Genomic DNA, 115,343 nt, shown 5'->3' with positions numbered 1-115,343 from the left:
CGTCAACGGTAACGAGGCCGAGGCACGCCGCCTTGCCCGTTTCGAACCATGGGGACATACGGCAGGGCAATATCCGCTTCATGCGGAAACCGTGTCGCCAGAATTTCCGCTGACGCTCGATCTGCGTCGGCCATACGGAGTTTAAATTGTCCAAAGCCCCGGCAACGGAACGCAAGACGGAAACGAGCGCGCAACCACGCGGGCTTGATTATTCCACCCTGCCGGGCGTGGCCGACGAGATGCTTGATACCGACGGCAAGGTCAGGCCGGTCTGGAAGAACCTGCTCGGCGCGCTCTCGCGCATGTCGGAACGCGAATTGCACGAGCGCTTTGCCCGCACCGACCGCTATCTGCGCGACGCTGGCGTGTTCTACCGCGATTACAGCAAGGGCAGCAGCGAACGAAACTGGCCGATCTCGCATATTCCGGTGCTGATCGATGACAGGGAATGGACGGTTCTTTCCGAAGGGCTGAAACAGCGCGCCGATCTTCTGGAGGCCATGGTTGCCGATTTTTACGGCGAAAACCGGCTGGTGAACGAAGGTTACGTGCCGCCGGCGCTGATCGCTTCCAATCCGGAATATTTACGGCCGATGGTCGGGGTAAAACCGGCAAGCGGCCATTACCTGCACTTCTGCTCATTCGAAATCGGGCGTGGACCTGATGGAAACTGGTGGGTGCTGGCCGATCGGACTCAGGCGCCTTCCGGCGCTGGCTTCGCGCTGGAAAACCGGGTAGCCACCACCCGCGCGCTGTCCGATATCTATGCCGAAACCCATGTTCACCGCCTCGCCTCGTTTTTCGGCGCTTTCCGCGACACGCTGCAGGCCCACAGAATGCACCCGGACGATCGCATCGCGGTGCTGACGCCCGGCCCCGCCAACGAAACCTATTTCGAACACGCCTATATCGCCCGTTATCTCGGCTTCATGCTGCTGGAGGGCGAGGACCTGACCGTCGTCAACGGCCGCGTCATGGTTCGAACCGTGGCCGGGTTGAAGCCGATCGGTGTACTTTGGCGACGTCTCGACGCCTCCTATTCCGATCCGCTGGAACTGAACCAGCAATCCCATATCGGCACGCCCGGCATGGTGCAGGCGTTGCGCAACGAAGCGCTCACCATCGTCAACGCACTTGGCAGCGGCATTCTCGAAACGCGGGCACTGCTTGCCTTCATGCCGCGCATCTGCCGCCACCTTCTGGGCGAGGAACTGAAACTTCCCTCGATCGCCACCTGGTGGTGCGGACAGGAATCGGAACGCCGCCACGTTGCCGGCAATATCGAAGGCATGGTCATCGGCCCGGCCTATTCTCGCATGCCTTTTTTCGACGACAACGGCCAATCCGTGCTCGGCTCCTCCCTGCGCGAAACGGCGAAGGAATCGATCAGCGACTGGCTTGCCTCCGACGGCCACAGGCTGGTGGGCCAGGAAGTCGTAAAGCTTTCAACGACGCCGGCCTATATCGACAACAAGCTCGTGCCGCGCCCGATGAGCCTTCGCGTTTTTGCCGCGCGCACACAAGATGGCTGGCAGATCATGCCCGGCGGCTTTGCACGGATCGGCAGCGGCGACGATGTGTCGGCCATCGCCATGCAATCGGGCGGCAGCGCGGCGGATGTCTGGATCGTCAGCGAAAAACCGGTGGAACGCACCTCGCTTCTGCCGGCGGAAGAAAGCTTTACCCGCAACATGCCGGGCAGCCTGCCAAGCAGGGCTGCCGACAATCTCTTCTGGCTCGGCCGTTATATCGAACGTTCTGAAGGCGCATTGCGCATCCTGCGTGCCTGGCACGGGCGCTATGCCGAATCGGCCGATCCGCGCCAGCCCCTGCTCGCCCATGTGACGCGATATCTCGAAGCGCTTGACGTGGAGATGAACGATGCCGTGCCGGATAGCCTGCTGAACAACATCAACAGCGCGCTTTATTCCGCCAGCAATATTCGCGACCGCTTTTCGCCGGATGGATGGCTGGCGCTGAACGACCTCGCCAAGACGGCCCGCCGTTTCCACGCGAAAGTCGCGCCCGGCGACGACGCCACCCACGCCATGACGATCCTGCTGCGCAAGCTTGCCGGCTTTGCCGGTCTCGTGCACGAAAACATGTACCGCTTCACCGGCTGGCGTTTTCTGTCGATCGGCCGTTATCTCGAACGCGGGCTGCATATGACCCGGCTTCTCGGCCACATGACCGGACCGGACGCCCCGGATGGTTCCTACGACATGCTGCTCGAAATCGGTGACAGCGTCATGACCCATCGCCGCCGTTATAATGTCGCCACGGCTGGCCTGACGGTCACCGATCTTCTGGCGCTTGATCCGCTCAATCCGCGCTCGATCCTGTTTCAGCTGAACGAAATCCGCACCGAGGTGGAACAGCTGCCGAACGCTTTCGTGAACGGCCAGATGTCACCGTTTTATCGCGAAACGATGCGCCTGCATTCCGGGCTCGCTGTCATGACGCCGGAAAACATGAACGGCGCGATCTATCGCCAGCTCGAAACCGACATGGAACATCTGTCCGATGTTCTGGCCCGCACCTATCTCGGATAACCCCATGCTTTACGATCTTTCCCTGCACATGGGTTACACCTACGACACACCGGCCCATGGCGCACGCCACATTATCCGCGTGCTGCCGCTGTCGATGCCGGGCCGGCAGAGACTAATCGCAGGTTCCATCGATGTTTCGCCCGCACCGGAAGAACGCGCCTTCTTTGACGATTTCTTTCATCAATCGGCCACATCGGTGCATCTGCGCGCGCCGCATGAAAAGCTGGATATTCGCATGCAGGCGCGGGTGATGGTGGAAGCGCCGGCCATGACGGCGGATTTTTCACCCGAGCTTTCCCGCCTGCCGCGGGACCTTGCCGATGTCTGGTCGATCGATTTTCAGTCACCGCACCACTTCATTGGCGCAAGCCCGAGAATAGGGACGGATGCGGCGATCTCGGCCTATGCGCGGGAACTGCTGAAACCGGGAATGACCATTCGCGAAATCGCGCTGGCCATGTGCAAACGCATCCACAAAGACTTCACCTATGATGGCGAGGCGACCACCGTGGATACAACGCCATCGGAAGCCTTTAAATTGAAGCGCGGCGTGTGCCAGGATTTTTCGCATATCATGATCATGGCGCTGCGCAGCCTCGGCATTCCCGCCGGTTATGTCAGCGGTTTCCTGCGCACCATTCCTCCGCCGGGCAAGGAACGGCTGGAAGGCGCCGATGCCATGCATGCCTGGGTCCGCATCTGGTGCGGAGAAGCGGCCGGTTATCTGGAACTCGACCCTACCAACGATATCGTGGCCGGCAGCGACCACATCGTCGTCGGTTATGGCCGCGACTATTCGGATGTTGCACCGGTGATCGGGGTCCTGAAGAGCTACGGTAACCAGCAGATAAAACAGGCCGTGGATGTGGTTCCCGTCCAGCAATGACACAATATGTGTTATTTCAATCTTCCAACCAATTAATTCTTGAAAATACTTCGAAAACTGCACCAATTTGAACGAATTATAAAATTATAATCTTCGTGTTAGCGGATTTTACATCCTTTGCGGGTTTCCTGCGCTCAATCGCATATTCTAATCGGTGAGCCCCATCATGACCGCCTCCGCAGATCAAAAACTGAAGCGCCGTTTCCTTGCCGATACCAGCGGTAATTTCGGCATCATGACGGCGATATTGCTGCCGATGTTGCTGGGCGTGGCCGGAGCCGGCCTGGAGCTGGCGAATGTGATGCAGGTGAAAGCCGATCTGCAAAACACGGCGGATTCCGCGGCGCTCGCTGCAGCAACCGAGGCACGCCTGAAGGAAGGCGCGCTCACAGACGAACAAATCAAGGAAATCGCCAAGGCCTTCATCGCTGCGCAGATGGAAAAGAGCCTGACTGAGGAAGAGAAAAAGGAACTGGAGAAGAACTCCCCAGTCGGCGTTTCTGCAAAGGAAGATGCACGCGGCAAGACCTATACCATCGAGACCACGCTATACCGCCAGGTGCAGCTCAACCCGCTGCTGGGGTTCATCGGCGTGAAGACACTCGATATCGCGGCGACCGGTACCGCCAAGAGTACCGTCAACAAGGGCGCGCCGATATCCATGTATCTGGTGCTCGACCGCTCCGGTTCGATGTCGTTCAAGACGGACAGTGTCGACAGCACTAAAACGTCCTGCCAGAACTACACGTCCGATAACTGGGGCAAGTATCCCAATCTCGGCAAGACATCGCCCTGCTATGTCAACAAGGCCACATCGTTGAAGACCGCCGTCAGCTTTCTCGTTGCTACATTGAACAAGGCCGATCCGACCTACACCGCAAGCGGCGGCTCACAGCTCGTTCGGACGGGCGCCTCGGTATATACACATGAGACCTATGCGGCTCAGGCCATCAGCTGGGGTACGAACAGCGTTGTCAGCTATGTCGACAAACAGATCCCGGAATTTCCATCCGGCGGTACGGATGCACGAAGCAGCCTGAATGCCGCTTACAACGCCCTTAAAAAAACGAATCCGGACGAAGCGAAGGCACATAAGACACAGGAAAGTGAATCCTTCGAGCGCTATATCGTCCTGATGACCGACGGTGAAATGACCGGAAACAGCTCCTCGTGGAGTTCCAGCATCGACCAGTCGGTGCGCACCACCTGCGAGACCGCCAAGAAAGACGGGATCAAGATTTTCAGCGTCGCCTTCATGGCGCCGGACAAGGGCAAGTCGCTGCTGCAATATTGCGCTTCCAGCCTCGACAATTATTACGCGCCCGAGAACATGGAGCAGATCGTCACCGCCTTTGGCGAAATCGCCCGCAAGGCAGCCGGTAGCATTGCCACGCTGACCAACTGACGAAAATTCGGCAGACGCAGCCGCAAAGCGTATCGCTTTTGAGGCATTTACCCCGGGGCCAATCTTCCCCGGCTTTGCATGGCTGACAAGACATGCGCGGCAGGTGACAGCGGCAGCGGCCCGTGGCATAGGAGGGCCGCTCCCATTCATAGGCCCTGTCATGATCCGCATCGAAAATATCAGCAAGTCGAACAGTCACCGTATTCTTTACATCGAGGCCTCCGCCGCGCTCAATCGTGGCGAGAAGATCGGCCTTGTCGGGCCGAACGGTTCCGGCAAGACCACGCTGTTTCGGATGATGACCGGCGAGGAGCAGCCCGATGAGGGACAGGTCGTCGTCGAAAAAGGTATGACGGTCGGTTATTTCGATCAGGATGTCGGCGAAATGTCCGGACGCTCCGCGGTCGCCGAAGTCATGGAAGGCGCAGGCCCGGTCAGTGAAGTGGCGGCGGAATTGCGGGAGCTGGAAGCCGCCATGTCCGATCCCGACCGGATGGACGAAATGGACGCCATCATCGAACGTTACGGTGAAGTGCAGGCGCGTTACGAAGAGCTGGACGGTTACGCGCTGGAGGGCCGCGCCCGTGAGGTTCTGGATGGCTTGAGCTTCAGCCAGGAAATGATGGACGGCGATGTCTCCAAACTGTCTGGCGGCTGGAAGATGCGCGTTGCGCTTGCCCGCATTCTTTTGATGCGCCCGGACGTGATGCTGCTCGACGAACCATCGAACCATCTCGATCTCGAAAGCCTGATCTGGCTTGAGGATTTTCTGAAGAACTATGACGGCGCATTGTTGATGACTTCGCATGACCGCGAATTCATGAACCGCATCGTCACCAAGATCATCGAGATCGATGCCGGCAACCTCACCACCTATTCCGGTGACTACGGCTTTTATGAACAGCAGCGGGCGCAGAACGAAAAGCAGCAGCAGGCGCAGTTCGAGCGCCAGCAGGCCATGCTCGCCAAGGAAATCAAATTCATCGAACGCTTCAAGGCGCGCGCCTCACATGCCTCGCAGGTGCAGAGCCGCGTCAAGAAACTTGAAAAGATCGACCGCGTCGAGCCGCCAAAACGGCGCCAGACAGTCGCTTTCGAATTCGCACCGGCCCCGAGGTCGGGCGAGGATGTCGTGGCGCTGAAGAAGGTTAACAAGGCTTATGGCAGCCGCACGATCTATGGCGAGCTGGACTTTATGGTGCGGCGCAAGGAGCGCTGGTGTATCATGGGCGTCAACGGCGCTGGAAAATCGACCTTGCTGAAGCTGGTGACCGGCACGACCGAGCCGGATTCCGGCAATGTAACACTCGGCGCCAGCGTCAAGCTCGGCTATTTCGCCCAGCACGCCATGGATGTTCTGGAAGGCGACAGCACCATTCTTGAATGGCTTGAGGAACGTTTTCCGAAAGCCGGGCAGGCGCCGCTCCGCGCGCTTTCCGGTTGTTTCGGCTTCTCCGACGACGACGTGGAGAAACGCTGCCGTGTTCTTTCCGGCGGTGAAAAAGCCCGTCTCGTGATGGCGGCCATGTTGTTCGATCCGCCGAATTTCCTGGTACTCGACGAACCAACGAACCATCTCGATCTCGACACCAAGGAAATGCTGATCAAAGCCCTGTCGGATTATGAAGGCACGATGCTGTTCGTTTCCCACGACCGCCATTTCCTCGCCGCCCTTTCAAACCGGGTACTTGAACTGACCCCGGATGGCATTCACCAATTTGGCGGCGGCTATACCGAATATGTCGAAAGCACCGGGCAGGAAGCACCGGGCCTTCGCAGCTGAGGCCATTTACCGGACGCCTGGTCTCCGCAACCGTAACTTTCGTACTTGATACTGGAGAAGCAGATGCGGATCGTCGTTTACAGCGCCAAGCCATATGACAGGCAGTTCCTTGATGCCGCGGCACGTCCCGGCATGCGGATACAATATTGCGAAGCGCGCCTGTCTCCTGAAACGGTGGCGTTGGCGGAAGGAACCGATGCTATCTGCGCCTTCGTCAACGACGACCTGTCGCGGCCCGTGCTCGAAAGGCTGACGGAAATGGGCGTGCGACTCGTCGCCCTGCGCTGCGCCGGTTTCAACCAGGTCGATCTCGTGGCCGCCGAAAAGCTGGGCCTGACCATCGCCCGCGTTCCCGCCTATTCGCCCTATGCGGTTGCCGAACATACAATGGCGCTCATCCTGTCACTCAACCGTAAGATCCACCGCGCCTATAACCGCGTCCGCGAAGGCAACTTCGCCCTTGATGGCCTGCTTGGTTTCGATCTCCACGGCAAGACCATCGGCATTGTCGGCACGGGAAAGATCGGCGCGATTTTTGCGCGTATCGCAGCCGGCTTCGGCTGCCGTCTCATCGGCCACGACATTCGCCCGAATCCTGATTGCGAGGCGCTGGGCATGGCCTATGTCACGCGGGAGGAACTGTTCCGGACATCGGACATTCTTACGCTGATGTGCCCGCTCACGCCGGAAACCAGGCACCTGATCCGCAAGGAGACGCTGCCCCTTCTCAAAAAAGGCGTGATGCTCATCAACACCAGCCGCGGCGCGATCATCGACACGCAGGCCGCGATCACGGGTCTGAAAGACGGTAGGATCGGTTCTCTCGGCATCGATGTTTATGAGGAGGAAGCCGATCTCTTTTTCGAAGATCTTTCCAATGATGTGCTGCGCGACGACGTCTTTGCGCGGTTGCTGACCTTCCCCAATGTTCTGGTGACCGGCCATCAGGGGTTTTTCACGCAGGAAGCCCTCAAAAACATTGCGGACACCACGATCGGCAATATCGAAAGCTTCATCAGAACCGGCAAGGCGCTGCATGCGGTTTCCACGGAGCAGCTTGCAGGCCCCGTTTAGCGCTGCTGCCCCGACCCTGAAGATTATGCTTCGAGCCTGCGGAAATTGTCGGCAGGTCGATTGCCCGCCCCAAATCCCCAGTATAGGTTTCAAGCAATCTTTTCAGAGCTTTCAAACCGGACCGGTCGAGCGACAGATGCAACTCAAAGACTGCTATAATTTCCACGATTTTCGCCGCATGTCCAAACAGCGTCTTCCCGGGCCGATCTTCAACTACATAGATGGCGCGGCCGACGATGAAGTGACGTATCGGCGAAATACAGCCGCCTTTGAAAACTGCGACCTTGTTCCGGATGTGCTGCGCGGCGTGTCCGACGTGGACATGTCGGTGACCGTCATGGGGCAAAAGCTCTCCATGCCGGTCTATTGTTCCCCAACGGCGCTGCAGCGCCTCTTCCACCATCAAGGAGAGCGGGCGGTCGCGGCAGCGGCGGGAAAATTCGGCACGATGTTCGGCGTCTCCTCGCTCGGCACCACCAGCCTTGAAGAAGCGCGCCGGATCAGCGGCGGGCCGCAGGTCTATCAATTTTATTTCCACAAGGATCGTGGTCTCAACCGCGAGATGATGGCACGCGCCAAGAGCGCCGGCGTCGAGACGATGATGCTGACCGTGGACAGCATTACCGGCGGCAACCGCGAGCGCGACAAGCGCACCGGTTTTGCCATCCCCTTCAAGCTCAATCTCTCCGGCATCGCGCAATTCGCCATCAAGCCGGCCTGGGGTATCAATTACCTGACGCATGAACGCTTCAGCCTGCCGCAGCTTGACGGCCACATCAAAATGGATGGCGGGGCTCTCTCCATCAGCCGCTATTTCACCGAGATGCTGGACCCTTCCATGAACTGGGATGACGTGGCGCAGATGGTGCGAGAATGGGATGGTCCTTTCTGCCTCAAAGGCGTCATGTCGGTTGACGATGCCCGGCGCGCCGTCGAGATCGGCTGCAGCGGCATCGTGCTCTCCAACCACGGCGGTCGCCAGCTCGATGGTTCCCGCAGCGCCTTCGACCAGCTGGCAGAGATCGTCGATGCGGTCGGCGACCGGATCGACGTGATGATGGATGGCGGCGTACAGCGCGGCACCCATGTTCTGAAAGCCCTGTCTCTGGGCGCAAAGGCTGTGGGGCTCGGCCGCTATTATCTTTTCCCGCTCGCGGCCGCCGGCCAGCCCGGGGTGGAAAGGGCGCTGGAAATGATGCGTATCGAAATCGAACGCGGCATGAAGCTGATGGGCTGCACCACTGTCGAACAACTGACGCGCCGGAACCTGCGGTTTCATGGCTAGAGCCGTAATCCGCATTTCCAGGCAAGGTTACAGCTTTCCGCTGTAATCACAGGCCATTTCCACGGCGTTTCGCCGATATTCCAGGAGCGCTGCGCCGATGTTCCAGATAAGCGCTAGGGATACCAGCACGCAAATGCTGCCGGAAATCAACGAGCGCTTGGCACCCGAGAGAAACAGGCAGCCGATGAAGGCATAGGCTGCAAGCGCTGGTACCGCAGGGATCAGAACCGATATAGGCCCGTCACAATCGGCCGCCTCGATGCCGATGGCGCGATACTCATTCGGCGTTGTCACAACACCGAGGACGGCGACGGGCAACATCGCAGCGAGAACGGCATAACGGAAGAAGCGAGGCGTATCGGGCATATCCGCTCCATAGCCGGATAATTAAATGTCGCGACTTGTCCGCAAACTTCCGTACGGACTACTTTGAGGATGGTCTTTTTTTGAAAGCCGCCGTTCAGCCACGCCTGTCAGCGTTCCTGAACAGGAGCTTGCCCGATTTCGCAGAGAAATCCAGTGTTTTACGGAATCCAAACTTGGCAGGCCGTGCAGAATGTGATTATGGTTGCATGATGCAACCATAATGGATTTGGCATGCCCGAACAGTCCCTTCCCATAAATGACATCCGCTCCACCTCGCGCCGGCTTGTCCGTGAACTCGGCTTCATGGGCGGGGATTTTGCCGGCACCGACCTGCCGCCATCTGCCGTGCATGCCCTGATCGAGATCGAGACCTGCCCGGGCATCACGGCGCGCGATCTGGGAAAGCTCCTGCGACTTGAAAAATCCAGCGTCAGCCGCATGCTTCGCAAACTCATTCTGTCCGGTGATGTTATGGAGGAGGCGGACGGTGAGGATAGCCGCATCAAGCGGCTCCATTTGGCCGGGCGAGGGCAGGATCGGGTCGGTGCCATTCACGCCTTCGCAAACCGGCAGGTATCGAGCGCCCTGTCACGGCTTGCCCCGGCGGATGGCCACACCATTCTGGAAGGGCTCCGTCTTTACGCCGACGCGCTGGGAGGCCGGATCGATGCCGCCGCTCCCGCCATAGATATCGTCTCAGGATACAGGCCGGGTATCATCGCCCGCATAACGCAGATGCATGCTCTCTATTACGCCCGGACATCCGGCTTCGGCCAGCGTTTCGAATCCGTTGTCGCCGAAGGCCTCGCCTCCTTTTGCAACCGGCTCGAAAGACCGCAAAACGCAATATGGGCCGCAACGCGCGGACAGGAGATTATCGGCTCCGTCGCAATCGACGGCGAAGACTTGGGATCGGACATCGCGCATCTACGCTGGTTCATCGTGGATGACAGCGTGCGCGGTGGCGGTGTAGGGCGCAGGCTGCTTGCAGCCGCTCTGGCCTTTGCCGACAAAAAGGCTTTCGCCGAAACCCATCTATGGACATTCAACGGTCTTTTGGCCGCACGGCACCTTTACGAGACCCATGGTTTCGCCTGTGTCGAGGAACGTCCCGGCAGCCAATGGGGAAGCGAGGTTCTGGAACAGCGCTTTGTCCGTCCCCGGCCAGAATGATCTCTAATCTCCGTGCATGAACCGCCGCATCGAAAGTCGCCGTGCGGCCGTCTCCGGATCATAACCAGATCTATCAGAAGGCGAGCTGAACCTTCATCGATCTGCTTCTGTCACCGGCGGTTTCAAATGCTGCAACCGCCTCTTCCAATGGAAAGGTGCCTGTTAACAGCGGCTTCAGGTCTACGCGGCGCTGGTTAATGAAATCGACGGCAAGTCCGAATTCCTCGTGGAAACGGAAGGTGCCTTTCATCTCGATTTCCTTGGTGACCACCATATTCTGCGGAATGGACACATCCCCGCCGAGACCGAGTTGAACGACGGTGGAACGCGGCTTCAGCGCCTCCAGACCCGACCGGACGGCCCTTTCGTTTCCGGAGGCCTCGAATTGCACGTCGAAATAGCCCTTGTTTGCCGAATAGGCGGAGAGCGCATCCGGATCGCTGGCGACATTGATGACCCGGTCGGCGCCGATGGCAAGCGCCTTTTGCAAAACCGCATCCATGACATCGGTCGCAACGATTTCCCGCGCGCCATGGGCGCGGGCGGCGATGATGGCAAGCGCACCGATCGGCCCGCAGCCGCTGACCAGAACGCGCTTGTCGGTCAATGCGCCAGCGCGGTTGACGCCATGCAGCGTCACTGCAAAGGGTTCGGCCATCGCCGCTTCATGGATAGAGATGCCGTCCCGCACCTTGTGGCACTGATACGCCTCGGCAACGAGACGCTGCCGGAATGCGCCTTGAATATGCGGCATGGGCATCGCGGAGCCATAAAAGCGCATGTTCAGGCACTGGTTCTGCTGGCCTTTCAGACAGAATTCGCAATGGTTGCATGGCCTGCTCGGCGATACTGCGACGCGATCGCCAATTGCGAAACCGGAGACACCCTCCCCCAGAGCCTTGATGGTGCCCGCCACCTCATGGCCGAGGATCATCGGCTCACGCACGCGCACGGTGCCGAAGCCACCGTGATTGTAATAATGCAGGTCGGAGCCGCAGATACCACCCGCCTCTATGGCGACCTCGAGCTGTCCGGGGCCGGGCTGCTCCGCCTCACGTTCTTCGATCCGCAAGTCCTTGGCCGCGTGGATGACAACCGCTTTCATATTCGCTCCTCCCATAAGGGTCCGGCATGGCGGCAAACGCCGCCAGGCCATTCCACAGATCTATCTCAGATATCGACCACAAGGCCCTTGGCTTTGAGCACCGCCTCGAGCTTGCTGACCTCAATCACCGACTTGCCTTGCTTGTAGGCTTCGATGTAACCGGCCTCGGCATCTTCACGCGCCTGCGAAAGCTTGGCCGCTTCCTGCGCTTCTTCGCGTCGGACGACAACCAGCCCATCGGCATCACCGACGATGATATCGCCCGGATTGATGATTTCGCCGCCGACAATCACCTGATCGTTGACCGCGGCAATGGTCTCCTTGACAGTGCCCTTGATGCAGACGCTGAGCGAAAAGACGGGAAAGCCGAGGTCCCGCAGTTGCAGCGTGTCGCGCACGCCGGTGTCGGTCACCAGACCGCCGATGCCTTTTGCAAGGCAGGCATTGGCGAGAACATCGCCGAAAGAACCCGCTTCTTCATATTCGCCGGCGGAAACGACGATGATATCGCCCGGCTTGGCATAGTTGATGGCGAGCTGCAGCATGATGTTGTCGCGCGGCGCGCATTTGACCGTAAAGGCCGGGCCGCAAAGCTTCATGCGATAATCGACTGGCTTCAGCCGCGAGGACAATGCGCCACGACGGCCCTGCGCCTCATGGATTGTCGCAGGAGAGAATTTGGCAAGGGCTTCAACATCGGCCTTGGCCGGACGCTGCGCGATATCTTTAATGTGGATCATGAAAACCTCCCACGTTGAAACCGTCGGCGAGAACGTCTCGCCGACCGATGATGGTGTTGGATGAATGGAATGATGACTGAAGCTGAGCCGAAGCTCAGGGGATCGGATCGAACTTCAGCTCAGACAGAGGCACGACCTTGTCGGTGCGCGTCATCTTGTATTCGGTGTTCGGGCCAAGCCACTTGTCCCAGATGCGATTGATCTCGCCATCCGCATCGAGCTTGCGAAGGATTTCGTTGATCTTGGCGGTCAGTGCCGGATTGTCCTTGGCCATGCCGATGCCGATGGGCTGGAAGAGCATCGGCTCCTCGATCATCCGCATTGGCTTGCCCTTGGTCTTGGATTCGTTGACGAACTTGGTCATCGTCATGGTGTTGCCGACAATGCCGCGCGCCTTGCCCTGCTGAACGGCGAGATAGGCGGACGCCGTATCCTGGAATGTCAGCGGCTCGGACTTGTTGAGCTTGACGGAGAGTTCCGACGTCGACCCCTTGCTGGACGCGATGCGCTGGCCGACGAAATCAGACTTCTTGGTGCCGGCGTCATCGACCGGAACGATCAGCATTTCCTTAGCCAGATAATATGGGTCGCTGAACTGGATCTGTTCGGCGCGGCTCTGGGTATAAGCGAGGTTGGCGACCGAGAGATCGACGCGGCCGAGCTTGACTTCGGGAACGCGCGCTTCAACCGAAACAGGCTTGACCTCGGCCTTGACCCCGAGTTCCTTGGCGATGGCGCCACACAGATCGACGTCAAAGCCGGCCATTTCACGTGTCTTTGGATCCGGCGAGGCGAAAGGTGGCACGTCAGCGAAAGTGGCGCAACGCAGCGTCTTGTTCGCCATGATCGTGTCGAGTTGGTCGGCCTTGGCCGGAATGACTGCGGCCGAAGTCGCCAATGCGGCGGTAAGAGTAATGCACTTCCAGTTCATTTCAGTTCTCCCTGTTATTATAGAGGTTGGGTTGATAGTTCGGCCTTGAGCGGGATTTCAGGAGAAACCCGCTCACACTTTTCGCTATCCCGCCCTAGTGCCTGAGATCAGCAAGAAAACGCTGGGCACGGGGGTGTTGCGGATTTTTGAAAAACTCGTCCGGCTTGGCCGTTTCGATGATGCGCCCGGCATCGATGAACCAGATGCGGTCAGCCACTTCACGGGCAAAGCCCATTTCATGGGTGACACACAGCATAGTCATGCCTTCGGCGGCGAGGCTCTTCATGACGGCGAGCACCTCACCCACCATTTCCGGGTCGAGAGCGGAGGTCGGTTCGTCGAACAACATAACCGGCGGCTCCATGGCGAGCGCCCGCGCAATGGCGACGCGCTGCTGCTGGCCGCCGGAGAGCTGGGCCGGGTAAGAGCTGGCCTTGTCGGCCAGGCCGACACGATCAAGAAGCTTCAGCGCCTTTTCATGGGCGACGGCAGGAGAAACGCCCTTCACCCGGATCGGCGACATGGAGACATTTTCAACCACCGAAAGATGCGGGAAGAGGTTGAAGCTCTGGAAGACGAAACCCACCCGGCTGCGCAGCGCATTCAACTCCTTTGCGCGCATTTGTGCGTGGATGTTCCTGCCATCCAGCGTGATCGAGCCGCTGCTGATCTCCTCCAGACGGTTAATCGTGCGGATGAGGGTGGACTTGCCGGAACCCGATGGCCCGCAGATGACCACGACCTCGCCACGGGTGACGTTTTCGTTGACATCCTTGAGCACCTGATAATCGCCGTAGCTTTTGCAGACCTGCGAAAGCGTGATGGTGTAGGCGTCCTGAGAGGCGGAAACTGGCGCGGTCATAGCTGCTCCGTAACGATATTGGCGGGGGCCGGTGCGTCTGCCGCGAGCTTGCCGCGCGGGCCTGCCCGCCGGTGGGCGATACGCCGCTCGAGAAGATTGGCGACATGGGTGAGCGACCAGCAGATGATGTAATAAACCAGCGCCAGAATGAGGAAGACCTGGAAGGGCTGGGTCAGGAGCTGGTTATTCACCTGGTTTGCCGCAAAAGTCAGATCCGGCACATTGATGACATAACCAAGCGTCGTGTCCTTGATGGTGGAAACGAATGTCGAAATGAGGCTCGGGATCATGTTGTAGAGCGCCTGCGGCAGGATGATGTAACGCATTGCGCTGAAATATCCATGCCCCAGCGCCCGCGCCGCATCCATCTGCCCGGCCCCAAGCGACACGATGCCGGCCCGGACGACCTCACTCATGAAAGCGCCCTGATAGATGACGAGCGTTGCCAGCATGGTGACGAAGCTCGGCACATCCGCCCCGGTCCATAGCGGAACGAGAAAATAGCTCCAGAGGATGAGCATCAACAGCGGCACGCCACGGGTGAAATACACCACAGCGGTGACCGGCCAGCGCAGCAACCGCCATTTCGACAGCCGTGCCAGCGCCATCAGGATGCTGACGGGAAAGGCGAGCGCGATGCTGAGCGCCGACAGGATAAGCGTGTTGGCAAGGCCGCCCAGCGGCCCGTTGGGATATTGGCCGATCAAGAGAAGCAACCAATAATCCTGCACGATTGCGATCATGTCGTGGATCATGCCCGCGCCCTCCGCAGTGGGTCGGCACGCATGGAGATATAGGCTCCAAGACCCATGATCAGCAGCGAGAAGAACAGATAAAGCACTGTCGCGACCAGGTAGACCTCAAACGTCCGGAAGCTCAGATTTTCGACTTCCTTGACCGCATGGGTGAGTTCGGGTGCGCCGATCAGAACGCCGAGACTGCTGTTCTTGAACAGCGAGGTGCTGTGGTTGATCAGCGGCGGCAGCGCGTTGCGAACGCCCTGCGGCATGATGACGAAACGCATGGCCGAGACATAGCTGTGACCGAGCGCACGCGCCGCTTCCATCTGACCGGGATTGATGGAGCGCACGCCGGAACGCAAATCTTCACTGAAATAGGCAGCCTGACAGAGGCCGAGGCCGATGATGGCGAAGATCGATTCCGCATTGTGGCTGGACAGCCAGTTCGCCAGCCCGCTTGGCAACAGTGTGAAAACGCCGAAATACCAGAGCATCAGCTGCACCAGCGTCGGAACGTTACGGTGATAGGAAACATAGGCCGCCACCAGCGGATCGCCGAAGCGGAAGGGTGACAGGCGAATGGCAAGCAGCACGATGGCCAGCGACATGGCGAGCAGCCAAGAGCCGGCATAGATGATGAACGTCATCTGGATGCCATGCAAAAGCATCGAGACGTAGTCCGCATTGTTCAGAATTGCCCAGAGGTCAAAACCGCTCACGCGACTTTTCCTCCGGCTCCGCCCGCCGCGGCCTGATTTTCAGCCGGCCTATTTTCAACAGTCTGGGGCTTGGCCGTCTGCAGCCCGCCCATGACCTGAAGCGTCGGGGTGATTTCCATATGGCCGATATTCATGGCCACGGGTGCGGCGATGGCAAAGGCGATCGCATCGGCGATATCGGACGCCTGCGGCAGCTCAAAACCATCGATGAAGCGCTCGCGAATGCTCGGATCATTGCCGTGCACATGCGTAAATATGTCGGTTGCAACGCGGCCGGGGCAAATTTCCGTCACCCGCACACGTTTGCCGAAAGCATCGATGCGCAGCTGGTTGGACAACATCGCCACGCCCGCCTTGCTGGCGTGATAGATGGAGTTGCCGCCGAAATTGTAATTGCCGGCAATGGAGGAGATGTTGATGACGTGGCCGCGATCGCGCGCCACCATACCCGGCACCACCATGCGGCAGAGATGCAGCACGGCGCGCAGGTTGACGTCGATCAGGAGATCGATATCGCTTTCATCCGCTTCCAGAAATTTCTTGGGACGATCTACACCGGCATTATTCACGAGAACATCGAACGCAACCTCGCTGGTGAGTTTTGCAAGAGCAGGCCGGTCAGTCACATCGATGACATGCGCGAAGCAACCCGTGCGCTTCGCCAATTGCTTCAGCGCGTCCGCACTTCTGGCAACCGCATGGACTTCCAGCCCCTCACGGCAAAGCCGCTCGACAACGGCGGCGCCAATTCCGGAAGATGCGCCGGTCACGAGTGCGGTCTTGTAGTCTGAGAATGGCATGTTTGTCCCCTATCGTTGACCAAACATTAGTGAAGCTTTCTTCGCTTGCCTAAGACCGATTTTTTTTGGAGTAATAAGCAACTTGTATGGATGACGGATGCGAACGCTACTTTCGGCGCTGCATCAGCCCGGCCAGCAAAAGGCACAACCGCGCCGTCACCGCCCGAACCGGCGAAATCACCTAAACGACCGGCGTCGGCAAGTCTCTCCCCGCAAAATGTGCGTCCAGATTGGCGAGAACCAACGCGCCCATTTCCAGCCGTGTCTCATGGGTGGCGGCGCCGATATGCGGTGCGAGAACGACATTGCGCATGCCGAACAGCGCCTCGGGAACATGCGGCTCGTTCTCGAAGACATCGAGTGCCGCACCTTTTAGCCCACCCCCCATGAGAATATCGACCAGCGCCTTTTCATCGACAAGCGACCCTCTGGCGACATTGACGAGAACCCCGTCCGGCCCCAGTGCCTCCAGCACCTCTAGGTTGATCGCGTGTTTCGTCTCCAGCGTCGCAGCCGCCGCGACGATCAGGACGTCGCAGGCGCTCGCGAGCGACACCGCCGTTGGATGATACTCATAGGCCACGTCCTGCTTCCGCCGGCTGAAATAGGAGATTTCCGCATTAAAGGCTTCCAACCGTGCCGCGATGGCCCGGCCTATGCGGCCGAGCCCGTAAATGCCGTAACGCCGCCGCGAGGCCTTGTTGCCGAGCGGCATCTCGCCTCTTTTCCACGCGCCGGAGCGGACATGGTGATCGGCGCTGACGAGTTGGCGTAGCAGCATAACGGAGAGGCCGATTGCGAGATCGGCAACATCTTCGGTCAGCACGTCCGGCGTGTTCGTCACCCTGAAACCACGTGCGCGGGCCTGATCGAGATCGACTTTGTCGAAGCCGACACCGTTGATCGCGACGATTTCAAGAGCCGGCAGACGGGCGGCGAGTTCAGGGGCAACGCCGATATGGCCGCCGGTGACGACAGCCTTTATTGAAGCCGCCTCCGCCTGCAAAAATGCCTGCTTGTCCGATATTTCGTGCCAGCGATGGACCCGGAAGCGCTTTTGCAGCTCCGCCTCGATCTGCGGCTGGAGCGGATAGGTTTGCAGAAGATCGGGCTTCATACGCGCTCCTTACCCGCGACCGACGAACGGCATGCCGCTCGCCATCACGGTCATGGTCAGCACATTCGCCTCCAGCGGCAGTGAGGCCATATGCACCACGGCTCTGGCGACAATGCCGGCATCGATGGTCGGCTCAATGGCGGTGCTGCCATCAGCCTGCAGCACGCCGGTAGCCATGGCGCGGGTCATCTCGGTGCTGGCATTACCGATATCGATCTGCCCGCAGGCGATGTTGAACGGGCGACCATCCAGCGCGGCCGACTTGGTGAGACCGGTAATCGCGTGTTTGGTCGCGGTATAGGGCGCGGACCTCGGCCGCGGCGTGGTGGCCGAAATCGAGCCATTATTGATGATGCGCCCGCCCTGCGGCGACTGCGCCTTCATCTGACGAAACGCCGCCTGCGTGCAGAGGAAAGCGCCGGTGAGGTTGGCTCCCACAACGGCATTCCAGGTTTCGAAAGGTACATCTTCGATATGGACCGCCGGCGCCGACATGCCGGCATTGTTGACGAGAAGGTCAAGACGGCCAAAACGCCCGATGACATCGGTAAACAGCTGTTCGACATCCGCCAGAACGGAAATATCAGCCGCGACGGCCAGAACACGGTCTCCATGCTCTCGCCATTCGGCAGCGGCGGCATCGAGAACCTCCCGTCGCCGACCCGTGATCGCGACACTGTAACCCTCTCCCAGAAGGGCTGAGGCAATCGCCTTGCCGACGCCTGTTCCTCCGCCCGTGACGAGCGCGATCTTTGCCTTAGTCATAATGCTTTCCCCTCCAGCTCATCTTCCACATGCGCCTGAATGATTTCGGCAAAGGACGTTTCCGCCCGGAAGCCGAGCGACAAGGCGAGTTGCGGATCATAATCCTCCGCCCAGCCGTCGACGATCCGGATGATCCGCTCATCGGGAACACGCTTGATAAGCGCCACAGCCTTTTCCCCGGCAAAGGTGCGCAGAGCCTCGATCTCGTCGGCCACCGTGGCCGAAAGCCCCGGCATGATGAGATTACGGCGAACGCCAAGCCCGGAGAGATCGACGCTCGCGGCGCGCAGCAGGAAAGCGACGGCCGAGCGCGGGCTGGCGAACCAGTGCCGCACAGTATCGGCAACGGGCAGAACCGCTTCCTGACCCACCAGTGGTTCACGCAGGATATTGGAGAAGAAACCGGAAGCCGCCGCATTCGGCTTGCCGGGGCGGATGCAGATGGTCGGCAGACGGATGCTGACGCCGTCGAAGAAACCGCGGCGGCTATAGTCCGACAGCAACAGTTCCACGATCGCCTTCTGCGTTCCGTAGCTGGTCAGCGGCGCGGTCAGGAACTCGTCGCCGATTACCTTCGGGAATGGCGAGCCGAACACGGCAAGCGACGAGCAAAACACCACACGCGGCCGGTATCCATCCTTCTGATGTTCCAGACGAATAGCTTCGAACAACGAGCGTCCGCCATCGAGATTGATGCGATAGCCCTTCTCGAAATCGGCTTCCGCCTCGCCCGAAACCACGGCGGCAAGGTTGAAGATAACATCCGGCCGTTTTGCGATCAGCTTTTCGGCCACGCCGGCATTCGACAGATCGCTGCGTTCGATGGTCACCGTGCCGCCGAAGCCTTTCGGTGCGACCGGCTCGAAAACATCCGTCAGCGTCATTTCGGCGATCTTTACGCCGCCAAGCGTACCGTCCGTAGCAAGGCGCTGCGTCAATTTGCGGCCGATCATTCCCGCCGCGCCGATTATCAGAATATGCATTATCTCACCTTTGCTTGGCCGGCATTGCCGGCTCGATTGATTGTCAGTCGTCGTCACCCTGAAACACCACCTCGCGACGGCGCATGATCGCCGGCATAGCCATCATGATGACGACGATGGCGGACAAAGCGAGCAGGGTGGCGCTGATCGGATGGGTGACGAATGTCGCAAAACTGCCCTGCGAGATCAGCAACCCAAGGCGCATGTTCTGTTCCAGAAGCGGACCGAGCACGAAACCCAGCACCAGAGGTGCCGGCTCGCAGCCGATCTTGCGCAGAAAGAAGCCGACAATGCCGAAGACCGCGCAGAACAGAACATCCACGACGCTGTAGGACAGGCCATAGGCGCCGATAGCGCAGAACATCAGAATGGCGGGGCACAAAAAGCGGTAGGGAATGCCGAGAAGGCGAACCCAGATGCCGATCAGCGGCAGGTTCAGCACCAGAAGCAGCAGATTGCCGACCCACATGCTGGCGATCAGACCCCAGAAAAGATCTGGCCGCGACTGCATGACCTCCGGTCCCGGCGTAATGCCCTGGATCATCATTGCCCCCACCATCAACGCCATCAATCCATTCGCGGGTATGCCGAGCGTCAGAAGCGGAATGAAGGACGTCTGCGCGCCGGCATTATTGGCGCTTTCCGGCCCGGCCAGCCCTTCGATCGCGCCCTTGCCGAAACGGGAGGGATCCTTGGCGATCTTGCGCTCCAGCGCGTAGCTGGCGAAAGAACTCATGATCGCCCCGCCGCCGGGCAGCACACCGAGGAAGGAGCCAAGCGCGGTGCCGCGCAACACGGCCGGAAAGGCCTGTTTGAAATCCTGCCGGGTCGGCATCAGCGATCCGGTCTTTGCTGCCCCTGCATCACGCTCCACGCCCTGCTGAAGGTTGAAGAGAATTTCGCTGACGCCAAGCAGCCCGATGGCCAGCACAACGAAGTCGATGCCGTCGAACAGTTCCGCCATGCCGAAGGTAAACCGTTGCTCCCCGGATGTCGGATCGATGCCGACGAGACTGAGCGCTATGCCAAAGGCAACCATGCCCACTGCCTTGACCGGCGATCCGCTCGACAGGAACACGGCAAACAACAACCCGAAGATCACCAGACTGAAATAATCGGCCGGCCCGAAGGCAAGCGCAACGGCCGAAAGCGGCTTTGCGACAACCACGATCAAGACAGTCGCCACTGTGCCGGCAAAAAACGAGCCGAGCGCCGCCGTGGCCAGCGCCACACCCGCCCTGCCTTGGCGCGCCATGGCATAGCCATCGATGCAGGTAACGACGGACGAGGATTCGCCCGGCAGATTGACGAGGATCGCCGTGGTCGAGCCGCCATATTGCGCGCCATAAAAAATGCCCGCGAGCATGATCAGCGCCGCCGTATCCGGCATCGTATAGGTGATCGGCAAAAGCAGCGCGACGGTGGCGGAAGGACCGATGCCCGGCAGGATGCCGATCATCGTGCCGAGTGTGACGCCAAGCAGGCAGTAGAAAAGGTTTACCGGCGTGACGGCGACGCCGAAACCGAGGATGATATTGGAAAAAAGATCAGTCATGGCAGCAGCGGTATCCTCTGTCCGAGGCCCACAACGAAAATGAGGATGCAGGCGAGGATGAGCACTGCGGAAAGCAGCAGGACCTCAACCGGCCTGATCCTGCCATAGGCGATGCAGGCGAGCACGATCAGCACGAAGGCAGCGGCAATGAAGCCCAATGGCTCGATCAGCAGCGCGAAACCGGCAATGCCGGCCACCGCCAGAAACGGGCGCATTTTCGGCGCCACCCACGCTTCGGACGGTGTCTTTCCTAGCAAATCCTGCAAAAGCAGTACGATGCCCAGCGCGAACATTAATCCCGCGATGACCGTCGGCATATAACCCGGACCAGGCTGGAAATTGGTGCCCATGCTCAGCGGCCGCGCACCATAATAAAGCCCGGCGGCGGCAACCAGAAAGAAAGCCCCGGACAGAATATTCGCAGTCAGTTTCGAGCCGTGTTCGGCCATGATTATCTCCCCTCCTCATCGAGGAATACGCCGCACCTCCCGACACGGCGTATTCACATGTCGAAACACTGGCTCAATCGGCCCAGACACATCCCTTCGAACGCATCATTTCGTAGCGATCCTCGATATCCATCTTGCCCTGACGGTGCAGTTCCATCATGTGGTTCTCGTGGTCGTCGCGCTCCCGGCAAGCATTGACGAGTTTCGGGATATCGTTCTCGCGAACGACGACAACGCCGTCATCATCGCCGCAGACGATATCGCCGGGGCTGATCAGTTCGCCGCCCACCACGACCGGATGGTTGATGGTGCCGAGCGTGTCCTTGGAGGTGCCCTTCATGCAAAGCCCAAGAGAAAACACCGGGAAACCGATCTCGCGCAGCCCCTTGCCGTCACGCACGGCGGCGCTGACCACAAAGCCGACAATGCCTTTGCCGATGCAGGCGGCAGCCAGCACATCGCCAAAGCCGCCCTGATTGGGATTGTCACCGCCGTCAATGACAAGCACATCGCCGGGCTTTGCGAGATTGATGGCTTCGAAAATCATCAGATTGTCGCCGATATGGCATTTCGCGGTGATCGCAGGACCGCAGATTTTCAGGCCCGGCTTGATCGGCTTGATGCGATAATCGAGCGCGCCAAGCTTGCCCTGCGCCTCATGAATGGTGGCGGGGCTGAACTTGCTGATCGCCTCGATATCGGCTTTGGAAGGGCGCTGGAAATTGCGGATGACATGGGCCATTGGCCGGATTCCTTTCAACAGTGGGTCGTGCCTGGGCCACACGCAGGCCCAAGCGTCATTTTGGTTAGGGTGAGAGAAACGGTCGGGTCCTTGCCGGCCGCTTATTTTGTCCAGGGCTTGCTTTTCCAGAGCTCGGCCAGATTGGCATTGCCCTTCTTGAGCGCCTCGGCAAATTCGGCCTGGGTCAGCGGCAGCGTCGTCAGTTCGCGCTTCTTGGCGTCGGCAAGATAATCCGGGTCCTTCAGCGCCTTCTGGAAGGCATCGACCAACTTGGCCTCCACCTCCGCCGGCAGGTCTTTTGGCGCACCGAAACCCGCAAGCAGGCTGAACTGAATATCGTAGCCGGCTTCCTTGAAGGTCGGCACATCAGGCGAGAGCGGCGAGCGCTCGGTGCCCGAGGTCGCCAGTACACGAAGTGCACCGGAACGATTGTCGGCAAAAACCTCGTTGAGGTTCATGAAACCGAGCGTGACGTGGTTGCCGAGCATGGCGAGCCTTGCCGGTCCGCCGCCATTGAAGGGTACGAAGTTGAGCTTCACATCCGCCGCATCCTCAAACAGCAGCGCGGTGATCTGGCTCGGATGGCCGATGCCGGTCACGCCGACGACGACCGGGTTAGCCTTGGCGGCCTCAACGAATTCCCTGGCGGTCTTGATCGGCGACACCTTGTTGACGGTCAACGCCAGATCGCCGCCGATCTGGTTTGCGAGCGGCGTGAAGGCGTCCTCCTTGTAGGTGGCATTGCCCTGCACGATCGGCGAATACATGGACGGAAAATTCAGCGCACCGATGGTGTAACCATCAGGCTTGGCATTGGCGATATAGGTCGCGCCGATCAGCCCGCCAGCGCCTTCGCGGTTTTCCACCACGACCGATGTGCCTAGATATTTTTCAAGATAGGGAACCAGCGCCCGCGACTGGATATCGGTGCCGCCGCCGGCCGGATAACCGATGACCAGCGTCACCGGCCGCTCCGGATATTCCGCCGCCGCCCCTCCCGCAGCAAGGATTCCCGCCGCTGCCAGCACGCCAAACAGAGATGTCTTCAAACGCATATCTTTTCCTCCCCGATACGCTTTCACCGGGGAGGCTAGGAAGAAGCCATCAACAACACAAATACCGAGTTTTCAAATTACCCATACAGATCTTTTATGGGTTGAGCGAAGGCTCGCGCCTTGCGACCGACCGCAACAGGCATCGAAACAGCCTGAAGGTGCGCTCATCCACCTCCCTGCCCTTCAGCAGATGGATGGAGCGATAGATAACCGGATCGGTGATATGCGCGGCCTGAAGCTGCCCGGCCTCCTGTTCCTGCTGAACCGAATTCCATGACAGGATCGTCGCACCGATGCCGGCGCTGACGGCGCGTTTGATGGTGTCCTGCCCGTCGATCTCCATCGTCACATTCAGATGAATACCGGCGCGGGCGGCAGCCTCGTCTATCGATACGCGCAGCGGATTATCCTTTGGCGGCAGAATGAGGTCTAGCTTTGCCGCCGCCTCAAGCGGCATCGACCGGCCGAGTGGCCTTGAGGACACGGCAAACAGGCTCTCCTTGACGATTAGGTCGTCAACCTTTTCCTCCGCACCGACCAGCGCGACCGCCATATCCACCTTACCAAGACGGATGAGGCGCAGCGATTCATCACTGCGCGCCTCTATCAGCCGCAGCGAGACCTTGGGCATCGAAGTAGCGACTTCGCTGATGATGCTTGGTGCAAAGGCCGTCGCCCAGGAAGGGATGAGGCTCAGCCGGATCACCCGCTCATCCAGATAGGCCATGGCGCGGATTTCCGCTTCCGCCTGCCTCACCTTCTCGGTGATCTCGCGTGCATGGGCGAGAAGCACTTCACCCTTCTCCGTCGCCTTCACGCCGCGCGCCAGCCGGTGCAGAACGGGAAAACCCACCAGCCGCTCCAGTTCCGCGATGTGGTGACTAAGCGCCGGCTGGGCGATCCCCAATTGCCGCGCCGCCGCCGACATGGAGCCGCAATCGGCAATCGCGACCAGATATCGCAGCCTGCGCAAATCCAACATGCCCGCTTCCACTCCCGCCGCTTCGAGATGTGATCATGACACCAAATCGCCATCACGACCTAGGGCAAAAAGCCCTTTTTCGCGAAAGGTGGGCAATGGGCCAAGTGATGGGGTAAGACAAGATTCTTATGACAGCCGGCTAAGGCTTTTCTCGACCCTCCCGCCATGACACGGTCCTGGCTGTGATGGGGAGCGGGATGGATCCTAAGACCGGTATTTTGCTCAAGCTGACGGCCATGCTGGCATTCACAGTCATGTCCGCCTGCGTAAAGGGTTTGGAGGGAGCGATCCCGGTCGGCGAAGTCGTTTTCTGCCGGGGATTTTTTGCCCTTATTCCCCTCTGTCTCTGGTTCATCGCTTCGTCCGAGCGGATAACCATACCGGCTGCCAAAAACATCGGCAGCCTGCTTGCGGGTAGCTCGGCCGGGCTGGGCGGCATGTTCTTCGGCTTTCTGGCGCTGGCCTATCTGCCGCTGGTGAATGTGACCGTACTGAGCTACACAACGCCGCTTTTCACCATCATGCTGGCGGCGCTGCTTTTGCGTGAAAAAGTGCGGATTTACCGCTGGTCCGCCGTGCTCACTGGCTTCATCGGCGTCTTTATCACCTTATCACCCAATCTGGTCTTTGATGCCGCATCAGGCCCCGCCCGGATCGACGGCGTTGCGATGATCGGAACAGCACTGGCGCTGACCGGCGCGCTTTGCGCCGCCTTTTCCTCCATCGCCGTCCGCCACCTGAACAGCATCGAAAAGCCGTCGCGCATCGTGCTCATCTATACGCTAACGGGCGTGGTCGCCGGCTTCACCACGATCATACTTGGATGGAAGATGCCGGATTTTCATCAGTTCCTGCTGCTCGCCGGCAGCGGTATCGCCGGCGGTATCGGCCAGATCACCATGACGCTCAGCCTGCGGCATGCCCAGGCCTCGCTGCTGGCGCCCTTCGACTATACGACGATGATATGGGCGATCGCGCTGGGCTATCTCTTTATGGCCGAAGTTCCGACGGGCGCGACCATCGTCGGCGCATTGACAGTCATTGCTGCCGGACTGTTCGCCATGTGGCGCGAAAGCCGGCTGGCGAAACAGGTCATCAGGGAGCCGACAGCGTAAGCTCATCGGTGACGCGTTTTTTATGTAGCCGCCTTTCCCGCCATAACGTGAACAAGCCGGCAGCAACCACGATCGACGCTCCCATAATGGTGGTGAGCGCCGGCACCTGATCCATGAAGGTGTAACCGATCAACAGTGCCCAGATCATCGTCGTATAATCGAACGGCGCCAGCAGCGACGCTTCCGCATAACGCAGGCTGAGCGTTACCAATATCTGCGCGGTTCCGCCGATAAGACCGGTGCCGATCAGCAGGATCCATTGCCACGCGGTCGGTATTTTCCAGCCCATACCGATGCTCGCAAAGCCGATGACGGTGGTGAGCAGGGTGAAATAGAAGATGATCGCGCCGGTATTTTCCGTCTGCGTCAGATGCCGGATCTGGATCATCGATATTGCGGAGAAAAAAGCCGCAGCCAGTCCAAAAAGACCACCCAGCATGGCGACGCCCGTGCCCGCGGCGATATCGGAAACATCCACGGAAAAATGTGGCGACAGGATCAACACGATGCCGAACAGCCCGAAGACCACCGCCGTCCAGCGATAAATCCTGACGACCTCTTTGAGAAGCAGCACCGCCAGAATGACGGTGAAGAGCGGCGTGGCGTAGCTGATCGCGGTTGCATCGGCGAGGGGAATATAGGCAAGTGCCAGATAGCTGAAAACCATGCCGCCGGTGCCGGAAAAACTCCTCACCAGATGCCCGCCAATGTGGCTTGTGGCCACCTGTCTCCGAAAACCGCCCTGCGAAGCCATCCACAGACAAAGCGGCAGCATCGCCACCGCCGACCTGAAAAAGACGACCTGCCCGATGGGTATCTCGCCCTTGAGGCCGCTGATGCAGGCGCCCATTAGCACCAGAGCGAGCGCTGCGGAGATTTTGAGGAGAATGCCTTTGCGGGGTTCCATGGTTCGTTCCTTCGGACGTCTTTGAACCGTTTCACCACGCGGCGGCGGGATATCAAACCGCAAAGCAGTGTCCATAGAAACTTCGTCTGACCCCATCAATGCTGCCCACATGGTAGCTATTGCTGATGGGCAGGCTGCGGATTCCGCTCCGTTTGCCCGCCGCCGTGGGGACACAAAAAGACGTTGGAAACCAATATGGATCTGGAAAAGATCAAGAAACTGATCGAGTTTGTCGGCTCTTCGCGAGTGTCCGAATTGACCGTGAGCCAGGAGGGAACCACGGTCCGGATCATTCGTGAAAACAGCGCCGTTTCGCCGCAATCGCCATCACCCCAGCCCGGAACTGTTCCGGCAGCGGAAACGGCATCCGAGACACCGCGTGCCGAAGAACAGGCACCAACCCACTCTACAGCCGCCCCGACGCCATCCGGCATCGTCGCTGCGCCCTCATTCGGTCTTTTCCATCGCGCCCCAAGCCCCGGCACGCCGCCTTTCGTCGAAGCCGGAGATGAGGTCAGGCATGGACAGGAACTCTTCATCATCGAGGCGATGAAAGTGTTCAGCACCGTGAGAGCCGAACGCAGCGGCAGGATCGCCAGATTTATCGCCAATGACGGCGAGGATGTCGAACTCGGACAGCCGGTGCTGGAGTTCGAATGATGGATGTGTCACTCCCAAAGGCGACAGCCGAACAAAGAGCATTCGACAGCGTCCTTATCGCCAATCGCGGCGAGATCGCACTGCGCGTGCAGCGCGCCTGCCGCGAACTCGGATTGAAGACCATCATGGTCTATTCGGAAGCCGATAAGGATGCGGATTATCTGAAGGCGGCCGATACCGCCATCTGCATCGGCCCGGCCTCTCCCGGTCAGAGCTATCTCAACGCGCCGGCCATATTGCTCGCAATGGAGCTGACCGGTGCTGGCGCGGTTCACCCCGGTTATGGTTTTCTGTCCGAAAGAGCGTCTTTTTCGGAGGCCGTGGAGGCGGCGGGAGCGGTCTTCATCGGCCCACGCGCCGACGCCATCCGCACCATGGGTGACAAGATCGCGGCGAAGCGGGCGATGATGGAGGCCGGCGTGCCCTGCGTTCCCGGCCCCGATTCCGCCCTGCCGGATGACGCCGTGGAGGTTGCCAAAATCGCCGCCGAAATCGGTTATCCCGTCATCGTCAAGGCAGCCGGCGGCGGTGGCGGGCGCGGCATGCGCGTCGTGCACGAGGCCTCCGCCCTTCAGGATGCCGTTCTCGTCACCCGCGAGGAGGCGAGCCGGGCTTTTGGAACGCCGGAACTTTATATCGAGAAATTCCTCGAACATCCGCGCCATGTCGAAATTCAGGTTCTCTGCGATGGCCAGGGCGGCGGTGTCTGGGTGGGGCTGCGCGACTGCTCGATGCAGCGCCGGCACCAGAAAGTCGTCGAAGAAGGCCCGGCCATCGGCATTCCGCCTGATGTCGCGGCTTTCGTCGGCAATCGCTGCGTCGAAGCCTGCCGCCAGATCGGTTATCGCGGCGTCGGCACCTTCGAGTTTCTTTATGAAAACGGCGAATTCTACTTCATCGAAATGAATACCCGCCTCCAGGTCGAACATCCCGTCACGGAAATGACCTCGGGCGTGGATCTGGTGCGCCAGCAGATTCTCGTCGCTCTCGGCCATCCGCTGGAGATTTCGCAGGAGGACATCGTCTGCGAAGGCCATTCGATCGAGTGCCGCATCAATGCAGAAGACCCCTATAGTTTCATTCCCTGCCCCGGCCTGATAACGGCCCTTCACCTGCCGGGCGGCCCCGGCGTGCGGGTCGATACCCATGTGACGGCGGGTTATCGGGTTTCGGCCCATTACGATTCGCTGATCGCCAAGCTCATCGTCCACGCGCCGACGCGCGAACAGGCGATCCTGCGCATGCGCCGCGCGCTTGGCGAAATGCGCATCGAAGGCGTCTCCACCAACTTGCCGCTGCACCGGGAAATATTGCAGGACCCGGCCTTCTCCGAAGGCGGCACGGATATCCATTACCTCGAACATTGGCTTGCAGCGCGGAGTGCCCAGTGAAACGACAACCTGTTTCCATATCCCGCTATAGCGAGCCCGGCACGATTGCCGAACTTGCCGCTCACCTCGAGCGCAACAACGTCTCCGCCATCGAGATCGAGACCCCCGATGGGTCATTGAAGATCGTTGCCATGGCAGGCGGCCAGGCCCCTGCCGCACGGCGGCCCAGTGAAGCGGCAAAAGCGCCGGTAAAGACGGGAGACATCCTCGCTCGTGCACCGATGGCTGGCATCTTCACCCCCAACCATCCGCAGCGCCCCGACCGCGCGGTTCAGGCAGGACGATCCGTAACAAAAGGCGAGATCGTCGCATTCGTGGCGGCAGGCCTCCTGATCGTTCCGGTCATCGCCGAAAAGGCTGGCACCGTCAGCGAAATCGTGGCGGAAGCCGGTGCGCTTGTCGGCTATGGCTCCGCCGTTCTCAAGACCGAAACATGATGGTGACATCGATGAGCAATACCTCGCTGAAAGCGCCCCACCTCACCCCCGCCCATCTGGGCCTGCCGAAAATCTCGATGATCGGCAACAAGACCTTTCTGATCGAAGCGCCCGGCGAGCTGGACCTTCCCGCCCAGCGGCGCATCTGGGCGCTGACGCGCGAATTGAAAGATCGCCCCGAGGTACTGGAACTCATACCCGGCATGACCAATCTCCTGATCGTGCTGCGCGGCACGCCTGAAGATGCCGGGCGTTTGCAGGACGAGCTTCTCGACATCTGGCAAAGAACCGCGGAACTGGATCTTCTCGGCAAGACCATCGAGGTGCCGACGACCTATGGCGGCGAACACGCCATCGACCTTGCGGCGATCTGCGATTATTCCGGCCTGCCGGACAGGGAGGTCGTGCGCCTTCACTTCGAGCGCACCTATACGGTTTTCGCCGTCGGCAGCGCGCCGGGCTTCGGTTATCTCGGCGGTCTCAATCCGCGCATTTTCATGCCGCGCAAGAAAGTCCCGTCGCTGCGCATGCTGAAAGGCATGGTGACGATCGGCGGCATGCAGTCCGGCATCTCGGTTCTGACCGGGCCAAACGGCTGGAATTCGCTGGGTTTCACCGAAATCACCATGTTCGACGCCACAGCCGAACAGCCAGCAGTGCTTGCGCCAGGCGACCGGGTTCGCTTCCTTCCCGAAAGGATCGAACTATGATCCATATTCTTGCCTGCGGACCGCTAAATACCGTGCAGGATCTCGGCCGCGCGGGTTATCGCAATATCGGCATCACCGCCACGGGTGCAATGGACCCGATTGCGCTGAGGGTCGGCAATCTTCTCGCCGGCAACGGCGAAGAGGCCGCCGCGATTGAAATCCAGACCTTTCCGTTCCGCATCGAATTCGAAGAGGCGCTGACCTTCGCCGTGACCGGCGCGGATTGCGCCGCACGACTCGATGGCGCGGATTTGCCGCCTTACTGGTGTGTGCGGGCCGAGAAGGGTCAAATCCTCGAGCTTTCGACCCCGCTGAAAAATGCGCGTGCCTATCTCTGCCTTCAGGGCGGTATCGACGTTCCCGTGGTGATGGGATCGCGCAGCACTTCGCTTCGCGGCTCCTTCGGCGGTCACGAGGGGCGGCATCTTGCCACCGGCGACAGGCTGCCCGTTCTGCCATCCGAGTCACTCGCTCTGCCTGCAAGCGGTCTTGGCCTTATGCCGCTTGCCGAGGCGATGCCGGACATGTTTCCGGTGTCAGACACGGGCGAATTGCTGCTGAGAGCCATTCCAGCCGCCGAACATGATCTTTTCGGCGAAGGGGCGGAACGTTTCTGGTCGGAACCCTGGAAAATCACCTCGCAGAGTGACCGCACCGGCTACCGGCTGGCCGGCACGCCGCTGACGCTTTCGGCTCCCGTCGAGCTGCGTTCCTATGGTGTCATTCCGGGCGTGGTTCAGGTGCCGCCGGGCGGCGAGCCTATCATCCAGATGAGCGACGCCAACACGGCCGGCGGTTATCCCAAAATGGCGGGTATCATCGACAGCGATCTATGGCGTCTCGGCCAGGCCCGCATCGGCAGCCGCATCCGCTTCGTGCAGGCGACAGTGCGTGAAGCGCTGGAAGTCGAACAGGCGATCGACGCCTATTTCGCCGATATCCGCAAGACCCTGCCTTTGGTCACCGCTGCACTCACCACGCTGACAAAACGATAATCCGCAAGAACAAGGAGAGCGAACCATGAAGATCGATGTTAATTCCGATATGGGCGAGGGTTTCGGCGTCTATAAGGTCTGCGACGACGAGAAACTTATGGAAGTCGTCTCTTCGGCGAATATCGCCTGCGGCTTCCATGCCGGCGATCCGGAAATGATGGCGCGCATGGTGCGTCTGGCCAAACAGAACGGTGTCGGCGTTGGCGCGCATCCCGGCCTTGCCGACCGTCTCGGCTTCGGCCGCCGCGAAATACCCGTCGATGCGGAAGAAATGGAACAGCAGGTTCTCTACCAGCTCGGTGCGCTTTCGGCGATTGCGAAGGCGCAGGAGGTCGCGCTCTCCCATATCAGCTTCCATGCGGCCATGGGCAACATGATCAACCGCGATCCGGCTCTTGCCGCACGGATCATGAAAAAGATCAGGGCGGTCGATCCTGATCTCATCGTCTTTTCGATGCCGGACATGCTGATCGAAAAGGCAGCGCTCGACTGCGGACTGAAGGTGCTGAACCTCTTCCTCGCCGACCGCGCCTATGATGTGAAGGGCCAGCTCGTGCCGCGTAAGCTGCCCAATTCCGTCATCAAGGAAGAGTCGAAGGTGCGTGCCCGCGTGCGCCAGTTTCTGGAAAAAGGTACGGTTACGACCATCGAAGGCGAGATCATCCCCGTTCGCGCCAGATCCATCCTCGTCCACAGCGACACGCCCGGTTCACTGGAGCTTGCCCGCACCGTGCGCAGCGAAGTGGAAGCATGCGGCGGCAGCGTCGTGCCGGCGTGCGAAGTGGTCGACTGAGGGCGATCCGCTTCATCTCATCATTGATAATCAAACAGATACGGCACCGCGCATCATTTCTGGACGCGGTGCCGTCACATTTTCAGGTCTTCTTCATCGGCCGGACCGCTGAATCGATCCGGCCGATAAAATATCAATTCAGCTGGATGACGTGATTGCTGTCGCTCGTCCAGCTCAACCTCACCCGGTCGCCGGCCGCACTGACGGCATTGGTGAAACCCTCCATCTGGGTCTGCCGGTAGGCGATCATCGGCTCGCCATTATCCAGACGCAGATAGTAATGCAGCATGAAACCGCGATAGACGACCTGCTCTACCCGCGCCGTGGTAGAATTGCCGGGGCTTTCACCCCCATCGGCCGCAAGCGGCGAAACCGAAACGGCCTCGGGGCGAACCGTGACGACGACCTTTTCGCCCTGAACCGCACCCATGTCATCCACATCGAGCCACACACCGGAGCCGGTCACAAGCCGCGCGGCGCGGCCGTTGCGTTCCTTGACGCTTGCCTCGAAGAAGTTCGAGGCGCCGATGAAACCCGCGACGAAACGCGTCAGCGGCTTCTGGTAGATTTCGCCGGCAGGCGCGATCTGCTCGAGATTACCGTCCCGCATCACGGCGATCTGGTCCGCCATGGTCAGGGCCTCGTCCTGATCATGCGTCACCATGATGGTGGTGAGGCCAAGCCGTTGCTGCAGGCTGCGGATTTCTACCTGCATGCTTTCCCTCAGGCCCTTATCGAGTGCGCCGAGCGGCTCGTCGAGAAGCAGCATCGAAGGTTCGATCACCAGCGCGCGCGCCAGCGCCACACGCTGCTGCTGGCCGCCGGAAAGCTGTGCCGGCAGCCGGTCCCCGAAGGTGTTCAGCTGAACGAGATCGAGCGCCTGCTTTACCCGCCCTTCCCGATCAGCCTTGGAAATACCCCGCATCTCGAGACCGAAGGCGACATTTTCGGCAACGGTCATATGGGGAAAGAGGGCGTAGTTCTGGAACAGCATGCCGACATTACGGCGATGAACCGGGGTGCGCGTGGTCGGCTTGCCGCCGACCACGATTTCACCCGACGTGGGATCGACGAGCCCCGCAATCATGCGCAGGCAGGTCGTTTTCCCGCATCCGCTCGGACCGAGAAGCGCGAGAATCTCCCCTGCCTTGACGGTCAGTGAAACATCATCGACGGCAACGACCTGACCGCTGTAGTGTTTGGTCAGTCTTTCCAGGCGGACTTCGACGGATTTCATTAGCGTTCCTCAGCCGTTAAAGGTCTGGTTGTATTTTTCGAGCCATTGCGCGCGACGCGGAATGATATATTTCCAGTCCGGCGTGAACAGGTTCAGGGATTCCATCTTGGCTTCCGGATAGGCGAGGAACTTCGCCGTTTCCTCGCTAAACTCGATGCCCTTGACGGAAGGTGCGCTGAGGGTGGCTTCCGACAACATCTTCTGCACGCCCGGATCGAGGATGCGGTTGATATAGGCAAGCGCTAGATCGCGGTGCGGCCCGCCCTTCACCAGCGCGATGGAATTGATGCCGGTGAACGCGCCTTCCTTCGGGAAGGTCATATCCAGCGGCACGCCCTTCTTGGTGTGCGGATAAACCGCCTTGGAATATTCGATACCGCCAAAATCCGCCTGGCCCTGCGCCACCATCATCGTCTGCGCTTCCGCATCATAGATTGAGAGCACATTCGGCTTCAGCTCGGCAAGTTTCGCCCAGCCCGCATCCGTATCGTATTGCGCATCTTTCAGCGGTTTGCCGGTTGCAAGGGCAGCGGCCACCATCAGCATCAGCACGCTCTGGGTGTTCTTCGGCGTATTGAGCAGCATGCGGCGGACATATTTCTTGTCGAACATCTGTTCGTAGCTTTCGAACGGCTTGCCCGTCGTCGGATTGTAGAACAGGCCGGCAATCGAAATCGCAAACCCGACGCCAAAATTGTCTTCGAAAAGATAGCGGGAATAGACGTTCTTGAGGTTTGGGATTTCGTCGATCGGCAATTGCTCGATCAGGCCCTCCTCCTTGGCCTGGGGAACCCCGACATCATCCATCGACATCACGCTATATTGCGGATTTTCGCGGGTGGCGCGCAGCGTGGCGATGTTGGCAAGCGTTGCGCCTTCAGTCGTCAGCACCCGGCACTTATATTCCTTTTCGAAGGCCGGGATCACTTCCTTCTTGATCAGCCCGCCCTGCGCGGAATTGTAAACGCCGACATACATGGTGCGGTCCTGTGCGGAGGCCGCGGTGTAGAAATAGGGTGTGGCGAGCGCGCCCGCGGTGACGGTCAGAAAACTGCGCCGTTTCATGAAGATGGTCTTGTCTGTCATTTCCGGTACCCCTCTTGTTGTTGATTTACATTGCCATTGCCCGGCGCAGACCCACCAGCCTGTCGAGGACGAGCACGACGGTAACCGCCAGAACGATGATGATGGTGGACATGGTCGCGACCGAAGGATCAAAAACCGTGCCGATCTGGCGATAGAGAACGATGGGCACGGGCAGGTTCGCGGAATCGGCCAGCCACATCGAAACGGGATAATTGTCGAAAGAAACCATGAAGCAGAAGATCGAGCCGGAGGCGACGCCGGGCGCGATCTGCGGAAAAATCACCCGCGTGAAGGTTTTCCAGCGGGTGGCGCCAAGCGTGCGCGCCGCCTCCTCGAGGCTGACATTGACGAGCTGAAGGCTGGTCAGCACCGTGCGGATCACATAGGGCGACGTGACAACGGTGTGAGCAATCAAAAGCTTCAGCTTGGTGTCCATCCAGCCATAACCGGAAAAGAGCTGCAGCAGCGCAAGGCCGGTCACCAGCACGGGGAAGATAAGCGGCGAGAGCAGCAGCCCTTTCATCACCGAGCGGCCGATGAATTTTCCCCGCGAGAGCGCAAAGGCTGCGGGAACGCCGAGCGCTAGCGAAAGAATGGTGGTGGCAACAGCCAGTGCTGCGCTGAATGTCAGGCCGGCGGTGAACTCCTCGTTCTGCATCACCATTGCATACCAGCGGAAGGTGAAGCCCTGCGGGGGGAAGGTGACGAAGTAACTGTCGGAAAACGAGATGGCGACGACGAGGACGATCGGGGCCAGAATGAAGACCATCATGGCGGCGGTGATCGCGTAAAGAACGATGGCGGAAGTGCCAGTCAGCTTGTTGTTCATGATGCACTTGCCTTGATACGACGCCCGCCGAGCAGCCTCATCGAGACGGCATTGATCAGAATGACGATGAAAACGAGGATGGTGGCGATGGTGGCGCCGAACGGCCAGTCATAGACCGCGAGGACCTGCTGCTCGACCATGTTGCCAAGCATCTGCGAGCCGGGACCACCGATCAAAGCGGGAATGACATAGGATGCCGAAGCCAGAGAGAAGACCAGCGTGAAACCAGCCACCAGGCCGGGAAGGCTGAGCGGGAAAGTGATCCGCAGGAACACTCTCCATGCCGGCGCCCCGAGCGTGCGGGCAGCCTGTTGGAGGTTAGGATCGATCTTGCCAAGCGCGGAGGACAGCGGCAGCACCATCATCGGGAAGAAGATGTGCAGGGAGCCGATAATGACGGCAGCATCAGAAAACAGCAACGTCAGCGGAGTGTCGATAATGCCGAGATTCATCAGAATGTAATTCAAGAGACCAGTCGGGCCATTACCGAGAATGAGCTGCCAGCCATAGGCGCGAACCACAACGCTGACGGCCAGCGGTGCAATCACGATCAGCGTTATGATGCGGGTCGTGGTGATATTGCCGCGCACAAGCACGGTCGCAACCGGATAGGCCAGTATCGCGGCGATGATGGAGGTGATGAGACTGATGCGGATCGTCGCCCAAAGCACCTTCTGGTAAAGATCGACCTCGAAAAACCTGATGTAATGGGCAAGCGTGAAGGGTGTACCGATCAACCCCTGCGAATTCTGCGTCATGACGCTGAAGCTCATCAGGCGAATGGCCGGAAGGAAGAAAAAGAACAGCAGAAAGATCAAAAGCGGCAATATGAGTATGCCGGGGGAAAACAGCCGTCGCTCGAGTGCTTTCCAGCCGTAAATTCCACGGCGTGGCGGGGCATGGGGTTTCATGATTGCAATATCCGACATCTATACTCCCGTCGCGTTGAATACGGCACGAGGCATCGCGTTGAGCCGAACGACGGGGTCGTCCAAGCCCTATGACTAGAATTTGCTGGGTGTGCTCCCTGTCGAGGTATCCGGTCTTTTGCCGATACCCGTCGCATGTTTCTGCTTGTTCGCGCCGGTTACCTCTTTGGGTAATATTGCCCGACGCGTCGTTCCCTTGGTTGTTACGCCGAGCTTAGGGGCTAAGCCGACAGGCTGCATAATATTTTATTGCTCTTAGGTCATCGCATACGAGTATGGACCGGACCGCCCTGACAGCGATGCATCAAAATCCCGTATGACCTCACATCGAAGTCGTATTGGGGAAACGGCGGAAAATTCCCGTAACCTCTTTGTCATGCACAGGCGTCGCGACGATGCCTGCCTTCACCGTTATAATCGGAAATCATCCATGCCTACTATCGCCCAGCGTCTCAACAACGTCACCGTTTCGGCCTCGCTCGCCATGACCCAGAAAGCCCGCGATCTCGCAGCCCAGGGCACCAAGGTCATCAGCCTGTCTTCCGGCGAACCGGATTTCCCGACCCCTGCCCACGCGGTCGAGGCGGCGCATGCGGCGGCCCTTGCCGGCGATACGAAATATCCGCCCGCTGACGGAACGCCTGCTTTGCGCGCCGCAATCCAGCGGAAGTTCAAGCGTGACAATAATCTTGACTACGATCCGAGCCAGATCCTGGTGGCGGGCGGCGGCAAGCAGATCATCTTCAACGCCATCATGGCCACCTGCGACCCGGGTGATGAAGTCGTCATTCCCGCGCCGTCTTGGATCAGCTACGCCGATATCGTCAAGTTTGCCGGCGCTGTGCCGGTGCCGGTAGTTTGCCCTGAGAATAACGGTTTTCGTCTTCGGGCGGAGGATCTCGAAGCCGCCATTACCCCGAAAACCAAATGGCTGCTTTTCAACTTCCCCAATAACCCGACCGGTGCCGCCTGCTCCCGTGAGGAGATGAAAGAAATCGCCGAGGTCATGCTGCGGCACCCGCATGTCTGGATCATGACCGACGACATGTATGAGCACCTGATCTATGACGACTTCGAATTCTGCACCATCGCAGAAGTCGAACCACGGCTCTATGACCGGGTCCTGACCGTCAACGGCGCATCTAAAGCCTATGCCATGACCGGCTGGCGCCTCGGTTTCTGCGGCGGCCCGAAAGATCTCATCAAGGCCATCAGCAACGTCAACACCCAGAACAGCGGCGGTGTCGCCACCATTGTGCAGGCAGCCGCCGTTGCGGTTCTCGACGGTCCGCAGGATCTGCTGAAAGAGCGCGCCGATATATACAAGACGCGCCGCGACTTCGTGCTCGGCAAACTAGCCGAGATCGACGGCCTTCGCTGCCACAAGCCGGAAGGCGCCTTCTATATCTTCCCGAATATTGCGGCGCTGATCGGCAAGACCACGAAGGGCGGCACGAAGATCGAGAACGATACCGATTTTGTCATGGCGCTACTCGCCGAACATCACGTTGCGACAGTGCAGGGCGCGGCCTATGGCTTGAGCCCCTTCTTCCGGCTCTCCTATGCCACCAGCATGGAGAACCTCGCCGAAGGCTGCGCCCGCATCGCCGAATTCTGCAATGGAATGAAATAGGGAGAACAGCATGCTGGGAGGAAGTGGCCGTGTCATCATGGTTTCCGGTGCATCGCGGGGCCTTGGCCTTGCGATCACCACAAGGCTTCACGAAGCCGGTTTCAACGTCGCGGCGGGAGCACGAAATCCAGCCACTATTGCCGTGAAGGACGGGCTTTCGGCCGACCGATACGATGCGGAAGAGGTGGGATCGGCAGAAGCCTGGGTTGATGCCGTTGCCGCCAGATATGGCCGGATCGACGGGCTGGTGAATTGCGCCGGCATTAATCCCAAAGTCAAGATCATGGATACGGGCGAAGAAAGCCTCGACCAGATGTGGCGCATCAACGTCAAGGGTCCGCTCAGGGTAACCCGCGCCGCAATCCCTCACCTCGTAAAGACCGGACAGGGCAGGGTCATCAATGTCGCCTCGCTGGCAGGTCGGCGCGTCGGCTCGAATGTTGGTTATGCAATGACGAAATTCGCCGTCGTCGCCCTTACCCACGGCATCCGCCAGGAATTATGGGACAGCGGTGTGCGCGCCACCGCCCTCTGCCCAGGTTATATCGCAACCGATATGACATCAGGCGAAACCGAAGTCACCCGCGAGGATATGACCCAGCCGGCAGATCTCGCCGAAATGGTTGAAACCCTTCTTCGCCTGCCGAACAACCTTTCGGTGGCCGAATTGCTGGTGAACTGCCGCAAGGAATCGATGCTTTAATCTTCTCACGTGCCGGACTGGAAGACAGTCCGGCACGTGATCACAAGCCGGTGCGTCTTTATTTCAGGGTTTCCGCCAGCTGCAGCAGTATTTCCTTCACGGCAAGCGCAGGCTCGGAGAGCGGCGTATTATCCGATACGCAGAAGGACAGAGTTTCCTCGATCATCGGGCTGGCGATCTGCCGGACGACAATTTCCTCATTGGATTCCGCCACGATACGGTCGGCGATGGCCTTGGGCGTTATGGTCGCGCCAAGTCCGGCATCCACGCCGCGCGCGATGGTCCTTACCGATTCCAGCTCCGCCATGACGATCAGATCCTTGCGGCTGCGGGTGAAGGCGAGATTGATGGCCCGGCGCACGAAATTATAGGTCGGTGGCAGAAGAAAGGGCAAATATGCCAGATCAGCAACTGTGATCGGTGCATCGCCGGGCTCCACGCCGAAGCTGCGATGCACGACCAGCACGAATTCCTCACGCAATAACGGCGTGAACTTGACGCCGCGGATCGGCCCGGTGCCGTGGATCAAGCCCATCTCCAGACGACCATTCATGATCATCTGGCTATAGGGCTGGCTGACGCTTTCCGTGATGTGAAGCAGGATGCCGGGATGAAGCCGCTTGGTTTCCTCCATCAGACGCAACGCCAATGTGGCGGCGCTGCTGAAGGGCGCAAGCCCGACGGATACCTTGCCGGACAGGACCGCACCAGCCTCCAGCGCTTCCGCCTGCGCCTGCTCCATCTGCCGCAGGATAACCTGCGCATGCCTGTAGACGACCTTGCCGGCATCGGTCATGACGACGCCCTGCTGGCTCCGGGTCAGCAGTTTCTGGCGGAAATGCTCCTCGATGCTCGCCAGCTGTTGGCTCAGCGCCGGCTGGGCGATATGCAACACATCCGCCGCTCTTGTTATGCTCCCCATATCGACAATCGTTATAAACGATTTCAGGCGCCTGATATCCATCTGCTGCTGCTTATCCCATTACTGCTTGCAGGGATAAGATGCGCAATTTGCCGATAATGTCCATCTTGCATTTCCCCGCCTGGCCCCGCCCGCATTGCGGGGCGGGGAGAGTGATCCACACTGCTCGTGAAGAGGGCCGTCAGGCAGCCATTCAGGCCGCCTTGAGAGACCCCCGATAAGCGTCCGTTCCCGAACCAAGTTCGAACTGGCCGAGCAGCCGGTTCAACGCATCGACCTCCCCTGCCAGAGTGTGGCTTGCGGCAGTCATTTCCTCGACCATCGCAGCATTTTTCTGCGTGTCCTGATCCATCTGATTGACGGCGACGTTGATCTGCTGGAGGCCGGACGATTGCTCCTGCGCGGATTCCACGATCGCGGCCACGTGCTGGTTGATCTCCTGCACCTCGGCGACAATCACGTCGAGTGCCTTGCCGGTATCGCCGACAAGATGCACGCCCTCCTCCACCTGCTGGTTCGACTTGGTGATCAGCGACTTGATCTCCTTCGCCGCACCGGCGGAGCGTTGCGCCAGTTCACGCACTTCCTGCGCCACCACGGCAAAACCCTTGCCCGCGTCACCCGCACGCGCCGCCTCAACGCCGGCATTCAGCGCCAGAAGGTTGGTCTGGAAAGCGATCTCATCAATGACGCCAATGATGCTGGAAATCTCGTTTGACGATTTCTCGATCCGCTCCATGGCGATGACCGCCTGACGTACAACCTCGCCCGATCGTTCGGCGCCGATGCGCGTGCGGGAGACGAGTCGACCCGCCTCATGCGCCCGGCTGGCGGCATCTTTCACCGTGACCGTGATCTCTTCGAGGGCTGCGGCCGTTTCTTCCACGGCAGCTGCCTGCTGCTCTGTGCGCCTTGCCAGATCATCGGCCGCCGCCTTGATTTCATGAGCGCCGGAATCGATGCCGGAGGCATTTTCCGACACGCGCAGCAGCGCATTCTGCAGCTTTCCGGAGGAGCCGTTGAAATCGTTGCGTACCGCATCGAGCTGTTCGACAAAGGGTTCATTGATACGGCACGACACGTCGCCATCGGCAAGTTTTGCCAATGCGTAAGCCAGACTGTCGACGGCAAACCGGATGTTGCCTGCCTCCTCAGTGGCCTCGCGTTCGCGGGTTATGCGCTCCTGTTCCCCGAGAGTGCGATTGGTTTCTGCTTCCTGCTCAAGCGCGGCCTTTTGCCGATTGCTTTCACGAAGGACATCCAGCGAGCGAGCCAGATCGCCGATCTCATCCTTGGTCGCAATATCCTTCAACGTCAGCTGGAGGTTTCCCTGTGCGATCTGGGCGGTCTCACCGATAATGTTCGTGATGCGGCCAATGAACCGCCGGGCAATAAACCAGCCCGCCAGCGCCAGAAGGACCGCTGCCGTCACGATCGTCAAGGCAGCATCACGCATCATCGCGTGCAGCTGCGCAAAGACCGTGTCTTCCGGCACCGAGACGATTGCGTACCATTTCATGTCCCCGGTCAGCATGACGGGTGATGCGACAACGAAGGAGAGCGTTCCGTCCTGCGCTGTCATCTGCTGTTCGACGCCGGGATTTGCGATCAGCGTGTCCCACCCCATGGTTTCTGCGCCGCCATCCGCAAGGCTTTTTCCCATGATCGCCGCATCCGGATGGCTGATGATCTTGCCGCCACCACTGACAAGGCTCACGAAGCCTGTTCCCATCGGCCGCACGGTCGACAATTGCTGGCTCGTCTCCTGCAGTGAGAGGTCGAGTCCCGCAACGCCCAACAGTTTACCCTCCACAATGACCGGCTTGGAGATAGAGGTGAGGAGAACCTCCTTGCCGTCAATCGCATAAGGATAAGGTTCGATAATAACCGTTTTCTTCTGCGTGAAGGGTTGCTGGTAATAGTCGCCCGGGCCTGCTGTGGCATAGTCTGTCAATGCGGTGTTGCTAATTTTGCCATCGCCGCCCCGAACCCAATAGGGAACAAAACGACCCGTGGCATCATGCCCCTCCGTATTGACGAAATCCGCATCCTTGCCGTCGAAGGCGTTGGGCTCCCATCCCGTCCAGAGCCCAAGCACCTCGGGATTGCCTGCCAGCATGTTTCGGATAAGCTGATTGGCCTTACTGCGATCCGCGTCCCCGGATTGCTTCATCGTTTCCAGAACCGACCCAAGGCTGTTCACGATGTGAAGCGTGCCGCCAATGTTCTTTTCTGCCGTCAAAGCTTCTGCATGAGCGATCTGCCGCATACGTTCGAGGCTGTTGACCCGCGTATCTTCGTAGGATCGATAAAACAGCACGGCCGATGCTGCGACCGTCGCGACCACCCCGCATGCCGCAACCGCAAAAATATTCCGCCCCGTTGTTGATTTAAACAGCATGTCCCACCCCCCAAAAATCCATGCCGCGATGGCCGGGGCCACAGCTGGCGCGCCGGCAACTCTCGGTCGCCGGATCAGAAGGTAATATTAGAAAACTATGCTTAAAAATTACTTTCTATATTGCTTTTAAATTGATTGTGGGGGCGACGGTGAATTATTAAATTGTAATATTTCAATATATACAGAGTATTACGTGACATTTTAACGAAGATCGATGCGGTGCGCATGACTGCGCACCGCTTAATCGGAAAGCCAGGAATCCTTATTCCTGAAGGCGAAGAGCATTCCAGAAGCCCCGCAACTGGTCGGTCAACTGCGTATAGAGACCATAACGCTGCCGGTAATGCCGGACTTTGCCCTCATTCGGTTCGTAGGCGCTCGCCACGCGCGTCATCGCCGCAACCGCTTCCTCATAACCGGGATAGAGACCGACAGCGACGGCTGCGCCGATCGCCGCCCCAAGCGCGCCCGTCTCGCGGGCTTCGGCGACACGCAGGGGAATTTCCAGCACATCCGCCATGATCTGCGGCCAATGCTGGCTGCGGGAACCGCCGCCGGACATCACGGCATTTTCGACCGGCAGGCCGGCTTCACGCAGGACACCGATATGGCGACGATGTTCGAAACAGACGCCTTCGAACAGGGCACGCAACATATGACCTTCGCTATGCCAGCCTGCCAGACCGTAAAAGCCGCCGCGAAATTCCGCTCCCAGCCGCGAACCGAAGATGAAGGGGTGAAAGAACGGATCGTCGGCGCGCGGCATAACCGAGCCGACGAGGTCATTACACCGGTCGAAGGCATGATCGCCATGGTCGTCGCGAACGCGGTGCACGTACCATTCCAGATTGGCGGCGGATGTGGCGCTGGATTCGATATTGACATAGCGGCCCCGGCCGAATGTCGTCACCATGAAGACATCCGGACTGATGACCGGTTTGTCGGCGAAAACCTGATTGATGCTCCAGGTGCCGGCAATGATGGAAGCTTCCCCGGCATTGATGACACCCGACCCCATGGCGCTGGAGACGACATCGAAATACCCGCCAATGACAGGCGTGCCTTCGGAGAGCCCGGTTGCTTCTGAAGCCTCGCTTGTGACGCGGCCAACGATGTCAGCCGATTCCACAAGACGCGGGAAAAAGGCAACGGCATCATCAAGGCCATAAAGCGACAGGAGTTCCCGGTCGAGCCTGGCTTCGGGGAAGGCAAGCAATCCCGCGCCGCTGAGGTCGGATATGTCATTGGCAAGGCAGCCCGTCAGACGGAAATTGACGAAATCCTTGCAGAACAGCACCGTTCCGGTCTGTACATAAATGTCAGGCGCATGCCGTTTTACCCAGGCAAGCAGGCTGGGCGTTTGCGCGGGCCATGGCCGCTGCAGGCAGCGTGCCTGCAGCAAGTCTCCGCTTTTCCCGTCAAGCTCGGCCGCAATATCGGCGGCCCGGCTGTCGAGCGACTGGATTCCGAGCAAGGGCTGTTGCCGCTTGTCCAGCAGGTAAAGACCATTGCCGTGACCGGCGCAGCCCACCGCCACAATGCTTATGGGATCGACCGAGGATTTTGCCAGAAGCTGGCGGATCGCCTCGCAGCCATTGCGCCATAATTCTTCAAGATCGCGCTCGACATAACCGGGCTGTGGAAATGTCGAATGGCCGTCGATGGCATGTTGTGCGACCTGCCGGCCCGCCGTGTCGAACAGCACGGCCTTGATGACCGTGTTGCCGACATCCAGACCCAATATGTGATTTTTCTCAGCCACGATTATAGATGTCCCATGCTTCCTCACCGCTCGCACCCTCATGGATGATGGCCATCAGGGCCGCAACAACGGCCTTCGGATTGTCATGCTGATAGATGTTGCGACCATAAACCAGTCCGTTCGCCCCTTGAGCCATCAAAGCCGCCGATTTTGCCAGCACGTTGCGCAAGTCCTCTCGCCCGCCGCCACGCACCAGCACCGGGCAACGCGCCGCCTCGATCACCCGATGGAAATCCTGCGGATCACTGGTGGGATCAGCCTTGATGATATCGGCACCCATTTCCGAGGCAAGACGCACCAGCGTAACAATCTTTTCGGCATCGCCATCCACTTGATAGCCTCCGCGCACATCGTTGGGCAGCATTACCAGCGGCTCGATCATCAGTGGCATGCCGAAGCGGTGGCAATCGGCCCGCACACGGCTGATATTTTCGACACATTGGCGAAACAGTTCCGGCTCATCCGGCAGCATGAACAGGTTCACGACAACGCAGGCCGCGTCCATTTCCAGCGCGCCGATGATTGGATCGTGATAGTTCTGGAGTTGCGACCACATGGTTCTGTGACGCGTGGAATTATAGGGGTTGCCCATATCGATGCGCATGACGAGGGCCGGCTTGTCCCGCTCCGGCATCTGCTGCAACAGATCGGCCTGCCCGTAGACCATCTGGATGGCGTCGGGACCGGCCTCCACCAGCTTTTCGACGGTCTGCGGCATATCCTCAAGCCCGATGAGGAAACTCGGCTCGTTGCAAACCCCATGATCGATGGCCACATCAAGGCATCCGCCATTGCGGAACAACCGGTTCATGCGCGCCTTTTTCGAAATCCGCATCATCATGCATTCTCCTTGCATCTGTGTTGAAGCATTGCCGGACTGACCCCGTAGAAAGTCTCCAGCTCATGGATAAGCCGCTGCCGTTCGTCTGCCGCCTGGCTGGGTGACCAGCCCAGTTCGCGTGCCGTGACGCCGAGGATTGCGTCGATCAGATCGGCGTCGATGCGGCCGGTTATGGCAAGCGTGGTTCGCCGCAGAATGAGGTCGGTCAGGTGCCGGACATGTTCGGAACGGATCAGCCAGATCACCTCCCCAGCCGTGACGGGCAGTTTTTCGCAAAGCGGTGTGTCATCCGGGCGGCCCCGGCAAAAGCCCATCAATTCAAGCGCGCGTGCACCATAGGCAGATGCCAGATGTTCGGCCCGGTCCCTGCCGATCGAAAACTCCTCCGATAGCAAGGCGGGCAGACGTCCGGCACCGGTCGGAAAATTCCTGCCGCCGCCGATTGGGCGACCCATCGTGCCAGTCAGCCGCTTGCGTCCGAGAAAGGCCAGAACCTCGTCGGTCACCTGTTCGCCAAAGGCCCTGAAGGTCGTCCACTTGCCGCCGATCATGCAAAGCTGCGGCGGGTCGCCCGCAACGCGGTGAATGAAATGGCTGCGCGATATTCTTCCGGTAAAGGCGGCATCGCTGCGCGGCAGCGGGCGTATGCCGCTGAAACTGAAGACGATGTCGGAATGGTCGATGGTGATATCCGGAAAAACCTGTCGGATCGCATCGAGAATATAGTCGCGCTCCTCCGGCTCGCATCGCACCCGCTCGGGACGATCCACCTTGATATCGGTCGAACCCGCGAGAACCCGGCCGAGATAGGGAAAGAGGATACAGACGCGGTTATCGGCATTCTCGAAAAAAATCATATGCCCGTTCAGGGCTTTGAGAAGCGCCTCGTTCGCCAGGATCAAATGGGATCCCTTGGTGCCGGAAACGGTCGGTTTTGCTTTCTCCTCAGTCGGAGCTTCCGTCAGCGCACCAATCGTCTCGTCGATCCACGCGCCCGTGGCATTGACGATGATCCGGGGCCGGATAGGCAGGATTTCTGCCGTTTCCTCCACCCGGAGACGATATTCATCTCCAGTGCGAACAAGCTCCACATAGTTGAGCGCAATGCTTTGCGGTGCATCGGTCGAAGTGTCAATCAGGAGTTCCAGCGCAAGCCGTTCGGGCTGGCTTATCCATGCATCGTAATAGGTAGCCGAATATCTGATGTCAGGTGTCAGGCCCGGCCAGTGCTGCAGCGTCTTGCCGGCACTGCGAAACTCATGGCGGGGCAGGATGCGGTTTTTACGGGTGACGAAATCATAAAGCGTGAGGCCCGCCTTGATGGCCAGCGCCCCTCGGCTTGCGGGTTTGCCGCCGGAGCCGAAAAAGGTCGCCGCCGCGTTGAACAGCCCGCTGAAAGTCGAAAAGATCGGGATCGTCGTCGGCAACGGATGGACCATATGCGGCGCGAGCGTCAGCAGCGCATCGCGCTCCCGCAGCGATTCCGCCACGAGTCCGAATTCGCCGTTTTCGAGATAACGCAGACCGCCATGGATCATGCGCGACGGCGCGGCGCTGCAGCCGGAGGAAAAATCGTTTCGCTCGACCAGCAGCACCCGCAACCCCTGCAATGCGAGATCGCGATAGGCGGCGATGCCGTTGATGCCGCCGCCAATGACGACGGCATCGAAATCACCGTCTTGCCGAATGCGGCGCAGAGCGTCCTCGCGAAAACTGGGCATAGAAATACCGTTCGCTGGCTGATGACCAGCGTCCCAATGTTGTTGACCGTTTAAAGCGACAGGAAAGACGAGCGGCGAAAATTATGTGCTATTCGCCGGAAGACCCGTCCCGATTACGTGTTCAGCTATCGAGCCCCACAAGATGCTCGGCGACGCCGGCGCTGATGAGGGCCACTTCACTGTCCGTGAGGCGCAGGCGGGCGGCCGCGGCGTTTTCAACCGCCTGAGCCGGATCACGCGCACCGCACAGTGAAAATGTGATGCCTGGCTGAGCAATCGTCCAGGCAATCACCACCTGCGCGACCGAGGCCCCATGCCCGGCCGCCACCGGTTCCAGCACACCCATCAACCGGGCGATCTTCTGACGGTTCAACTGGCTGAAACGGACATTACCATGGCGTTGATCATCCTCTGCAAATACCCGTTCAGGCCCGACCTTGCCCGACAGCAGACCGAGCGCCAGCGACGAATAGCTGAGCACGGAAACGGCATTCTTTCGGCAAAGCGGCAGGAGCGTCGTCTCGATATCGCGTTTCACCATGGAATATTCTTCCTGAATGGCATCCAGCTGACCGGTGGCGATATAGGCCTCAAGATCGCCAGGCGAGACATTGCTTGCCCCGATCGAGCGTATCTTCCCCTCCTCCTTCAGCCGCACAAGCGTTTCCACCGTCTCGGCAATCGGGGTCGTGGCGTCCTGCCAATGGGTGACGTAGTGGTCGATATAATCGGTGCCGAGCCGCTTCAGGCTTTCTTCAACCTCATGCCGGATCGACGCCGCACCGAGATAACGGTGAACGGGTTTGCCGTCCTGATGGAAGAAATACGCGCCTTCATTCACGTGCCAGACAAGCCCGCATTTGGTGACAAGCACCACCTTGTCGCGCCTGCCGGCAATCGCCTTGCCGACGATGGTTTCCGCAAGCCCCATGCCATAGGCCGGGGCGGTATCGATCAGGGAAATGCCCGCATCGATGGAGGCTTGAATGGCGGCGATGGATTGCCGTTCGTCGGTGCCGCCCCACATCCAGCCGCCGATCGCCCATGTCCCCAGCCCAACGGCCGATGCGCTGATGCCGCTGCCGCCAATCGTCCGGGTCAATATGGAATTGTCCGTCACGAAGTTTCCCCTTCTTCCTGATCCAGTAAATAGCCGGCGATAGCCTCGTCCACGACGAGCGAGGTCAGATATCGGCCGGCAAGCGTGGCCGCCACCGGTCCGGCCTTGATGACGCCTGCCGCCACACCAATGATGTTCGGGCACCGGGCAAGCTGCCGGGGGTCCAGCGCCACGACCCGCGAATTGAGATCGATCCGCGCCAGCTGCCCGTCCGCCATGGTGAGATGGGCGAGGAATTCCCCGGCAATACCCGCATCCACCAGCGCCTGCCCGCCACGGGCGACATCCGGCAGAAGATCGTAATAACCGGAACCCGGCGCCTCCACCGAACCGATGCCGACCAGCGCCACCTGCGCCTGCCGTGCAAGATCGAACACTTCGCGGATCGATGCGACATTCATCAGCAGATCACGCTGTTCCTCATCTTCGGCAAACAGCGGCGCATGCAGAAGCGAGGCGCTACCGCCGAGCTTTTCCGCCAATTGCGTGGCGAGATGGTTCACATCCGTATAGTGCTTACCCTGCACACCGCCGGTCAGCGGCACGACCCGCACATCGAAACGGCGCTCCGCCTCCAGATTATCGACAACCGCACTCACCGCCTTACCGCCGGTAATCGCGATCACGTCGCCGTCCCGGATCGTCTCCAGCAAGTGGTTGGCGGCCACCCGCCCCACCATTTGCAACCCGGTTTCGGGATTATCGGAAACCGTCGGCGTTACCACTGATTGCCTGAGGCCGAAACGGCGGGTGATCTCGTTTTCGAGGTCCACCAGCCGCTGATAGGGGCTGGCGATGGTGATCTTCACCATGCCGGCCTTGCGGCCCGCGGCAATCATGCGGTTTACCTTGGTATGGGAAAGATTGAGCCGCTCGGCGATCTCCGACTGCTTCACACCTTCGATGAAATGCAGCACCAGGACGGAGTACATCTGTCTCTGTTGATCGAAGTCGTCCTTGGCATCCAGCATGATCGTATCTCTCCAATTACCACAGGCGCTCAGCGGCGACGCTTGACCAGATAGTGGTCGAACAGAACCGCCGTCAGCAATATGCTGCCCCTGATGATGTCCTGCCAGTAGACAGACACATTGAGCAAGGCAAGCGAGCTGGAAACGACCGACAGAAGGATCGCCCCGAGGATTGCACCGAGAATGGTGCCCGAGCCGCCCGAAAGGCTGGCGCCGCCAATGACCGCCGCAGCGATCACGTTGAGTTCCATGCCGACGCCGAAGCTCGGCTGGGCCGATCCGAAGCGGGCCATATAGATCACGCCCGCAACACCGGCCAGCATCGAACACAGTGTGGTGGTGGCAAACACAACCCGGCCGACGCGGATGCCGGAATAGGCTGCCGCCTTGGGATTGCTGCCCGTGTAAAATACTTTGCGAAAGGCTGTGGTGCGCCGCAGCAGCAGATCAAAGGAGACGACGACGACAGCGAAGATGATCAGCACAAGCGGAATGCCGCCAAGCGCGCCCTGGCCGATGAATTTGAATTCCGGGGGCAGCGAATAAAGCCCGAGCGGCCGACCGCCCGTTGCCAGCAGGCAAACGCCGCGGGCAATCACCATGACGCCGAGCGACACGATGAAATGATGCAGGCCGATGACCGTGGTCAGAAATCCCATGGCCATGCCGACCAGTGTCGTGAGGCAGATCGCCAGCCCGGCCGCTACCCAGGGATCGACACCGTTAAGAAACAGCCAGCCGGCCGCGACCATCGCCAGCGCCGTGACGGAGCCAACCGAGAGATCAATGCCACCAGAGATCAACAGGATCGTCATGCCAACCACGACAATGCTTTCGATGGCGAAAACCATGGCCATGGCCCGCAGATTGTCCACGGTCAGAAAATACGGAGATATGAACGACATCACCGCAAAAAGCGCGAGGATGATGACGATCAGTCCGGTTTCCCGTGCTTTCAGCGCCGGCTCCCACCAGGCGGTGCGGCGAACCGCCGTCTCGGCAAGGCTTGAAGGTGTTTCCGATGTTGCCATTTTCCCGCTCCCTCAGGCCCCGGCCGGGCTATGCACTATATTGATCGATGCAAGCTGCATGATCTTCTCCTCCGTCATGTCCTCTCCCTCGACCTCACCGGCAATGCGCCCTTCGCGCACGACCAGCACGCGATCACTGACGCCGATGAGTTCCGGCAGCTCCGAGGATATGACCACCACTCCAACGCCTTCACGCGCCAGTTCCCGTATCTGGCGGTGGATTTCGGCCTTTGCGCCCACATCCACCCCCCGTGTCGGCTCATCCAGAAAGATGACCTCCGGTTCCACCGACAACATCTTTGCCAGCGCCACCTTCTGCTGATTGCCGCCGCTCAAGGTCGAGACGGCATCGCCGACGCTGTTCGCCCGTAATTTCAGCCGCTTGCCCAGCTCATCGGCGCGCTTCATTTCCTTGCGCCGCTCGATGAAGCCCATGCCGTTCGATATCCTCCCCACATCAAGCGCCGAGACATTTTCGGCGATGGACATATTGAGGAACAGCCCGTCACCCTTGCGATCCTCGGAAAGGTAGACCAGCCCCTCGCGGATGCTGTCGCGATAATCCTTTAGCCTCAGTGGCCGGCCGCGCAGGGTAACTTCGCCTCTGGGTTTCCCTTCCAGCCGGCAGACTGCCCGCACGATCTCGCTTCGGCCCGCACCGATCAAACCGGCAAGACCGAGGATTTCGCCGCGACGCAGATCGAAATCGACGTCGAAAACCCGCTTTCCCTCATTCAATCCCCGAACAGAAAGAATGACATCGTCCGACTTTTCATCTTCCGAAAGTTTCGGCGGATAGAGCTTGTCAAGAACCCGCCCGACCATGCTGTTGACGACCTCCTCAGGGGAAATCTCGGCGATATTCGCCGTCTTGATGTGGCAACCGTCGCGCATGACCGTGATGCGGTCGCAATGCTCGAAAATCTCCGCCATCCGGTGCGAGATATAGATGATCGCAATCCCGCGGTCCGCCAGCCGGTGCATGATCCGGAAAAGCGTCTGGGCTTCGGTTTCGGTCAGCGCCGCCGTCGGCTCGTCCAGGATCAGGATGCGGCAATCCAGCGTCAACGCCTTAGCGATTTCGACTATCTGCTGTTGCGAAATCGACAGATCGCCGGCGCGGCTGGCGGGGTCGATATCCCCGATTTCCCGCAGGATGGTTGCGGCCCGCTTGCCGAGATCACGATAATTCATGAACAAGGAGCGGCTTTGGCCCGTCTCCGACATGAACATGTTCTCGGCAACCGAAATTTCCGGGCAAAGGGCAATCTCCTGATGGACAAAACCGATGCCGAGCCGGTTCGCCGCATTGGGCGAAGATATCCGCACCGGTTTTCCGTCCAGCAGGATTTCGCCACCATCCGGCTGCAGAATGCCGTCGATAATATGCATCAGCGTCGACTTGCCGGCGCCATTTTCACCCGCCAGCGCGTGGATTTCGCCACGCCGCAATTCAAGTGCGGCACTGCGCAACGCCCGCACGGGGCCGAACGCCTTATGAATATTCGTCATGCTGAGGATGACCTCGCCCATAACGCCCTCCCGAAGCTGCTTCCCGTTTAACCGGCGAGGCTTAAACCCCGCCGGTTCAAGGGCGACGCGTCAGCGCCCCTTCATATAATCGTTGAGATCAAAGGAAGCGGCATTCGCCTTGGTGATGACAGCAAAACCATTGTCCATCGAAGGAACCTGCATCGGATTGAAGCCGGACACCTTATAGTCGTTGAACGGGTCGATCAGGTCCGAATGGGCACCCAGAAAGGTGTTCATGAAACCCATGAAGCCCTGAACACCCTGATTGGGATTGATGGACATGTAGATATTGCCCTGCTTGATATGCTCCAGCGTCGCAGGCGTAATATCCGCATGCAGGATCAGGACCTTCTTCTTCGCCTCGAGAACAGCGGTGGTCGCGCCTTCGGCCGATCCGGCCTCGGGAATCCACAATGCGCCGAGATTGGGGTTGGCCTGCAACAGGGCGCCGGTAGCCTGATAGGCCACGTTCGCATCCTGATTGGTCGCCTGACGGCCGACCAGTTTCATCTGCGGATAGGTGCGCCCCATATAGTCGATGAGGGCGGTGACGCGCAGATCGTGGTTGCTCTGGCCCGGATTTTCCAGAACGGCATATTCACCCTTTTCGCCGAGCTTCTTGACGATTTCGTCGGCCGCAAATTTCGCCTCGGCAACATTGTCCGAGGTGATATAGGCGGTCCGTTTCGACTTCGGAGAATCCGCCGCGAAAGTCGTCACCGAAACGCCGGAGTCCATCGCCTTGTTGATCGGCTCGATGAAAGGATCGGCCTGCATCGGATGCAGCAGGATGCCTTTCGGCTTCTTCACCAATTCCTGCTCGAAGGACGCGATCTGCTTGGTGATGTCATATTCCGGCGTGCCGGTGAAAACCGCTTCACAGCCGAGCGCCTTTGCGGCCTGCTTGAAACCTTCGAAGACCGGCACCCAATAGGGATGGCTGGAAACCATGACGTTCATCACATAGGTCTCGCCCGGTTCGCAGGCGAATTTGCCCGCAGCGGCGGCCGGTGAAGCCGCGCCAGCGGAAATCGCCACGGCAAAAACACCCGCAGCAACGGTCGATTTCAGAAAAGCCAACATATTCCCCTCCCAAGGACAACGAGCTAATCTGCAATAAATTTTAAGCGATGTAATTTATTGCATGAATTTGAGATATCGGCAAATCGAACACGCGTCAATGCATTTCGCATTTTATTTTTATGAGCGAAATTTATTGCAGGATATTGCGGGGTAACTCGAAACTATATCTCTTGGCTTGGCACCCGCCCATTTCACAACCTCAAGACACCAACTGTCGGTCTGCGCGAGCGGGTAGAACTTTGCCTGAACGTTGATCCGAAAAAGAAAAAGGCTCGAATACAGATATCACAACATCAACCGGAAGTATTAATGACATATTCAGGTGAATTCGCTTATCAAGTATTTGCTTAACCACTGTTGAGCCGCTTCCGTCATTTTACAGGAGCGTTATGGGCTTGGCCCTTGGGGGGAATACCGTGAACAAAATTTTGATCGCCGCAGTTATTCTTGGTGTTGCATCATCTTTTGCATCTTCTGTTTCAGCACAAACTAAAGGCGACTGGGTGCTGGGTAACTATAAGGACGCCGGATACTGGTTCCCGGGTGTTATCGATAGTGTTTCCGGTGGGCAGGTCACTATTCGTTACGACGATGGAGATCGCGAAACGGTCGCAGTTAACAAGGTGCGCCCTTACGATTGGATGATCGGCACGCGGGTCGAGTGCAACTACAAGGGTGCTGGACAGTGGTACGCTGGCAAGATCTCCTCGCTTGCAGGCGAGAAGATTGGCATTGCCTACGACGATGGCGACAAGGAAACGACCAAGACAGGACGCTGCAGAACACAGTGAGTTTTTAACAAGCACCGTTCCAAAGTCATCGTATCCCCACTTGCTCCAGCAGGTGGGGACTTATTTGCGGGATGCACTGAAAAGCAACCTCATCAACAGGTTCGATGAACCTTGAGACCGCAATGCAAAAAGGCCCTGCGATTTTTCGCAAGGCCTTGATACTTAAGAATTCGGATGGTGGGCGTGACAGGGATTGAACCTGTGACCCCTACGATGTCAACGTAGTGCTCTCCCGCTGAGCTACACGCCCTCCGTTGGCGGCGGATAGACCACAAAACCGGTTCATGCGTCAACTGCTTTTTTTCGGTTTTATGAAGGTTTTTTGAGAGGCCTTACGCCACAAGGAGTTTATTGACCTCATCCACCAGATCACGCAGATGAAATGGCTTGGAAAGCACCTTGGCGTCCTTCGGGGCCTTCGAATCGGCGTTCAGCGCAACCGCAGCAAAGCCGGTGATGAACATGACTTTCAGGTCGGGGTCGAGCTCGGTCGCGCGCCGCGCGAGTTCGATGCCATCCATTTCCGGCATGACGATATCTGTCAGCAGAAGTGAAAAGGGCTCCTCACGAAGCCGGTCGTAAGCGCTTGCGCCATTGTCGAAGGAAGAAACCTTGTAACCGGCTTTTTCCAGCGCCTTGACGAGGAAGCGGCGCATATCGTTGTCGTCTTCAGCAAGAAGAATTTTTTGATTCATGGTTAAGTGACCGTAACTGCTCAATGTTTGAAATACCCTAGCCCGATTATAGGATTTTCACGGTAAATATCCTGTGAACACGTGAATCGGTATAGCGCTGCTTTGGCGACAGTATGGACTTGCTGCACGGTAACTGGCAACATGAACGTCCTGATAGTTTGCGACATGGTAAATGGGCCTGAATGGACTGGGTAACGGGCGAGTATGAGTTGTTTGAGGTAACGGAGCCTGCCGTTCAAACCCTGCCATTCGTCTATAATTCACCGCATAGCGGCCGCTGTTATCCCATCTCCTTCCTCGAATCGGCGCGGCTCGATTCGCATGAGATCCGGCGCTCCGAAGATCATTTCGTCGACGAGCTTTTCGCCGCCGCCCCCGAGATCGGCGCGCCGCTTCTGAAAGCGAATTTCCCCCGCGCCTATCTCGACGTCAATCGCGAGCCCTATGAGCTTGATCCGCGCATGTTCGAAGGCACCCTGCCACCTTACGCCAATATTGGCTCCATGCGGGTCGCCGGCGGCCTGGGCACGGTGCCGCGCATCGTTGCCGAAAATATGGATATCTATGCTCACCGCCTGCCGGTCGATGAGGCGTTGTCGCGGATCGAGACAATCTACAAACCCTACCACGCCTGCCTGCGCCGCCTCCTTTCCCGCACCCATGCCAATTTCGGCATGGCGGTGCTGATCGATTGCCATTCCATGCCCGGCAATATCCGCGTAGCCGGCTCAAACCTCCGACCGGATGTGATCATCGGCGATCGCTACGGCACCAGCGCCTCCCAGGAAGTCTCCCGCGCCGCCCTGCATTTCCTTGAGGAGCTGGGCTTCATCGCGGTCTGCAACAAGCCTTATGCCGGCGGCTTCATCACCGAACATTACGGGCGGCCCATTCGCTCCCTCCACGCGCTGCAGATCGAGGTCAACCGATCGCTTTACGTCGATGAAAAGACGCTTTCGAAGAAAGCCGATTTTCCGGCCATTCAGGCATCGCTGGAAATCTTTATGCGCCAGCTAGGCGCTTTCGTTTCGGAATACGCGATCGAGACCTCGCTCGCCGCCGAATAACGCGTCAAATCCCCGACATTTCAAATCTCTAGCCCAGACCGCTTGGCAGTACGCCGGGCAAAAAAAACCGCGCTTTTGGCGCGGTCAAGTCTAGGGAGGAAACACCCAAGGAGGGTATTTACAGTCAAAGACTGCAGGGTCACGCTATTCAGTACATGCACAATTGTCAATCATTTTATTATATGCCTATTTTTTAGACTTATGCCGAAAATATGGAAACGCCGGCTCCCGCGTCCATACGAGTGGACGGCGGATACGATTCCGGTCTATGCATTTCGCCACGCAATTCAGGCCACATCATTCAGGCCCATCATTCAGGCAATGAGGTTTCGCATGCTGCCCGACCGGGATTTCTTCTTCAAACTTGCCGATGCAGCCAGCGCTGAAACGCTTCCCCGCTTCCGCACGGGCATTGCCGTCACCAACAAGCAGGATGGCGGTTATGATCCTGTGACAGAGGGCGATCAGGCGGCGGAAACCGCCATTCGTGCCCTCATCGAGGCGCGCTTCCCGCAGCATGGCATTCTTGGCGAAGAACACGGCAATGTCGGCCTTGATCGCGAGCATATCTGGGTTATCGACCCGATCGACGGCACCCGCGCCTTTATTTCCGGCGTGCCCGTCTGGGGTACGCTGATCGGCTTCCAGTCGGCCGGCCGCGCCACGATGGGCATCATGGACCAGCCCTTCACGAAAGAGCGTTATTTCGCCGATGGCGAGAGCGCCTGGTATTTCGGCCCGGATGGCGAAAAAAAGATCCGCACGCGTGACTGCGTTTCGCTGTCGGATGCGGTGCTGTTCACCACCACCCCGCATATCTTCACCGCTGAGGAAAAGCCCTTCTACGAAAAGGTGGAGGAACAGGTCCGCCTTTTCCGTTATGGGGTGGATTGTTACGCCTATTGCCTGCTTGCCGCCGGTCACGTCGATCTGGTGATCGAATCCGGCCTGAAGCCCTATGATGTCGGCGCGCTCATTCCGGTGATCGAGCAGGCCGGCGGTATCATCACCACCTGGGATGGCGGACGTCCGGAAAATGGCGGACGTATTCTGGCCGCCGGCTCCAAAGCCGTGCACGAACAGGCGCTTGCCATTCTTTCGGAACTATAGACCGTCCCGTTTCGGCGGCCACATTATTCCGGCGCGAAAAACGCGTCGATGGCCGCCAGCGCCTGCTTGCGGAAAACATCGCGCTCATGCAGCAATTCGTGGCGCGCGCCGGTGATGGGAAGCAGCTGCGCCGCGCGGAAATTGCGCGACAGCTCCTCCTGCGCCTTATAGGGCGTGATCGTATCCAGCATCGGCGCCAGAATGAGGGTCGGAATGGTGATGTTCGTCAGATGATCCTGACGGGTCACCCGCGCCATGGTCTTCAGCGCTTCATAGACCCAGCGCGCCGTCGGCGCGCCGATGAACAATTCCGGAAATTGCCTGTGCAGCGAAAGATTTCTGGTGAAACGCCGAGCATCCGACGTCAGCGGGTTGCCGTCGAAATCGCGCTCGCGCTGATCTTTGCCGAGCTGCACTCTTCCAAGACCGATGAGGCTTAAAACGGTCGAGACCAGCCGGATGACGGGCGCGGGAAAGGATTGCTGACTGTCCAGCTCAATGAATGGCGAACAAAGAGCCAGACGGTCGATGCGGTTGGACAGGCCGGGAGCGGCTGCAAGTGCTGCAAGCGCGCCGGTGGAATGCGCAATCATGAAGAATGGCAGCCGCGTATCCGGCAACACCACCTGTTCGAGAAACAGGCTGATATCTCGCTGGTAGTCGGAAAAACGCCGAACATGCCCGGCGCCCGGCTTCTTCAGCAGCCGTTCGGAACCGCCCTGGCCGCGTGTGTCGAAGGTCGCGACCCAGAAACCCATGGCCGTCAGATCGGCAACCGTTTCGAAATATTTCTCGATACATTCGTTGCGGCCATGCAGAAGAACCACCGTTCCGCGCGCAATGTGGCGGCTGGCGCGGAAGATCGCATATCGAAGCTGCTTGCCGCCATGGCCGGCAAAATATCCGACGGTATGGTTGCCGGGAACCGGGTTATCTTCACTGACGCGCAATGTGGCTTCGATCATCGGTCTTTTCCGGCTTTTCAACTCTTTTCGGATAGGTCGGCGGCGACAGAAGGTCAAAGAAAAAATTGCCGGAACCGTCGGTTAAAGCAGTCGCGGTTCCGGCGAGTAAGACAGAAGAAGAAGGGACGTTATTGCTTCTGTCCACGGAGAATGTCTCCGATGACCGCAGTTTTATGGCGCTCAAACTGAACGATGCCGGAACCGGATGTTCAGCCATGGTTCATGTTGCCTCCACCGTTTTCCCTTGAGGCACCCCTCTTGACGCGGCGGCGACCCATTCCCATCTCATTCCTGCGGTCGCCAGAACGGGACCGCGCCTTATGTCCGGCCGTTGCCAGAACGGGACGCCGGATTTAACCGCAAACAGTCGCTTCTTAGGAGGACACCATGCGTCACGTCGATTTTTCCCCGCTTTATCGCTCCACCGTCGGTTTTGACCGTCTTTTTTCGATGCTTGACGGCCTCGGCCAGCCTGAACAGGCCCAGTCCTATCCGCCCTACAATATCGAGCGGACGGGCGAAAACACCTATCGCATCACCATGGCCGTTGCCGGTTTCGATGAAACCGAACTCAGCATTGAATCGCGCGCCAATACGCTGACGGTGAAGGCCGAGAAGTCCGGGGATGAGAAGTCATCCGAAGGCGAGTTCCTGTATCGCGGCATCGCCACGCGTGCTTTCGAACGCCGCTTCCAGCTTGCCGACCACGTCGAAGTTCAGACCGCCTCCTTAAAGAACGGCCTGCTTCATATCGATCTTGTCCGCAATATTCCGGAAGCCATGAAACCGCGCCGCATTGCGATCTCGTCCGACAGCGCCGATGCGCCGAAGACGATCGAAGCCCAGATCACGCCGGCTCAGGTCAACTAAGCTTTCCTGGAATGCAATAAGAACGGCCCCTTCACGGGGCCGTTTTTGTTTGCGAAAAACTCGTGTCAGCGGGTGGATGCCGCCACGCCTTCTGCAGCAGCCGTTTCCAGTACTGCTGCCTTTTCATGGGCTTTGCGGGCATAACGCTGGGCCAGAACCGCACAGACCATCAGCTGAATCTGATGGAAAAGCATAATCGGCAAAACGATGGCGCCAATGCTCTGGCCGGCGAAGATGGCGCCCGCCATGGGCACGCCGCTGGCAAGGCTCTTCTTGGACCCGCAGAAGGTGATGGTGATTTCATCCGCCTTTTCGAAACCGAGCGCCCGGCTGCCAAACATCGTCACGCAAAGGACAAGCGCCAGAAGCACGATGTTGATGCCGATGACCACACCGATATCGCGCAGCGAAAACGTCTGCCAGATGCCCTCGATAACCGCATCGGAGAAGGCGAGATAAACAACCATCAGGATCGAGCCGCGATCGACGGGAGACAGCAGTTTTTTGCGCGCCCGGATCCAGTCGCCGATCCACGGCTGCAACACCTGACCGACGATGAAAGGCAATAACAGCTGCAGGAAGATTTGCAGGAACGCGTCCAGCGAAAACCCGTTGCCATGGCCGCCGACCGTAAACAGCAGGCCAACCAGCAGCGGCGTCAGGAACATGCCGAAGATATTCGACGCCGAAGCCGAACAGATCGCCGCCGGCACGTTTCCGCCCGCCATCGAGGTGAAGGCGATGGAGGACTGCACGGTGGATGGTAAAACGCAGAGAAACAGCACGCCCATATAAAGCGGTGCCGGCAGGATGCTTTCGGGAATGAAACCGATCGCCACACCCAGCAACGGGAAAAGGCCGAAAGTGACCAGCAGGATCGCCAGATGCAGTCGCCAGTGCAGGATGCCGGCAATCACCACATCCCGCGAAAGTCGCGCACCATGCAGGAAGAACAAAAGCGCAATCGCCAGCTTCGTCGCCAGCCCGAAATATTCCGCCGGCTGACCGCTGATTGGCAGAAAGGAAGCCAAAATCACGGTGGCCACCAGCATCATGGTGAAGCGGTCAGGCAGGAAGCGGGTCATGGGAGGTCTTTCCGGCATCGGTTTTGCTTGAAATGTCAACCACTATCACTCATCATGAATTCGAATGCAAAGACTAACAGTTATCATGATATGAGATAATGCTGAACCTTCAACATCTTGCCAGCTTCGTCATGCTTCAGCAAACCGGCAGCTTCACGCTGGCCGCCGAGCGGTTGGGTGTCGGCCAATCGACCGTCAGCCAACATATTCAGCGGCTGGAGACTGCACTTGGTCGCCGGCTGATCGCACGCAGCACCCATCAGGTGAAACTGACCGGCGAAGGCGAGGCGCTGCTGGGTTATGCTCGCAATATGCTTGAAATTGACAGCAGGGTTTCATCCCTGTTCAGCGAAACCCGTTTGCGCGGGCGGTTGAGGCTGGGTGTTTCCGAGGATTTCGTCGCCAGCCGGCTAACGGCCATTCTGGAAGAATTTATCCGCCTTTATCCCTTGGTGGATCTGGAACTGACGGTTTCGCTGAGCGGCGTGCTTTACCAGATGCAGGATAATGGCGAACTGGATGTCGTTCTCGCCAAACGCCGTCTTGGCGACAAGCTCGGGCATTTTCTTTACCGCGAACCGCTGGTGTGGTTGGCGCGTGACCCGGAGCGGATGCTGAGCCAGCCCGACGCCCTGCCGCTGATCGCCTTTCCACCGCCGAGCATTACCAGAAAAGCGGCGCAGGAAGCGCTCGACCGTGCCGGTCTCGCCTGGCGGATCGTCTGCACCTGTGGCAGCCTCAGCGGACTGACTGCCGCAGCAAGAGCGGGCATGGGCATTCTGGTGCAGCCACGCAGCATGGCGCCCGCCGGCCTCAAGGAGATTGAGGCGGACGTGCTGCCAACACTCGAAGACGTGGAATTTGTGCTTCAGCCAAGCAAGGGCACGGATACAAAACTGGTGCGCGCCCTTTCCGATCTGGTTTCCAGCAAGTGCATCGCGCCGGGCAGCTTCGTATAGCTTCCCTGACGCATCTCCGGACGCAAAACCGCCTCACACTTTTGCTGGAAATGCTCTAGTTTTCCCGCCGCGATAGGCAGCGGCCAACACTGTCCCGCCAACCGGCAATGGCGTTTTTCCGTTCCGTTTCGTCCATGTTGGGAGCAAAACGACGGTCGCGTTTCCAATGGGCAGCGAAGGCTTCACGATCCGGCCAGATTCCCGCCCGCGATGCTGCCAGCCATGCCGCACCCAGAATGGTGGTTTCCAGAAAGACCGGCCGATCGACCGGTGCGGCGAGAACATCGGCCAGCCGCTGCATGGTCCAATCGGATGCAACCATACCGCCATCGACCCTTAGCACCGTCTTGCCATTGTCGCCTGCCCAGTCCTTGCGCATGGCGTCCAGCAGATCGAAAGTCTGATAGGCAACGCTTTCCAGCGCTGCGCGCGCAAATTCCGCAGGTCCCGTGCCGCGCGTCAGGCCGAAGATCGCTCCGCGCGCCTCCGCATCCCAATAGGGCGCACCAAGCCCGGTAAAGGCCGGAACCAGATAGACACGCTGATTGGGATCAGCCTTTTCGGCAAGCGCGCTAACTTCGGAGGCGACCGAGATGAAACCGAGTTCATCCCGCAGCCATTGTACCGCCGCACCGGCAATGAAGATCGAGCCTTCAAGCGCATAGGTCGTCACACCGTCGAGACGGTAAGCAATCGTCGTCAACAGCCGGTTGGTGGAAGCAACGCGATCCGTACCGGTGTTGAGAAGCGCGAAACAACCGGTGCCGTAGGTCGATTTCATCATGCCGGGTTCGAAGCAGGCATTGCCGATCACCGCCGCCTGCTGATCGCCCGCGACGCCAAGGATCGGGATTTCCGCGCCCAGAAGCGCCTTGTCCGTCACGCCGAAATCGGCAGCGCAATCCAGCACCTCCGGCAGCATGGCGCGGGGAATGTCGAGGATCGACAGCAGCTCCTCGTCCCAGGCATTGTCTTCGATATTGTAGATCAGCGTTCGCGAGGCGTTGGTGGCGTCGGTCACATGGCGGCGGCCGCCGGTGAGGCGATAGATCAGAAAACTATCGACCGTGCCAAAGCAGATGTCTCCCTTTTCCGCCTTTTCGCGAAGGCCGCTGACGCTATCCAGAAGCCATTTGAGCTTGGTGCCGGAAAAATAGGGGTCAAGCAGCAGCCCGGTCTTTTTCGAAAATAGCGGCTCCAGCCCCCGGCGTTTCAAATCCTCGCAAATGGGCGCAGCACGGCGATCCTGCCACACCACAGCCCGGTGCACGGCCTCGCCAGTGTTGCGATCCCATAGCACGGTCGTTTCGCGCTGGTTGGTGATGCCGATCGCCTCGATGTCGGAAGCGGCAATGCCGGCATCGGCAAGCGCCAGCCGGATCGTCTCAAGCACGCTTTTCCAGATATCCTCTGCATCGTGCTCGACCCAGCCCGAGGCCGGGAAATGCTGCGGAAATTCTCGCTGTCCGACACCGATCACCCGCATGTCGCGATCAAAGACCATCGACCGTGTCGATGTCGTCCCCTGATCGATAGCCAGAATATAACCGCCCATTATGTCACTCCCTTTCAAACGCAATGACGGGGCGGCAAAGCCGCCCCGATTTTAAGATTTCACGCAGACATTACTTCTGCCAGCTTTTGACCAGTTCGTCGTAATTGACGGTGACCGGCTTTTCCTTTTCGGTAGCAATCTTCAGCTGTGGCGCCAGATTGCCCTTCGAAACGGCGTCCTTGTTCCAGTAGTCGATATCATGTTCTTCCGCCAGTTTCGGGCCGATATCGCCCTGCACACCGGCGCGCTCGATGCGAGCCATGACCTTTTCCTGCTCGGCGCAGAGTGAGTCCATGGCGGCCTGTGCGGTTTTCGCACCCGAGGATGCATCGCCGATTGCCTGCCACCAGAGCTGTGCCAGCTTCGGATAATCAGGAACGTTGGTGCCGGTGGGCGACCATTGCACGCGGGCCGGCGAGCGGTAGAACTCGATGAGACCACCAAGCTTGGAAGCCCGGTCCGTGAAGCTCTGGTGATGGATGGTGCTGTCACGAATGAAGGTGAGACCCACATGGCTCTTCTTCACATCCACGGTCTTGGAGGTCACGAACTGCGCATAGAGCCATGCGGCCTTGGCGCGGTCGTCGGGGGTGGATTTCATCAATGTCCACGAACCCACATCCTGATAACCGAGCTTCATGCCGTCCTTCCAGTAGACGCCATGCGGCGAAGGTGCGACGCGCCATTTCGGCGAACCGTCCTCGTTCACAACAGGCAGGCCCGGCTTGGCCATATCGGCGGTAAAGGCCGTGTACCAGAAGATCTGCTGGGCGATATTGCCCTGCGCCGGCACCGGACCGGATTCGGAGAAGGTCATGCCCTGCGCTTCCGGCGGCGCATATTTCTTCAGCCATTCGAGATATTTCTCGATGGAATAGACCGAAGCGGGACCGTTGGTATCACCGCCGCGTGCCACGCAGGAACCGACCGGCTGCGACTTGTCGTTGACCTTGATGCCCCATTCATCGACCGGCAGGCCGTTCGGCAGGCCCTTGTCGCCGTTGCCGGCCATCGAAAGCCACGCGTCGGTGAAGCGCCAGCCAAGCGACGGGTCCTTCTTGCCATAGTCCATATGGCCGAAGACCTTCTTGCCGCCGACATCGCGGCCAGTGAAGAATTCGGCAATATCCTCATAGGCCGACCAGTTGACCGGCACGCCGAGGTCATAGCCGTATTTGGCCTTGAAATCGGCTTTGTTCTTGTCGTCGTTGAACCAGTCGTAACGGAACCAGTAGAGGTTGGCGAACTGCTGGTCCGGAAGCTGGTAGAGCTTCTTGTCCGGTGCCGTCGTGAACGCGCTGCCGATGAAATCCTTGAGGTCGAGACCGGGATTTGTGACATCCTTGCCTTCATTCGCCATGAAGTCGGTCAGGTTGCGCACCTGCTGGTAGCGCCAATGCGTGCCGATGAGATCGCTGTCGTTGACCCAGCCGTCATAAAGGTTCTGGCCGGTCTGCATCTGGGTCTGGATTTTTTCGACGACGTCACCTTCCTGAATGATGTCGTGCGTAACCTTGATGCCGGTAATGGCGGTAAAGGCCGGTGCTAGAACCTTGGATTCATATTCGTGCGTGGTCAGGGATTCGGAAACGACCTTGATGTCCATGCCGGCGAAAGGTTTCGCCGCATCGACAAACCATTGCAGTTCCTTCTCCTGATCTGCACGGGAAAGCGACGACATATCGCCGATTTCCTTGTCCAGAAACTGCTTTGCCTCCTCCATTCCGGCGAAAGCGGAACCCGTCATTGCCAGCAGCATGGCTGCCGTCGTCGTCATCAGATGCCGTCGCATATCAGTCCTCCCAGGGGTTGCGATTGCATGAAGTCCTCCAGTGCGGTTTTCCTCCGCCGCACCATTCTTTCTGCTCTAGACGAAACGGAAAACGCCGATGGCGTAGACCACGGACAGAGCGAGAGCCCACCACAGGTTCGGGCCGACCAGCCCGAGCCATGCGAGATGAATGAAAGCGCTGCCAAGCAGCGAAATGAACAGCCGGTCGCCGCGCGTGGTCTCAAAGCGCAAGAGACCGAAGCGGGGATTGCCGCCGGGCGAGAAATATTCCCAGAACCACATGCCGACGAGCAGCACGGCGATGGCGCAGAAAAATGCGGCCGTCGCCCAAGTCCACGCCATCCAGGTAAAATCGGGCATCTTCGTCATGGTCAAACCCTCCCCAACGCAAAGCCCTTGGCGATGTAATTGCGCACGAACCAGATCACTAGCGCACCGGGTATCAGTGTCAGCACGCCGGCGGCGGCAAGCAGGCCCCAGTCCATACCGGCGGCGGACACGGTTCGCGTCATCGTCGCGGCGATCGGCTTGGCGTCGGTCGTCGTCAGCGTGCGGGCGATCAGAAGCTCGACCCACGAGAACATGAAGCTGAAGAAGCAGGCCACACCGATGCCGGAGGCGATGAGCGGCATGAAAATCTTCACGAAGAATTTCGGGAAAGAATAGCCGTCAATATAAGCGGTTTCGTCGATTTCCTTCGGCACGCCGGACATGAAGCCTTCGAGGATCCACACCGCCAACGGTACGTTGAACAGGCAATGCGCCAGTGCGACCGCGATATGCGTGTCGATCAGCCCGAACGCCGAATACAGCTGGAAGAAGGGCAACGCAAAGACGGCGGGCGGCGCCATGCGGTTGGTCAAAAGCCAGAAGAACAGGTGCTTGTCACCGAGAAAACGGTAACGCGAGAAGGCATAGGCCGCCGGAAGTGCTGCCGCTACCGAGATCACCATGTTCATAACGACGTAGATGATCGAGTTGATGTAACCCGAATACCAGGAGGAATCCGTAAAGATCGTCCGGTAGTTCTGCAGCGTCGGCTGGTGCGGATAAAGCGTCATGGACGAGACGATTTCCGCATTCGTCTTGAAACTCATATTGACGAGCCAATAGATCGGCACCAGCAGAAGGATGATGTAGATTGTCGGCACCAGCCAGGAAAAGCGTGATGGTCCGTGGCGGCGGCGCGAGCGTGCGGCAACACCTGATAATCCCGCCGAAGCAGCTTTTACAGGCGAATTTCCCATCCGTTCCACGCTTGCCGTGACATCAGAGGCGCTCATGTCTCAAGTCTCCGCGTCGTAGCTGGTCATGACGGTGTAGAACACCCAGGACAGCAGCAGGATGATGAGGAAGTAGATCAGCGACATGGCCGCCGCCGGCCCCAGATCGAACTGGCCGAGCGCCATCTTCACGAGATCGATGGACAGGAAGGTGGTGGAATTACCGGGGCCGCCGCCGGTGACGACGAAGGGCTCGGTATAGATCATGAAACTGTCCATGAAGCGCAGTAGGAAGGCGATGAGCAGCACCCGCTTCATCTTCGGCAGCTGGATGAACCGAAAGACCGCAAAACGCGATGCGCCATCGATCCGCGCTGCCTGATAATAGGCGTCCGGAATGGAAACGAGGCTGGCATAACACAACAGCACGACAAGGCTTGTCCAGTGCCACACATCCATGATGACGACCGTGATCCATGCGTCGACCGGATCGTTGACGTAGTTATAGTCCAGCCCGAGCTGATTGGCATAATAACCGAGCAGCCCGATATCGCTGCGACCGAACACCTGCCAGATGGTGCCGACGACATTCCACGGCACCAGAAGCGGCAACGCCATCGTTACGAGGCAGACCGGCACGCCGATACCGGATTTCGGCATCTTGAGCGCGATGAAAATGCCGAGCGGAATTTCAATCGCCAGGATGATGCCGGAAAATACCAGATTGCGCCCCAGAGCATTCCAGAAGCGATCGGAGCTAAGAATTTCCTGGAACCATTGTGTTCCCGCCCAGAAGAACTGATTGTTTCCGAAGGTGTCCTGCACCGAATAATTCACAACGGTCATCAGCGGAATGACGGCGGAAAAGGCGACCAGCACCAGAACCGGCAGCACCATGAACCACGCTTTGTTGTTCCAGCTTTTTTGCATGGTCAGGCCCCCATCTTCACACGCCAGGAATCGGCGAAGACGCCGATGGCGGCCGGGTCGAAGCGCACACCCGCTTCCGCCGGGATTTCCTCGTCTTCGGCAACGACGATCGCCAGCTTCTGGCCCGCGAACCGGGCGCGCACGATCTTCTGCCGGCCGATATCCTCGACCTTATCGACCGTGATCGGCATTCCACCCCGCTCCAGCCGGATAAACTCCGGGCGGACGCCGATCTCGATGCGCTGCGCGCCATCAATCTTCGGCACGCCGGCAAGCGGCACGCCGAGGCCACCGACCATAGCGGTTGCGCCGTCTATCTTGGCGGGCAACACATTCATGCCGGGCGAGCCGATGAAATAACCGACAAACGTGTGCCCCGGCCGCTCGAAAAGCTCGGCGGGCGTACCGATCTGGACGATCTGCCCGTCATACATGACCACCACCTTGTCGGCGAAGGTCAAAGCCTCGGTCTGGTCGTGGGTAACATAGACCATGGTGAAACCGGATTGCCGGTGCAGGCGCTTCAGCTGCGAGCGCAGCACCCATTTCATATGCGGGTCGATCACCGTCAGCGGCTCGTCGAACAGGATCGCATTGACGTCGGAACGCACGAGCCCGCGCGCCAGTGAAATCTTCTGCTTCTGGTCCGCCGTCAGCCCACGCGCATGGCGTTTGGCCATGCCGGAAAGATCGGTCATTTCAAGAATGTCCCGCACTCGCCGGTCCACCTCGGCTTCCGGCACATTCCGGTTGCGCAATGGGAAAGCCAGATTGTCGTAGACCGTCATCGTGTCGTAGACGACCGGGAACTGGAACACCTGGGCGATATTGCGATCTTCGGTGGCAAGATCGGTAACATCTGTGCCGTCGAAAGCGATCCGGCCTTCGGACGGACGCAACAACCCGGAAATGATGTTGAGCAGCGTGGTCTTGCCGCAGCCGGAAGGTCCGAGCAGCGCATAAGCGCCGCCATCCTGCCATTCGTGATGCACTTCTTTCAGGGCATAGTCACCTGCAGCCTGCGCCTTGGCGTTATAGGCGTGGCGAATGTGATCGAGCGTGATGCGTGCCATGACCGATCTCCCTCAAGCCGCTTTGCCAATGGCGCGACCATTCGCGTCAAAGGCCATCAGATGCCGCGTATCGAGAAACAGCTCGATGTCCCTGTCCGGTTCGATATCGTGAATGCCATGCGCCAGCATGACCCAGCGCCGGCCCGAAAATTCCACATGCACGAAGCTCTCCGATCCGGCGATTTCCGAAATCAGCGTCCGCGCCCGGATGGATTGCCGCGCCTCTCCCTTCGCATAGGGGAAAAGATGGTGCGGCTGGAAGGCGATGGTCACAGGACCGTCCGGCATGGCGGCAAGATGCGCTGGAACTACCACCACGGCATGATCGGCGCGGGTGAAAGCGCCGCCCGTCTTGACGACCTCGATGGTGTTCAGCGGCGGATCGGCAAAAATTTCCGCCGTCACGATATCCACCGGATGCCGGTAAACATCGATCGTGCGGCTGAACTGCGTTATCCGCCCTTCGTTGAGCGTCGCGGTATTGCCGCCCAAAAGCAGCGCCTCGGAAGGTTCAGTGGTGGCATAAACGAAGATCGCGCCGGATTCCGCAAAGATGCGCGGCAACTCCTCGCGCAGTTCCTCGCGCAGCTTGTAATCGAGATTGGCCAGCGGCTCATCGAGCAGCACCAGATTGGCATTCTTGACGATGGCGCGGGCAAGCGCCGTGCGCTGCTGCTGGCCACCGGAAAGATTGAGCGGTGTGCGGTCAAGAAAGGGCGTCAGCCTCAAAAGCTCAGCGGCTTTCCTGACCTCCCTGTCGATCGTCGCCTGATCCTTGCCGGCGACCCGCATCGGCGAGGCGATGTTTTCGTAAACGCTGAGTGCGGGATAATTGATGAACTGCTGATAGACCATGGCGACGTTGCGCTTCTGCACCGGCCAGCCCGTCACGTCCTCACCGTTGAAAAGGATCGAGCCACCGCTCGGCTTGTCCAGCCCGGCCATCAGCCGCATCAGCGTCGTCTTGCCCGAAAGTGTCGGTCCAAGCAGGACGTTCAGGCTTCCGCGCTGCAACGTCAGATCGGTCGGGTGAATATGATATTCACCGCCGGCCATCTTCGAGACGTTTCGCAATTCAAGCATGGTGATCCAAAGCCTCCTCCGCTTTTCGATCGGATCGTCAGATTGCCTTCAAGCGTTCCCCTGCAATGTCTTCGATATAATCCTCCAGCCCGCGCACCTCTTCAGGGATGAAAAAAAGGCCCTGCTTGGTGCGGCGCCACAGAATATCCTCCGCCGTCAGCGCCCATTCCCGCGCCATCAGCCAGCGGACCTCGGCCTCATAAAGCGTGCCGCCGAAATGACGGCCCAGTGCTGCCGCCTCCGTGGCAGAACCGATCATCGCCGCGGCATCCGTTCCGTAGCAGCGGACGAGCCGCTTGGCGTGACGCTCATCAAGGAAAGGATATCGTAACCGCAGGGCCGAAACCTCTGCGCTGTAAGCTTCGGCACCGAAGTTTCCGCCCGGCAAATGCGAACCCGCCGTCCAGGGCGCGCCCTTTTCACCCAGCGCATCGCCGATTTTTTCAAGAGCATGTTCGGCAAGCCGCCGATAGGTGGTGAGCTTGCCGCCGAAAATATTGAGCAAAGGTGCTTCCCCCTCCGCTCCATCAGTTTTCAGCACATAATCGCGGGTCGCTTCCTGCGCTTTCGACGCGCCGTCGTCAAACAGCGGCCGCACGCCGGAATAGGTCCAGACGATATCGTCCTGCGTCACCGGCTCGGCGAAATATTCGCTGGCCGCGCTGCAAAGATAGCTGATTTCCTCCGCGGTGATCTTAACAGCGCGGGGGTCGGCGGTATAGTCGCGATCCGTCGTACCGATCAGCGTAAAATCCTGTTCGTAAGGGATGGCGAAGATGATGCGCCCGTCTGGATTCTGGAAGAAATAGGCGCGCGGATCGGCAAACTTCTTGCGCACGATGATATGGCTGCCCTGCACGAGGCGGACATTGTGAACGTTGTTTTTCCCGAATGTTGAAGCCAGAACCTTGTCCACCCATGGCCCGGCGGCATTTACCAGCATGCGCGCCCGGTAGGTCGCGGTTTCGCCGGCAGCACCCTTGGTTTCGACCCGCCAGAATGCGCCTTCGCGTCGCGCCGAAACCACCTGTGTGCGGTTGAGGATCAAAGCGCCACGATCGGCGGCATCGCGGGCGTTCAGCACCACAAGCCGGGCATCGTCCACCCAGCCATCGGAATATTCGAAAGCGCGGGCGAAAATCGGCTTCAGCGGTTTTCCGGCGGGATCGCGGCGCAGATCGAGCGAACGGGTCGCGGGCAGAAGCTTACGGCCGCCGAGGTGATCATAGAGAAAAAGTCCGAGACGCACGAGCCAGGCCGGACGCACGCCGCCCTTCTGGAATGGCAGAACGAAACGCATGGGCCAGATAATGTGCGGCGCCATGGCCCACAGCACCTCACGCTCCATCAGCGCCTCGCGTACCAGACGAAACTCGTAATGTTCGAGATACCGCAAACCGCCATGGATGAGTTTGGTTGCGGCAGACGAAGTGCCGGAGGCAAAATCGTTCATTTCCGCAAGTGCGACGGAGTAACCCCTGCCAATGGCATCACGCGCAATACCACAGCCATTGATGCCGCCGCCGATCACGAAAATATCGTGGATTGCCTCGTCAGACATGAATTCTCCCGCGCTTTCATCGACGCTCTCCTCATCGATATATTGAAAGCACGATCATCTAATTCGAAGACAAAACGAATGTCAAACGAAATTCCAATGGCGCAGGATCAGGACTTCTGCGCCTCGGTTTCAATCAGTCGAACGTCATGATCGGCACAGATGGAACGGATCGAATCAACAGGACAATGATCGGTAATAAAGGTATGCACCTGCGAAAGATGACCGATGCGCACCGGGGCCGTGCGCTCGAATTTGAGCGAATCCGACACCAGAATGACATGGCGGGCATTGGAGATGATCGCCTGCGCGACCTTGACCTCGCGGAAGTCGAAATCGAGCAGAGCGCCGTCCTCATCGATAGCCGAAACACCGATAACGGCGAAATCGACCTTGAACTGGCGGATGAAATCCACCGCTGCCTCACCGACAATACCACCATCGGAACCGCGCACAACGCCGCCGGCAATCACCACTTCGATGCCGGGAAAGACCCGCAACCTGTTGGCAACATTGATATTGTTGGTGATGACCATCAATTCGTGGTGGTCTGCCAGCGCTTCGCCCACCGACTCGGTCGTCGTGCCGATATTGATGAAAAGCGACGAGTTGTTGGGGATGAGGGCAGCGGCAGCGGCCCCGATCGCCTGTTTTTCGACCGAAGCGATGGCGCGGCGCGCCTCGTATTTGACGTTTTCATTGCCACTGGGAAAAAGTGCGCCGCCATGGATGCGCGTCAGCACCCGTGTATCACAGAGATCGTTCAGGTCTTTGCGGATCGTCTGGGGGGTCACCGAGAAGCGCGCCGCCAACTCATCGACCAGCACCCGCCCGTTTGCTTTCGCCAGCGCAACGATTTCATCCTGACGCGGTGTGAGCAGCATTTCACCCTCCCTTCTCTTTCAATTTTTTCGTTTTATTGAAGAGCGAACGAAAAACCAATGTCAAGGGAAGGTTTGTAGTGGCGCGTTCCACCTGTCAGCGAATTTGCCTGAAACACGCAACAACGTTGCGCGCAAACTTATTAGCCGGCTTTCTGAGCCAGCCGCCCCTGTATGTCGTGAGCGGAGAATCCCGAAGACGCGGCGCCGAACGCATCACCGATGCCGATCAGCACGGGTTCGTTCACGCCCAGTCTCTCGACTGCCGCAGCCAATTGCGCGAGCGAACCGCACCAGCGCTGTTCATTCGCCCGGCTGACGGAAATCATCACCGCAACCGGCGTCGAGGCGGGCATACCACTAGCGAGCAGGGAAGACTGGATAGCTGCTGCGGTTCGGCCGCCCATATAAAAAACGGTGGTCACGGCGGGATTGGAGAGCGATGCCCAATCGATATTCTCCGGTAACTTTCCCTGTCGCGAATGACCTGTGACGAAGCGGACAGACTGGGCATGGTCGCGATGCGTCAGCGAGACGCCGAGGCGGGAGGCCATGGCACTTGCGGCGGTAACGCCCGGCACGACGTCTACCGAAATATTTTCGGCCTCCAGCGCAGCGATCTCCTCACCGGCGCGCCCGAAAATCATCGGATCGCCGGATTTCAGCCGCACCACCCGTTTGCCGGCCTTGGCGAGGCGGATCATCATATCGTTAATGTCTTCCTGCTTGCAGCTTTCCCGGCCGCCGCGCTTGCCGACCAGCATGCGCTTCGCCTCCCGCCGCGCCAGTTCCAGCACCTCCGCTGACACGAGATCATCGAATAAGATGACATCGGCGGCCTGCAGGGCGCGAACTGCTTTCAGCGTCAAAAGCTCGGCGTCGCCCGGACCGGCACCCACGAGCGTCACAAGTCCGCGCCCTGAGCCCGTGCGCGCGGTCTGCGTTCCGATATCCATCAGCAGCCGTTCTTCGCTGCTCTCATCCAGCCTTTCGGTAAAAGCCCGGTCGACGAATTTTTCCCAGAAAGATCGCCGCGACGGGCCGGGCGCGAGCCGCAGATTGACGCGCTCGCGGATCGTCTGGGCAAGCGCGCCCCAATCCTTCAGCGCCAGCGGCAGCAACGTCTCGATGCGCCGGCGAATTGCCTGCGCCAGAATGGGGGCCGCACCATCGGTGGAAATCGACACCACCACCGGCGAGCGATTGACGATAGAGCCGAACTGGAACTGGCAAAATTCCGGTTTGTCGATGACGTTGACGGGAACACCGGCCGCCCGCGCCGCGGCATAAAAGGCTTCAGCTTCCACATACGTTTCGCAATCCGCCAGCGCCAGTTCGGCGTTTTCGAATATGCCGGGATGCCACAGGTGGTCGTTAAAAATCAGGGCCGGGCTTTTTGTGACAAGTGCGTTGAATGTCTCCGACAAATCGCTTCGGGCACAATAAACATGCACCTCCGCGCCGCAGGCAAGCAGCAGTTCCGCCTTCCAGGCGGCCCCATCCGATCCACCCGCCAGCGCCACACGTTTACCCTCCAGCCCCCAGAAGACCGGCAATTTGGCCAGCTTTTCCATGCGCGCCGGTTCATTCCGCTGCGGTTTTAAGGCATCCATCGATGATCCCCCTGATTTCGGCGCGGCAGGAGCCGCAATTGGTTCCGGCATTCAACGCCTTGCCGATGGCTTCGACGCTGTGGCAGCCATCGCGGATGGCGGCGGTGATTTGATTGACCCCAACATTAAAGCACGAGCAGACCGTCGCACCCGGATCGGCGCGTCCGGCACCGGGACGACCGGCGACCAGCGCAAAGCGCATGCGCAAATCCTCATGGCGCTCGGTCAATTGCGAGATGGCCCAGTTGCGGGCGACGGCCACCGGCTGATTGGCGATGAACAGCGCTGCCAAGAGAGTCTCACCATCGAAAAAAGCGAGGCGCAGGTCGCCCGTCTGCCGGTCGCTGTAACCGAGCGGCTCGATCCTGACATCGATGCCGAAAACCCGCCGCGCCCAGAGCGTCCAGTCCTGCGGCTCTTCCTCGAAGGCAAGCTCCATGCGATAGCCGCCTTCCGCCTTCGCAATCGCCCAATAGGCACAATCCGGCGCATCGGGCCGGGTGCGGGAGATGGCGAAGCCATAAGCCTTTGCCTCGAAAAGCCTTGCCTTCACCGCCACATTTTTCGAAGCGGGCTGGCCGGAATGCGGATCCGTGACCGGCGCGACAACCACATCGATGCGCGCCCGTGATGCGAACCGATCGTTCCAGTGCATCGGCGCAAAGACCGATCCGCGCGCCTGTCTTTCGCTGACCAGTGCGCGCAGCAGAACCTTGCCGTGGGGGCTTTCCAGCTCCACCAGATCAGCGCTTTCGATGCCCAGCACCTGCGCATCGCGCGGGTGAAGTTCGGCGAATGGCTCGGCAATGTGGGCAGTCAGCCGCGCGCTTTTGCCGGTGCGGGTCATGGTGTGCCATTGATCGCGGATACGGCCCGTATTCAATGTCAGCGGGTAATCAGGCGATGTTCTGCCGGTCTCCGGCAAGGCGGTGGCGATGAACCGCGCCTTGCCATCGGGATGGTAAAAACGGCCATCCGCGAAAAAGCGCGTCTCGGCGTTGCCACCGTGTGCGGCTTTCGGCCATTGAAAGGGCGTCATCGCATCGTAAGAATCCCGTTCAATCCCGCTAATATCGAAATCACGGCTTCCTGCATTCTCGAAGCCGGAAAGAGCGGCGTGTTCGGCAAAAATCTCCGACGCTTGCCGGTAGGCAAAGGCAGCGTCGAAACCCATCCGCCGGCCCACTTCCGCCATCTGCCACCAGTCGGCCGTCGCTTCACCGGGCGCGTCCAGAAAACCGCGCTGGCGGGAAATACGCCGTTCGGAGTTGGTGACAGTGCCGTCCTTCTCCCCCCAGCCGAGCGACGGCAACAGCACATGGGCGTGACGGGCGGTATCGGTGTCAGCCATGACATCGGACACCACGATGAAAGGACAGGCCTTGATCGCGGCTTCAACGGCGATTGCATCCGGCATGGAAACGACGGGGTTGGTCGCCATAATCCACAACGCCTTGATGCGGCCGTCGACCACGGCTCGGAACATATCCACCGCCTTCAGGCCGGGCTTTTGCGCAATCGCGGGTGAGGCCCAGAAACGCTGCACGCGATCGCGATCTTCGGCATTTTCGATAGCCATATGGGCGGCCAGCATGTTGGCCAGCCCGCCAACCTCACGTCCGCCCATGGCGTTCGGCTGGCCGGTCAGCGAAAACGGCCCCATGCCCGGCCTGCCAATGCGGCCGGTGGCAAGGTGGCAATTGATGATGGCGTTGACCTTGTCGGTGCCACTTTCAGACTGGTTGACGCCCTGGCTGTAACAGGTGACGGTTTTTTCCGTGCGTTCGAACAATTCGTAAAAGGAAATTAGTTCGGCAATCATCAGACCAGTCGCCTCGGCAATCTCCGGAAGGCTATGTTCGCTCGCGGCCCGCATGGCGACGTCGAAACCGGCCGTGTGGTTCTGCAGATAAGCATTGTCGATCGCGGAACTGCCGGAAAGATGCGCCAGCAGGCCGGTAAACAGCGCCACATCCCCATCCGGACGGATGGCGAGGTGCATATCGGCAATATCGGCGCTCATCGTCCGTCGCGGATCGATAACGACGACTTTCATGTCCGGGCGATCCACCTTTGCGGCGGCAAGCCGTTGATAGAGGACCGGATGGCACCAGGCGAGATTGGAACCGGTGAGGATCACCAGATCGGCAAGTTCCATATCCTCATAGGTGCCCGGCACCGTATCGGCTCCGAAAGCGCGGCGATGGCCCGCGACCGAAGACGACATGCAAAGCCTTGAATTGGTATCGATATTGGCCGAACCGATGAAACCCTTCATCAGCTTGTTGGCGAGATAATAATCCTCCGTCAGCAATTGGCCGGAGACGTAGAAGGCAACCGAGTCCGGACCGTGTTCGGCGATGGTCTCAGAGAAGCGCGACGCCACGACGTCGAGGGCTTCGTCCCACGTTGCGGGTTTTCCGTGGATTTCCGGGTGGAGAAGGCGACCGTCAAGATCGATGGTCTCTGCCAGAGCAGAACCCTTCGAACACAGGCGGCCAAAATTGGCGGGGTGGTTCGGATCGCCTTTGACGGAAACGACGCCATTGTCGTTGACGGTGGCAATAACACCGCAGCCGACGCCGCAGTAAGGACAGGTGGTTTTTGTTTCAACGGGCATGGGTTTGCCCTTTCAATGTGTGGCGTTTACCCCCCTCTGTCCTGCCGGACATCTCCCCCACAAGGGGGGAGATCGACAAGCTGCAGGCTTCTCGCTCCATCTCTATGGTCGGCGACGCAGACCGTGGAGAGAGGGTTGTGCAGCAATTGATCTCCCCCCTTGTGGGGGAGATGTCCGGCAGGACAGAGGGGGGTATCTTCGCCGCCATCGAAATTCACTCCGCCGCAATCATCAAAGTTTCAAGCGCGATGGAAAGCCGGCCATCGAGATTACGGACGGGGATGGTCTTCACCTCCCCCTCATCCGCTCCCAGCGCCTTGCCGGTTTCCAATGAAATGACCCAATTGTGCAGCGGACACGTCACCGAAGCACCGTGCACGATGCCCTGGCTCAGCGGGCCGCCCTTGTGCGGGCAATGATCCTCGATGGCGAAGACCTGATTTTCCGCCGTTCGGAACACGGCAATCTTGCCCATCGGCGTTTTCACGCAGCGCGCACCACGCAGCGGAATGTCGGAGATATCGCCTATATCGATCCAGTTGCTGTCCATCGCTCTCACTCCGCCGCCTCACTGAAACCGATTGCCGCCATGGGCCTGAATTCGTGCTTGTCGTGACCGGACACACGTTCCGACCAGGGATCTACCTGCGCGAATTTCTGGCTGAAGACGAAGCGGTCGAAATAGGCCCGGCGCTTGTCGGCATCGTCCATGATCTGGCGACGGACTTCGTCGTAACCGATACGCTTGGCCCATTTGTAGATTCGCTCCAGATACCGCGCCTGTTCACGGTACATCTGTGTGAGCGCCACGATATGCTCCAGCGCCTCATCCGCGGTGTGGACGAGACCGAGGATTTCCGTACCCTTGATATCGAGACCGGCCGCACCGGCGAAATGGATCTCGAAACCGGAATCGACGCAGATGACGCCGATATCCTTGCAGGTGGCCTCGGCGCAGTTGCGCGGACAGCCGGAAACGGCAAGCTTCAGCTTGGCGGGTGTCCACGAACCCCACATGAATTTTTCGATGCGGATACCGAGCCCGGTGGAATCCTGCGTGCCGAAGCGGCACCATTGTTCACCCACGCAGGTTTTCACGGTGCGCAGCCCCTTGGCATAGGCCTGACCGGAAATGAAACCGGCCTTACCGAGATCGGACCACACCGCCGGCAAATCCTCCTTCTCGATGCCGAGAAGGTCGATACGCTGACCGCCCGTCACCTTCACCATCGGGATGTCGAACTTGTCGACCACATCCGCAATCGCCCGCAACTCCGAGGACGAGGTGACGCCGCCCCACATGCGCGGCACGACGGAATAGGTGCCGTCCTTCTGGATATTGGCGTGAACGCGCTCATTGATATAACGCGACTGATAATCGTCGGCATATTCGTCCGGGAAATCGCAGACGAGGTAATAATTGAGCGCCGGCCGGCATTTGGCGCAGCCGCAGGAGGTTTTCCATTCCAGTTCCTGCATCACGGCAGGGATGGTCTTCAGACCCTTGGCCTTGATGAGACGGCGCACATCGTCATGGCCGAGATCGGTGCATTTGCACATGGGCTGCACGGCGGCGGGATTGTAGCTGTCGCCCAGCGTCAGCGTCATCAGCTGCTCGACAAGGCCGGTGCAATTGCCGCAGGAGGCGGACGCCTTGGTGTGGGCGCGCACATCGTCCAGAGACGTCAGCCCCTTTGAGGTGATACTCGAGGTGATCTTACCCTTGCAAACGCCGTTGCAGCCGCAGATTTCCGCATCATCCGGCAAGGCTGCAACGGCCGCCATAGGGTCCAGCGGGGACCCTCCCTGATAGGCCTGGCCGAAGATCAGGGTTTCGCGCATGGCGGAAACATCGGTCGATTTCTTCATCAGGTCGAAGAACCATGATCCATCCGCCGTCTCACCATAAAGAACCGCACCGATGATGCGGTTTTCCTTGAGGATGAGGCGCTTGTAGACGCCGGCAGTGGCATCGCGCAGCACGATTTCCTCACGGTCGTCGCCTTCGGCAAAATCGCCAGCGGAAAACAGGTTGATGCCGGTGACCTTGAGCTTGGTATTGGTGACGGAGCCGTGATATTCGGCCGAACCGCCGCATAGCCGGTCTGCCAGCACTCGCGCCGATTCATAAAGGGGGGCGACGAGGCCATAACACATGCCGCGATGTTCGGCGCATTCACCCAGCGCATAGATCGAAGCGTCCGACGTCATCATGCCGTCATCTACGACGATGCCGCGATTGACGGCGATGCCGGCTTCTTTCGCCAGACCCGAGGCCGGACGAATGCCGACCGCCATAACGACCATGTCGCCTTTGATGACGCGGCCGTCTTCCAGCTCGATGCCCTCGACCTTCTCCTCGCCGAGAATGCATTTGGTATTGGCCTTGGTGATGATGTCGATGCCGCGTTCGTTGAGCGCCTTTTCAAGGAGATAGGCCGCTGCCGGATCGAGCTGGCGTTCCATGATCGTTGGCATCAGGTGGATGACGGTGACGTCCATACCCTGACGTTTCAGGCCATAAGCCGCTTCGAGCCCGAGAAGACCCGCGCCGATGACGATGGCGCGGCCCTTACCCTTGGCGATTTCCAGCATCTTCGTCACATCGTCGAGATCGCGATAGGCGAGCACGCCGGGCAGTTGATGGCCGGGAACGGGAATGATGAAGGGCAAAGAGCCGGTCGCGATGACCAGCCTGTCATAGGAGACCGTGATGCCGTTTTCGCTGGTGACGGTCTTCCTGTCGCGGTCGATGCCGGAGACTTTCGCTCCCCTGTGCAGCGTCACATTGTTAGCCGCATACCATTCGTCATTGTGGATGACGATGTCTTCATAGCTCTTTTCGCCTGAGAGTACCGGCGAGAGCATGATGCGGTCGTAATTGACGCGCGGCTCGGCGTTGAAGATCGTGACGTCGTAAAGGCCGGGGGCGGTTTCGAACAGGTTTTCCAGCATGCGCCCCGGCGCCATGCCATTGCCGATGATGACGAGTTTTTGCGTCATGGTCGTTACTCCGCGGCTTCGACGAAGCGGTGACGTTCGTAGAGGAACTTCAGCACGGCTTCGCGGCATTTAAGGTAGGTCTTGTCGGATGCAAGCTCGATGCGGTGGCGCGGCCGCGCCAGCGGCACCTCGAGCACTTCGCCGATATGGGCGGCGGGACCGTTGGTCATCATCACGATGCGGTCCGAGAGCAGCACCGCCTCGTCCACATCATGGGTGATCATGACCATGGTGTTGCCCAGCCGGACGTGGATTTCCATCACCGCGTCCTGAAGATGGGCGCGGGTCAGCGCGTCCAGCGCGCCGAAAGGCTCGTCCAACAGCAGGATTTTCGGCTCCATGGCAAGCGCCCGGGCAATGCCGACGCGCTGTTTCATGCCGCCGGAAATTTCCGACGGCTTCTTGTCCTTCGCGTGTCCCATCTGCACGAGATCGAGATTGCGCATGACCCAGTCATGCCGCTCGGCCCGCGTCTTGGTGTTGCGGAACACCTTCTCCACGGCGAGATTGACGTTTTCATAGACCGTAAGCCACGGCAGCAGGCTGTGGTTCTGGAACACGACGGCGCGTTCCGGGCCGGGCTCGTTGACCTCACGATTTTCAAGAAGAACGGCACCGGCGGAAACCTTCGTCAGCCCGGCAATGAGGTTCAGCATGGTGGACTTGCCGCAGCCGGAATGGCCGATGACCGAGACGAATTCACCCTTTTCGATGGTGAGGTTGATGCCTTTCAGCACCTCGGCGCGCGAACCGCCCTTGTCGAAATATTTGTCGATATGATCGAGCTTCAGATAAGCGTTCATAATCGTCGCCCTCCTAGTTTGCCGCAGCGCCGCGGGTGATGATCTTGCCAAGCGCCGCCACCAGCTTATCGAGCATGAAGCCGACGACGCCGATGTAGGCGAGCGCGACGATGATGTCGGGCAGGCGCGAGGAGTTCCACGCATCCCAGATGAAGAAGCCGATGCCGACGCCGCCGGTCAGCATTTCCGCCGCAACGATGGCCAGCCATGAAAGACCGACGCCGATGCGCAGGCCGGTGAAGATGTAGGGTGCTGCCGATGGCAGCATGATCTTGAAGAAAAACTCGATCTGGTTCAGCCGCAGCACTTGCGCGACATTGCGGTAATCCTGCGGAATGTTGCGCACGCCGACCGCCGTATTGATGATGACTGGCCAGATGGAGGTGATGAAGATCACGAAAATCGCCGATGGATTGCTGTCCTGAAAGGCAGCCAGCGAAAGCGGCAGCCAGGCGAGCGGCGGCACGGTGCGCAGCACCTGAAAGATCGGGTCGAGACCGCGCATCGCCCAGACAGACTGGCCGATCACCGCACCCATGATGATGCCGGCAATGGCCGCAAGGCCGAAACCGTAAGCCACCCGTTCCAGCGAAACCAGCACACGCAGGCCCAGACCAATATCCTGTGAACCATTATGGAAAAACGGCGAGACGATGAGGTCGTAGCTTTCCTCGAAGACCTGGCTCGGCGGTGGCAGCGATGAGCCGGGGGCGGAACAGAGCAGCTGCCAGACGCCGAGCAGCACAGCGAGGACGACAAGCGGCGGTATGGTGTTGCGGGCCACCGCGGCACCCCATTTGCGCAGATCGATCCGCGGCGACTGTTTCGGCGCAAGTGCCACGACGTTTGCCTTTTGCGCTGCCGGCTGCTGCGGCTCTTCCTTGAATTTTCGGGCCAATGCGGACATGGGCGTTTCCTCTTGATTTCGGTTGCGGTCGGGGTCTCGCCCCTCACCCGGTCTTCAGTCTCAGCCGGTGAACGGCGGCAACTGGCGGATGAGGGGCGACACCCGGTCTCCTCCTCAGGAGGCCGCCTTGATGGAAAGGCTTTCGAGATAAGCGGACGGATTTTCCGGGTCGAAGACCTTGCCGTCGAAGAAGGTTTCCTTGCCACGCGACGGCGAAGTGGGAATGTCGGCAACGCCGAGTTCCTTGGCGGCTTCGCGCCAGAGATCCTCGCGGTTGACCTTCGCAACCAGCGCCTTCACGTCGGTATCAGGCGCGAATTTGCCCCAACGGATGTTTTCGGTGATGAACCAGCTGTCATGGCTGTGGAAAGGATAGGAGGCGTGATCCTGCCAGAACTTCATCTGCAGGCCGGTATTTTCGAGCACACGGCCATTGCCGTAATTAATATTGCCCTTGAGGCGGCCGAGAACATCCTTCGGCGGCACGTTGAACCATTGGCGCTTGCCGAGGATGGTGGACATCTCCTCCTTGTTCGCCATCTCGTCGCACCATTGCTGCGCTTCCATGACTGCCATCAGCAGCGCCTTGGTGGCGTTGGGGTTCTTTTCCACCCACTCGGCGCGCATGCCGAGCGCCTTTTCCGGATGGCCCTTCCAGAGTTCTCCGGTGGTACAGGCGGTAAAACCGATGCCCTGATTGACGAGCTGCTCATTCCACGGTTCGCCCACACAGAAGACGTCCATATTGCCGACCTTCATGTTGGCGACCATCTGCGGCGGCGGAACGACGATGGTGGAGACATCCTTGTCCGGGTCGATACCGCCGGCAGCCAGCCAGTAGCGGATCCACAGATCATGCGTGCCGCCGGGGAAGGTCATCGCCGCCTTGATCTCCTTGCCTTCGGCCTTCTTTTTCTCGAAAGCCGCCTTCAGCTTGGAAGCATCCAGCTGAACGCCAGTATCTGCATATTCCTTGGCGACGGAAATGCCCTGGCTATCGAGATTGAGGCGCGCAAGGATTGTCATCGGCACCGGCACATTGTTCTGGGTCACCTTGCCGGTGTGCATGAGATAGGGCATCGGGGTCAGAATATGCGCGCCATCGATGCCGTTCGAAGCGCCGCCCAGCACGAGATTGTCCCGTGTCGCGCCCCAGGAGGCCTGTTTCAGAACCTCGACATCCGGCATGCCATGCTTGGCAAACAGCCCCTTTTCTGCCGCGATGATGAGCGGAGCGGCATCGGTGAGCGCGATAAAGCCGATTTTTGCGCCTTTCACTTCCGGCTCAGCGGTGGCTGCGAAAGCACCCGACGGAAAGGCGGTGCGGATGGCCGTAACGAGAGCAGCGGTGGCTGTCGTCCTCAAGATCGTGCGGCGACTGACATCGCCTGAGAATATCTTTTTCATTCGCATCTTCCCCTTATTGGGCCACCTGCGCGGTGACGTTTTCGCTTGCGAAAAATCCTGAAAATAAAAAAACGCCGCTCGGTATTCGCGCCTTCGGAACGGGAGGTGTTCCGGGCAGCAAAACCTTGCGACGTCTATGTCTTCGAAAGCGCCTATGCCGCGCCCTGCTTGCACCGATCGCCGTTGACCGGTGCAAACAAGGAGAAGCAAGCAGCGTGCCAGTTCATGAAATTAGAATTATAACATTGAAAACAAATAATAATTTTAAGAGTAGAATTCAGTGATTAAATTTTCATCACCGATTCTTTTGTCTTTAGTTTGTGCAAAGCGAGAAATTTCGCGCTTGAAATTTGCGCAGCCTGCAGGCCAGGCGTCGGTCACGCCTCTCCGGAGGACGGGGAAAACGGCGCGGATGTCCGCACGGCAAAGCCACTCACATAACCCTCAATGTCAGCTGGATCGAACACGAAACTATCCACAAAACGGTCGCCCTCTTCCTGCCCTTCGATACGGATGTCGGCATCATCAGGTCCATTGGTCTCTCCCAGCGCCGCCCGATAAATATCCGGCCGATAGGCGGAAAGGGCCGCATCCACGCCCGCCTGCGAAAACTCTGCCTGCCCCCAGCGGATCATCTGGCTGTAAATCCACAATGCCTGGCTCTGGCGCGGATAATTGGCATGGCCGCCGTGGAAGATGAAATAGTTGTCGATCACCCGGCGGTTGCCCTGGCTGTCGATACTGAATTCGCCTGATAGCACCCGGCGGATGATGCCTTCAGGCGCGCCAATATAGCGGGAGTCAGCAAGCGCCCTGCTCAACTCGTCGTGATTTTCCGCAAGATCGCACCAGCGCGCGGCGGCATCGAGCGCCGTCAGCAACCGGCCGACAGTTTCCTGCTGGCTTTCCGCCCATTCGGGCCGCATACCGATCACCTTTTCCGGTGCCGACGGCCACAAATCCTGCTTGGCGGCGACGATCCTGCCAACACCACGCTCGGCGGCGACAATGTTCCACGGCGCACCAACACAGAAACCGTCGATGGCGCCGGCCGAGAGCGCATCCGACGTCAAGGGCGGCGGCACCACCACCAGTTTGACGTCGTGATCGGGATGGATACCGCCGGCCGCGAGCCAATAGCGAAACTCGTAATTATGCGACGAAAACGGATAGGTCATGCCAAGCGTCGGCGGCGCTTCGCCGCGCGCCCGCATATCATCGAGCACCCGTTTCAAGGCCTTGGCGTTTTCGAGTGCGCCCGCCGTTTCAGACAGCCCCGTCAATGCCTTCATCCGCGCAAACAGCCGGGTCGAGAGCGTGATCGCATTGCCGCCGCGCCCGAGCGAAAACGGCGTGATCGTTGGTGAAGGGTTGGAACCAAGCCCGAGCATAGAGGCGACGGGCATGGGCGAGAGCATATGGGCGATGTCGAATTGCCGGAACGCCAGCCGGTCACGCACATTCGCCCAGGACACATCCTTGACGAGATCGAGTGACAGGCCTTCACGCTCGGCAAAACCGAATTCGGCCGCCGCAATCAGAACGGAGGCGTCGACAAGCGGGATAAAACCGGCACGCAGGACTTTCTGACGGTCACTGCCAACAATGGCTGGTGCGCCAGTCGCTACGCTATCTGATCCCGCCGTCTTTCCCGGTGCCGCCATATCATACACTCCACACTGTCCGACTGGCCTTTGTCACATCAACAAACCAGCCGCGGTGACCACGCTTTGCGCGATCTCGGAAATTTTCTTTTTTTCGTTCATCGCCGTTTGCCGCAAAAGCGCAAAGGCCTCCTCTTCGGAAAGACCACGCATCTTCATCAGGATGCCCTTGGCGCGCTCGATGACCTTGCGTTCCTCCAGCGCCGATTTTGCTTCGGCAAGTTCCCGTTGCAGGCGGCTGAAAGCGTTGAAGCGGCTGACCGCCATATCGAGAATGGGTTTGACCCGCTCCTTCTTCAACCCATCGACGACATAGGCCGAAACCCCCGCCTCGACGGCCGCCTCGATGGAGGCCGTGTCGGAGCGATCGACGAACATGGCAATCGGCCGGCCGACCGTGCGGGTAAGCTGGAACAGATGCTCCATCATGTCACGGTTGGGATTTTCAAGATCGATGAAGATGACATCGGGCTGCAGCGTCTCGATGGTACGCGCCACCCCGATCACTTCATGGATGACCGTGACGCGATGATAGCCGGCCTCGCGCAGCCCCTCCTCGATGATCGAGGCGCGGATCGCGTTTTCGTCTATGACAAGAATGGTGAGGTCGCGAAGCGTCATGTCAGCATTGATGACGCAGCGCAGCAAACTTGGCAATCGGCTGCGGATGCAAAAATGGATGGAGCGCCAAGGGACTTTCTCTCCCCTGCCGTCTGCCCTATCAGGATGCGTGTTCGACGGCGCGTTCGAGCGCCTTCAAAACCGTACGCTCGGAGAGATTGAGATAGATTTCCATCTCATTGCCGGCATCGGCCGCTTTGCCCTCTTCCATCAGCGACAGGATCTTGCTGTTCATGTCCACGAAGGGCGAATGAAGCTGTTCGGGATCTTTCAACAAGCCGAAACAAAGCCTGAGTTCAGCGGCGATACGCTCGTAAAAATCGCTGAGGCGGGCGCTGTCGAGAAGATCGACCACGGCGGCGTGAAACTTCATGTTGGCGCTGCCCACGCCCAGCCAGTCAGCGGTTTCACGCTTCACCTTGGCATCCTCGACCGCTGCACGCATGATGCGAATGGCCGGATGTTTATGCCAGGCCTGGCGCAGCGCACCGCATTCCACCATGCGCCGTACCCGGTAAATATCGATCACAGAAGCCATGGTCGGAACGGCAACGAACACGCCGCGATTGGCCTCGTGGCGCAACAGCCCATCCTTCGTCAGAAGCCGGAAGGCTTCGCGCAACGAATTGCGGGAGACATCGAAACGCTCACTGAAGGCTGCCTCTGAAAGGCGTTGCCCCGGCATCAGCTCGCCGGAGATCAGCAGGGTGCGGATACCCTTGGCCAATCGATCCGCAAGCGGCAGAGCCTCTATCGTTTCCGTCATGTCGCCCCTTTCTTAAGAGCAATGCAGCATCGGGAATTCCGTGACAGGCATGTTCGGACACGGCATGATTGCCCATAGCACAAAGCATTAGCAAAGCACGAAAAAAACGTGATTAAATCATGGCCATAACGTCCAACAAATAGACAAAATGAAAGAACGATAACTTTATATTGTTCAACAAAGTTGACAATTTCACAGAACCGGACAAGATCAACCGCATAAAGCATCCGCGAGGGGCGGATTGCGACAGGAGCGGAGAAAATCCATGGAGCAGAAAAAGCTCACCCCGACTGCCGGCACAAAAATGTCCAAACGCGCGTCCCTGATGGGAGCGATCTTCCTGATGGCGACATCGGCCATCGGTCCCGGTTTCATCACGCAGACGGCGACCTTCACCAACCAGCTCGGCGCCGCCTTTGCCTTCGGCATTCTTGCCTCCATCCTCATCGACTTTGTCGTCCAGCTCAATATCTGGCGCATCGTGACGCTGACGCGGATGCGCGCTTCCGACATCGCCAATGCGGCCATTCCGGGCGCCGGTTACCTGCTCGCCATTCTCGTCATTATCGGCGGCCTGTTCTTCAACATCGGCAATATCGGCGGCACCGGCCTCGGTCTGAACGCCATTTTCGGACTGGACCCGAAAATCGGCGGTGCTATCAGCGCGATATTCTCCATCGCCATCTTCGTTTCCAAGCGTGCGGGTCTTGCCGTTGACCGGTTCATCATTTTCGCAGGCATCCTGATGATCGTGCTGACGCTTTATGTAGCGTTCGTTTCCGCGCCACCCGTCGGCGACGCGTTCCGCCAGACCTTCCTGCCGGATACCATCAACTTCGCGACCATCACCACCATCGTCGGCGGCACCGTCGGCGGCTACATCACTTATTCCGGCGCACACCGCCTGCTGGACCGGGGCATGGTCGGCATTGAAAACCTGCCCGCCGTCAACCGCGCCGCGCTGACCGGCATCGCCGTCACCGGCATCATGCGTTACGTGCTGTTTCTTGCCATTCTCGGCGTCGTCGCCAGCGGCGTCATCATCGATACCTCGGGCCAGGCCGCCAACCCCGCCGCACAGGCCTTCCGCTCCGCCGCGGGCGATCTCGGCTTCCGGCTCTTCGGCATCATCTTCTGGGCAGCGGCCATCACCAGCGTCATCGGCGCAGCCTATACATCCGTCTCGTTCCTGCCCGTCTTCAAGCAGGATATGAGCGAGCGCGCCCGCAATATGGCGACGGTCGTTTTCATCGCGGTCTCGCTCGTCTGCTACCTGTTGATCACCACGCCGCCCGCAGCCATGCTGGTCTTCGTCGGCGGCCTCAACGGTCTTATCCTGCCCATCGGCCTCAGTATTTTCCTGTTCGCCGCATGGAAACGCGAAGACCTGATGGGCGGCCATCGCTATTCGCGCATTCTGCTCGGGCTCGGCGTGCTGACTTGCGCACTGACATGGTACATGGGCTACAAGTCCGCCGGCACCATCTTCGGCCTGCTCGGCCTGTAAACACTAAAGGGAGGTAAACATGGCCGCTATCGATCTCAACAGCGATCTTGGCGAAAGTTACGGTGCGTGGAGCATGGGAGACGATGAGGCGATGCTCGCCATCGTGTCCAGCGCCAACATCGCCTGCGGATTTCACGCAGGCGACCCTGCCGGCATCTACCGCACCGTCAAGGCCGCTGCCGAAAAAGGCGTGGTCGTCGGCGCTCATGTCTCCTATCCTGATCGTGTCGGCTTCGGCCGCCGCGATCTGGACGTGACCTCGGAAGAACTGATTGCCGATGTCATCTACCAGATCGGCGCACTGAAGGGCGTCGCCACCGCCGCCGGAACGACCGTGCGCTACGTCAAGCCGCATGGCGCGCTTTACAATCGCATCGCCAATGATGCGACGCAGGGGCAGGCGGTCATTGACGGTATCAAGGCTATCGATCCTTCGCTGGTGCTGATGGGCCTTGCCAATGCGCCTATCCTCGATCTTGCCCGCAAGGCTGGCCTTTCTGTTGTCGCAGAGGCGTTCGCGGATCGTGCTTATACACCTCAGGGTCAGCTCGTTTCGCGCCGGGAAGCCGGTGCCGTTCTGCATGACGCGGCAAAAATCGCCGATCGTATGGTGCAGCTTGCCCGCGAGGGAACGCTGGAAGCAATCGACGGCAGCAGCATAAAAATCGAGGCGCAATCCATCTGCGTGCATGGCGACAGCCCCGGCGCGGTCGCCATCGCCCAGGAAATCCGCCGCCGTTTCGAAGCGGAAGGCATAACAATCCGCTCCTTCGCATCCGATCGCTGAAAGGAGCGGCCAATGACCATACCGACATCCTATCTCAACCACACCGATGCGGAAGCGGCGCGAAAGGCTCGCGGCACATATCGCGACGGCCTCATCGCCCCCACCTCCGGCATCGCTCCCGGTTTCACACAGGCGAACATGATCGTGCTGCCACGCGACTGGGCCTTCGATTTCCTGCTTTATGCGCAGCGCAATCCAAAACCCTGCCCGGTGCTTGATGTCTCCGATCCCGGCTCGCCCACCACGCTTCTGGCACCCGGTGCCGATCTCAGGACTGATCTGCCACTCTACCGTATCTGGCGGGACGGCAAGCTTGTAGAGGAAACGGCTGACGCCACCGCCGCCTGGGCGGAACGCGACGATCTCGTCGCCTTCCTGATCGGCTGCAGCTTTACCTTCGAAACGCCGATGGTCGAAGCCGGCATCGAAATCCGCCACATGACCGACAAGAGCAACGTGCCGATGTATCTCACCAACCGCCCCTGCCGTCCGGCTGGGCGGCTGAAGGGCAACATGGTCGTTTCCATGCGACCGATCCCGGCATCGCGCGTCGCCGATGCGGCCACCATTTCCGGACGTTTTCCGGCGGTACATGGCGCACCCGTGCATGTCGGCGCGCCGGAAGAAATTGGCATCACTGACCTCGCAAAGCCTGATTTCGGCGATGCGGTTCGGATCGAACCGGGCGAAGTTCCGGTATTCTGGGCCTGCGGCGTAACCCCTCAGGCCGCCGTGATGGCGTCCGGTGTGCCGTTTGCGATCACCCACGCGCCTGGACACATGTTCATCACCGATATTCTCGATTCAGCCTATCACGCGTGAGGACATGATGCGTTTTCTCCCTGTCAGCCTCACCACCATTCTTGTCGAACTTGCCGATCTCGATGAAACGCTGGCGCTGTTCGCCTCGCTTCAGAACGATCCGGTGGAAGGCATTGAAGAGACGGTGCCGGCTGCCCGTACCCTGATGATCCGTTTCCGCCCTGAGAAGATCGATGCCGAAGCGCTGGCCGCGCGGCTGGCAAGTCGCGATCTCTCGGCAAAAATCGCGCCTTCGGACGATCTCGTGGAAATCCCCGTCCATTATAATGGCGAGGATCTCGCAGACGTTGCCGAACTGACCGGCATGAGCGTCGAAGAGGTCATCCGCCGCCACACCGAAAGCGAATTCACAGTGGCCTTTTGCGGTTTCGCCCCCGGTTTCGGTTATCTGGTCGGCGGCGATCCGGCCCTGCATGTGCCGCGCCGGCAAAGCCCGCGTACCCGTATTCCGGCCGGCTCGGTGGCGCTGGCCGGCGCATTCAGCGGCGTCTATCCGCAAAACAGCCCCGGCGGCTGGCAGATCATCGGCACCACGCCAGTGAAGATGTGGGATATCGACCGCGATCCCGGCGCGCTTTTCCAGCCCGGTTATCGCGTGCGTTTCGTCGACATGGACAAGGCTGGCAGAACGGTCGATGTCCATTCCATGGCACCGCGCAGCTCCAAAAAAGAGCCAACAAAAGACGGCCCGCATTTCGAAGTACTCGCCGCACCCATGCCCGCCATCTTTCAGGATCTTGGCCGCTTCGGCCAGACCGGGCAGGGCGTATCGGCCTCCGGCGCGCTGGATCGCGGCGCGTTCAATGCGGCGAACCGTATCGTCGGCAATCCCGCCAACACAGCCTGTCTCGAACTGACGCTCGGTGGCTTTTCCTTCAGGAGCACAAGCCGCACCGTTATCGGTACGGCCGGCGCACCCTGCCCGGTTACCATCAAGACGGCAGATCGCAGTTTCACGGCGCAGCCGCATGTCCCCATCTCTCTGGAGCCCGGCGATGTGGTGACATTCGGCCAGCCGCCAAAGGGAATGCGCTGTTATCTTTCCGTGCGCGGCGGTTTCGACGTCGCACCGGTGCTCGGCAGCTATGCAACGGATACGCTCGCCGTGGTTGGACCGGAACCGGTAATCGCCGGCACAATCCTGCCGCTGAAGGGTGAAAAGACCGGCCTCTCCAGCGTTTCGACTGACGAGGTTCCGGCTTTCGATCCGCCGGCAACCGGCGATGTCGTGACGCTCGATGTCGTTCTTGGACCGCGCACCGACTGGTTTACAAAGAGGGGTCTTGAGACCCTGACCAGCCAGCTCTGGCAGGTCACCCCGCAATCAAACCGGGTGGGCATCCGCCTTGCCGGCGAAGTGGCAGTGGAACGTAAGGACAGCGCCGAATTGCCGAGCGAGGGCACGGCGACCGGGGCGATCCAGATTCCGCATAGCGGCCAGCCGGTTCTCTTCCTTGCCGATCACCCGCTGACCGGCGGTTATCCCGTCGTCGGCGCGGTGGCGGAATATCATCTCGATCTTGCGGGACAAATCCCCGTCAACGCCAAAATCAAGTTCCGCCCGATCGGCCCCTTCGCCGAAATCGCGGCCAAAAACACATAATTCCGAGGAGAAGAGCGATGAAAAAAGTGCTGATTGCCAATCGCGGCGAGATCGCGGTCCGGATCATCCGCGCATGTCGCGACTACGGCCTGCAATCGGTCGCCGTTTATGCCGATCCCGATCAGGATGCGCTTTTCGTCCGGCTGGCGGATGAGGCTTATGCGCTGGAGGGCGTGCGCCCGGCCGAGACCTATCTCGATATCACCAAGCTGATCGCAATTGCCAAACGCGCCGGTGCTGATGCCGTTCATCCCGGCTACGGCTTCCTGTCCGAGCGCGCCGAATTTGCGCAGGCTGTTCTTGATGCCGGACTGATCTGGATCGGCCCCGACCCGAAGGTTATCAAGGCATTGGGCGACAAGGTCGAAGCACGGCGCATCGCTACCGGCGTCGGCGCACCGCTGGTTGCCGGCAGTGACGGCCCGGTCTCAACGGCTGCGGAAGTTACCGCCTTCGCTGAACAGCACGGCCTGCCCGTCGCCATCAAGGCGGCACATGGCGGCGGCGGGCGCGGCATTAAAGTTGCGTGGAAGATGGAAGAGATCACCGATCTCTACGAATCCGCCGTTCGCGAGGCAACGGCCGCTTTTGGTCGTGGTGAGTGTTTTCTCGAGCGCTTTCTCGACCGCCCACGCCATATCGAGGCACAGGTTATCGCTGACAAGCACGGCAATGTCCTGGTGCTCGGCACCCGCGACTGCTCACTGCAGCGACGGAACCAGAAACTGATCGAAGAGGCTCCGGCCCCCTTCCTGTCCGACGAGCAGCGGCAGAAAATCCATGACGCCGCCAAGGCAATCTGCGCTGCTGCTGGTTATTCCGGTGCCGGCACCGTCGAATTCCTGCTCGGCGTCGATGGCACGATTTCCTTCCTCGAGGTCAATACGCGCCTGCAGGTGGAACATCCCGTTACCGAAGAAACCACCGGCATCGATCTCGTCATCGAACAGTTCCGTATTGCCGAAGGCCATAAGCTCCGCGTACTTGAAACACCGGAACCGCGCGGCCATTCGATGGAATTCCGTATCAACGCCGAAGATCCCGGCCGCGGCTTTCTGCCGACGCCCGGCTCGATCTCCGTTTTCGATGCGCCCTCCGGCCCCGGCATTCGCATGGATAGCGGCGTTGTCAGCGGCTCCAGCGTGCCTGGTGTGTTCGATTCGCTGATGGCGAAGCTCATCGTCACTGGCGTCAACCGCGATCAGGTCCTGCGCCGTGCCCGCCGCGCGCTCAAGGAATTCCGCATCGAGGGCATCGCCACGGTTCTGCCGTTCCATCGCGCCGCGATCGAGACGGATGACTTCATCGGCACGGATGGATTCAAGGTTCATACCCGCTGGATCGAGACCGATTTCGCCGCCATGCCGGATGCCATGGAACGCCCGGCACCGGCCGATGATCCGTCGATCACCCGCACCTTTCTGGAAATCGACGGCAAGCGCGTCTCCGTCGGCCTTCCGAGCCTGCTGCTATCAGGGCTTGGTGCCGTCAGCGGCGGTAATACGGCTGCTCCCGGTGCTGCGACCAAGGAAAAGGAGGGCGAAATCACTGCCCCGGTTTCCGGCACGCTGCAATCTTTCAAGGTGAAAGACGGTGATATGGTTTCCGAAGGCGATCTTCTGGCCGTTATGGAAGCCATGAAGATGGAGACGCAAATTGTCGCCACCAAGGGCGGCAAAGTGCGCCTGATCGTCAAGGAAGGCGACTATCTGCAGGCGGGCGCAGCCCTCCTCGACGTAGCCTGCTAATATACGCCGGGCCTGCCGGCCTCACAATTGCAGATCGCGCATCTCCGGCGGCGGAACTCTTTCGCCACCGGGCCGTTTATGGCGCGACCTGCTAACCATCGTGAGGGAAATATGGCCGGACGCACCTTGCTTCAATTCTTCCATTGGTATTATCCGGACGGAGGGAAATTATGGAGCGAGGTGGCCGAAAAGGCCGAAAGCCTTGCCAAAATGGGCATCACAGACGTCTGGTTGCCACCGGCCTACAAAGGCGCTGCCGGTGGTTATTCGGTGGGTTACGATACCTATGATCTCTTTGACCTCGGCGAATTCGATCAGAAGGGCACCGTCGCCACCAAATATGGCGATCGCACCGCACTCGAACACGCCGGCCGGACGCTGAAGGACAACGGCATCCGTGTCATCCATGATGTGGTTCTCAACCACAAGATGGGGGCGGATGAGAAGGAGAAAGTCCGGGTTCGCCGCGTCAATCCAGAAGACCGTACCGAGATAGACGATGAAGATTTTCAGGCGCTCGCCTATACACGCTTCACCTTTCCGGGCCGCAACGGCAAACACTCCAAATTTATCTGGGACCTGAAATGCTTCAGCGGTGTGGACCACATCGAGGAGCCGACGGAAGACGGTATTTTCCGCCTCGTCAACGACTATGGCGATGGGGAATGGAACGAGGAAGTCGACCAGGAAAACGGCAATTTCGACTATCTGATGGGCGCTGACGTCGAGTTCAGAAACCGGGCGGTTTACGAAGAACTCAAATATTGGGGCCGATGGCTCTCCGAGCAGGTGCAGGTCGACGGCTTCCGTCTGGATGCCGCCAAACATATTCCGGCGTGGTTCTTCCGTGACTGGGTCGGCCATATGCGTGAGACGGTCGATCCCGATCTTTTTGTCGTGGCGGAATATTGGCATCCCGATATCGAAGCGCTGAAAAGCTATCTCAAACTGGTCGACAAGCAGTTGATGCTTTTCGACGTCGCCCTCCACCACCGCTTCCACGACGCCGCAAAACAGGGTGGCGATTTCGACATGCGCACCATCTTCGACGGGTCGCTGCTCTCGGCGGTTCCCGACCATGCCGTTACGCTGGTCGACAATCATGACACGCAGCCGCTGCAGTCTCTCGAAGCGCCGGTTGAGCCATGGTTCAAGCCTCTGGCCTATGCCATCATCCTGTTGCGCGAACAGGGTGTGCCTTGCGTCTTTTATCCCGATCTGTTCGGCACGAGCTACACCGACACCGGAAATGACGGCAACGAACATAAGATCGACATGCCGGCAATCGAATGCCTGCCGAAGCTTATCGAGGCACGCAGCCGTTTCGGCAACGGTGCGCAGACGGATATTCTCGATGATCCAAGCTGCATCGCCTTTATCCGCCACGGCACCGCCGATGCGCCGGGTTGTGTGGTGGTGATGTCGAATGGCGAGCCGACGGAAAAGCAGATCGATCTTGGCCCGGACCATGCAGGCGCGGTCTGGCGCGACTTTCTCGAGCACCGCGAGGAACATGTCACCCTTGACGACAGCGGCAAGGGCGTCTTTCCCACCAATGGCGGCAGTGTCAGTGTGTGGGTTCCAGCAGAAGCCGAGTGAAGGCTACCGCCAGGAAATATTCCATCATTCACCGGGCACGAGACGGCGCGGACCTGCGCCGTCATCGGCCAGAACATCGTTCGGATTGCGTAACGGACAATCGTCCAACGAGAGGCAACCGCAACCGATGCAGCCGGTGAGCTGGTCGCGCAGCATCACCAGGCTGTTGATGCGAAGCTGAAGCATCTCCCGCCAGGACTGTGAGAACCGTCGCCAGTCCGCCGCCGTCGCCACCCGATCCTGCGGCAAATCCGCCATCGCGTCCCTGATGATGCTGAGCTGAATACCGGCCCGCTGGGCGATGCGGATGATGGCGATACGTCGAAGAACGGCGCGATGGTAACGGCGCTGATTGCCGGCGGTACGCCAGCCCTCGATCAAGCCCTTTGCTTCGTAAAAATGGATGGTGGAAACCGCAACGCCGCTGCGATGGGCAACCTCCCCCACCGTCAGGCTGTGCTTGAACACGGTACTTTCCATTCTGGCTCCTGTTTCCGGAACGATTTCCGCTCGGAAACGCGGAAACTCGTTGAAGAGCAGCCGGTATAATTCCTCAACTATAGTTGAGGTCAATAGGCGAACGGTCAAAAAAAAGAGGCGCCACATGGGCGCCTCCTGAGATCTTGCAAACCAGGCTGTATCAGAACTTCGCCGTCATGCTGATCCAGAAACGGCGGCCTTCCATGACGGTGTTGAAATCGTCAGTGCCGACATCCTTGTCGAAGACGTTATAGACGGCCGCGTTAAGATCGACATTTTCGGCAACAGCATATTTCGCACCGATATCGAGGGTGGTGTAGGCCTCGTATTTGCGCCCAGCCATACCATTGATCGTCACTGGCGTGCCATTGGTGCCGATGCGAGGTCCGGCATTGATTTCCGATCCGTGATAATTGACCGAGGCCCAGGCTTCGAGACCATCTATCGGCGTCACCCAGTCACCCCGCAGATTGGCCATATGCTCCGGTGTCCGTGCCAGCGGGAAACCCTCATAATCGCCGGTTTTCTGTTCGGAATGTGTGTAGGTGTAGTTACCACGCAGCGTCAGTTCCGGCGTCGCGTACCAGGTTGCCGTCAGCTCCACACCCTGAATCACCGCATCGTCGATATTGTAGTTGTACCAGAGGCGATAATTGCGGTCCTCGCTCCAGCGGGCAGGCGTCCCATCCGGATTGAGCACCAGCGCGTTGGAAATCTTGTCCTTGAAATCGGTGTAGAAATAGGTAGCGCCAAGAGCGACATCGCCGTTGTCCCAGAGTGCGGCCACTTCGTAGCTCGTGCTCTTTTCCGCCTCCAGGCCCGGATCGCCGATAATCACGCCGCAAGTGCCGCTCGGGCCATAGGTGCAACCACCGCCGCCGGTCGTATAGGCATAACCCGGTGCGACCTGGCGGATTTCAGGGGCGCGGAAACCGGTGGAAATGCCGCCCTTGATGGTCAGCTCCTCCGTCGCACTCCAGACGCCATAAAGGCGCGGGCTGAAATGATTGCCGTATTTTTCGTGGTTATCCAGACGAAGACCGCCGGTCAGCGCGAAATTATCGACGATGCGCCATTCATCCTCGACAAAAAGCGCCCATTGGGTTGCCGAGAAGGTTTCGTCGAGATTGGTGCGGCGTCCGGGGTTCTGGTCCGTAAGACGCGCCTCAAAATATTGGCCGCCCGTCACCAGCGTGTGGTTTCCGTACAATTCGAAGGGCGTGGTGAACTTGCCGTCCAGAACGGTGTTGCGCACTTCTGGCGAGCGCGGATTTTCGGTCACACGCCCCGTGCGGATATTTCGGGTGAAATTGGTGCGCTCGGCCCATTCCTGCTGGAAGGAGAATTCAGATGTGGTCGGCCCCCACCGGCCGGTATGCGACAAGGACCAATGGTCACGCGTATTGGTGTTGTAGGTGCCGTTGGCGTCAGTCGCCGCCAGCGTGTCGCCAGGTTCAGCGCTGCGGCGAAGCCGCGTCTTGCCACCTTCAAGATAGATGTCGTGGTCTTCATTCGGCGTAAACGTCAGACGGCCGTTGAAGTCATATTCCTTGGCGCCCGTGGTGCCGTTCAGGACGCTATCTTCGCCGCGTGTGAAGCCCCTGCCCCAGACCTGCAGGCCCAGCTGGTCCTTCAGGATCGGCCCATTGGCATACCAGGACACCTGGCCGCTATTGCCGAATTTGGAATGCTGCTGAACCGTACCCTCGGTAGTGACGGAGCCAGACCAGACATCGCCGACCTTGCGGGTGATGATGTTGATGACGCCGCCCATCGCATCCGAACCATAAAGCGAGGACATCGGCCCACGCACGACCTCGATGCGTTCAATCGCCGAAACCGGCGGCACGAAGCTCTGTTCGAAACCGGAGTTACCGTTAGTGCGAGCATCGCGGGTGCTTTGTCGCTTGCCGTCAACGAGGACCAGCGTGTAAGCGCCGGGCAATCCGCGAATGAAAATATCCTTTTCATTGGCGATGCCGGTGACAGATACACCCTGCACTTCACGCAGAGCATCTGTCAGATCGCGATAGGACCCCTTTTCCAGATCCTCGCGCGTTACCACCGTGATGCTGGCAGGCGCGTCCTTCACATTCTGCTCGAAGCCGGATGCGGTGACAACGATCTGCTGGAGAATCGTTGTTCCATCGGATGCCTGTTGCGCGTAAGCAGGCAGAGCAAAGCCCAGCGCCGTTCCAGCCATTGCTGCCGAAAGACCGGCCTTCATTATTGTCGCAGCGTTGTTTCGGCCGCGGTACTTCAATTCCATGTTACGCCCCCGCATTTAACTTGAGAATTTAACCCCACTTATTTAGGAGGGGGTGCGGGCGCAATGCGTTTGTTTTCGAACAATTCTAAATTCCAGAAATTGCAAAAAGGGCTCCTCCACTCAGCGGCGGAGTAAAAAAATCGCAAGATGACAACCGGCAAGAGAAAAGAACAATCAGCTTCCCCGACAAAGCCAGACAGGCTTGGACAGCTGAAATTACTTGTCGCTTTCGACGCGTTGTTGCGGGAAGGCAGTGTCAGCCGAGCCGCGGCCGGTATGGGAATGCCTGTTTCCTCGATGAGCCGCATATTGCAGCAGCTGCGGGAGAAATACGGAGACCAGCTGTTTTTACGCACCGGCCAGGGCCTGCGTCCTACCCCCTTTGCCGAGAACATGCGGTTGCGGATCCGCTCGCTGGCAGCGGAAGCGGATAACCTGATCGATTATTCACGGGAGAAACCGGAACTACCCGCTGCTGCCAATAAAAGCGGCTGGGAACAGCCGGTGCTGATGAAGGCGCCGCCGCTTTCACTTCGCCCGAGCGTTGTTCTGGAAGGCCAGCCGACACCGGAAAACATTGCCGACCGTCTCGCCCGTATCGGCCACAATGCCGATCCGCAGCAGCGGCTTGCGAAGTATATCGCGACCTCGGCAATGGGCATCGGTAACAGCCGCCCACTCAGCCAGGAGGAGGCGATGGATGCGCTGGCGATCATTCTCGACGGCGATGCCGACCCGATCCAAATCGGGGCGCTGCTTGCAACCATGCATTATCGCGGTGGGACCGCAGCGGAGCTTGCCGGTTTCATCGAAGCCATGTGGCAGCATATAGAAAGAGACCGGCAGCGGCCTGCCGTTGTTGATCTCGACTGGCCGGCCTATATGTCGCCCAAACATCGTGACGCACCCTGGTTCCTGCATTCCGCCCGCCTCGTTTCCATGGCGGGATACAGCGTTTTGTTGCACGGCCATGTGGGTCAGGGGGAAAATGGCGGCAAGCTCGAACTTGCAGCTGAAGCCTGTGGAATTCCCCTCTGCCATTCCCTTTCGCAGGCCGCCGAGGCCACAGCGTCACAACGGATCGCCTATTTGCCGATTGGTGGTCTGTCTCTGCAGTTCCAGAGCCTTCTTGGCCTGCACGGCATTCTGGAAATGCGCCTGCCGCTCAACACGGTCGTGCATCTTCTCAACCCGCTTCGCGCCAGAAGCGCCATGATCGGTGTCGCCCGCCCCTCCTATCAGGAGCTTCACCGCGATACTGCACGACTGCTTTCGGTGGAGAACCTCGCTATTCTCGGCAATACGCGGGATTTTGCGCAATTCACACCGTTTCGCAGCACCCGGATTTTTGGCCTTTCCAAAGGCAGGGATGTTGAATTCGTCATTCCAGCCCGCGAAACGCCCCCGGCCGAAATGCCGACCATGTTCACCACCTTCGAATACTGGCGGGCAGTTTGGACGGGAGCGGCCAGAGACGAAAGGGCGGAGACCACCATCATCTCCACGGCTGCAATCGCGCTGATGCTGGTCAACGACATGGCCATGCCATTTGAGGAGGCCTATGGCCGCAGCCTGCGGCTGTGGCACGACAGGGCGCGTAATTTCGCCAATGTCTGAAAGCTCAGGCGTTGGCGACTGATTTTTTCAGTGCCAGATACTCCCACACGGCAACGAGCAGCAGGATGCCCGTGCTTGCCAGTTGCAGAATGTAAAGCGGTATGCCCGGCACCGGCAAAAGCAGGCAGAGCGCCACCAAACCGGCAAAATGCGAAACGGGCCGCTGGTAAGTGGCGGCAATCTTGACGCCGATATTGCCGGCCAGGAAAAGGATGGGGCCGCCGAGAATAGCGATGGCCTCCCTCAGCGATGCGCCCTCCCGGGCGTGAGAAAGGCTGAAGTCCTCTCCCACAGCCGTCAGGATAATGCCCGCAACGATAGGCAGGTGCCCATAGTTGAAGAGATTATGAGCTATCTTCGCTTTCTCTTCGGCATTTTCAGCCTTTCTGGACGCTTCCTCCTGCCCGTGATGGAAGTAGATCCACCACATCACAACGGTGCTGACGAAGGCCGAACAGAAAACGATGAATGTCAGGGTCGAATTCATATATTCGGTGGCCGTGCGGCCGGTGGTGAGAATGGTTTCGCCAAGACAGATGATCACGAAGAGTGCACAACGTTCCGCTAGGTGCTCGCCGGAAAGATGCAGCCGGTCCTCGTCGCTGGATGCCACACCCGGCACCACATAACGGCAGGCCGGTCCGGCATATTCGATCGCCAGCGCCACACCCCATAGGAGAATTCGGTCCGTCAGATCAACCAGCCCGCCGGCCAGCCAGAACAGGCTTGATATGACGAGCCAGATCGTCACGCGCACGAAAACCAGAAAAGACTGCCGATCTTCCCCCTTGAAGGCATAAAGCGCAAAAAGGCTCCGCCCCACCTGCATGCTGCTGTAGATGAGGGCGAAAACGAACCCCTGTTCCGCAAAAGCTTCCGGCAGAGCGATGGCCAGCAGAACCCCACCGAACATCAGCACAAAGAGCAGGATCCGGACCGGCTCCTTTTCCGTATTCAGCAGATTGGTGATCCACGTAGTGTGTATCCACAGCCACCATAACGATAATATCAGGATGCCTGCTTCAAGCGCAGCCGTTGGCCCGAAATCCTTTGCCAATGCATGCGAGAGCTGGATGAGCGCGAAGACAAAAACCAGATCAAAAAACAACTCAGGGAAAGTCGCCTTTTCTGCGTCCTGTCCTTCGTGCCTTATCCAGCTTTCAGCATCCGGCGTGCGTCCGGAAGTCTCCGTTTCAGTTCTCATTCTGCTCCTGTTCGTGAAATATCATGTCGCTGCACCTCCTCTCACCGTTGTGAGAGATCGGCGTCCACACCAGGCGTATCAACGCTTGAGGCTCGTCCGGGAAATTCGAGAGCACGCGCACTGTCTGGATAAAAACGCGGTCCCACCAGTCGCACTTTCCTGCCTCGGACATCGGTAATGTAATCGGGTGCGGCAGATGTTTCAGAGAATGTGACGTCCCGGGCTTTATCATGCTCCAGCGTGCTGACCTCAATGGGCTGGGCAACTACCGGCAGCGCCGCCAGGCAGGTGAAAGCAGCGGCGAGAAAAATGGATTTGGGCAACATCTGTCTATCCCTGGCACAATTATTTGCGCAATAAACAGCCTGCACCCATTTTTGTTCCAGACGCTCTTCAGGCGTCTCCGTCGAGGTAGGTGCTATATTGCACATAGTCGGCGCTCGGTTGCCCATCGACAATTTCAGGGGGCCGGCCAGCGTCTCCTGTCAGATAGCCAGCACTTTCGAGCGCCGCCTTCAAGAGCTTTTCAATCGCAACGTGCCGGGGCAAGGCGGTGTCAGCCATATAGAGAGCAACGGCCAACTCCATGTCGTCTGGGAAAATCATGGGCGCGGGCGTTCCTTTTCAACAATCAGACGGAAACGCGCAATGATGACGAAGGTTCAATTCGGTTGATTTGTGCCGGTATTCCCGAGCATCAAGCGCCCACAAAACGGATCATTTCTCGCCGCAACCAAAACATCCTCGCCAACAGTCCAAGACGTCAGTTTAAAGTTTTCCCACTGCTTCTTTGCTGGGAACTGATGCATCTAAATAACGCATACATGACCCGTTCATTCCAATTGGGCGTTCAAAACACCCCGGACTCAAGCAATTGAAACCAAACAGGGAAAAGCGCAAACGAAAGCTAATGGCGACTTAATTTTCATTACCTTGCATTAACCATAGAAATTCTCGCTGGCTGAATTCTGGTGCGTGCAACAGCAGCCTTATCGCGAATCTCTCTGGAGTTCTGGAAACAATGCAAATGTACCTGTGGACCGGCTTTTTCGCAAGCTGTCGCCATTTCCCGACGGTTCAGATGTTAGGCTCGCATGTTCGTCTCCAGCTTGTCCGTGCGACCACGCAGCTGTCCCAGCAGCATGGCTTGAAGATCAAAGCCACCCTCCTGTGACCTCCGGGTCAGATTGCGCAGATATCCACCCAGCGAGCTGATCTGCTCCGCCTTCTGCAGCAGGCAGGCAAGGATAGCCGCCGTCCCCTGTCGACCGAAGGCGGTAAGCGCCTCCTGATAAGCCGACTGGCTGATGTTGAACATGGTTCTGATGACGGAGGTTGCCACCTCCAGATCGCGCCAGCCGGTCACCGCTCCACTTGGGGCATAGAGTGAAATATCCGGGCAAGCCTTCAAAACCAAAACAATATCAGGAACAAAAAATTGCTTATGAACAACAGGCCTGAGCGTTGGTGGCGAAGGACTTGCACTGACAGGCACCGCATATGCTGGCGGAGCCGCAGTGTTTACCACCGGTGGAACAGTTGCCCGTTCACGCAAATCTTGCGGTTTAGATATGGATTCGGATTCTGAATTCTTTATGAGGCGCTCATTTTGGCAGTCATTGCCGCTCAAATCTTCAGATTTTTCAATATTTTCCAGATAGTTGGTCACTTCTGCGCGCAGCGAGGCCAGAAAACCGGCGATTTCCTTGAGTTCAGTAGGTTTTGAATTGCGGCCAAGAGAGCGGGCAACGGCATTGTAGCGGGTCTGAAAGACTTCGAATGTTTCAGTCTGGCCGCTGGCCGCAATCATTTCACAGAGTTTCTGGATATCACGGCGGCAAAGGCTGATGCTTTCGCGAAGCCGTTGAAGATCAAGCCGCTCGCGGATGATGCGTTCAGCCATGTCTTCAATTTCTGCCTTGCGGGCGAGAAGCGGCGCCAGCGAAAAACCATAGGCTTCGCTGATCTCCCCTCCCCTGTGCTTGCGGGCGTAACGCTTTCCGTTTGGACTGTCTTTACGGATAATGAGACCGGCTTCGACAAGGGCCGAGAGATGCCGGCGCAACGTCTGTTCGGCCATTCCATGGGCTCGCAGCGACAATTGCGTATTGGACGGAAAGACGACCAGGCCGGTTTCGCTGGAGAGTTCGTTCTTTGGATAAAAACTCAAAAGCGCGTTCAAGACCGCAAGCGAGCGATCGGTCACGCCGAGCAATGGTCTTGCTTCACAGACAGAACGATAGAGTTTCCATTTATCGACCGCTTCGGTTTTGTTGTTTTTCTGTGTGGCAAATTGAGTTGCGAGAACGCCAAACGACATCGCTCGCCGCCCAAAGGGCGTCGTTACATGTATGCTGTTCATGTCTTTCACCTTTCACAAGGCAAAAGAAAATCGCTCACCGAAAAATTCGATGCCAAGACTCTTGACTATGATTCGCGGAAATGAGATTCTTTGGTTGCTTAGATCAAAGAAAGGCTTCCGTGCGGCAACGTTCGGGGGCTTTTTTCTTTTGTGATGCGTCTCCTGTTAGTCGTTCGAGTTAAAAATCACTGTTTTGACCGGTATTCGGCAAACAGCGTCTGAAGATGTTCCAGAACGAACTCGGCAAATTCCGGAGCTTCGTTCTTGTCGATCGAGATATCCAGCTTGCGGTCGCTCTCGACTACTTTCGCCAATCGACCACCGGATTCCGACGACCAGACACCGGCTTTTTTCGCCTGGGCCTTGGGCTTCAGGAAATCCAGAAGTGATTTGAATCGGTCTTCGGAGAGAAGCGCTGCAACGGAAGGTTCCCTGATATAGGCACGGGCAGCTTCCTTGACCTGTGACGAGGAAAGCTGATCGGCGAGATCCATCCAGTTACGGCGGCCGACGCTAGGCGCGGGGCCGATAAGATCGACCAGATCCTCTGGAATGCGGCCGACGACTGACAGCATGTTGGAAAGATCGCCCTTGTGCAGGGACATTGCCGCCATGATCGTGTCACGGGGAAACCGCATCTGCAATTTCTGGGCGAAGCGCGCCTTTTCGATATAGGTGAGATCGCGGCGCTCGTTGTTTTCCTGTCCCTGTGCGACGACCAGCTGTTCATCACTGAGATCGCGAACGACGGCCTTGACCGGAATACCAAGACTTGAAACGGCACGCAGACGGCGATGACCGAAGGCAACCTGATAACGGCCCGGAAATTCGGGATGCGGGCGCACCAGAATGGGTACCTGCTGCCCCTGTTCACGAATGGCTTCTACCAGACCTGCATCAGCCTCTTCTGAGGCCGGCATACGATCCGGTATGAACGAAGGATCGATATCGGCAGGGTTGAGGGCAACGATCGTCAGACCCTCGGCAAGCCGTTTTTCGATCTCTTCAGCCCGCTTGGCGCGTTCAGACACTTCGTTCAGCGACTGGCCGATCATACCAACCGGCGAGTTCACAACATCCGTCATCAGGTCAGGAGAACCAAGGATGGGCCTGACGCGCGGCCGCGCCCGCTCCGGAGCTGCGTCGTTGGTATCTGTGGCCGGTGTGCTGAGATTTGCGAAGATCTGTTTTCTGCTCATGCTGCCCTACCCCACGCTTTTTTGATCAGTCCTTCGACCTCAGCGTTTACATTGTTCATGGCTTCCAGCGCGCGATCATAGGTCGAGCGGGTGAACTGGGTTCTTTCCACTTCGAAAAGCGTCTGGTTGGTCAATCCGGCGTCCGACACGGCCGTACTCTTCAGCATCGGATGGTTGAGGACGTTTTCACCGAAGATCGAACGCAGGAAGGCGACCATCTGGTTTTGCGGGCCGTCACTCGGTTCAAACCGGGTGATGAGGTAACGCATCCAGTTATAATCGGATCGCGCACCCGCCCGGCCGATTTCGGCGAGAAGATCACCGGTCATGGCGAGGAACTGGTTCATGGACATGACGTCCAGCATCTGCGGATGGACGGTCACGAGAACCGAGGTGGCCGCCGTCAATGCCGAAAGCGTCAGGTACCCGAGTTGCGGCGGGCAGTCGATCACGACCACATCGTAGAAGTTCTGCGCCTGGGCGATTGCCTGGCCGATACGGGCAAAAAACAGTGTGTCGCCCGGCGCACGACGCATCAGCGCGCGCGGCGTGTCGTGTTCGAACTCCATGAGCTCCAGATTGCCCGGAACGATGTGAAGGCCGGGAATATAGGTACCGCGAACGATCTCGGCTATCGGACGACGCTCTTCATCGTAGCGGATAGCGCCGTAAAGTGTTTCATTCGGTCCGACATCGATCTCCGGCTGATGACCGAAGAGGGCCGACAGACTGGCCTGCGGGTCAAGGTCGATTGCGAGAACCCGATAACCGCGCAAGGCCAGGTATTGCGCAAGATGCGCTGACGTCGTGGTCTTTCCCGAACCGCCCTTGAAATTCATGACGGCGATGACCTGGAGTTCTTCGGCGTCACGACGGTGGGGCAGGTAGCGGCGTGTACCACGCGCACCCTGATCGAGAAGCTTTCTGATCTCGTGCATGTCTTCAACGGAATAGGAGCGGCGGCCTGAGGCCTGTGCCGCGTCCAGTTCCGGGCGCTCAGCCGCGATCTGGCGAAGATAAGCCTCACCGATCCCAATCAACCGTGCAGTTTCGGCAGGCGAGAAATGTCGCATGCTCTTTTCGGTGTGGGGTGAAAATGTATTTGCATTATGCGCCTGCAATTGGGCTGACAGTGCAGCCGAATGCTGTTGTATAAGGCCCGCCAGGTCGGGTGCCCCTGCAGCACGTCTTGAGTCGGCACTCTGTGTCATTTGTCTTCTTTCGCTCGATATCGCAGTGGCGGTTTTTTTCGAAAAAGGCGGTTTTTTCCGCAACTGAGATATAAGCGCCGATTCTCTTTTTGGCGCAATAGGCTTTTTTCCCGATTGCGAAAGCGCCGCTAAAGCATTGTGGAAGAATCACATTTGGGTTTTTTGACAGTTTGACGGTTAGCCGCGGCTAACTTCTTCAATATTGGTCGGCGGGAGCGATTGCCGGCTGTTCTCTTATCAGCGATTGAGAGCCTTCAGAGTTAGCCGCGGCTAACTCCGCAGAGTGAAGATAGGGATGCTTGCTGCTCCGAGCATTGACGAAAAGACGAGGGTGGACATTCGCAGGCGTTTAATCTCTACTCATTGACTAGAGTATCGTTGAGCCGCGCGCTCCCCGTGTGGCTATTCGTACTGTCGCAGGTTGGAGGAATAAATGTCCTATGATGTCGCTCTCGTCGGGTCCGGCTTCGCTGCCATCTGTACCGCCGCCCATCTTCTCTCTTCGCTGCCGGCGAAGGCTTCGATCGCTATTGTTGGCGATGAGTCTGATTTTGGGCGTGGAACGGCTTACCGTACGGAATTACCCTATCACCGGCTGAATGTGCCGGCTGGACGAATGAGCGTCTTTCCTGACCGTCCGGATGATTTCCTCGACTGGCTGAAGGAAAACGAGATAGGGGACGATCCTCTGCTATTCGCATCGCGCGGAGATTATGGTCTCTATCTAAGAGACAGGTTGGCAACTCTGTTGAGAAGTCGAGAACAAAGGGCGAGGGTGGATTTCATTCGCGCCAAGGCTTCCACCTGCCGCCCGGACGATGCGGGCGGATTTACCTTCATTCTCGAAAACGGTGAGAACATGCGCGCGCAAAACGTTGTTCTGTGTGTGGGCGTCGGGGCGGCCAGTTTGCCGGTGCAAACTGTCGCTAATGATGAGGGCAGACCGCAGCGGATCATCGGTCACTGCTGGCAGCCAGGATGGTTGTCGAAGGTGAAGACGGGCGACCGCATCTGCATTCTCGGCTCCGGGTTGACGATGATTGATCAGGTGCTGACCCTGAGGGGAAAAGGACACACGGGGCCAATTCATGTCCTGTCTCGTCGCGGGCTTGTGCCGCATCCGCATATCAGCCCACCTTTGCCCGCCGTCGATCCCATCTTGCCAGAGAAAACCACGGAGATTAGCCGCCTGTTGCAGTCTTTGCGCAAACAGGTGAGGGAGGGCGCGCCCTGGCGGACCGTCATGGATGGGTTGCGACCGCGAACGCAGTCGCTTTGGCGCGCTCTTACGGTTGCTCAACGAAGCAGGTTCCTTCGGCATGCTTTGCCGTGGTGGAACATTCACCGACATCGCATCGCGCCGGAGGTTCATGCGGCTTTTGAGAAACTGCTTTCGGATGATGTTCTGGAAATCCACGCGGGCTACCTTAACTTCGTTGAAGAGCAGGATGAAGGCATTACCCTGCGCTACCGTCGCCGGCATACGCAGGTATTGAAAGAGTTGCAGGTGGATTGGATTGTGAATTGCACCGGTATGGAGCGAGCGGGTATTGGCCATTCGCGCCTTTTGGAAAACATGCGAAACGACGGTGTGCTCCTGCTGGATCCTCTGGGTCTCGGCGTTGAGGTGGACGACCAGTCTCGCCTGTTGCGGGCGGACGGGCAAAGCTGGCCCGGCCTGTTTGCCGCCGGCGCACTGACGGCGGGTCGCTTGTGGGAAATAACCGCCGTTCCGGATATTCGGGTACAGGCACAAAAAATTGCGCAACACGTCACGGACAGGGTGTCGTCGAACGATAGGGTTTCAGCGCAGGGGTAAATTGCTGAGGTGAAATATCGGAAACAAGACCGTAGTCTAGGCATATTTGTTCGGCGCCGGTCATCTCCGGATTTCCCATCTTTGGTGTTAGCCGCGGCAAACTTTCCCAGTTGGCTAATATCCAACGAATGAACCGTTGGTGACTTCCAGGGCCAGAGGAGCGTGTCGGACCTACTTCCGTGGCAAGATGGATGGGACCCAATGATATGCTCTTGCAGCAACAGGTGATTCCTCGAGAAAAACGCTCTTCTCTGTTATAATTCAGGATTAGTGATTTCGTGCCGATAACGGTAGCAACAGGCGCGCTTCCTCTGGTTTGCTAAATAATTTACATTGCTTATGGAATGTTGCCGTAAAACGGGCTATAAATCCTGAAAAATACGATAATGATGAAAATTATTTGCGAGGTTTTGATGGAGAAGCAGAAGCTGGTGAGGTTCGCAACCGCTGATAATCAGGCCGGCGGCCAACGTCGGCCATTTGCCAAGGCCGTTCGGGCAGGCGATTTTGTCTATGTTTCCGGGCAGGTGCCGACTATTGATGGGGAAGTGGTGACTGGCGGCATCGTGGCCCAAACCGAGCAGGTTGTGGCCAACATCAAGGATGTTCTGGCGCTTGCCGATTGTACGCTTGCCGATGTGGTGAAGGTTAATGTCTGGCTGGATGACGCCCGGGACTTTTCAAGCTTCAATGCCGTTTTCCAGAAATATTTCATCGACCATCCGCCGGCGCGCTCGACCGTGCAGTCGCCATTGATGGTCGACGCAAAGGTGGAAATGGACGTTATCGCTTATAAGCCGGTGGCTTAACTATTTGATTTTTATGGTTTTGAGAGCATATTATGACCTATCCCTGGCCTGACGAGGGCACACCACTCAATGCGATTTCGACGCCGATGCCGGTGATCGATGAGGATCGGCTTGCGGCCAATATTCTCAAGGCGCAATCCTATCTTGATGGGCATGGCAAGGCCTTCCGGCCACATATCAAGACGCACAAGATACCGGCCATCGCCAGACAGCAGCTTCAGGCCGGCGCCATCGGCATCAATTGCCAGAAGGTCAGCGAAGCGGAGGTTTTTGTAGATGCCGGCTTCGACGACATCCTGATTACCTTTAATATTCTCGGCGCGGCGAAATTGTCGCGACTAAAGGCGCTGAATGCGCGTATCGGCCGGTTGAGTGTCGTTGCCGACAGCGCAGCGACGATTGCTGGCCTTGCCAGCACGTTTGATACCGAAAAGCCGCTTGCCGTGCTTGTCGAATGCGATACCGGCGGAAAGCGCTGCGGCGTCCAGACGCCGGAAGCCGTCCTGTTGCTTGCGGAAAAGATCGATGCGGCGCCGGGCCTCGTCTTCAAAGGCATTTTGACCTATCCGGCACCGGGTGGCGCTGAAAAGGTCGAGAGCTTTATTCGCGAGACAATGGCGCTGCTTGCGGGAAAAGGCATCGAATGCCCTGTCCGGTCCAGCGGCGGTTCACCGGATTTTTACGCTGCGCACCTTGTGCCTTCGGCAACCGAACACCGGGCGGGGACCTATGTCTATAATGACCGCGCTATGCTGCGCGCCGGTCATTGTGCGGCTGGCGATCTGGCAATGCATGTTCTTGCCACTGTGGTATCGCGGCCGACGCCCGATAGGGCCGTGCTCGATTGCGGCTCCAAGGCTTTGACCTCCGATCTTCTTGGTTTCAGCGATTACGGGCTGATCGAAGGTTATGAAGGTGCAAAAATCATCTCGCTCTCGGAAGAGCATGCAGTTGTCGATCTATCTGGCTGCACTTCCGGCAAGCCGGAAATCGGTGATGTGGTCAAGGTCGTGCCAAATCATACCTGCGTTGTCAGCAACCTTTTCGACAGGATGGTGTTTCATCGAAACGGCCTTGTGACCCGGGTTGAAGACGTGGCCGCACGTGGTACCGTGTGGTAAGATTACCCGGCTAATTAATTAATGAGACAGACGCTGCCGGAAGGCAGTCGGGGCAACGAGAAATCAGGAAAATGCGCATATTCACGGCGTCGCTCGCCACCGAAACCAACACGTTTTCGCCCGTCCCCACGGATATGGATGCCTTCCGCGCGGCTTTTTATGCCGGGCCGGGCGAACATCCGGAAACGCCGACGCTCTGCTCCTCGCCGGTGCCTATCCTGCGCCGTCGCGGCAAGGCGGAAGGGTTTACGGTGATCGAGGGCACGTCCTGCTGGGCGGAACCAGCAGGCCTCATCCAGCGCCAGACCTATGAAACGCTGCGCGATACTATCCTCGCGGAGCTCCAGGAAGCGCTACCGATTGATGCCGTCGTTCTCGGTCTGCATGGCGCAATGGTGGCGCAGGGTTATGATGATCCGGAAGGGGATTTTCTGTCGCGCGTGCGAGCATTGGTTGGGCCGGGCGTGTTGATCGCGGCGGAATTCGATCCTCATAGCCATCTGACGGCACTGAGAGTTAAAAATCTCGATTTCATGGCGACGTTCCTGGAGTTTCCCCATACTGACTTCGAGGAACGTGGCGAGCATGTCGTTGAACTGGCGCTGCGTACCCTGCGCGGTGAGATCAAACCGGTCATTTCCACGTTTGATTGCCGTATGATCACCATTTATCCGACCAGCCGCGAGCCGATGCGATCCTATGTCGACCGTTTGAAGGCGATGGAAGGCAAGGATGGCATCCTGTCCATTTCTGTCATCCACGGTTTCATGGCGGGCGATGTGCCGGATATGGGTACCCGCATTGTCGTCGTTACCGATGGCGACAGGGAGAAGGGCGATGCGCTGGCCGAAAAACTCGGCCATGAACTTTATGCCATGCGCAAACAGACCGCCATGCCGATGCTGGATACGGAATCTGGACTCGACCGGGTTCTTGCCATTCGCAGCGACAACCCGGACAAGCCGGTAGTCGTGTCGGACATATGGGACAATCCGGGTGGCGGTGTTGCAGGTGATGCGACCCATATCCTGCGGCGCATGGTGGAACGCGGCATGGATAATATCAGTGTCGCAACGATCTGGGATCCGATTGCAGTATCTTTCTGTCATGCAGCGGGCGAGGGGGCAGAGATCGATCTGCGCATCGGCGGCAAATCCAGCCCCGAAGGCGGCGAGCCGCTCGACTTCCGTATAAAAGTGATGCGCACCGTCGAGGCCGGCTGGCAGAGTTTCCGCAACAGCCGCGTCACGCTCGGCCGCGCCGCCGTTGTCCGACCTGTTGGCACGGAGATCGATATCATCCTCATCACCAGCCGCACCCAAACTTATGAGCCGGATATCTTTTCCAATCTCGGCATCGATTTTGCCAGAAAAGACGTGTTGCTGGTGAAGTCCACCAATCACTTTCATGCCGGTTTCGCACCGGTCGCCTCCGAGATCGTTTATATCGCGGCACCGACCTCCTATCCAACCGATCCGGCCAAAACCGCCTATCGCAAAGCGAGCCTCGGGCTATGGCCAAGGGTGGCTGATCCGCTGGGCTTGGATTGAGGCTGAGATCGCTTCAGATCGGCTGGAGTGAGATCAGAAAGAACGCGCCTTTGGCGGCCTCGATGGTGAAAGGCGAGCCGTCTTCGATAATCATGCTGTCCAGCCTATTCAGATGGACAATGTCGCTATTGTTGGCGACCTGCAGGGGATCGAGCGCAAGAACGAGGCTCGTGCCCGGTGCCGCTTCCACCGAAAGGCTGCCGGACAACCTCTGCACGTTGTGCTTCAGGGATGAGCGACGGGTCATGATGTTCAGATCGACGATCGCACCATCCATCAAGGTTGCGTCCACCGGAACATCTGCCGGAAAGGGCAGGGGTGCGCTCCCAGTCGTCAGCGGCACCGGATCATGCCCGGCAATAGTGAGCGCCATGCCGTTTCCTTCGATGATGGCGAGCGTGCGGTCTATGCCGGAAAAGATCGAAAATGGGCCGTCCTGAGCAACGGTCGCCATGCTGATACGCCAATCGAATTCATCCACGGAAGCACCCGGCGGATGGACGGCGATTTCCACCGTTACACCGCCGCCGTTTTTCCATGGCATGGATTTATAATCGGCAGCGCGCAATATTTTCATCGTGATTTTCCAGAATGAGCTCGTTAAGGGGGCCGGGCGATCGTGGTTTATGATCCGCGATCATGCTGAATACGTTGTTCGAGCATTTTTCGAGCGGCCTTGAGATCGGATGAGTGGCCGGCGACTTTCTCGATGGCAGCAATGGCGAGATCGTTTGCGACATAATCGGATTTATGTCCGAGATTGTGCACGACGATCAAAGTGGAGCCGCTGATATCTCTGGCGAGCTGGCGGGAATGCACTTCTGGCGAGACGGTGCTGTCGGTATCACCGGTTATGATGACGGTTGGCACCTTGATGCGCCGATAGCCTCGCGAAGCTCCACGCGCCCACTCACTGAGAGCGGCGACTTCCTGAGCATTATGCCGAAAGGTCCTTGGCCGCAGGGCCGCCAACGCATGCGTGGCCTCCACATAGCCGGCAGGGCGGGGATTGGGAGCGAAAACGCCGCGTATTGCTTGATCAATCGCCAGAAGGCCAGCGGGCGGCGCAACGAAGGTGCTGAATAGCGGGCCACTGAAAGGTGCGCTTGCCGCCGTGTAATACCATGCGATTCCACCGTTCCAGGAATAGACGGCGGGAGACAGGAAAACGAGCCCGGTTACCATATCGGGGTGACGGACAGCGAATGCCGCTGCGATGGCGCCGCCGAATGAATGCCCGACGATGATGGCTTTTGGAATGCCCCGCTTTTTCATAAGCTGTGCGATGGCGTCAGCCTGACCGTCCGGGAGAATATTGTCTTTGCCGCCAATATCCGAGTTGCCGTGCCCCGGCCGATCGACAAACAGCAATCTCGCCCGACCGCGAAGCTTTTCGAGAAACGAGAACATCGGATCGTAAAGGCTGGCGCTTGCCCCGTGGATGAACACGATCGGCGGAAGTTCGGGCTTTCTTTCGGGTTCGATCAGCACGCTGTTCAGCTTGTAACCACCCACATCGATCCGCACGGGAGCGGCGCGCTCTTTTTCGGAGGCCATGACGGGTGTGGCGGAAGCCGGGAGAAATGCCCCGAGCAGAATTGTAAAAGCAAGCGGCAGAAACTTGTGCGCCATTCTTTGATCTACCATGTCATTTGCGGCCGGCTCTTTGATCGGCGCAGCGCTCTCACGAGCATAAGGCGGACCGGTTGAAAAGAGCAATGAACAAAGCCGCAAACCTGCCGGAAGTTCCAATAGCCGCCAGTACAAATGTCGACCCGGCGTTTCGACTTTGCACAATTCACCTTGAACGGTTGCAAGCTTTAGACGATGGCGCAGCCCGCAAACTGCGCCATGGTCGTCTTTTTGATCAGTTGCCGAGAATGCCAGGCAGGCGCAGGCCCTGCTCCTTGGCGCAGTCCACGGCAATCTCATAACCGGCATCGGCATGGCGCATGACGCCGGTTGCCGGGTCGTTCCAGAGCACGCGCTCGAGCCGCCTTGCCGCATCGTCGGAACCATCAGCGCAAATGACCATGCCGGAATGCTGGGAGAAGCCCATGCCGACGCCGCCACCGTGGTGCAGTGAAACCCAGGTCGCGCCAGAGGCGGTGTTGAGCAATGCGTTGAGCAGCGGCCAGTCGGATACGGCATCCGAACCGTCTTTCATGGCTTCTGTCTCGCGGTTGGGCGAGGCGACGGAACCGCTGTCGAGATGGTCGCGGCCGATGACTACAGGCGCCTTCAACTCACCGTTCTTCACCATTTCATTGAAGGCAAGGCCAAGACGATGGCGATCACCAAGCCCGACCCAGCAAATGCGCGCCGGCAGACCCTGAAACGCGATGCGTTCGCGCGCCATATCCAGCCAGTTATGCAGGTGCTTGTTATCAGGCAGCAGTTCCTTCACCTTGGCGTCGGTCTTGTAGATGTCTTCCGGGTCGCCCGAAAGTGCGGCCCAGCGGAACGGACCGATGCCGCGGCAAAACAGCGGGCGGATATAGGCAGGCACGAAGCCGGGGAAGGCGAAAGCATCTTCCAGGCCTTCGTCCTTGGCGACCTGGCGGATATTATTGCCGTAGTCGAGCGTCGGAACACCGGCGTTCCAGAAATCGACCATGGCCTGCACATGCACCTTCATCGAGGCGCGGGCGGCAGCGGAAACCGCCTTCGGGTCGCTCTCCTGCTTGGCGCGCCATTCGGCGACGGTCCAGCCGGACGGCAGATAACCATGGATCGGATCATGCGCCGAGGTCTGGTCGGTGACCATGTCGGGGCGGACGCCACGGCGAAACAGTTCGGGGAAGATGTCCGCCGCATTGCCGATCAGGCCGACGGATTTCGCCTCGCCCGCCTTGGTCCATTGGTCGATCAGCGCCAGCGCCTCGTCCAGCGTGTGCGCCTTTGCATCGACATAACGGGTGCGCAGCCGGAAATCGACGCGGGTTTCATCGCATTCGACCGCGAGGCAGCAGGCGCCTGCCATAACGGCGGCCAGCGGCTGCGCGCCGCCCATACCGCCGAGACCGCCGGTCAATATCCATTTGCCCTTGAGGTTGCCGCCGTAATGCTGGCGACCGGCTTCGACGAAGGTTTCGTAAGTACCCTGCACGATGCCCTGGGTGCCGATGTAAATCCACGAGCCGGCCGTCATCTGGCCGTACATGGCCAGACCCTTTTTATCCAGCTCGTTGAAATGGTCCCAGGTGGCCCAATGCGGCACCAGATTGGAGTTGGCAATCAAAACGCGCGGCGCATCCTTGTGGGTGCGGAACACGCCAACCGGCTTGCCGGACTGCACGATGAGGGTTTCGTCCTCGTTCAGATCCTTCAGCGTCGCGACGATGCGGTCGAAATCCTCCCAGGTGCGGGCGGCACGGCCGATGCCGCCATAAACCACCAGATCATGCGGGCGCTCGGCGACATCAGGATCGAGATTGTTCATCAGCATGCGCAACGGCGCTTCCGTCATCCAGCTTTTGGCATTGAGTTCGGTGCCCTGCGGCGCGCGGACATCGCGAATATTGTGGCGTGGATTGTCCATAGGTTTTCCCCTTACCGTTTCGTATCGAGCGCAAATTCTTCCATGCGCGTGAGAATGTTTTTGAGATGGATGCGAAGTTTTTGGGCTTTATGTCCGTCGTAAGCGAAAGGCGATGCCTCACTTTGAAGGTGAGTGGATTGCGCCAGCTCCATCTGGATGGCGTGCACGCCGGCTTCCGGCTTTCCGTAATGACGCGTCGTCCAGCCGCCTTTGAAACGGCCGTTCAGAATGCTGTCGTAACCCTCTGCTGCTGCGGTCACGTCCACGGCAATCCGTTCAATGGCCGGATCGCAGGTCTTGCCCATATCCGTGCCGATGTTGAAATCCGGCAGCTTGCCCTCGAACAGGAAGGGGATATGCGAACGGATCGAATGGCAATCATAGAGAATGGCGATGCCGTGAATGGCCTTAACCCGTTCGATTTCCGCCGCAAGGGCTGCATGATAGGCCGCGTGGAAGGTTTCCAGCCGGTAGGCGATATCAGCGGCAGCGGGTTCCTGCCCCTCGTTCCAGATCGGCTTGCCGTCGAAATCGGTTTCCGGAACGAGTCCCGTCGTGTTCTGGCCCGGATAAAGGCTTAACCCCGCGGGATCGCGGTTGGCGTCGATCACGTAGCGGTGGAAGGTGGCGCGAACCGTGGTCACGTTCTCCAGAAGCCCGGCATAGAGGTCGTGGATATGCCAGTCGGTATCGGCAAGAATCTTGCCGTTATCGTTGAGGCGATCCCAAATCTCCGCCGGCACATCCGTACCGGTGTGAGGCAGGCCGAGAATGATTGGTGAGGTGCCTTGGTGGAGAGAGAAAGGCGTGTTCATCGATCAGCCCTCTGCGCAGAGGGGGGTAACCCCGGTACGCCGACCTTTAATCGCAGGATGGAGGGGGAGGCTACCACCATCATCTCAAACCTCCAGCTTCGGCAGAATGCCATCCGAAATCACGGAGACCAGAGCGCCGGTAGCAATCAGCTCCGCCGCGGCCTTCAGATCCGGCGCCATATAACGATCCTCCTCCAGCGAAGGGATTGACGCACGAAGCACGGCAATAGCCTTTTGAAGCTCCGGGCTTGTTTTCAGCGGCCCGCGCAGTTCCACGCCCTGAACGGCGGAAAGCGCCTCTATGCCGAGGATGGCGAAGAGATTTTCTGTCATCGGCAGCAGGCGTCGCGCACCATGGCAGGCCATGGACACGTGGTCTTCCTGATTGGCTGAAGTTGGCGTGGAATCCACCGAGGCCGGATGCGCCATCTGTTTGTTTTCGCTCATCAGGGCGGCGGACGTCACTTCGGCGATCATCAGGCCGGAATTCAGACCCGGTTTTTTAGATAGAAAAGCGGGCAGGCCGTAGGAAAGTGCGGGATCAACCAGCAACGCCACGCGGCGCTGGGCGATCGCGCCGATTTCGCAGATGGCGAGCGCCGTCTGGTCGGCGGCGAAAGCCACCGGTTCTGCGTGGAAATTACCGCCGGATACGACGGAATTGTCTGATAGCACCAATGGATTGTCCGTCACCGCATTGGCTTCGATTTCAAGCGTACGGGCCACCTGCCGCAGAAGATCGAGGCAGGCGCCGTCCACCTGCGGCTGGCAACGAATGCAATAGGGGTCCTGCACCCGCTCATCGCCCTCTATATGGCTGACACGGATTTCCGAACCTTCCAGCAGATTGCGCAACGCCGCACCGGCATCGATCTGGCCCTTGTGGCCGCGGAGGGTGTGAATATCGGGGTGAAAGGGAGCCGACGAACCCATGGCGGCATCGGTGGAAAGCGCGCCGGTAATCAATGCGGCCTGCGCGGCGCGATGGGCGCGGAAAAGACCGGCCAGCGCAAGCGCCGTCGAGGTCTGCGTGCCGTTGATCAGCGCCAGCCCTTCCTTGGCGGCGAGAACGACCGGGGTCAGGCCGGCCTTCGCAAGCGCTTCACCGGCGGGCAAAAGCGCGCCGTGATAAAAAGCCTCGCCTTCACCCATCATCACGGCGGCCATATGGGCAAGCGGCGCGAGATCGCCGGAGGCACCGACAGAACCCTTTTCGGGAATAACGGGAATGACACCCTTTTCCAGCATCTCCTCGATCAGCCGCACCAATTCCAGCCGCACGCCGGATGCACCACGGCCGAGCGAAATCAGCTTCAGCGCCATGATCAGCCGCACCACATTTTCCGGCAGCGCCTGACCGACGCCGCAGCAATGCGACAGAATGAGGTTACGCTGCAGCGTCGTTACATCGGCAGCGTCGATCTTGATGGAAGCAAGTTTGCCGAAGCCGGTATTGATGCCATAGACCGGGGCATTGCCTGCTGCGATCTCGGCGATACGGGCCGCCGCCTTTTCAATGCCGGCGTCGAAAGAACGGTCGAGCTTTGCCGAGCCGTTGTTCCAGTAAATAGCGGCAAGATCGGCAAGGGCTACATTGCCGGGGTGAAGCGTGATGGTCTTCATCATGGTCATTCGGAAACCTTCTGTCCCTTGAAAATGCGAGCGTTGAGCGGGTTGAAGCCAATGCGGTAGACAAGTTCGGCCGGGCGCTCGATATCCCAAATTGTGAAGTCGGCGGATTTCCCGGCTTCGAGCGTGCCGGTTTCCGCAAGCAACCCGAGCGCCTTGGCGGCGTTGCGCGTCGTTGCCGTCAGGCACTCTTCCACGGTCATGCGGAAAAGCGTCGCGCCCATATTCATGGTCAAAAGCAGCGAGGTGAGCGGTGAGGTGCCGGGATTGCAATCGGTCGCCAGCGCGATTGTCGCGCCCGCCTCGCGCAGGGCCTGAACCGGTGGAGCGTGTTTTTCCCGCAGCGCATAAAAAGCGCCGGGCAAGAGCACGGCCACGGTTCCCGCTTTTGCCAGAGCGTTAGCGCCCGCCTCATCCAGATATTCCAGATGGTCAGCGGAAAGCGCGCCATAGGATGCTGCGAGCTTTGTCCCGCCAAGATCGGAAAGCTGTTCGGCATGCAGTTTGACGGGAAGGCCGAGCTGTCGCGCTTTTTCGAAAACGCGGGTGATTTCCTCGACGGAGAAGGCGATGCCTTCGCAAAAGCCATCTACCGCATCCACCAGCCCTTCGGCATGGGCTTTTTCCAGCCCCGGCAGAACGACATCGGTAATGTAATCGGCATTGCGGCCCTTATACTCAGCGGGCGTCGCATGGGCTGCCAGATAGCTGGTGACGATCCGAACCGGCCGCAGCGTTTCAAGCCTGCGGGCAACACGCAGCATTTTCAGTTCGGTATCTATATCGAGACCGTAACCGGATTTGATTTCGATGGTGGAAATGCCCTCGGCCAGAAGCGTGTCGAGGCGGGGCAGCGCCTGGGCAACCAGAGTGTCTTCGGAGACTGCGCGCGTATCGCTCACCGAAGAAACGATGCCGCCGCCCGCCTTGGCGATCTCCTCATAGGTCGCGCCATTCAGCCGCATCTCGAACTCCATCGCCCGGTTGCCGCCGAAGACCAGATGAGTGTGGCAGTCGATCAAGGAGGGAGTGATCCAGCGGCCGCCGCAATCGGTAATCTCATCAGCGTCTGCCAGATCGACGGGCAGATCGCTCTGCGCGCCGGCAAAGGCGATGCGGCCGCCCCGCACGGCAATGGCGGCGTTTTCGACAGCACCGATGCCTTCCATGGACGGGTCGAAGGTCGCCAGACGGGCATTGCGCCACAATGTCGTTGCGTCTCCCGCTGCCGTTCCCTTTACGGATTTGTTCCCTGGCATTTGCTTTTCGCCTTTCCTTTATGGCTTAAATGTATATACATAATAATCAGCTTGGCAAGCCGCAATTTCGCGTTTGAAATGGCCTTGCCTGACGTCGTAACAAGAGGAGAGGGTGGCATGACGGCAATTCACGCGGGCGCAGCACTTCTGGTAGATGGATGGGCACGGGACGTTCGCATCATCTGCGATGACGGTGCTGTTTCATCGCTCGAAACCGGCGTTTCCCCTCAGCCGCAGGATGAGCGCCACGCCGTCATCGTTCCGGCCGTGCCCAATCTCCATAGCCACGCCTTTCAGCGGGCCATGGCCGGGCTTGCCGAAATTCGCGGGCCGGCCGATGACAGTTTCTGGAGCTGGCGAACCGTCATGTATAAATTCGCGCTCTCCATGACGCCTGACCATGTCGAGGCGGTTGCCGCCCAGCTTTACATGGAAATGCTCGAGGCCGGTTTCGGGCGGGTCGGCGAATTTCATTATCTGCACAATGACAGGGATGGTTCGCATTACGGCAATATCGCCGAAATGGCTGAACGCATCGGCGCGGCCGCCGCACAGACTGGTATTGGCCTGACATTGCTGCCGGTCTTTTACGCGCATTCCGGTTTTGGCGGCCAGCCGCCGATCGACGGGCAGAAGCGTTTCATCCATTCGCTCGACAGTTACGAAAGGCTGATGCAGGGCGCACGGGCGGTGGTCAAATCCTTGGCCGGAGCCGTGCTCGGCATAGCACCGCACAGTCTACGCGCCGTGACCGGCGAAGAATTGGCGGCCATCGAGCCGCTGGCAAAGGGTGGGCCGATCCACATTCATGTGGCGGAACAGACAAAGGAAGTTGAAGATTCGCTTGCTTTTTCAGGCGCGCGGCCTGTGGAGTGGCTTCTGGAAAATGCGCCGGTCGATGATCGCTGGTGCCTTATCCATGCCACGCATATGACGCAGGCCGAAACGCGACGCATGGCCAAAAGCGGCGCCGTTGCCGGCCTTTGCCCGATCACTGAGGCCAATCTCGGCGACGGCATCTTCCCCGCTCCGGATTTTATCGCGGAAGGTGGGCATTATGGCGTCGGCTCCGATTCCAACATTCTCATCTCCCTGCCGGAGGAATTGCGGACGCTCGAATATTCGCAGCGCCTGTCGCGGCGCGCGCGCAATGTCATCGCCGATGCCGGAGGCTCCACCGGCGAAAAACTGTTTCGGCAAGCGCTGGAAGGTGGCGGCAGGGCGCTGGCGTCACAAAATGCGATAGAAAAGGGAAAAAGCGCTGATCTTGTCGCACTGGATATCTCGGCCGTTTCCTATCTTCCCGCACGCCAAATTCTCGACCAATGGATGTTCGCAGGCGGCGTCCGCGTCGATTCCGTGTGGGTGCGCGGTGAAAAACAGGTGCAGGCGGGCCAGCATATCCGCCGCCGTGCAATATCGGACCGCTTCAACAAGGTCATGGCTGAACTTCTCGATAGCTGATATGGGCTTCACTGAAACGAGATCGAGCCGGTGCGGAAAGGCATTGCGGACGTGACGAAAGCATCGGCCGGGCAAACCCTGCATCAGCTTATCCTCGGCGAGATCGAGGGCCGGATCGTTTCGGGGGAATGGCCGCCGGGTTACCGGTTGCCTTTCGAGGTCGACCTCGCCACCCATTATGATTGCTCGCGCATGACCGTCAACAAGGTCATGAGCCAGCTTGCCAAGGCGGGTTTGATCGAACGCCGCAAAAAATCCGGCAGTTTCGTTCGCCAGCCGCAGATCCAGTCCGCCGTTCTCGAAATTCACGATATCAGGGCCGAAGTCGAATCCCTTGGTCTGGATTACGGTTTCAAAATCTTGAAATGCGTGCAGCGTGCGGCAAAGAGCGAAGATCGCGCAAGTCTCGATATTTCCGTCGGCGCACGCTTGCTCGATATCATCTGCATCCATTTTGCTGGCATACGGGAATTCTGCATCGAGCAGCGTCTCATCAATCTGGCCGCCGTGCCGGAAGCCGCGGACGCCGACTTTACCGAGATCGCGCCCGGCCCCTGGCTGCTTGGCCATGTTCCGTGGAGCAACGCCGAACACCGCATCAGTGCCGAAATAGCGTCGAAGGAGATCGCCCGTCTGCTGGGTATCTCTGACAGGCAAGCCTGCCTTGTCGTCGAGCGGCGAACCTGGAGCAACTCCGGCGCCGTCACCTATGTGCGCTTCTCCTATCCCGGTAACGCGCATGCCTTGGTCGCCCGTTTCAGCCCTTCCTCCGACTGAGATCAGCAAAGGCGAGATCCGTTTATAAGCGAAAGAGCGCGGCTGCATCGGGCGCTAGATGGGAAAAGCACGGAAATCCATCAGTTTCAGCGATCGTTTGCAAACTATCTTTTAAATTCAATAGTTTGTCTGATTTTCTTATTTTTTGTGATTTGGTGTGTTGACTTGTTTGCGGGTGATCTCTTATAAGTCCGCTCACTGAACGAGGGCGGCGGCGCTGCTGGCGACGAA

At 58.9% G+C, this 115,343-nt stretch carries 104 protein-coding genes and 1 tRNA gene (1 of these 105 running past the window's edge); 35 read left to right on the top strand and 70 right to left on the bottom strand.

All coding sequences use genetic code 11. The features are described from left to right. The 7 genes from JZX89_RS04020 to JZX89_RS03990 form a co-directional block, all read left to right on the top strand. A protein-coding gene (locus JZX89_RS04020) for a transglutaminase family protein (protein ID WP_207133163.1) crosses the window boundary here: on the top strand, positions 1-145 show its final stretch. It extends 3,182 nt beyond the left edge of the window; 145 of the gene's 3,327 nt are visible here — the last part of the coding sequence; its start codon lies beyond the left edge, outside the window; its stop codon occupies positions 143-145. 1 nt (position 146) lies between these two features. Continuing rightward, positions 147-2,552 carry a circularly permuted type 2 ATP-grasp protein gene (locus JZX89_RS04015; RefSeq protein ID WP_207133162.1) on the top strand — a complete coding sequence of 802 codons (2,406 nt, stop codon included), beginning with the start codon at positions 147-149 and terminating at the stop codon, positions 2,550-2,552. 4 nt (positions 2,553-2,556) lie between these two features. Next, positions 2,557-3,438 carry a transglutaminase family protein gene (locus JZX89_RS04010; protein ID WP_207133161.1) on the top strand — a complete coding sequence of 294 codons (882 nt, stop codon included), beginning with the start codon at positions 2,557-2,559 and terminating at the stop codon, positions 3,436-3,438. A gap of 166 nt (positions 3,439-3,604) precedes the next feature. Beyond that, positions 3,605-4,843: a vWA domain-containing protein gene (locus tag JZX89_RS04005; RefSeq protein ID WP_149899614.1), complete on the top strand. Its 1,239-nt coding sequence runs from the start codon at positions 3,605-3,607 to the stop codon at positions 4,841-4,843. Between the two features lie 160 nt (positions 4,844-5,003). Then, complete coding sequence (locus tag JZX89_RS04000; protein WP_207133160.1) at positions 5,004-6,626, top strand: ABC-F family ATP-binding cassette domain-containing protein; 1,623 nt, start codon at positions 5,004-5,006, stop codon at positions 6,624-6,626. Positions 6,627-6,689: 63 nt separating this feature from the next. Next, a complete protein-coding gene (locus JZX89_RS03995) occupies positions 6,690-7,700 on the top strand; it encodes a 2-hydroxyacid dehydrogenase (RefSeq protein WP_207133159.1) in 1,011 nt (336 codons plus the stop codon). Positions 7,701-7,836: 136 nt separating this feature from the next. Continuing rightward, the gene (locus JZX89_RS03990) at positions 7,837-8,985 is read left to right on the top strand and encodes an alpha-hydroxy acid oxidase (RefSeq protein ID WP_207133158.1); all 1,149 of its coding nucleotides are present in this window, start codon (positions 7,837-7,839) and stop codon (positions 8,983-8,985) included. A gap of 27 nt (positions 8,986-9,012) precedes the next feature. Here JZX89_RS03990 and JZX89_RS03985 read toward each other — a convergent pair whose 3' ends face one another. After that, positions 9,013-9,351, bottom strand: coding sequence for a hypothetical protein (locus JZX89_RS03985; protein ID WP_207133157.1), 339 nt, complete (start codon positions 9,349-9,351; stop codon positions 9,013-9,015). A 231-nt stretch (positions 9,352-9,582) separates the two neighbouring features. Between JZX89_RS03985 and JZX89_RS03980 the strand changes: the two genes are divergently transcribed. After that, complete coding sequence (locus JZX89_RS03980; RefSeq protein ID WP_207133156.1) at positions 9,583-10,524, top strand: bifunctional helix-turn-helix transcriptional regulator/GNAT family N-acetyltransferase; 942 nt, start codon at positions 9,583-9,585, stop codon at positions 10,522-10,524. 73 nt (positions 10,525-10,597) lie between these two features. Here JZX89_RS03980 and JZX89_RS03975 read toward each other — a convergent pair whose 3' ends face one another. The 15 genes from JZX89_RS03975 to JZX89_RS03905 all read right to left on the bottom strand — a co-directional run bounded on the left by JZX89_RS03975 (position 10,598) and on the right by JZX89_RS03905 (position 24,069). Next, positions 10,598-11,629 (bottom strand): L-idonate 5-dehydrogenase, encoded by a 1,032-nt coding sequence (locus JZX89_RS03975; protein ID WP_207133155.1) that lies wholly within the window; start codon positions 11,627-11,629, stop codon positions 10,598-10,600. Positions 11,630-11,694: 65 nt separating this feature from the next. Continuing rightward, on the bottom strand, positions 11,695-12,369 hold the full coding sequence (locus JZX89_RS03970; RefSeq protein ID WP_137005112.1) for a 4-carboxy-4-hydroxy-2-oxoadipate aldolase/oxaloacetate decarboxylase: 675 nt from the start codon (positions 12,367-12,369) through the stop codon (positions 11,695-11,697). A gap of 94 nt (positions 12,370-12,463) precedes the next feature. Beyond that, positions 12,464-13,300 carry an ABC transporter substrate-binding protein gene (locus JZX89_RS03965; RefSeq protein ID WP_149899621.1) on the bottom strand — a complete coding sequence of 279 codons (837 nt, stop codon included), beginning with the start codon at positions 13,298-13,300 and terminating at the stop codon, positions 12,464-12,466. A gap of 94 nt (positions 13,301-13,394) precedes the next feature. Beyond that, entirely contained in the window at positions 13,395-14,162 is a 768-nt protein-coding gene (locus tag JZX89_RS03960; protein ID WP_207133154.1) for an amino acid ABC transporter ATP-binding protein, read from the bottom strand. Then, the gene (locus JZX89_RS03955; protein WP_207133153.1) at positions 14,159-14,917 is read right to left on the bottom strand and encodes an amino acid ABC transporter permease; all 759 of its coding nucleotides are present in this window, start codon (positions 14,915-14,917) and stop codon (positions 14,159-14,161) included. Before JZX89_RS03955 ends, JZX89_RS03960 begins: the two co-directional genes overlap by 4 nt. Next, positions 14,914-15,621, bottom strand: a complete 708-nt coding sequence (locus JZX89_RS03950) for an amino acid ABC transporter permease (protein ID WP_149899624.1) — start codon at positions 15,619-15,621, stop codon at positions 14,914-14,916. The genes JZX89_RS03955 and JZX89_RS03950 overlap by 4 nt, the downstream gene beginning before the upstream one ends. Then, complete coding sequence (locus tag JZX89_RS03945; protein WP_153514307.1) at positions 15,618-16,421, bottom strand: SDR family oxidoreductase; 804 nt, start codon at positions 16,419-16,421, stop codon at positions 15,618-15,620. Before JZX89_RS03945 ends, JZX89_RS03950 begins: the two co-directional genes overlap by 4 nt. 181 nt (positions 16,422-16,602) lie before the next feature. After that, a complete protein-coding gene (locus tag JZX89_RS03940; RefSeq protein WP_207133152.1) occupies positions 16,603-17,538 on the bottom strand; it encodes a 2-hydroxyacid dehydrogenase in 936 nt (311 codons plus the stop codon). A gap of 9 nt (positions 17,539-17,547) precedes the next feature. After that, a complete protein-coding gene (locus JZX89_RS03935) occupies positions 17,548-18,303 on the bottom strand; it encodes an SDR family oxidoreductase (RefSeq protein ID WP_207133151.1) in 756 nt (251 codons plus the stop codon). After that, positions 18,300-19,286 carry a D-erythronate dehydrogenase gene (gene denD / locus JZX89_RS03930; RefSeq protein WP_207133150.1) on the bottom strand — a complete coding sequence of 329 codons (987 nt, stop codon included), beginning with the start codon at positions 19,284-19,286 and terminating at the stop codon, positions 18,300-18,302. Before denD ends, JZX89_RS03935 begins: the two co-directional genes overlap by 4 nt. Positions 19,287-19,329: 43 nt before the next feature. Next, on the bottom strand, positions 19,330-20,841 hold the full coding sequence (locus tag JZX89_RS03925; protein ID WP_207133149.1) for a tripartite tricarboxylate transporter permease: 1,512 nt from the start codon (positions 20,839-20,841) through the stop codon (positions 19,330-19,332). Continuing rightward, entirely contained in the window at positions 20,838-21,290 is a 453-nt protein-coding gene (locus JZX89_RS03920) for a tripartite tricarboxylate transporter TctB family protein (protein WP_153514302.1), read from the bottom strand. The genes JZX89_RS03925 and JZX89_RS03920 overlap by 4 nt, the downstream gene beginning before the upstream one ends. A gap of 73 nt (positions 21,291-21,363) precedes the next feature. After that, positions 21,364-22,032, bottom strand: coding sequence for a 4-carboxy-4-hydroxy-2-oxoadipate aldolase/oxaloacetate decarboxylase (locus JZX89_RS03915; RefSeq protein ID WP_207133148.1), 669 nt, complete (start codon positions 22,030-22,032; stop codon positions 21,364-21,366). A gap of 101 nt (positions 22,033-22,133) precedes the next feature. Next, positions 22,134-23,087 (bottom strand): tripartite tricarboxylate transporter substrate binding protein, encoded by a 954-nt coding sequence (locus tag JZX89_RS03910; RefSeq protein ID WP_207133147.1) that lies wholly within the window; start codon positions 23,085-23,087, stop codon positions 22,134-22,136. A 94-nt stretch (positions 23,088-23,181) separates the two neighbouring features. Continuing rightward, on the bottom strand, positions 23,182-24,069 hold the full coding sequence (locus JZX89_RS03905; protein WP_207133146.1) for a LysR family transcriptional regulator: 888 nt from the start codon (positions 24,067-24,069) through the stop codon (positions 23,182-23,184). Between the two features lie 197 nt (positions 24,070-24,266). Between JZX89_RS03905 and JZX89_RS03900 the strand changes: the two genes are divergently transcribed. Beyond that, on the top strand, positions 24,267-25,184 hold the full coding sequence (locus JZX89_RS03900) for a DMT family transporter (RefSeq protein ID WP_207133145.1): 918 nt from the start codon (positions 24,267-24,269) through the stop codon (positions 25,182-25,184). On the opposite strand, the gene JZX89_RS03895 is transcribed toward JZX89_RS03900, so the two are convergent. Then, positions 25,165-26,091 (bottom strand): DMT family transporter, encoded by a 927-nt coding sequence (locus JZX89_RS03895; RefSeq protein ID WP_149899635.1) that lies wholly within the window; start codon positions 26,089-26,091, stop codon positions 25,165-25,167. The two genes, JZX89_RS03900 and JZX89_RS03895, sit on opposite strands and share 20 nt — an antisense overlap. Positions 26,092-26,286: 195 nt before the next feature. Here JZX89_RS03895 and JZX89_RS03890 point away from each other — a divergent pair, with 195 nt between their 5' ends. From JZX89_RS03890 to JZX89_RS03865, 6 genes are read left to right on the top strand one after another with little or no spacing between them, the layout of a single operon-like run. Next, complete coding sequence (locus JZX89_RS03890) at positions 26,287-26,751, top strand: acetyl-CoA carboxylase biotin carboxyl carrier protein (protein ID WP_207133144.1); 465 nt, start codon at positions 26,287-26,289, stop codon at positions 26,749-26,751. Further along, positions 26,748-28,142 (top strand): acetyl-CoA carboxylase biotin carboxylase subunit, encoded by a 1,395-nt coding sequence (accC, locus tag JZX89_RS03885; RefSeq protein ID WP_207133143.1) that lies wholly within the window; start codon positions 26,748-26,750, stop codon positions 28,140-28,142. The genes JZX89_RS03890 and accC overlap by 4 nt, the downstream gene beginning before the upstream one ends. Next, the gene (locus JZX89_RS28845) at positions 28,139-28,579 is read left to right on the top strand and encodes an acetyl-CoA carboxylase biotin carboxyl carrier protein (RefSeq protein ID WP_207133142.1); all 441 of its coding nucleotides are present in this window, start codon (positions 28,139-28,141) and stop codon (positions 28,577-28,579) included. Before accC ends, JZX89_RS28845 begins: the two co-directional genes overlap by 4 nt. Then, positions 28,576-29,289, top strand: a complete 714-nt coding sequence (gene pxpB / locus JZX89_RS03875) for a 5-oxoprolinase subunit PxpB (RefSeq protein ID WP_207133141.1) — start codon at positions 28,576-28,578, stop codon at positions 29,287-29,289. Before JZX89_RS28845 ends, pxpB begins: the two co-directional genes overlap by 4 nt. Next, a complete protein-coding gene (locus JZX89_RS03870; protein WP_207133140.1) occupies positions 29,286-30,284 on the top strand; it encodes a 5-oxoprolinase subunit C family protein in 999 nt (332 codons plus the stop codon). The genes pxpB and JZX89_RS03870 overlap by 4 nt, the downstream gene beginning before the upstream one ends. A gap of 25 nt (positions 30,285-30,309) precedes the next feature. Next, complete coding sequence (locus JZX89_RS03865) at positions 30,310-31,077, top strand: 5-oxoprolinase subunit PxpA (RefSeq protein ID WP_207133139.1); 768 nt, start codon at positions 30,310-30,312, stop codon at positions 31,075-31,077. Between the two features lie 133 nt (positions 31,078-31,210). Here JZX89_RS03865 and JZX89_RS03860 read toward each other — a convergent pair whose 3' ends face one another. Genes JZX89_RS03860 through JZX89_RS03845 form a run of 4 tightly spaced genes read right to left on the bottom strand, consistent with a single transcriptional unit; the run spans position 31,211 to position 35,158 of the window. Then, positions 31,211-32,314, bottom strand: coding sequence for an ABC transporter ATP-binding protein (locus JZX89_RS03860; protein WP_207133138.1), 1,104 nt, complete (start codon positions 32,312-32,314; stop codon positions 31,211-31,213). A gap of 9 nt (positions 32,315-32,323) precedes the next feature. Then, the gene (locus tag JZX89_RS03855) at positions 32,324-33,400 is read right to left on the bottom strand and encodes an ABC transporter substrate-binding protein (RefSeq protein WP_149899643.1); all 1,077 of its coding nucleotides are present in this window, start codon (positions 33,398-33,400) and stop codon (positions 32,324-32,326) included. 25 nt (positions 33,401-33,425) lie between these two features. Continuing rightward, positions 33,426-34,229, bottom strand: coding sequence for an ABC transporter permease (locus tag JZX89_RS03850; protein WP_153514288.1), 804 nt, complete (start codon positions 34,227-34,229; stop codon positions 33,426-33,428). Further along, entirely contained in the window at positions 34,226-35,158 is a 933-nt protein-coding gene (locus JZX89_RS03845; RefSeq protein WP_207133137.1) for an ABC transporter permease, read from the bottom strand. Before JZX89_RS03845 ends, JZX89_RS03850 begins: the two co-directional genes overlap by 4 nt. Before the next feature lie 430 nt (positions 35,159-35,588). Between JZX89_RS03845 and JZX89_RS03840 the strand changes: the two genes are divergently transcribed. Then, a complete protein-coding gene (locus tag JZX89_RS03840) occupies positions 35,589-36,791 on the top strand; it encodes a pyridoxal phosphate-dependent aminotransferase (protein ID WP_207133136.1) in 1,203 nt (400 codons plus the stop codon). 10 nt (positions 36,792-36,801) lie between these two features. Then, complete coding sequence (locus tag JZX89_RS03835) at positions 36,802-37,494, top strand: SDR family NAD(P)-dependent oxidoreductase (protein WP_207133135.1); 693 nt, start codon at positions 36,802-36,804, stop codon at positions 37,492-37,494. Positions 37,495-37,552: 58 nt separating this feature from the next. Here the strand turns inward: JZX89_RS03835 and JZX89_RS03830 are convergent, their stop codons facing one another. The 10 genes from JZX89_RS03830 to JZX89_RS03785 all read right to left on the bottom strand — a co-directional run bounded on the left by JZX89_RS03830 (position 37,553) and on the right by JZX89_RS03785 (position 50,879). After that, entirely contained in the window at positions 37,553-38,458 is a 906-nt protein-coding gene (locus JZX89_RS03830) for a LysR substrate-binding domain-containing protein (protein ID WP_046799038.1), read from the bottom strand. 151 nt (positions 38,459-38,609) lie between these two features. Continuing rightward, positions 38,610-40,817, bottom strand: a complete 2,208-nt coding sequence (locus JZX89_RS03825) for a methyl-accepting chemotaxis protein (protein WP_207133134.1) — start codon at positions 40,815-40,817, stop codon at positions 38,610-38,612. Between the two features lie 262 nt (positions 40,818-41,079). Next, positions 41,080-42,579 carry an FGGY-family carbohydrate kinase gene (locus JZX89_RS03820; RefSeq protein WP_207133133.1) on the bottom strand — a complete coding sequence of 500 codons (1,500 nt, stop codon included), beginning with the start codon at positions 42,577-42,579 and terminating at the stop codon, positions 41,080-41,082. Next, entirely contained in the window at positions 42,572-43,414 is an 843-nt protein-coding gene (locus JZX89_RS03815; RefSeq protein WP_207133527.1) for a class I fructose-bisphosphate aldolase, read from the bottom strand. The genes JZX89_RS03820 and JZX89_RS03815 overlap by 8 nt, the downstream gene beginning before the upstream one ends. Before the next feature lie 2 nt (positions 43,415-43,416). After that, positions 43,417-45,141 (bottom strand): glycerol-3-phosphate dehydrogenase/oxidase, encoded by a 1,725-nt coding sequence (locus tag JZX89_RS03810; protein ID WP_207133132.1) that lies wholly within the window; start codon positions 45,139-45,141, stop codon positions 43,417-43,419. Between the two features lie 121 nt (positions 45,142-45,262). Beyond that, positions 45,263-46,261 carry an aldo/keto reductase gene (locus JZX89_RS03805; protein ID WP_207133131.1) on the bottom strand — a complete coding sequence of 333 codons (999 nt, stop codon included), beginning with the start codon at positions 46,259-46,261 and terminating at the stop codon, positions 45,263-45,265. Then, a complete protein-coding gene (locus tag JZX89_RS03800) occupies positions 46,258-47,232 on the bottom strand; it encodes a sugar-binding transcriptional regulator (RefSeq protein WP_207133130.1) in 975 nt (324 codons plus the stop codon). The genes JZX89_RS03805 and JZX89_RS03800 overlap by 4 nt, the downstream gene beginning before the upstream one ends. A 29-nt stretch (positions 47,233-47,261) precedes the next feature. Beyond that, positions 47,262-48,263 (bottom strand): ABC transporter permease, encoded by a 1,002-nt coding sequence (locus JZX89_RS03795; protein WP_153514282.1) that lies wholly within the window; start codon positions 48,261-48,263, stop codon positions 47,262-47,264. Between the two features lie 12 nt (positions 48,264-48,275). Continuing rightward, complete coding sequence (locus tag JZX89_RS03790; RefSeq protein WP_207133129.1) at positions 48,276-49,796, bottom strand: sugar ABC transporter ATP-binding protein; 1,521 nt, start codon at positions 49,794-49,796, stop codon at positions 48,276-48,278. 69 nt (positions 49,797-49,865) lie between these two features. Then, complete coding sequence (locus JZX89_RS03785; RefSeq protein WP_207133128.1) at positions 49,866-50,879, bottom strand: substrate-binding domain-containing protein; 1,014 nt, start codon at positions 50,877-50,879, stop codon at positions 49,866-49,868. 416 nt (positions 50,880-51,295) lie between these two features. Between JZX89_RS03785 and JZX89_RS03780 the strand changes: the two genes are divergently transcribed. Further along, positions 51,296-51,670 carry a tudor domain-containing protein gene (locus JZX89_RS03780; protein WP_149899656.1) on the top strand — a complete coding sequence of 125 codons (375 nt, stop codon included), beginning with the start codon at positions 51,296-51,298 and terminating at the stop codon, positions 51,668-51,670. A 175-nt stretch (positions 51,671-51,845) separates the two neighbouring features. Here the strand turns inward: JZX89_RS03780 and JZX89_RS03775 are convergent. Beyond that, a tRNA-Val gene (locus tag JZX89_RS03775) sits at positions 51,846-51,920 on the bottom strand. A gap of 82 nt (positions 51,921-52,002) precedes the next feature. Then, positions 52,003-52,365 (bottom strand): cell cycle two-component system response regulator CpdR, encoded by a 363-nt coding sequence (gene cpdR / locus JZX89_RS03770; RefSeq protein WP_003497910.1) that lies wholly within the window; start codon positions 52,363-52,365, stop codon positions 52,003-52,005. 182 nt (positions 52,366-52,547) lie between these two features. On the opposite strand from cpdR, the gene JZX89_RS03765 reads away from it, so the two are divergent. Together JZX89_RS03765 and hisN are read left to right on the top strand one after the other, a co-directional pair. Next, on the top strand, positions 52,548-53,432 hold the full coding sequence (locus JZX89_RS03765; protein WP_046799046.1) for an N-formylglutamate amidohydrolase: 885 nt from the start codon (positions 52,548-52,550) through the stop codon (positions 53,430-53,432). 333 nt (positions 53,433-53,765) lie between these two features. After that, positions 53,766-54,542 (top strand): histidinol-phosphatase, encoded by a 777-nt coding sequence (gene hisN / locus JZX89_RS03760; RefSeq protein WP_207133127.1) that lies wholly within the window; start codon positions 53,766-53,768, stop codon positions 54,540-54,542. Positions 54,543-54,565: 23 nt separating this feature from the next. Here the strand turns inward: hisN and JZX89_RS03755 are convergent, their stop codons facing one another. After that, on the bottom strand, positions 54,566-55,507 hold the full coding sequence (locus JZX89_RS03755) for an alpha/beta fold hydrolase (RefSeq protein WP_149899659.1): 942 nt from the start codon (positions 55,505-55,507) through the stop codon (positions 54,566-54,568). Continuing rightward, positions 55,479-55,724 (bottom strand): hypothetical protein, encoded by a 246-nt coding sequence (locus tag JZX89_RS03750; RefSeq protein ID WP_142841713.1) that lies wholly within the window; start codon positions 55,722-55,724, stop codon positions 55,479-55,481. The genes JZX89_RS03755 and JZX89_RS03750 overlap by 29 nt, the downstream gene beginning before the upstream one ends. Before the next feature lie 170 nt (positions 55,725-55,894). On the opposite strand from JZX89_RS03750, the gene hspL reads away from it, so the two are divergent. Then, positions 55,895-56,377: a heat shock protein HspL gene (gene hspL / locus JZX89_RS03745; RefSeq protein ID WP_149899660.1), complete on the top strand. Its 483-nt coding sequence runs from the start codon at positions 55,895-55,897 to the stop codon at positions 56,375-56,377. Positions 56,378-56,442: 65 nt separating this feature from the next. Here the strand turns inward: hspL and JZX89_RS03740 are convergent, their stop codons facing one another. Further along, a complete protein-coding gene (locus JZX89_RS03740; protein ID WP_153514276.1) occupies positions 56,443-57,462 on the bottom strand; it encodes a bile acid:sodium symporter family protein in 1,020 nt (339 codons plus the stop codon). A 98-nt stretch (positions 57,463-57,560) separates the two neighbouring features. Here JZX89_RS03740 and JZX89_RS03735 point away from each other — a divergent pair, with 98 nt between their 5' ends. Next, entirely contained in the window at positions 57,561-58,421 is an 861-nt protein-coding gene (locus JZX89_RS03735) for a LysR family transcriptional regulator (RefSeq protein ID WP_207133126.1), read from the top strand. Between the two features lie 55 nt (positions 58,422-58,476). Here JZX89_RS03735 and glpK read toward each other — a convergent pair whose 3' ends face one another. The 19 genes from glpK to JZX89_RS03640 form a co-directional block, all read right to left on the bottom strand. Beyond that, positions 58,477-59,976 carry a glycerol kinase GlpK gene (gene glpK / locus JZX89_RS03730; protein ID WP_207133125.1) on the bottom strand — a complete coding sequence of 500 codons (1,500 nt, stop codon included), beginning with the start codon at positions 59,974-59,976 and terminating at the stop codon, positions 58,477-58,479. A 70-nt stretch (positions 59,977-60,046) separates the two neighbouring features. After that, positions 60,047-61,768 carry an ABC transporter substrate-binding protein gene (locus JZX89_RS03725; RefSeq protein WP_153514273.1) on the bottom strand — a complete coding sequence of 574 codons (1,722 nt, stop codon included), beginning with the start codon at positions 61,766-61,768 and terminating at the stop codon, positions 60,047-60,049. Positions 61,769-61,843: 75 nt separating this feature from the next. Next, positions 61,844-62,137 carry a DUF2160 domain-containing protein gene (locus tag JZX89_RS03720; protein WP_153514272.1) on the bottom strand — a complete coding sequence of 98 codons (294 nt, stop codon included), beginning with the start codon at positions 62,135-62,137 and terminating at the stop codon, positions 61,844-61,846. Positions 62,138-62,139: 2 nt separating this feature from the next. Further along, on the bottom strand, positions 62,140-63,051 hold the full coding sequence (locus tag JZX89_RS03715) for a carbohydrate ABC transporter permease (RefSeq protein WP_153514271.1): 912 nt from the start codon (positions 63,049-63,051) through the stop codon (positions 62,140-62,142). Positions 63,052-63,054: 3 nt separating this feature from the next. After that, complete coding sequence (locus JZX89_RS03710) at positions 63,055-63,921, bottom strand: carbohydrate ABC transporter permease (RefSeq protein ID WP_207133124.1); 867 nt, start codon at positions 63,919-63,921, stop codon at positions 63,055-63,057. A 2-nt stretch (positions 63,922-63,923) separates the two neighbouring features. Beyond that, positions 63,924-64,994, bottom strand: a complete 1,071-nt coding sequence (locus JZX89_RS03705) for an ABC transporter ATP-binding protein (RefSeq protein WP_207133123.1) — start codon at positions 64,992-64,994, stop codon at positions 63,924-63,926. 12 nt (positions 64,995-65,006) lie between these two features. Further along, the gene (locus JZX89_RS03700) at positions 65,007-66,077 is read right to left on the bottom strand and encodes an ABC transporter ATP-binding protein (protein WP_207133122.1); all 1,071 of its coding nucleotides are present in this window, start codon (positions 66,075-66,077) and stop codon (positions 65,007-65,009) included. A 37-nt stretch (positions 66,078-66,114) separates the two neighbouring features. Beyond that, positions 66,115-67,638, bottom strand: coding sequence for a glycerol-3-phosphate dehydrogenase (glpD, locus tag JZX89_RS03695; protein WP_153514268.1), 1,524 nt, complete (start codon positions 67,636-67,638; stop codon positions 66,115-66,117). 107 nt (positions 67,639-67,745) lie between these two features. Then, positions 67,746-68,519 carry a DeoR/GlpR family DNA-binding transcription regulator gene (locus JZX89_RS03690; protein ID WP_149899671.1) on the bottom strand — a complete coding sequence of 258 codons (774 nt, stop codon included), beginning with the start codon at positions 68,517-68,519 and terminating at the stop codon, positions 67,746-67,748. A gap of 140 nt (positions 68,520-68,659) precedes the next feature. Beyond that, positions 68,660-70,129, bottom strand: a complete 1,470-nt coding sequence (gene cysG, locus JZX89_RS03685) for a siroheme synthase CysG (RefSeq protein ID WP_207133121.1) — start codon at positions 70,127-70,129, stop codon at positions 68,660-68,662. Further along, positions 70,101-72,749, bottom strand: coding sequence for a nitrate reductase (locus tag JZX89_RS03680; protein WP_207133120.1), 2,649 nt, complete (start codon positions 72,747-72,749; stop codon positions 70,101-70,103). Before JZX89_RS03680 ends, cysG begins: the two co-directional genes overlap by 29 nt. A 214-nt stretch (positions 72,750-72,963) precedes the next feature. Beyond that, positions 72,964-73,299: a nitrite reductase small subunit NirD gene (gene nirD / locus JZX89_RS03675; protein WP_003505867.1), complete on the bottom strand. Its 336-nt coding sequence runs from the start codon at positions 73,297-73,299 to the stop codon at positions 72,964-72,966. 5 nt (positions 73,300-73,304) lie between these two features. After that, complete coding sequence (gene nirB / locus JZX89_RS03670) at positions 73,305-75,752, bottom strand: nitrite reductase large subunit NirB (protein ID WP_207133119.1); 2,448 nt, start codon at positions 75,750-75,752, stop codon at positions 73,305-73,307. Between the two features lie 5 nt (positions 75,753-75,757). Continuing rightward, on the bottom strand, positions 75,758-76,555 hold the full coding sequence (locus JZX89_RS03665) for an ABC transporter ATP-binding protein (RefSeq protein ID WP_207133118.1): 798 nt from the start codon (positions 76,553-76,555) through the stop codon (positions 75,758-75,760). Between the two features lie 13 nt (positions 76,556-76,568). Then, the gene (ntrB, locus tag JZX89_RS03660) at positions 76,569-77,462 is read right to left on the bottom strand and encodes a nitrate ABC transporter permease (RefSeq protein ID WP_207133117.1); all 894 of its coding nucleotides are present in this window, start codon (positions 77,460-77,462) and stop codon (positions 76,569-76,571) included. A 114-nt stretch (positions 77,463-77,576) separates the two neighbouring features. Continuing rightward, the gene (locus tag JZX89_RS03655) at positions 77,577-78,869 is read right to left on the bottom strand and encodes a CmpA/NrtA family ABC transporter substrate-binding protein (protein WP_207133116.1); all 1,293 of its coding nucleotides are present in this window, start codon (positions 78,867-78,869) and stop codon (positions 77,577-77,579) included. 377 nt (positions 78,870-79,246) lie between these two features. Next, positions 79,247-80,533 (bottom strand): CmpA/NrtA family ABC transporter substrate-binding protein, encoded by a 1,287-nt coding sequence (locus JZX89_RS03650; protein ID WP_207133115.1) that lies wholly within the window; start codon positions 80,531-80,533, stop codon positions 79,247-79,249. A gap of 33 nt (positions 80,534-80,566) precedes the next feature. Continuing rightward, the gene (locus JZX89_RS03645) at positions 80,567-81,154 is read right to left on the bottom strand and encodes an ANTAR domain-containing response regulator (RefSeq protein ID WP_149899679.1); all 588 of its coding nucleotides are present in this window, start codon (positions 81,152-81,154) and stop codon (positions 80,567-80,569) included. A gap of 100 nt (positions 81,155-81,254) precedes the next feature. Next, the gene (locus JZX89_RS03640) at positions 81,255-81,920 is read right to left on the bottom strand and encodes a GntR family transcriptional regulator (protein ID WP_149899680.1); all 666 of its coding nucleotides are present in this window, start codon (positions 81,918-81,920) and stop codon (positions 81,255-81,257) included. Between the two features lie 265 nt (positions 81,921-82,185). Here JZX89_RS03640 and JZX89_RS03635 point away from each other — a divergent pair, with 265 nt between their 5' ends. The 6 genes from JZX89_RS03635 (at position 82,186) to amyA (ending at position 89,986) form a co-directional block, all read left to right on the top strand. Then, complete coding sequence (locus JZX89_RS03635; RefSeq protein ID WP_149899681.1) at positions 82,186-83,427, top strand: NRAMP family divalent metal transporter; 1,242 nt, start codon at positions 82,186-82,188, stop codon at positions 83,425-83,427. 19 nt (positions 83,428-83,446) lie between these two features. Next, positions 83,447-84,214 carry a LamB/YcsF family protein gene (locus JZX89_RS03630; RefSeq protein WP_207133114.1) on the top strand — a complete coding sequence of 256 codons (768 nt, stop codon included), beginning with the start codon at positions 83,447-83,449 and terminating at the stop codon, positions 84,212-84,214. 12 nt (positions 84,215-84,226) lie between these two features. Continuing rightward, the gene (locus tag JZX89_RS03625; RefSeq protein ID WP_207133113.1) at positions 84,227-85,036 is read left to right on the top strand and encodes a putative hydro-lyase; all 810 of its coding nucleotides are present in this window, start codon (positions 84,227-84,229) and stop codon (positions 85,034-85,036) included. A 7-nt stretch (positions 85,037-85,043) separates the two neighbouring features. Next, positions 85,044-86,639 carry a 5-oxoprolinase subunit B/C family protein gene (locus JZX89_RS03620; RefSeq protein ID WP_207133525.1) on the top strand — a complete coding sequence of 532 codons (1,596 nt, stop codon included), beginning with the start codon at positions 85,044-85,046 and terminating at the stop codon, positions 86,637-86,639. A 17-nt stretch (positions 86,640-86,656) separates the two neighbouring features. Beyond that, the gene (locus JZX89_RS03615) at positions 86,657-88,387 is read left to right on the top strand and encodes an acetyl/propionyl/methylcrotonyl-CoA carboxylase subunit alpha (RefSeq protein ID WP_207133112.1); all 1,731 of its coding nucleotides are present in this window, start codon (positions 86,657-86,659) and stop codon (positions 88,385-88,387) included. Between the two features lie 111 nt (positions 88,388-88,498). Next, positions 88,499-89,986, top strand: a complete 1,488-nt coding sequence (gene amyA / locus JZX89_RS03610; protein ID WP_207133111.1) for an alpha-amylase — start codon at positions 88,499-88,501, stop codon at positions 89,984-89,986. A gap of 24 nt (positions 89,987-90,010) precedes the next feature. On the opposite strand, the gene soxR is transcribed toward amyA, so the two are convergent. Both soxR and JZX89_RS03600 read right to left on the bottom strand, forming a co-directional pair. Beyond that, the gene (gene soxR / locus JZX89_RS03605) at positions 90,011-90,466 is read right to left on the bottom strand and encodes a redox-sensitive transcriptional activator SoxR (protein WP_149899686.1); all 456 of its coding nucleotides are present in this window, start codon (positions 90,464-90,466) and stop codon (positions 90,011-90,013) included. 160 nt (positions 90,467-90,626) lie between these two features. Further along, complete coding sequence (locus JZX89_RS03600) at positions 90,627-92,735, bottom strand: TonB-dependent receptor plug domain-containing protein (protein ID WP_153514256.1); 2,109 nt, start codon at positions 92,733-92,735, stop codon at positions 90,627-90,629. Between the two features lie 147 nt (positions 92,736-92,882). On the opposite strand from JZX89_RS03600, the gene JZX89_RS03595 reads away from it, so the two are divergent. Further along, positions 92,883-94,352 (top strand): glycosyl transferase family protein, encoded by a 1,470-nt coding sequence (locus tag JZX89_RS03595; RefSeq protein WP_207133110.1) that lies wholly within the window; start codon positions 92,883-92,885, stop codon positions 94,350-94,352. Positions 94,353-94,356: 4 nt separating this feature from the next. Here the strand turns inward: JZX89_RS03595 and JZX89_RS03590 are convergent, their stop codons facing one another. From JZX89_RS03590 to repA, 6 genes are all read right to left on the bottom strand, one after another. Beyond that, on the bottom strand, positions 94,357-95,556 hold the full coding sequence (locus JZX89_RS03590) for a low temperature requirement protein A (RefSeq protein ID WP_207133109.1): 1,200 nt from the start codon (positions 95,554-95,556) through the stop codon (positions 94,357-94,359). 41 nt (positions 95,557-95,597) lie between these two features. Continuing rightward, positions 95,598-95,882 (bottom strand): hypothetical protein, encoded by a 285-nt coding sequence (locus tag JZX89_RS03585; RefSeq protein WP_207133108.1) that lies wholly within the window; start codon positions 95,880-95,882, stop codon positions 95,598-95,600. A 67-nt stretch (positions 95,883-95,949) separates the two neighbouring features. Next, complete coding sequence (locus tag JZX89_RS03580; RefSeq protein ID WP_207133107.1) at positions 95,950-96,162, bottom strand: hypothetical protein; 213 nt, start codon at positions 96,160-96,162, stop codon at positions 95,950-95,952. 478 nt (positions 96,163-96,640) lie between these two features. Further along, on the bottom strand, positions 96,641-97,918 hold the full coding sequence (gene repC, locus JZX89_RS03575) for a plasmid replication protein RepC (protein WP_207133106.1): 1,278 nt from the start codon (positions 97,916-97,918) through the stop codon (positions 96,641-96,643). Positions 97,919-98,103: 185 nt separating this feature from the next. Beyond that, positions 98,104-99,117, bottom strand: a complete 1,014-nt coding sequence (gene repB / locus JZX89_RS03570; RefSeq protein WP_207133105.1) for a plasmid partitioning protein RepB — start codon at positions 99,115-99,117, stop codon at positions 98,104-98,106. Next, positions 99,114-100,328 carry a plasmid partitioning protein RepA gene (gene repA, locus JZX89_RS03565; protein WP_207133104.1) on the bottom strand — a complete coding sequence of 405 codons (1,215 nt, stop codon included), beginning with the start codon at positions 100,326-100,328 and terminating at the stop codon, positions 99,114-99,116. Before repA ends, repB begins: the two co-directional genes overlap by 4 nt. 433 nt (positions 100,329-100,761) lie before the next feature. On the opposite strand from repA, the gene JZX89_RS03560 reads away from it, so the two are divergent. From JZX89_RS03560 to JZX89_RS03545, 4 genes are all read left to right on the top strand, one after another. Beyond that, positions 100,762-102,147, top strand: coding sequence for an FAD/NAD(P)-binding protein (locus JZX89_RS03560; protein ID WP_207133103.1), 1,386 nt, complete (start codon positions 100,762-100,764; stop codon positions 102,145-102,147). Positions 102,148-102,560: 413 nt separating this feature from the next. Continuing rightward, positions 102,561-102,956: a RidA family protein gene (locus JZX89_RS03555; protein ID WP_046799081.1), complete on the top strand. Its 396-nt coding sequence runs from the start codon at positions 102,561-102,563 to the stop codon at positions 102,954-102,956. Between the two features lie 32 nt (positions 102,957-102,988). Continuing rightward, positions 102,989-104,077, top strand: coding sequence for a D-TA family PLP-dependent enzyme (locus tag JZX89_RS03550; protein WP_207133102.1), 1,089 nt, complete (start codon positions 102,989-102,991; stop codon positions 104,075-104,077). 71 nt (positions 104,078-104,148) lie between these two features. Further along, complete coding sequence (locus JZX89_RS03545) at positions 104,149-105,627, top strand: M81 family metallopeptidase (protein WP_207133101.1); 1,479 nt, start codon at positions 104,149-104,151, stop codon at positions 105,625-105,627. A gap of 13 nt (positions 105,628-105,640) precedes the next feature. Here the strand turns inward: JZX89_RS03545 and JZX89_RS03540 are convergent, their stop codons facing one another. The 6 genes from JZX89_RS03540 to hutI all read right to left on the bottom strand — a co-directional run bounded on the left by JZX89_RS03540 (position 105,641) and on the right by hutI (position 112,871). Next, positions 105,641-106,204 carry a HutD/Ves family protein gene (locus JZX89_RS03540; protein ID WP_207133100.1) on the bottom strand — a complete coding sequence of 188 codons (564 nt, stop codon included), beginning with the start codon at positions 106,202-106,204 and terminating at the stop codon, positions 105,641-105,643. Between the two features lie 47 nt (positions 106,205-106,251). Beyond that, positions 106,252-107,259, bottom strand: coding sequence for an alpha/beta fold hydrolase (locus JZX89_RS03535; protein WP_207133099.1), 1,008 nt, complete (start codon positions 107,257-107,259; stop codon positions 106,252-106,254). A 235-nt stretch (positions 107,260-107,494) separates the two neighbouring features. Further along, positions 107,495-109,168, bottom strand: a complete 1,674-nt coding sequence (gene hutU / locus JZX89_RS03530) for a urocanate hydratase (protein ID WP_207133098.1) — start codon at positions 109,166-109,168, stop codon at positions 107,495-107,497. 11 nt (positions 109,169-109,179) lie between these two features. Continuing rightward, positions 109,180-109,983: an N-formylglutamate deformylase gene (gene hutG, locus JZX89_RS03525; protein WP_207133097.1), complete on the bottom strand. Its 804-nt coding sequence runs from the start codon at positions 109,981-109,983 to the stop codon at positions 109,180-109,182. A gap of 84 nt (positions 109,984-110,067) precedes the next feature. Then, positions 110,068-111,609, bottom strand: a complete 1,542-nt coding sequence (gene hutH, locus JZX89_RS03520; RefSeq protein ID WP_369809532.1) for a histidine ammonia-lyase — start codon at positions 111,607-111,609, stop codon at positions 110,068-110,070. 2 nt (positions 111,610-111,611) lie between these two features. Next, positions 111,612-112,871 (bottom strand): imidazolonepropionase, encoded by a 1,260-nt coding sequence (gene hutI / locus JZX89_RS03515; RefSeq protein ID WP_207133095.1) that lies wholly within the window; start codon positions 112,869-112,871, stop codon positions 111,612-111,614. 117 nt (positions 112,872-112,988) lie between these two features. Here hutI and JZX89_RS03510 point away from each other — a divergent pair, with 117 nt between their 5' ends. After that, positions 112,989-114,335, top strand: a complete 1,347-nt coding sequence (locus JZX89_RS03510; RefSeq protein WP_207133094.1) for a formimidoylglutamate deiminase — start codon at positions 112,989-112,991, stop codon at positions 114,333-114,335. Between the two features lie 51 nt (positions 114,336-114,386). Then, on the top strand, positions 114,387-115,112 hold the full coding sequence (gene hutC / locus JZX89_RS03505; protein WP_369809527.1) for a histidine utilization transcriptional repressor HutC: 726 nt from the start codon (positions 114,387-114,389) through the stop codon (positions 115,110-115,112). A 22-nt stretch (positions 115,113-115,134) separates the two neighbouring features. On the opposite strand, the gene JZX89_RS03500 is transcribed toward hutC, so the two are convergent. Further along, on the bottom strand, positions 115,135-115,343 hold a 209-nt coding region (locus JZX89_RS03500), incomplete at its 5' end, for a hypothetical protein (RefSeq protein ID WP_207133092.1).

Origin of the sequence: Agrobacterium burrii, assembly GCF_017313405.1 — a bacterium.
In the GTDB taxonomy this organism is placed as follows: Bacteria; Pseudomonadota; Alphaproteobacteria; order Rhizobiales; family Rhizobiaceae; genus Agrobacterium; species Agrobacterium burrii.
Note: the sequence above shows the minus strand (reverse complement) of the source record. Positions and strands in the feature narration are given on the sequence as shown.

Coding starts and splice junctions, on each gene's coding strand:
- JZX89_RS03825 (WP_207133134.1), bottom strand. CDS start 40,817: ATGCTGTTTAAATCAACAACGGGGCGGAATATTTTTGCGGTTGCGGCA.
- JZX89_RS03645 (WP_149899679.1), bottom strand. CDS start 81,154: ATGACGCTTCGCGACCTCACCATTCTTGTCATAGACGAAAACGCGATC.
- JZX89_RS04010 (WP_207133161.1), top strand. CDS start 2,557: ATGCTTTACGATCTTTCCCTGCACATGGGTTACACCTACGACACACCG.
- JZX89_RS03785 (WP_207133128.1), bottom strand. CDS start 50,879: ATGTTGGCTTTTCTGAAATCGACCGTTGCTGCGGGTGTTTTTGCCGTG.
- JZX89_RS03900 (WP_207133145.1), top strand. CDS start 24,267: ATGGATCCTAAGACCGGTATTTTGCTCAAGCTGACGGCCATGCTGGCA.
- JZX89_RS03550 (WP_207133102.1), top strand. CDS start 102,989: ATGACCTATCCCTGGCCTGACGAGGGCACACCACTCAATGCGATTTCG.
- JZX89_RS03800 (WP_207133130.1), bottom strand. CDS start 47,232: ATGCTGGATGCCAAGGACGACTTCGATCAACAGAGACAGATGTACTCC.
- JZX89_RS03980 (WP_207133156.1), top strand. CDS start 9,583: ATGCCCGAACAGTCCCTTCCCATAAATGACATCCGCTCCACCTCGCGC.
- JZX89_RS03985 (WP_207133157.1), bottom strand. CDS start 9,351: ATGCCCGATACGCCTCGCTTCTTCCGTTATGCCGTTCTCGCTGCGATG.
- JZX89_RS03555 (WP_046799081.1), top strand. CDS start 102,561: ATGGAGAAGCAGAAGCTGGTGAGGTTCGCAACCGCTGATAATCAGGCC.
- JZX89_RS03545 (WP_207133101.1), top strand. CDS start 104,149: ATGCGCATATTCACGGCGTCGCTCGCCACCGAAACCAACACGTTTTCG.
- glpD (WP_153514268.1), bottom strand. CDS start 67,638: ATGTCTGACGAGGCAATCCACGATATTTTCGTGATCGGCGGCGGCATC.
- nirD (WP_003505867.1), bottom strand. CDS start 73,299: ATGGACAGCAACTGGATCGATATAGGCGATATCTCCGACATTCCGCTG.
- repB (WP_207133105.1), bottom strand. CDS start 99,117: ATGAGCAGAAAACAGATCTTCGCAAATCTCAGCACACCGGCCACAGAT.
- JZX89_RS03970 (WP_137005112.1), bottom strand. CDS start 12,369: ATGATCCACATTAAAGATATCGCGCAGCGTCCGGCCAAGGCCGATGTT.
- JZX89_RS03720 (WP_153514272.1), bottom strand. CDS start 62,137: ATGACGAAGATGCCCGATTTTACCTGGATGGCGTGGACTTGGGCGACG.
- JZX89_RS03540 (WP_207133100.1), bottom strand. CDS start 106,204: ATGAAAATATTGCGCGCTGCCGATTATAAATCCATGCCATGGAAAAAC.
- JZX89_RS03955 (WP_207133153.1), bottom strand. CDS start 14,917: ATGATCCACGACATGATCGCAATCGTGCAGGATTATTGGTTGCTTCTC.
- JZX89_RS03890 (WP_207133144.1), top strand. CDS start 26,287: ATGGATCTGGAAAAGATCAAGAAACTGATCGAGTTTGTCGGCTCTTCG.
- JZX89_RS03995 (WP_207133159.1), top strand. CDS start 6,690: ATGCGGATCGTCGTTTACAGCGCCAAGCCATATGACAGGCAGTTCCTT.
- JZX89_RS03865 (WP_207133139.1), top strand. CDS start 30,310: ATGAAGATCGATGTTAATTCCGATATGGGCGAGGGTTTCGGCGTCTAT.
- pxpB (WP_207133141.1), top strand. CDS start 28,576: ATGATGGTGACATCGATGAGCAATACCTCGCTGAAAGCGCCCCACCTC.
- JZX89_RS03935 (WP_207133151.1), bottom strand. CDS start 18,303: ATGACTAAGGCAAAGATCGCGCTCGTCACGGGCGGAGGAACAGGCGTC.
- JZX89_RS03905 (WP_207133146.1), bottom strand. CDS start 24,069: ATGTTGGATTTGCGCAGGCTGCGATATCTGGTCGCGATTGCCGATTGC.
- JZX89_RS03845 (WP_207133137.1), bottom strand. CDS start 35,158: ATGTCGGATATTGCAATCATGAAACCCCATGCCCCGCCACGCCGTGGA.
- JZX89_RS03750 (WP_142841713.1), bottom strand. CDS start 55,724: ATGGCTGAACATCCGGTTCCGGCATCGTTCAGTTTGAGCGCCATAAAA.
- JZX89_RS03765 (WP_046799046.1), top strand. CDS start 52,548: ATGGACTGGGTAACGGGCGAGTATGAGTTGTTTGAGGTAACGGAGCCT.
- JZX89_RS03910 (WP_207133147.1), bottom strand. CDS start 23,087: ATGCGTTTGAAGACATCTCTGTTTGGCGTGCTGGCAGCGGCGGGAATC.
- JZX89_RS03975 (WP_207133155.1), bottom strand. CDS start 11,629: ATGAAAGCGGTTGTCATCCACGCGGCCAAGGACTTGCGGATCGAAGAA.
- JZX89_RS03965 (WP_149899621.1), bottom strand. CDS start 13,300: ATGAACTGGAAGTGCATTACTCTTACCGCCGCATTGGCGACTTCGGCC.
- soxR (WP_149899686.1), bottom strand. CDS start 90,466: ATGGAAAGTACCGTGTTCAAGCACAGCCTGACGGTGGGGGAGGTTGCC.
- JZX89_RS03960 (WP_207133154.1), bottom strand. CDS start 14,162: ATGACCGCGCCAGTTTCCGCCTCTCAGGACGCCTACACCATCACGCTT.
- JZX89_RS03615 (WP_207133112.1), top strand. CDS start 86,657: ATGAAAAAAGTGCTGATTGCCAATCGCGGCGAGATCGCGGTCCGGATC.
- JZX89_RS03740 (WP_153514276.1), bottom strand. CDS start 57,462: ATGACCCGCTTCCTGCCTGACCGCTTCACCATGATGCTGGTGGCCACC.
- JZX89_RS03815 (WP_207133527.1), bottom strand. CDS start 43,414: ATGCGGATTTCGAAAAAGGCGCGCATGAACCGGTTGTTCCGCAATGGC.
- repC (WP_207133106.1), bottom strand. CDS start 97,918: ATGAACAGCATACATGTAACGACGCCCTTTGGGCGGCGAGCGATGTCG.
- JZX89_RS03665 (WP_207133118.1), bottom strand. CDS start 76,555: ATGAACGCTTATCTGAAGCTCGATCATATCGACAAATATTTCGACAAG.
- JZX89_RS03600 (WP_153514256.1), bottom strand. CDS start 92,735: ATGGAATTGAAGTACCGCGGCCGAAACAACGCTGCGACAATAATGAAG.
- repA (WP_207133104.1), bottom strand. CDS start 100,328: ATGACACAGAGTGCCGACTCAAGACGTGCTGCAGGGGCACCCGACCTG.
- hutU (WP_207133098.1), bottom strand. CDS start 109,168: ATGGACAATCCACGCCACAATATTCGCGATGTCCGCGCGCCGCAGGGC.
- JZX89_RS03840 (WP_207133136.1), top strand. CDS start 35,589: ATGCCTACTATCGCCCAGCGTCTCAACAACGTCACCGTTTCGGCCTCG.
- JZX89_RS03945 (WP_153514307.1), bottom strand. CDS start 16,421: ATGCCATTCTCAGACTACAAGACCGCACTCGTGACCGGCGCATCTTCC.
- glpK (WP_207133125.1), bottom strand. CDS start 59,976: ATGGGCGGTTATATTCTGGCTATCGATCAGGGGACGACATCGACACGG.
- JZX89_RS03895 (WP_149899635.1), bottom strand. CDS start 26,091: ATGGAACCCCGCAAAGGCATTCTCCTCAAAATCTCCGCAGCGCTCGCT.
- JZX89_RS03990 (WP_207133158.1), top strand. CDS start 7,837: ATGCAACTCAAAGACTGCTATAATTTCCACGATTTTCGCCGCATGTCC.
- hutH (WP_369809532.1), bottom strand. CDS start 111,609: ATGATGAAGACCATCACGCTTCACCCCGGCAATGTAGCCCTTGCCGAT.
- JZX89_RS03585 (WP_207133108.1), bottom strand. CDS start 95,882: ATGTTGCCCAAATCCATTTTTCTCGCCGCTGCTTTCACCTGCCTGGCG.
- JZX89_RS03640 (WP_149899680.1), bottom strand. CDS start 81,920: ATGACGGAAACGATAGAGGCTCTGCCGCTTGCGGATCGATTGGCCAAG.
- JZX89_RS03735 (WP_207133126.1), top strand. CDS start 57,561: ATGCTGAACCTTCAACATCTTGCCAGCTTCGTCATGCTTCAGCAAACC.
- JZX89_RS03700 (WP_207133122.1), bottom strand. CDS start 66,077: ATGCTTGAATTGCGAAACGTCTCGAAGATGGCCGGCGGTGAATATCAT.
- JZX89_RS03535 (WP_207133099.1), bottom strand. CDS start 107,259: ATGGCGCACAAGTTTCTGCCGCTTGCTTTTACAATTCTGCTCGGGGCA.
- JZX89_RS04005 (WP_149899614.1), top strand. CDS start 3,605: ATGACCGCCTCCGCAGATCAAAAACTGAAGCGCCGTTTCCTTGCCGAT.
- JZX89_RS04000 (WP_207133160.1), top strand. CDS start 5,004: ATGATCCGCATCGAAAATATCAGCAAGTCGAACAGTCACCGTATTCTT.
- JZX89_RS03810 (WP_207133132.1), bottom strand. CDS start 45,141: ATGCCCAGTTTTCGCGAGGACGCTCTGCGCCGCATTCGGCAAGACGGT.
- JZX89_RS03680 (WP_207133120.1), bottom strand. CDS start 72,749: ATGCCCGTTGAAACAAAAACCACCTGTCCTTACTGCGGCGTCGGCTGC.
- JZX89_RS03715 (WP_153514271.1), bottom strand. CDS start 63,051: ATGAGCGCCTCTGATGTCACGGCAAGCGTGGAACGGATGGGAAATTCG.
- JZX89_RS03755 (WP_149899659.1), bottom strand. CDS start 55,507: ATGATCGAAGCCACATTGCGCGTCAGTGAAGATAACCCGGTTCCCGGC.
- JZX89_RS03855 (WP_149899643.1), bottom strand. CDS start 33,400: ATGACAGACAAGACCATCTTCATGAAACGGCGCAGTTTTCTGACCGTC.
- hutI (WP_207133095.1), bottom strand. CDS start 112,871: ATGCCAGGGAACAAATCCGTAAAGGGAACGGCAGCGGGAGACGCAACG.
- amyA (WP_207133111.1), top strand. CDS start 88,499: ATGGCCGGACGCACCTTGCTTCAATTCTTCCATTGGTATTATCCGGAC.
- JZX89_RS03650 (WP_207133115.1), bottom strand. CDS start 80,533: ATGGCGGCACCGGGAAAGACGGCGGGATCAGATAGCGTAGCGACTGGC.
- JZX89_RS03925 (WP_207133149.1), bottom strand. CDS start 20,841: ATGACTGATCTTTTTTCCAATATCATCCTCGGTTTCGGCGTCGCCGTC.
- JZX89_RS03705 (WP_207133123.1), bottom strand. CDS start 64,994: ATGGCACGCATCACGCTCGATCACATTCGCCACGCCTATAACGCCAAG.
- JZX89_RS03560 (WP_207133103.1), top strand. CDS start 100,762: ATGTCCTATGATGTCGCTCTCGTCGGGTCCGGCTTCGCTGCCATCTGT.
- cpdR (WP_003497910.1), bottom strand. CDS start 52,365: ATGAATCAAAAAATTCTTCTTGCTGAAGACGACAACGATATGCGCCGC.
- JZX89_RS03510 (WP_207133094.1), top strand. CDS start 112,989: ATGACGGCAATTCACGCGGGCGCAGCACTTCTGGTAGATGGATGGGCA.
- JZX89_RS03870 (WP_207133140.1), top strand. CDS start 29,286: ATGATCCATATTCTTGCCTGCGGACCGCTAAATACCGTGCAGGATCTC.
- JZX89_RS03940 (WP_207133152.1), bottom strand. CDS start 17,538: ATGAAGCCCGATCTTCTGCAAACCTATCCGCTCCAGCCGCAGATCGAG.
- JZX89_RS03625 (WP_207133113.1), top strand. CDS start 84,227: ATGACCATACCGACATCCTATCTCAACCACACCGATGCGGAAGCGGCG.
- hisN (WP_207133127.1), top strand. CDS start 53,766: ATGCTGCCCGACCGGGATTTCTTCTTCAAACTTGCCGATGCAGCCAGC.
- JZX89_RS03595 (WP_207133110.1), top strand. CDS start 92,883: ATGACAACCGGCAAGAGAAAAGAACAATCAGCTTCCCCGACAAAGCCA.
- JZX89_RS03835 (WP_207133135.1), top strand. CDS start 36,802: ATGCTGGGAGGAAGTGGCCGTGTCATCATGGTTTCCGGTGCATCGCGG.
- accC (WP_207133143.1), top strand. CDS start 26,748: ATGATGGATGTGTCACTCCCAAAGGCGACAGCCGAACAAAGAGCATTC.
- JZX89_RS03850 (WP_153514288.1), bottom strand. CDS start 34,229: ATGAACAACAAGCTGACTGGCACTTCCGCCATCGTTCTTTACGCGATC.
- JZX89_RS03630 (WP_207133114.1), top strand. CDS start 83,447: ATGGCCGCTATCGATCTCAACAGCGATCTTGGCGAAAGTTACGGTGCG.
- JZX89_RS03860 (WP_207133138.1), bottom strand. CDS start 32,314: ATGAAATCCGTCGAAGTCCGCCTGGAAAGACTGACCAAACACTACAGC.
- JZX89_RS03920 (WP_153514302.1), bottom strand. CDS start 21,290: ATGGCCGAACACGGCTCGAAACTGACTGCGAATATTCTGTCCGGGGCT.
- JZX89_RS03830 (WP_046799038.1), bottom strand. CDS start 38,458: ATGGATATCAGGCGCCTGAAATCGTTTATAACGATTGTCGATATGGGG.
- JZX89_RS03795 (WP_153514282.1), bottom strand. CDS start 48,263: ATGGCAACATCGGAAACACCTTCAAGCCTTGCCGAGACGGCGGTTCGC.
- hspL (WP_149899660.1), top strand. CDS start 55,895: ATGCGTCACGTCGATTTTTCCCCGCTTTATCGCTCCACCGTCGGTTTT.
- JZX89_RS03655 (WP_207133116.1), bottom strand. CDS start 78,869: ATGAAAAAGATATTCTCAGGCGATGTCAGTCGCCGCACGATCTTGAGG.
- JZX89_RS03580 (WP_207133107.1), bottom strand. CDS start 96,162: ATGATTTTCCCAGACGACATGGAGTTGGCCGTTGCTCTCTATATGGCT.
- JZX89_RS03690 (WP_149899671.1), bottom strand. CDS start 68,519: ATGCTGCTCACACCGCGTCAGGATGAAATCGTTGCGCTGGCGAAAGCA.
- JZX89_RS03725 (WP_153514273.1), bottom strand. CDS start 61,768: ATGCGACGGCATCTGATGACGACGACGGCAGCCATGCTGCTGGCAATG.
- JZX89_RS03710 (WP_207133124.1), bottom strand. CDS start 63,921: ATGCAAAAAAGCTGGAACAACAAAGCGTGGTTCATGGTGCTGCCGGTT.
- cysG (WP_207133121.1), bottom strand. CDS start 70,129: ATGGATGCCTTAAAACCGCAGCGGAATGAACCGGCGCGCATGGAAAAG.
- JZX89_RS03620 (WP_207133525.1), top strand. CDS start 85,044: ATGCGTTTTCTCCCTGTCAGCCTCACCACCATTCTTGTCGAACTTGCC.
- JZX89_RS03590 (WP_207133109.1), bottom strand. CDS start 95,556: ATGAGAACTGAAACGGAGACTTCCGGACGCACGCCGGATGCTGAAAGC.
- ntrB (WP_207133117.1), bottom strand. CDS start 77,462: ATGTCCGCATTGGCCCGAAAATTCAAGGAAGAGCCGCAGCAGCCGGCA.
- hutG (WP_207133097.1), bottom strand. CDS start 109,983: ATGAACACGCCTTTCTCTCTCCACCAAGGCACCTCACCAATCATTCTC.
- denD (WP_207133150.1), bottom strand. CDS start 19,286: ATGCATATTCTGATAATCGGCGCGGCGGGAATGATCGGCCGCAAATTG.
- JZX89_RS03790 (WP_207133129.1), bottom strand. CDS start 49,796: ATGGGCGAGGTCATCCTCAGCATGACGAATATTCATAAGGCGTTCGGC.
- JZX89_RS03635 (WP_149899681.1), top strand. CDS start 82,186: ATGGAGCAGAAAAAGCTCACCCCGACTGCCGGCACAAAAATGTCCAAA.
- nirB (WP_207133119.1), bottom strand. CDS start 75,752: ATGACGCAAAAACTCGTCATCATCGGCAATGGCATGGCGCCGGGGCGC.
- JZX89_RS03915 (WP_207133148.1), bottom strand. CDS start 22,032: ATGGCCCATGTCATCCGCAATTTCCAGCGCCCTTCCAAAGCCGATATC.